Origin of the sequence: Pseudonocardia sp. DSM 110487, assembly GCF_019468565.1 — a bacterium.
Lineage (GTDB): Bacteria > Actinomycetota > Actinomycetes > Mycobacteriales > Pseudonocardiaceae > Pseudonocardia.
Map to the genome: position 1 here is coordinate 1531095 of NZ_CP080521.1, position 115343 is coordinate 1646437.

The 115343-nt window shown below is 71.6% G+C and carries 102 protein-coding genes and 2 pseudogenes (2 of these 104 cut by a window edge); 44 read left to right on the forward strand and 60 right to left on the reverse strand.

The window, feature by feature from the left end:
- The 6 genes from K1T35_RS06935 to K1T35_RS06960 form a co-directional block, all read left to right on the forward strand.
- Positions 1-2672, forward strand: partial view of a M20/M25/M40 family metallo-hydrolase gene (locus K1T35_RS06935; RefSeq protein ID WP_220259333.1) — the end only. 47557 nt of this gene lie to the left of the window's left edge; the window shows 2672 of its 50229 coding nt (coding positions 47558-50229); its start codon lies beyond the left edge, outside the window; the stop codon is at positions 2670-2672.
- Positions 2673-2732: 60 nt separating this feature from the next.
- Positions 2733-3623 carry a hypothetical protein gene (locus K1T35_RS06940; RefSeq protein ID WP_220259334.1) on the forward strand — a complete coding sequence of 297 codons (891 nt, stop codon included), beginning with the start codon at positions 2733-2735 and terminating at the stop codon, positions 3621-3623.
- A 207-nt stretch (positions 3624-3830) separates the two neighbouring features.
- Positions 3831-4409: a MauE/DoxX family redox-associated membrane protein gene (locus K1T35_RS06945; RefSeq protein ID WP_220259335.1), complete on the forward strand. Its 579-nt coding sequence runs from the start codon at positions 3831-3833 to the stop codon at positions 4407-4409.
- A 346-nt stretch (positions 4410-4755) separates the two neighbouring features.
- Positions 4756-5283, forward strand: coding sequence for a hypothetical protein (locus K1T35_RS06950; RefSeq protein ID WP_220259336.1), 528 nt, complete (start codon positions 4756-4758; stop codon positions 5281-5283).
- Between the two features lie 906 nt (positions 5284-6189).
- Positions 6190-6729, forward strand: a complete 540-nt coding sequence (locus K1T35_RS06955; RefSeq protein ID WP_220259337.1) for a hypothetical protein — start codon at positions 6190-6192, stop codon at positions 6727-6729.
- Positions 6726-8540 carry an ABC transporter ATP-binding protein gene (locus tag K1T35_RS06960; protein WP_220259338.1) on the forward strand — a complete coding sequence of 605 codons (1815 nt, stop codon included), beginning with the start codon at positions 6726-6728 and terminating at the stop codon, positions 8538-8540. Before K1T35_RS06955 ends, K1T35_RS06960 begins: the two co-directional genes overlap by 4 nt.
- Here the strand turns inward: K1T35_RS06960 and K1T35_RS06965 are convergent, their stop codons facing one another.
- From K1T35_RS06965 to K1T35_RS07010, 10 genes are all read right to left on the reverse strand, one after another.
- Entirely contained in the window at positions 8541-8900 is a 360-nt protein-coding gene (locus tag K1T35_RS06965; RefSeq protein ID WP_220259339.1) for a hypothetical protein, read from the reverse strand.
- Complete coding sequence (locus K1T35_RS06970; RefSeq protein WP_220259340.1) at positions 8897-9706, reverse strand: DUF692 domain-containing protein; 810 nt, start codon at positions 9704-9706, stop codon at positions 8897-8899. The genes K1T35_RS06965 and K1T35_RS06970 overlap by 4 nt, the downstream gene beginning before the upstream one ends.
- Positions 9706-10629, reverse strand: coding sequence for a TIGR04222 domain-containing membrane protein (locus K1T35_RS06975; protein ID WP_220259341.1), 924 nt, complete (start codon positions 10627-10629; stop codon positions 9706-9708). The genes K1T35_RS06970 and K1T35_RS06975 overlap by 1 nt, the downstream gene beginning before the upstream one ends.
- Before the next feature lie 56 nt (positions 10630-10685).
- Positions 10686-11138, reverse strand: coding sequence for a signal peptidase I (lepB, locus tag K1T35_RS06980; RefSeq protein ID WP_220259342.1), 453 nt, complete (start codon positions 11136-11138; stop codon positions 10686-10688).
- Between the two features lie 204 nt (positions 11139-11342).
- On the reverse strand, positions 11343-11933 hold the full coding sequence (locus tag K1T35_RS06985; RefSeq protein WP_220259343.1) for a hypothetical protein: 591 nt from the start codon (positions 11931-11933) through the stop codon (positions 11343-11345).
- Between the two features lie 102 nt (positions 11934-12035).
- Complete coding sequence (locus K1T35_RS06990; RefSeq protein WP_220259344.1) at positions 12036-13370, reverse strand: MFS transporter; 1335 nt, start codon at positions 13368-13370, stop codon at positions 12036-12038.
- A gap of 78 nt (positions 13371-13448) precedes the next feature.
- Positions 13449-13925: a hypothetical protein gene (locus K1T35_RS06995; RefSeq protein ID WP_220259345.1), complete on the reverse strand. Its 477-nt coding sequence runs from the start codon at positions 13923-13925 to the stop codon at positions 13449-13451.
- Entirely contained in the window at positions 13922-14428 is a 507-nt protein-coding gene (locus tag K1T35_RS07000) for a pyridoxamine 5'-phosphate oxidase family protein (RefSeq protein ID WP_220259346.1), read from the reverse strand. Before K1T35_RS07000 ends, K1T35_RS06995 begins: the two co-directional genes overlap by 4 nt.
- 18 nt (positions 14429-14446) lie before the next feature.
- Positions 14447-15352, reverse strand: a complete 906-nt coding sequence (locus K1T35_RS07005) for an ABC transporter substrate-binding protein (protein WP_220259347.1) — start codon at positions 15350-15352, stop codon at positions 14447-14449.
- A 2-nt stretch (positions 15353-15354) separates the two neighbouring features.
- Complete coding sequence (locus K1T35_RS07010; protein ID WP_220259348.1) at positions 15355-16149, reverse strand: alpha/beta fold hydrolase; 795 nt, start codon at positions 16147-16149, stop codon at positions 15355-15357.
- A gap of 197 nt (positions 16150-16346) precedes the next feature.
- Here K1T35_RS07010 and K1T35_RS07015 point away from each other — a divergent pair, with 197 nt between their 5' ends.
- Positions 16347-17009 (forward strand): Crp/Fnr family transcriptional regulator, encoded by a 663-nt coding sequence (locus K1T35_RS07015; protein WP_220259349.1) that lies wholly within the window; start codon positions 16347-16349, stop codon positions 17007-17009.
- Between the two features lie 59 nt (positions 17010-17068).
- On the opposite strand, the pseudogene K1T35_RS07020 reads toward K1T35_RS07015, so the two are convergent.
- Positions 17069-17254: pseudogene (locus K1T35_RS07020) on the reverse strand (helix-turn-helix transcriptional regulator); the annotation flags it as partial.
- A 414-nt stretch (positions 17255-17668) separates the two neighbouring features.
- Between K1T35_RS07020 and K1T35_RS07025 the strand changes: the two are divergent.
- Entirely contained in the window at positions 17669-18367 is a 699-nt protein-coding gene (locus tag K1T35_RS07025; RefSeq protein ID WP_220259350.1) for a hemerythrin domain-containing protein, read from the forward strand.
- Positions 18368-18605: 238 nt separating this feature from the next.
- Here the strand turns inward: K1T35_RS07025 and K1T35_RS07030 are convergent, their stop codons facing one another.
- Complete coding sequence (locus K1T35_RS07030; protein WP_255621664.1) at positions 18606-19223, reverse strand: TetR/AcrR family transcriptional regulator; 618 nt, start codon at positions 19221-19223, stop codon at positions 18606-18608.
- A 77-nt stretch (positions 19224-19300) separates the two neighbouring features.
- Between K1T35_RS07030 and K1T35_RS07035 the strand changes: the two genes are divergently transcribed.
- Positions 19301-20047, forward strand: a complete 747-nt coding sequence (locus tag K1T35_RS07035; RefSeq protein ID WP_220259352.1) for an SDR family NAD(P)-dependent oxidoreductase — start codon at positions 19301-19303, stop codon at positions 20045-20047.
- A gap of 61 nt (positions 20048-20108) precedes the next feature.
- On the opposite strand, the gene K1T35_RS07040 is transcribed toward K1T35_RS07035, so the two are convergent.
- The 10 genes from K1T35_RS07040 to glyA all read right to left on the reverse strand — a co-directional run bounded on the left by K1T35_RS07040 (position 20109) and on the right by glyA (position 32466).
- Positions 20109-20903: an SAM-dependent methyltransferase gene (locus K1T35_RS07040; RefSeq protein ID WP_220259353.1), complete on the reverse strand. Its 795-nt coding sequence runs from the start codon at positions 20901-20903 to the stop codon at positions 20109-20111.
- A gap of 67 nt (positions 20904-20970) precedes the next feature.
- On the reverse strand, positions 20971-22344 hold the full coding sequence (locus K1T35_RS07045) for an L-serine ammonia-lyase (RefSeq protein WP_220259354.1): 1374 nt from the start codon (positions 22342-22344) through the stop codon (positions 20971-20973).
- Entirely contained in the window at positions 22341-23174 is an 834-nt protein-coding gene (locus tag K1T35_RS07050) for a bifunctional 5,10-methylenetetrahydrofolate dehydrogenase/5,10-methenyltetrahydrofolate cyclohydrolase (RefSeq protein WP_220259355.1), read from the reverse strand. The genes K1T35_RS07045 and K1T35_RS07050 overlap by 4 nt, the downstream gene beginning before the upstream one ends.
- On the reverse strand, positions 23171-23791 hold the full coding sequence (locus K1T35_RS07055; protein ID WP_220259356.1) for a cyclodeaminase/cyclohydrolase family protein: 621 nt from the start codon (positions 23789-23791) through the stop codon (positions 23171-23173). The genes K1T35_RS07050 and K1T35_RS07055 overlap by 4 nt, the downstream gene beginning before the upstream one ends.
- Positions 23792-23809: 18 nt before the next feature.
- Positions 23810-26269 (reverse strand): FAD-dependent oxidoreductase, encoded by a 2460-nt coding sequence (locus K1T35_RS07060; RefSeq protein WP_220259357.1) that lies wholly within the window; start codon positions 26267-26269, stop codon positions 23810-23812.
- Positions 26269-26907 carry a sarcosine oxidase subunit gamma gene (locus tag K1T35_RS07065; RefSeq protein WP_255621665.1) on the reverse strand — a complete coding sequence of 213 codons (639 nt, stop codon included), beginning with the start codon at positions 26905-26907 and terminating at the stop codon, positions 26269-26271. Before K1T35_RS07065 ends, K1T35_RS07060 begins: the two co-directional genes overlap by 1 nt.
- The gene (locus K1T35_RS07070) at positions 26897-29686 is read right to left on the reverse strand and encodes a 2Fe-2S iron-sulfur cluster-binding protein (protein ID WP_220259358.1); all 2790 of its coding nucleotides are present in this window, start codon (positions 29684-29686) and stop codon (positions 26897-26899) included. The genes K1T35_RS07065 and K1T35_RS07070 overlap by 11 nt, the downstream gene beginning before the upstream one ends.
- Complete coding sequence (locus K1T35_RS07075; protein ID WP_220259359.1) at positions 29683-29931, reverse strand: sarcosine oxidase subunit delta; 249 nt, start codon at positions 29929-29931, stop codon at positions 29683-29685. Before K1T35_RS07075 ends, K1T35_RS07070 begins: the two co-directional genes overlap by 4 nt.
- 7 nt (positions 29932-29938) lie before the next feature.
- Positions 29939-31153 (reverse strand): sarcosine oxidase subunit beta family protein, encoded by a 1215-nt coding sequence (locus K1T35_RS07080; RefSeq protein ID WP_220259360.1) that lies wholly within the window; start codon positions 31151-31153, stop codon positions 29939-29941.
- A complete protein-coding gene (glyA, locus tag K1T35_RS07085; protein WP_220259361.1) occupies positions 31150-32466 on the reverse strand; it encodes a serine hydroxymethyltransferase in 1317 nt (438 codons plus the stop codon). Before glyA ends, K1T35_RS07080 begins: the two co-directional genes overlap by 4 nt.
- A 113-nt stretch (positions 32467-32579) precedes the next feature.
- Between glyA and K1T35_RS07090 the strand changes: the two genes are divergently transcribed.
- The gene (locus K1T35_RS07090) at positions 32580-33245 is read left to right on the forward strand and encodes a GntR family transcriptional regulator (protein WP_220259362.1); all 666 of its coding nucleotides are present in this window, start codon (positions 32580-32582) and stop codon (positions 33243-33245) included.
- 427 nt (positions 33246-33672) lie between these two features.
- Here the strand turns inward: K1T35_RS07090 and K1T35_RS07095 are convergent, their stop codons facing one another.
- Positions 33673-34476: an IclR family transcriptional regulator gene (locus K1T35_RS07095; RefSeq protein WP_255621666.1), complete on the reverse strand. Its 804-nt coding sequence runs from the start codon at positions 34474-34476 to the stop codon at positions 33673-33675.
- A gap of 127 nt (positions 34477-34603) precedes the next feature.
- On the opposite strand from K1T35_RS07095, the gene K1T35_RS07100 reads away from it, so the two are divergent.
- Genes K1T35_RS07100 through K1T35_RS07110 form a run of 3 tightly spaced genes read left to right on the forward strand, consistent with a single transcriptional unit; the run spans position 34604 to position 37265 of the window.
- Positions 34604-34924: a bifunctional 3-phenylpropionate/cinnamic acid dioxygenase ferredoxin subunit gene (locus K1T35_RS07100; RefSeq protein ID WP_220259364.1), complete on the forward strand. Its 321-nt coding sequence runs from the start codon at positions 34604-34606 to the stop codon at positions 34922-34924.
- Positions 34924-36096, forward strand: coding sequence for an NAD(P)/FAD-dependent oxidoreductase (locus K1T35_RS07105; RefSeq protein WP_220259365.1), 1173 nt, complete (start codon positions 34924-34926; stop codon positions 36094-36096). Before K1T35_RS07100 ends, K1T35_RS07105 begins: the two co-directional genes overlap by 1 nt.
- 29 nt (positions 36097-36125) lie before the next feature.
- Positions 36126-37265, forward strand: coding sequence for an aromatic ring-hydroxylating dioxygenase subunit alpha (locus K1T35_RS07110; protein ID WP_220259366.1), 1140 nt, complete (start codon positions 36126-36128; stop codon positions 37263-37265).
- A 42-nt stretch (positions 37266-37307) separates the two neighbouring features.
- On the opposite strand, the gene K1T35_RS07115 is transcribed toward K1T35_RS07110, so the two are convergent.
- The 7 genes from K1T35_RS07115 to K1T35_RS07145 all read right to left on the reverse strand — a co-directional run bounded on the left by K1T35_RS07115 (position 37308) and on the right by K1T35_RS07145 (position 44734).
- Positions 37308-38297, reverse strand: a complete 990-nt coding sequence (locus tag K1T35_RS07115; protein WP_220259367.1) for a Gfo/Idh/MocA family protein — start codon at positions 38295-38297, stop codon at positions 37308-37310.
- Complete coding sequence (locus tag K1T35_RS07120; protein ID WP_220259368.1) at positions 38290-39312, reverse strand: ABC transporter permease; 1023 nt, start codon at positions 39310-39312, stop codon at positions 38290-38292. Before K1T35_RS07120 ends, K1T35_RS07115 begins: the two co-directional genes overlap by 8 nt.
- On the reverse strand, positions 39309-40271 hold the full coding sequence (locus K1T35_RS07125) for an ABC transporter permease (protein ID WP_255621667.1): 963 nt from the start codon (positions 40269-40271) through the stop codon (positions 39309-39311). Before K1T35_RS07125 ends, K1T35_RS07120 begins: the two co-directional genes overlap by 4 nt.
- Positions 40264-41820 carry a sugar ABC transporter ATP-binding protein gene (locus K1T35_RS07130; protein ID WP_220259369.1) on the reverse strand — a complete coding sequence of 519 codons (1557 nt, stop codon included), beginning with the start codon at positions 41818-41820 and terminating at the stop codon, positions 40264-40266. Before K1T35_RS07130 ends, K1T35_RS07125 begins: the two co-directional genes overlap by 8 nt.
- 1 nt (position 41821) lies before the next feature.
- Positions 41822-42904, reverse strand: coding sequence for an ABC transporter substrate-binding protein (locus K1T35_RS07135; protein WP_220259370.1), 1083 nt, complete (start codon positions 42902-42904; stop codon positions 41822-41824).
- A gap of 256 nt (positions 42905-43160) precedes the next feature.
- Complete coding sequence (locus K1T35_RS07140; RefSeq protein ID WP_220259371.1) at positions 43161-43952, reverse strand: DeoR/GlpR family DNA-binding transcription regulator; 792 nt, start codon at positions 43950-43952, stop codon at positions 43161-43163.
- A 140-nt stretch (positions 43953-44092) separates the two neighbouring features.
- Complete coding sequence (locus K1T35_RS07145; protein ID WP_220259372.1) at positions 44093-44734, reverse strand: TetR/AcrR family transcriptional regulator; 642 nt, start codon at positions 44732-44734, stop codon at positions 44093-44095.
- A gap of 105 nt (positions 44735-44839) precedes the next feature.
- Here K1T35_RS07145 and K1T35_RS07150 point away from each other — a divergent pair, with 105 nt between their 5' ends.
- Positions 44840-45886, forward strand: a complete 1047-nt coding sequence (locus tag K1T35_RS07150; protein ID WP_220259373.1) for a medium chain dehydrogenase/reductase family protein — start codon at positions 44840-44842, stop codon at positions 45884-45886.
- A gap of 85 nt (positions 45887-45971) precedes the next feature.
- Positions 45972-46565 carry an ABC transporter permease gene (locus K1T35_RS07155; RefSeq protein ID WP_220259374.1) on the forward strand — a complete coding sequence of 198 codons (594 nt, stop codon included), beginning with the start codon at positions 45972-45974 and terminating at the stop codon, positions 46563-46565.
- Here K1T35_RS07155 and K1T35_RS07160 read toward each other — a convergent pair.
- Positions 46555-46941 (reverse strand): helix-turn-helix domain-containing protein, encoded by a 387-nt coding sequence (locus K1T35_RS07160; protein ID WP_220259375.1) that lies wholly within the window; start codon positions 46939-46941, stop codon positions 46555-46557. The genes K1T35_RS07155 and K1T35_RS07160 overlap by 11 nt on opposite strands.
- Before the next feature lie 81 nt (positions 46942-47022).
- Between K1T35_RS07160 and K1T35_RS07165 the strand changes: the two genes are divergently transcribed.
- The 3 genes from K1T35_RS07165 to K1T35_RS07175 all read left to right on the forward strand — a co-directional run bounded on the left by K1T35_RS07165 (position 47023) and on the right by K1T35_RS07175 (position 51287).
- Entirely contained in the window at positions 47023-47433 is a 411-nt protein-coding gene (locus K1T35_RS07165) for a RidA family protein (protein WP_220259376.1), read from the forward strand.
- A gap of 131 nt (positions 47434-47564) precedes the next feature.
- Complete coding sequence (locus K1T35_RS07170; RefSeq protein WP_220259377.1) at positions 47565-50186, forward strand: family 78 glycoside hydrolase catalytic domain; 2622 nt, start codon at positions 47565-47567, stop codon at positions 50184-50186.
- 84 nt (positions 50187-50270) lie between these two features.
- Positions 50271-51287, forward strand: a complete 1017-nt coding sequence (locus K1T35_RS07175; RefSeq protein WP_220259378.1) for a LacI family DNA-binding transcriptional regulator — start codon at positions 50271-50273, stop codon at positions 51285-51287.
- Here the strand turns inward: K1T35_RS07175 and K1T35_RS07180 are convergent.
- Positions 51284-52612, reverse strand: a complete 1329-nt coding sequence (locus K1T35_RS07180; protein WP_255621668.1) for an NAD(P)/FAD-dependent oxidoreductase — start codon at positions 52610-52612, stop codon at positions 51284-51286. The genes K1T35_RS07175 and K1T35_RS07180 overlap by 4 nt on opposite strands.
- 619 nt (positions 52613-53231) lie before the next feature.
- Here K1T35_RS07180 and K1T35_RS07185 point away from each other — a divergent pair.
- Positions 53232-54065 carry an SAM-dependent methyltransferase gene (locus K1T35_RS07185; RefSeq protein WP_255621669.1) on the forward strand — a complete coding sequence of 278 codons (834 nt, stop codon included), beginning with the start codon at positions 53232-53234 and terminating at the stop codon, positions 54063-54065.
- Between the two features lie 54 nt (positions 54066-54119).
- Here K1T35_RS07185 and K1T35_RS07190 read toward each other — a convergent pair whose 3' ends face one another.
- Positions 54120-55091, reverse strand: a complete 972-nt coding sequence (locus K1T35_RS07190) for a pirin family protein (protein ID WP_220259381.1) — start codon at positions 55089-55091, stop codon at positions 54120-54122.
- Positions 55092-55202: 111 nt separating this feature from the next.
- Here K1T35_RS07190 and K1T35_RS07195 point away from each other — a divergent pair, with 111 nt between their 5' ends.
- The 3 genes from K1T35_RS07195 to K1T35_RS48730 are packed head-to-tail and all read left to right on the forward strand — an operon-like array spanning position 55203 to position 56624.
- Positions 55203-55883 carry an alpha/beta fold hydrolase gene (locus K1T35_RS07195; RefSeq protein WP_220259382.1) on the forward strand — a complete coding sequence of 227 codons (681 nt, stop codon included), beginning with the start codon at positions 55203-55205 and terminating at the stop codon, positions 55881-55883.
- Entirely contained in the window at positions 55880-56488 is a 609-nt protein-coding gene (locus K1T35_RS07200; protein WP_220259383.1) for a TetR/AcrR family transcriptional regulator, read from the forward strand. Before K1T35_RS07195 ends, K1T35_RS07200 begins: the two co-directional genes overlap by 4 nt.
- Before the next feature lie 10 nt (positions 56489-56498).
- Positions 56499-56624, forward strand: coding sequence for a hypothetical protein (locus tag K1T35_RS48730; protein WP_255621670.1), 126 nt, complete (start codon positions 56499-56501; stop codon positions 56622-56624).
- A 703-nt stretch (positions 56625-57327) separates the two neighbouring features.
- On the opposite strand, the gene K1T35_RS07205 is transcribed toward K1T35_RS48730, so the two are convergent.
- The 3 genes from K1T35_RS07205 to K1T35_RS07215 form a co-directional block, all read right to left on the reverse strand.
- Positions 57328-61716 carry an HAD-IC family P-type ATPase gene (locus K1T35_RS07205; protein ID WP_220259384.1) on the reverse strand — a complete coding sequence of 1463 codons (4389 nt, stop codon included), beginning with the start codon at positions 61714-61716 and terminating at the stop codon, positions 57328-57330.
- A gap of 64 nt (positions 61717-61780) precedes the next feature.
- A complete protein-coding gene (locus K1T35_RS07210; RefSeq protein WP_255621671.1) occupies positions 61781-62185 on the reverse strand; it encodes a hypothetical protein in 405 nt (134 codons plus the stop codon).
- Positions 62186-62334: 149 nt separating this feature from the next.
- Positions 62335-62877 carry a hypothetical protein gene (locus tag K1T35_RS07215; RefSeq protein ID WP_220259385.1) on the reverse strand — a complete coding sequence of 181 codons (543 nt, stop codon included), beginning with the start codon at positions 62875-62877 and terminating at the stop codon, positions 62335-62337.
- A gap of 134 nt (positions 62878-63011) precedes the next feature.
- On the opposite strand from K1T35_RS07215, the gene K1T35_RS07220 reads away from it, so the two are divergent.
- From K1T35_RS07220 to K1T35_RS07235, 4 genes are all read left to right on the forward strand, one after another.
- The gene (locus K1T35_RS07220) at positions 63012-63614 is read left to right on the forward strand and encodes a dihydrofolate reductase family protein (protein WP_220259386.1); all 603 of its coding nucleotides are present in this window, start codon (positions 63012-63014) and stop codon (positions 63612-63614) included.
- A 221-nt stretch (positions 63615-63835) separates the two neighbouring features.
- Positions 63836-65074 (forward strand): PP2C family protein-serine/threonine phosphatase, encoded by a 1239-nt coding sequence (locus K1T35_RS07225; RefSeq protein WP_220259387.1) that lies wholly within the window; start codon positions 63836-63838, stop codon positions 65072-65074.
- Between the two features lie 17 nt (positions 65075-65091).
- Positions 65092-65328, forward strand: a complete 237-nt coding sequence (locus K1T35_RS07230) for a hypothetical protein (protein WP_220259388.1) — start codon at positions 65092-65094, stop codon at positions 65326-65328.
- A gap of 80 nt (positions 65329-65408) precedes the next feature.
- Complete coding sequence (locus K1T35_RS07235) at positions 65409-66314, forward strand: hypothetical protein (RefSeq protein WP_220259389.1); 906 nt, start codon at positions 65409-65411, stop codon at positions 66312-66314.
- 43 nt (positions 66315-66357) lie between these two features.
- Here K1T35_RS07235 and proS read toward each other — a convergent pair whose 3' ends face one another.
- The gene (gene proS / locus K1T35_RS07240; protein ID WP_220262455.1) at positions 66358-67710 is read right to left on the reverse strand and encodes a proline--tRNA ligase; all 1353 of its coding nucleotides are present in this window, start codon (positions 67708-67710) and stop codon (positions 66358-66360) included.
- Between the two features lie 451 nt (positions 67711-68161).
- Between proS and K1T35_RS07245 the strand changes: the two genes are divergently transcribed.
- Complete coding sequence (locus K1T35_RS07245) at positions 68162-68695, forward strand: hypothetical protein (protein WP_220259390.1); 534 nt, start codon at positions 68162-68164, stop codon at positions 68693-68695.
- A gap of 1227 nt (positions 68696-69922) precedes the next feature.
- Here K1T35_RS07245 and K1T35_RS07250 read toward each other — a convergent pair.
- The 3 genes from K1T35_RS07250 to K1T35_RS07260 are packed head-to-tail and all read right to left on the reverse strand — an operon-like array spanning position 69923 to position 74023.
- Positions 69923-71182, reverse strand: coding sequence for a kynureninase (locus K1T35_RS07250; RefSeq protein ID WP_220259391.1), 1260 nt, complete (start codon positions 71180-71182; stop codon positions 69923-69925).
- Positions 71179-72051, reverse strand: a complete 873-nt coding sequence (locus K1T35_RS07255) for a tryptophan 2,3-dioxygenase (protein WP_220259392.1) — start codon at positions 72049-72051, stop codon at positions 71179-71181. The genes K1T35_RS07250 and K1T35_RS07255 overlap by 4 nt, the downstream gene beginning before the upstream one ends.
- Positions 72052-72055: 4 nt before the next feature.
- On the reverse strand, positions 72056-74023 hold the full coding sequence (locus tag K1T35_RS07260) for an MFS transporter (protein ID WP_220259393.1): 1968 nt from the start codon (positions 74021-74023) through the stop codon (positions 72056-72058).
- A 173-nt stretch (positions 74024-74196) separates the two neighbouring features.
- Between K1T35_RS07260 and K1T35_RS07265 the strand changes: the two are divergent.
- Positions 74197-75093, forward strand: a pseudogene (locus tag K1T35_RS07265) (squalene cyclase).
- Between the two features lie 42 nt (positions 75094-75135).
- Here K1T35_RS07265 and K1T35_RS07270 read toward each other — a convergent pair.
- Positions 75136-75381 (reverse strand): hypothetical protein, encoded by a 246-nt coding sequence (locus K1T35_RS07270; RefSeq protein WP_220259394.1) that lies wholly within the window; start codon positions 75379-75381, stop codon positions 75136-75138.
- 12 nt (positions 75382-75393) lie between these two features.
- Positions 75394-76524, reverse strand: coding sequence for an inorganic phosphate transporter (locus K1T35_RS07275; RefSeq protein ID WP_220259395.1), 1131 nt, complete (start codon positions 76522-76524; stop codon positions 75394-75396).
- Between the two features lie 754 nt (positions 76525-77278).
- On the opposite strand from K1T35_RS07275, the gene K1T35_RS07280 reads away from it, so the two are divergent.
- Positions 77279-78070: an alpha/beta hydrolase family protein gene (locus K1T35_RS07280; RefSeq protein WP_220259396.1), complete on the forward strand. Its 792-nt coding sequence runs from the start codon at positions 77279-77281 to the stop codon at positions 78068-78070.
- 47 nt (positions 78071-78117) lie between these two features.
- On the opposite strand, the gene K1T35_RS07285 is transcribed toward K1T35_RS07280, so the two are convergent.
- The 5 genes from K1T35_RS07285 to K1T35_RS07305 form a co-directional block, all read right to left on the reverse strand.
- Entirely contained in the window at positions 78118-79746 is a 1629-nt protein-coding gene (locus K1T35_RS07285) for an ABC transporter ATP-binding protein (protein ID WP_220259397.1), read from the reverse strand.
- Positions 79725-80561, reverse strand: coding sequence for an ABC transporter permease (locus K1T35_RS07290; RefSeq protein ID WP_220259398.1), 837 nt, complete (start codon positions 80559-80561; stop codon positions 79725-79727). Before K1T35_RS07290 ends, K1T35_RS07285 begins: the two co-directional genes overlap by 22 nt.
- The gene (locus tag K1T35_RS07295) at positions 80558-81523 is read right to left on the reverse strand and encodes an ABC transporter permease (protein WP_255621675.1); all 966 of its coding nucleotides are present in this window, start codon (positions 81521-81523) and stop codon (positions 80558-80560) included. Before K1T35_RS07295 ends, K1T35_RS07290 begins: the two co-directional genes overlap by 4 nt.
- Positions 81511-83130 carry an ABC transporter substrate-binding protein gene (locus tag K1T35_RS07300; protein WP_220259399.1) on the reverse strand — a complete coding sequence of 540 codons (1620 nt, stop codon included), beginning with the start codon at positions 83128-83130 and terminating at the stop codon, positions 81511-81513. Before K1T35_RS07300 ends, K1T35_RS07295 begins: the two co-directional genes overlap by 13 nt.
- Positions 83131-83435: 305 nt before the next feature.
- Complete coding sequence (locus K1T35_RS07305) at positions 83436-83990, reverse strand: hypothetical protein (protein ID WP_220259400.1); 555 nt, start codon at positions 83988-83990, stop codon at positions 83436-83438.
- A 278-nt stretch (positions 83991-84268) separates the two neighbouring features.
- Between K1T35_RS07305 and K1T35_RS07310 the strand changes: the two genes are divergently transcribed.
- Entirely contained in the window at positions 84269-84940 is a 672-nt protein-coding gene (locus K1T35_RS07310; protein ID WP_220259401.1) for a TetR/AcrR family transcriptional regulator, read from the forward strand.
- A gap of 3 nt (positions 84941-84943) precedes the next feature.
- Here K1T35_RS07310 and K1T35_RS07315 read toward each other — a convergent pair whose 3' ends face one another.
- The 3 genes from K1T35_RS07315 to K1T35_RS07325 form a co-directional block, all read right to left on the reverse strand.
- Positions 84944-87142 (reverse strand): alpha-amylase family glycosyl hydrolase, encoded by a 2199-nt coding sequence (locus K1T35_RS07315; protein WP_220259402.1) that lies wholly within the window; start codon positions 87140-87142, stop codon positions 84944-84946.
- A 7-nt stretch (positions 87143-87149) separates the two neighbouring features.
- A complete protein-coding gene (locus K1T35_RS07320) occupies positions 87150-88694 on the reverse strand; it encodes a hypothetical protein (protein WP_220259403.1) in 1545 nt (514 codons plus the stop codon).
- Between the two features lie 84 nt (positions 88695-88778).
- The gene (locus K1T35_RS07325; protein ID WP_220259404.1) at positions 88779-89543 is read right to left on the reverse strand and encodes an amidohydrolase; all 765 of its coding nucleotides are present in this window, start codon (positions 89541-89543) and stop codon (positions 88779-88781) included.
- Positions 89544-89599: 56 nt separating this feature from the next.
- Here K1T35_RS07325 and K1T35_RS07330 point away from each other — a divergent pair, with 56 nt between their 5' ends.
- Both K1T35_RS07330 and K1T35_RS07335 read left to right on the forward strand, forming a co-directional pair.
- Positions 89600-90358 (forward strand): GntR family transcriptional regulator, encoded by a 759-nt coding sequence (locus K1T35_RS07330; RefSeq protein WP_220259405.1) that lies wholly within the window; start codon positions 89600-89602, stop codon positions 90356-90358.
- Positions 90358-91635: an SLC13 family permease gene (locus tag K1T35_RS07335; RefSeq protein ID WP_220259406.1), complete on the forward strand. Its 1278-nt coding sequence runs from the start codon at positions 90358-90360 to the stop codon at positions 91633-91635. The genes K1T35_RS07330 and K1T35_RS07335 overlap by 1 nt, the downstream gene beginning before the upstream one ends.
- Positions 91636-91656: 21 nt before the next feature.
- Here K1T35_RS07335 and K1T35_RS07340 read toward each other — a convergent pair whose 3' ends face one another.
- Positions 91657-92547, reverse strand: coding sequence for a GlxA family transcriptional regulator (locus tag K1T35_RS07340; protein WP_220259407.1), 891 nt, complete (start codon positions 92545-92547; stop codon positions 91657-91659).
- A 52-nt stretch (positions 92548-92599) separates the two neighbouring features.
- A complete protein-coding gene (locus K1T35_RS07345; protein WP_220259408.1) occupies positions 92600-95104 on the reverse strand; it encodes a tetratricopeptide repeat protein in 2505 nt (834 codons plus the stop codon).
- Between the two features lie 185 nt (positions 95105-95289).
- On the opposite strand from K1T35_RS07345, the gene K1T35_RS07350 reads away from it, so the two are divergent.
- Entirely contained in the window at positions 95290-96207 is a 918-nt protein-coding gene (locus K1T35_RS07350; RefSeq protein ID WP_220259409.1) for an intradiol ring-cleavage dioxygenase, read from the forward strand.
- Between the two features lie 94 nt (positions 96208-96301).
- The gene (locus tag K1T35_RS07355; protein ID WP_220259410.1) at positions 96302-96805 is read left to right on the forward strand and encodes a hypothetical protein; all 504 of its coding nucleotides are present in this window, start codon (positions 96302-96304) and stop codon (positions 96803-96805) included.
- A gap of 94 nt (positions 96806-96899) precedes the next feature.
- Here K1T35_RS07355 and K1T35_RS07360 read toward each other — a convergent pair whose 3' ends face one another.
- Both K1T35_RS07360 and K1T35_RS07365 read right to left on the reverse strand, forming a co-directional pair.
- Positions 96900-97796 carry an alpha/beta hydrolase gene (locus K1T35_RS07360; protein WP_370645322.1) on the reverse strand — a complete coding sequence of 299 codons (897 nt, stop codon included), beginning with the start codon at positions 97794-97796 and terminating at the stop codon, positions 96900-96902.
- Between the two features lie 27 nt (positions 97797-97823).
- Positions 97824-98813 (reverse strand): LacI family DNA-binding transcriptional regulator, encoded by a 990-nt coding sequence (locus tag K1T35_RS07365; protein ID WP_220259412.1) that lies wholly within the window; start codon positions 98811-98813, stop codon positions 97824-97826.
- Between the two features lie 98 nt (positions 98814-98911).
- Between K1T35_RS07365 and K1T35_RS07370 the strand changes: the two genes are divergently transcribed.
- From K1T35_RS07370 to K1T35_RS07385, 4 genes are all read left to right on the forward strand, one after another.
- Entirely contained in the window at positions 98912-99829 is a 918-nt protein-coding gene (locus tag K1T35_RS07370; protein ID WP_220259413.1) for a dihydrodipicolinate synthase family protein, read from the forward strand.
- Positions 99830-99843: 14 nt separating this feature from the next.
- Positions 99844-101058, forward strand: coding sequence for an Nramp family divalent metal transporter (locus K1T35_RS07375; RefSeq protein ID WP_255621676.1), 1215 nt, complete (start codon positions 99844-99846; stop codon positions 101056-101058).
- 832 nt (positions 101059-101890) lie between these two features.
- Positions 101891-102823, forward strand: coding sequence for an LLM class F420-dependent oxidoreductase (locus tag K1T35_RS07380; RefSeq protein ID WP_220259414.1), 933 nt, complete (start codon positions 101891-101893; stop codon positions 102821-102823).
- 43 nt (positions 102824-102866) lie between these two features.
- Positions 102867-103082, forward strand: coding sequence for a hypothetical protein (locus K1T35_RS07385; RefSeq protein WP_220259415.1), 216 nt, complete (start codon positions 102867-102869; stop codon positions 103080-103082).
- A gap of 324 nt (positions 103083-103406) precedes the next feature.
- Here the strand turns inward: K1T35_RS07385 and K1T35_RS07390 are convergent, their stop codons facing one another.
- The 3 genes from K1T35_RS07390 to K1T35_RS07400 form a co-directional block, all read right to left on the reverse strand.
- On the reverse strand, positions 103407-104606 hold the full coding sequence (locus K1T35_RS07390; RefSeq protein WP_220259416.1) for an FAD-dependent monooxygenase: 1200 nt from the start codon (positions 104604-104606) through the stop codon (positions 103407-103409).
- 114 nt (positions 104607-104720) lie between these two features.
- Positions 104721-105704 (reverse strand): helix-turn-helix domain-containing protein, encoded by a 984-nt coding sequence (locus tag K1T35_RS07395; protein WP_220259417.1) that lies wholly within the window; start codon positions 105702-105704, stop codon positions 104721-104723.
- Between the two features lie 405 nt (positions 105705-106109).
- Positions 106110-107798, reverse strand: coding sequence for a choline dehydrogenase (locus K1T35_RS07400; RefSeq protein ID WP_220259418.1), 1689 nt, complete (start codon positions 107796-107798; stop codon positions 106110-106112).
- Positions 107799-107939: 141 nt separating this feature from the next.
- On the opposite strand from K1T35_RS07400, the gene K1T35_RS07405 reads away from it, so the two are divergent.
- The 3 genes from K1T35_RS07405 to K1T35_RS07415 all read left to right on the forward strand — a co-directional run bounded on the left by K1T35_RS07405 (position 107940) and on the right by K1T35_RS07415 (position 111239).
- Positions 107940-109349 (forward strand): lipopolysaccharide biosynthesis protein, encoded by a 1410-nt coding sequence (locus K1T35_RS07405; protein ID WP_220259419.1) that lies wholly within the window; start codon positions 107940-107942, stop codon positions 109347-109349.
- Between the two features lie 397 nt (positions 109350-109746).
- On the forward strand, positions 109747-110469 hold the full coding sequence (locus tag K1T35_RS07410) for an endonuclease domain-containing protein (protein WP_220259420.1): 723 nt from the start codon (positions 109747-109749) through the stop codon (positions 110467-110469).
- 173 nt (positions 110470-110642) lie between these two features.
- Complete coding sequence (locus tag K1T35_RS07415; protein WP_220259421.1) at positions 110643-111239, forward strand: dihydrofolate reductase family protein; 597 nt, start codon at positions 110643-110645, stop codon at positions 111237-111239.
- Between the two features lie 56 nt (positions 111240-111295).
- Here the strand turns inward: K1T35_RS07415 and K1T35_RS07420 are convergent, their stop codons facing one another.
- Entirely contained in the window at positions 111296-112177 is an 882-nt protein-coding gene (locus tag K1T35_RS07420) for an SDR family oxidoreductase (RefSeq protein WP_220259422.1), read from the reverse strand.
- A gap of 79 nt (positions 112178-112256) precedes the next feature.
- Between K1T35_RS07420 and K1T35_RS07425 the strand changes: the two genes are divergently transcribed.
- Complete coding sequence (locus K1T35_RS07425; RefSeq protein WP_220259423.1) at positions 112257-112853, forward strand: TetR/AcrR family transcriptional regulator; 597 nt, start codon at positions 112257-112259, stop codon at positions 112851-112853.
- Positions 112854-112879: 26 nt separating this feature from the next.
- Entirely contained in the window at positions 112880-113494 is a 615-nt protein-coding gene (locus K1T35_RS07430; protein ID WP_220259424.1) for a nitroreductase family protein, read from the forward strand.
- 235 nt (positions 113495-113729) lie between these two features.
- Here the strand turns inward: K1T35_RS07430 and K1T35_RS07435 are convergent, their stop codons facing one another.
- Positions 113730-114191, reverse strand: coding sequence for a DIP1984 family protein (locus K1T35_RS07435; RefSeq protein ID WP_220259425.1), 462 nt, complete (start codon positions 114189-114191; stop codon positions 113730-113732).
- Positions 114192-114283: 92 nt separating this feature from the next.
- Here K1T35_RS07435 and lexA point away from each other — a divergent pair, with 92 nt between their 5' ends.
- Positions 114284-114934 (forward strand): transcriptional repressor LexA, encoded by a 651-nt coding sequence (lexA, locus tag K1T35_RS07440; RefSeq protein WP_220259426.1) that lies wholly within the window; start codon positions 114284-114286, stop codon positions 114932-114934.
- Between the two features lie 19 nt (positions 114935-114953).
- Here lexA and K1T35_RS07445 read toward each other — a convergent pair whose 3' ends face one another.
- Positions 114954-115343, reverse strand: the 3' end of a protein-coding gene (locus K1T35_RS07445; protein WP_220262458.1) for a transporter substrate-binding domain-containing protein. The gene runs 408 nt beyond the window's last position; the window shows 390 of its 798 coding nt (coding positions 409-798); its start codon lies beyond the right edge, outside the window; the stop codon is at positions 114954-114956.

The window sequence follows — 115343 nt, forward strand, 5'->3', positions numbered from 1 at the left end:
CGTCGGACGCGATGGCCGAGGGGGTGCTCGCCGGTTTCGGGCGGCGGGACGTGCGACACGCCCGAGAGGTCGCCCGGCTCGGGTGGAAGCGGCACATGGCGAGCCTGGCCGGGCCCACGTTCGCCCTCCCGGGACAGGCAGCGGGCGCGCAGATGATGGCGTCGGTGGAGTTCGCCTCCTACTACGACCAGCCGACGTCCTGGGTGACCACGCAGGGCTCGATCGGGACGTCGGCCACGGCGGTCATCGGGCTGGGCATGGCCACGCTGGGCGATCGGCTGATCAAGAACATGGTGGCCACCGTCGTGCTGGGGGCGGTCGGGTCGGCCGGGCTGGCCATGATCGGGCTGGTCGATCTCGCCGGGCTGTTCCTGCCGTCGCTCGTCGCCATCGGCGTGATGGGCCTGGCCGCAGCCCTGGTCCGGGGTCGCATGGACATCTACCACCCGCTTTCATCGGAGCAGAAGGACGCCCGGGACTCGCAGTACGAGTCCAGCTTCACGATCGGGCAGATCGTGCTGCCGATCCTGATCGTCAACGGCATCGCCCTCGTCGGGATACCGGTGTCCATGCTGGTGCTGTCGGGGCTGGCGATCGGGCTGACGGTGGCCGTGTCGGTCGCGGTGCGCGGGGAGAACCTGGGCCCCCAGCCGCCGGATTCGCCGACGGTCCGGGAATCGCTGACGGTCCGGGAGTCGATGCACGGAACGTTCAACCAGGTCGTCGGCACGCCGCACGGGCTGGTGCGGCTGATGGCGTCGATCCCGGTGCTGACCGTGCTTTCCGGGGCGCCCCCGTTCCTCCTGGGCGGGGCGATGTTGGACCAGATGGTGCTGCTCAACGACCCGACGTCGGCGTACGGGGCGACCGAGCACGTGGTGAGCGTGTTGCTGCTGGTCAGCCGGCTTGCGGCGTTGGGAGTGCGGAAGGCGTGGCCCGGGATCAAGCAGCTGCTGGGCAGGCGCGGGGCGCTGGGCGCGAGGCTCGGCCTGCGGCACGCGGAACCGGGGCCGATGAGCGAGGCGCGCGTGATCCGTGTCGGCACGGCGCTCGCGGTCGTCCAGATCCTGCCAGCGTTCTGGCTGTACCTGGCCCCGGGCCTGGTGCCACTCCTCGTCACGCAGGCCGTGTCGGTGGCGGCGACGGCCTGGATGCAGGCGGGGCTGTCCCGATGGATGGAGGGCGGCAAGGGCGCCTCGCTGATCAACGTGGGGAAGGCGGGGAGCGTCGCGGCCGGCTCGGCGATGTCGATCCCGGTGCTGGGCGGGTTCGCGACAGGTGTGGCCGGCCTCGCGGCGGCCGGGGCCCCGTACGCGAACCTGGTGGACGCCGCGCACGGGCGGCTGTTGCTGCTCGCCGTCCCCATCCTGGCGGTGCTGGCCCTGCTGGTGGGGCCGGCGGTCGGCCGGCTGCGGATCGGCACGGCCGACGAGCTGGAGGCTGCGCTGATCCGGGTGGGCGCCACCCCGGACGAGGCGAGTGTGATCAAGAGGGAGCTGGCCCGCCACGGGGTGCGTGACGTGGGATCGGCCGCCGCGCTCTACATGTCCGATGACTGGAGGCCCCGCATCGCTCGCGACGGGCGCCTGCGGGCTCGCGCGGCCCGGCGTGACAGCATCGGGCTCGACGACGTCCAGGTTGCGCTGCTGCGGGACGCGCTGCGCGGTGAACGGCGGGCGACTGACAAGGATCTGCGCGACCTGGCTGACACGATGCTGGTGAACCCGCACGGAGCTGGGGTGATTCTGGCCGCGCCCGGGGATCCGCTGCATGATCACGCGCTGTCGCTGTGGATTGATCCGGTGGACTTCACCGTGGTCGCGCACGCGGACCAGCGGGGGATCTACGTCATCACGGACGGAGTGCGGATTCGCCTGCTGCCAGCACAGGTGGCCCGGCTGCTGGCGGCGCTGCCGCAATTCGTCGCGTGGCGGGAGCAGGCCGTGGCAGCTGTGAGCGGGCGGCGTCCCCGGTTGGTGATCCCGGCATGCAGTCTGGCCTGCGGCGTCGACGTGCGGGAGCTGCAGCAGCGGGTGGGCACGCCGGTCCAGGCGCCGAACGCCGGCGTATGGGTTCACGCGCCTGATCGAGACGGCAGATCGCGGGTTGTGTTGGACCCCGGCGGTCAGTGGCTGGTGGTGGACGGGTCTGGTCCGGCAGGCGACGGCGGGGCGCCGCAGGCGTTGACCGAGCCGGAGCGGGCTGTGGGCGCTGTGCGGATGGGGCTGCCAGGAAAGGCATTGCCGATCGTGCCCCGTGGTCCGCCACGCGTCCGGGCCGGTCCGGATGGGGCAGCTGGCGAGCAGGGCCAGGACGTCCGGCGGATCGCCGATAGGGCGGCACAGTACCTCGGCGAGATCGAGCCATGGTCGACAGTGGCTTCCGGTGCGGACGGGGATCTGGGTGATGACCATCGGCCGCTGCTCGACGGTGACCTGGATGCGGGGTGGCCGGGACCGGTGCTGAGGGCGCCGAACCCGGGCCGGGTCGGCCGCTCCGTGTACGGGCGGCCCGTGGACGATCCGCGCAATCGCGGGCCACCGCGGGACGGCCCGAAAGCCGCCGACCACAACAATTCGGCCGGATTCGCCGGCGATGGTGACGACTCCCGCGATGTGCGGCCGCGAACCGCTCCGGAATCGGCTGCGGCTTCAGGCGAGGTCGTGCCATGACGCCCCGCCGCCGCCCCGTGCCGCCATCCTTTGCAGGTCAGGCGTCCTCCCTCGCCGCCGGTGGCCACGCCGGGCCCGAGGAGCGGGCGCGGGCACCTCCACTTTCTGTCTTCGACATTCATCGGCAGACAGAAACTCTTCCAAATCGTGGAGGTGTCCGGAGTGAGCAACTCCAATGCAAGGCTGATTTCGAACCGAATTCGCCGGCAGTGGTTCTGGCTGGGCCTGGCCATGGCGGTGCACGTGGCGGCGCTGGTCGCCGTACTGGCGGTGGTCGTTCGGGGCCGCGTCGCGCCGGTCGAGGTGGCGGCGCTGGCCGCCGCTCTCGTGGTCGGGGCGCCGATCATGGGCGTATGGCGGGAGCGGCGGGACGCGGTGCGCCACCGCCCAGCTCGCTGGCTGCGGCGGGCGCTCGTTGTGGTTGTGCCCCACGCCTGCGCCGTCGGGCTGGCGAGCAGTGCCATCACCGAGGAATGGCCGGTGCAGACCCTGGCCGCGGTGGGGCTCGTCGTGGCACAGCTGGTCTGCGTGGTGATCGCCGGCCGAGCGATGCGATACCCGCTGAGGCCGGAGCTCGGCGAGATGGACGTCGAGGTGTGCGAGAAGATTCGATCGGATCAGTCGGGCCTTCCTGCCTGGGTGCTGCAGGACGAGGTGTGCCTGACCGACCGGGAGATCGTCGCCGTTCTGCGTCCGGGTCCTGCGTCCGCGTTCGGGATCAGCGTCCAGCTCGCCGACGTGAAGGGTGTGTCGGTACGTCCGGCGCGGCCGGAGGACAGCCCATGGGTCCGGCTCGAGGGCGGCGGACACTACGTCGTCACCGGGGGTGACGTCATCGAGCTCCGGCGCCGTGGCGGAACCCTGGTGCTGCCGGTGCGCAATGCTGCGGTCTTCGCCGAGGTGATCCGCTCCCGGATCGCGGTGCGTCATAGCGTGCCGACGAGTAGCTGAGGCTTCCCAGCTCGACTCGTAGGACGCTTCCCGCCCTGGGGTCCCGTGGCCCTGAGTTCGGCCACGGGAGCCCGGGGCGGGCGCCCGCGGATCGTCCCGCGGCGCGACGACAGCGCGACCGTGTGAGAGACGTTGATCACTGACCGGCGGCCCGGCCGGGCGGCTGCCGCGGGACACCAATAACGTGCCGCCACAGTTGGAGAGGGGTTGATCGATGAGGGCATCGCCGAGAGTGTCTTTCTGCTACCCGGGACTGCGCAGATGGCATACCTGCTGCTGACCGTCCAGTTCGTCGTCGGTGGCGTGTTCGCGGTATCGGCGTTCGGCAAGGTGCGGGCGCGGTCGGCGTTCGTGCGGTCGTTGGCCGATTTCGGGGTGCCGGAACGAATCCGTGCACTGGTCGGGGCCACGGTCATGGTCGCGGAGATCGCCGTGGTCGTACTCGTTCTCGCGCCGGTCACGGCGGTGCCCGGTCTCGTCCTCGGTGCCGTGTTGTTCCTGGGTTTCGCGGTCGTCGTCGGCATGACGGTGCGGCGCGGTCGTCGTCCGAGATGCCGTTGCTTCGGCGTCGAGAGTGCGCCGTTGCGGGGTGCACACGCGGTGCGCAACGTCGTTCTCGCGGCACTGGCTGTCATCGGGGCCCTGGTCGGCACTACCATGAATGCGTCACCGGCATTCTCGACCGGTTCGTTCGTGGTTGCGGGCCTGGTCGCAGCGGTCGTGCTGGCCGTGGTGGTGGGCCTCGACGACCTGTTGGACGTCGTCGCGCCGGCGAAATCTCGATAGACCCCGACTTGCTGCGATGATCTTGGCCCACTACGGTCTCGGCCGTTGACGACGGCCACATGGGCCGAGCCAGGAATTGAGGAGATGTCGAATGACTGTCATGCGCCGACTCGCCGACCGGGTGCTGGCGCGAATGGTGCCCGAGGAGCCGGCGAGTGCCTGCACCGAGCGCACCTGTTGCGATGCTCTCCGGGGTCGTAAGACCTGCTACTACGGTTGCGGCCGACCGGCGTGGTGCACCGGCTACTACGGGGAGTGCGCCATCGGCGAAGGCTTCCCCAGCTGCTGACGCCAAAAGCGCGGAACCTGAACTCGATGGCGTAAGGAATCTGCTGTGGATCTGCTCGTGGTCGTCGTCGTGGTGCTCGGCATCATGGTGGGTGCCAACCTGCTGTTGACGGGTGCGGTGGTCCGGCGTCTCGCTGCGCATGAGCGAAAGCTCGCCATGTTCGGCTCCACGGTCAGTGTGCCCGGTGGGCTGGCGGCCGGAGCCGAGGTCCCGGTGTTCACCGGTGAGACGGTGGACGGGCAGCCCGTGGACGCCGGGTTCTTCGGCGACCGGCCCGGGTTGATCGGGTTCTTCTCGACCACCTGCCCGGCGTGTGAGTTGCACGCTCCGGAGTTCGCCGCCGCGGTCGCGGCCGGAACGTCCGGCTTGGCCGTGGTCTCCGGCGAAGGCGGTGATGAATTGTTCCGTGCGCTCGGGGCGGTGCCGGTGGTGCGGGAGCCGACGCCCGGCGGCCCGATCGTCACTGCGTTCGAGGTCGATGCGTATCCGACGTTCTACGTGGTCGAGGGTAGCCGGGTGGTGTCGCCGGTCGGTTCTGCGGCGGATGCTCGGGGGCTGCTCGCGAGTGGTGTGCGCGGCGCGTGAAGCGCGGCTGGCTGCGGGGTGCTGCCGGCCGCACTCGCCCTGTAAGGGGCGCACATTCTGCAGGGGCAACTTCCTCGTCCGCTGCTACTACGGCTGTGGGCCCAGGTGATTTGCGAGGACACCGGTATTCGGTGCGCCTGATCGTCGATGGAGCTCATATCGGGCTGTCGGCGCCACTCGTGTTCCCGGTTGCTAGATAGCACACGGCGCATCTGCTGCTGACCGTCCAGCTCGTCCTCGGTGGCCTGTTCGCGGTGTCGGCGTTCGGCAAGGTGCGGGTGCATTCCGGTGGTTTCGACGATCTGCTGGAGGTCGTCGCGCGCGGTGCGTGGGATGCGTTGACCGGCGTCATCGACCGATACCGAGGTCCGCGCTACCCGGAAAGTCGAAGGGTAACCAATCGGTTGCCGTCTTTCGCTTTGTCGCTTGCCGCGCCATCTCGGTGGTGAGATCTTGATCACACGTTCATGATCTTGTGGACGTCGCCTTGGGATCACTACGGTCTTCACCCCATGGTGGCCATTCGGGTCGCTCCAGGAATTGAGAAAGGTCGTTGAATGAGTGTAATGCTTCGATTGGCTGACCGGGTGCTGGCGAGTATTGTGCCCGAGGAGCAAGCGGGTGCCTGTCGAGAGCGCTCCTGCTGCGATGGCGGGCGGACGAAGGTCTGCTACTACAGTTGTGGGCGCCCGGTGTGGTGCAAGATCGTCTTCCCCTACTGCTCGGTCGGTGAGAACCTTCCCAATTGCTGACCCCGCCAGTCAGCCGGGAGTACGGGGGCGTGGCACCACGGACGATCTGTCCAGGGTCTCGGCCGCACCCGGGAAGGCGTGGTCGCGGTTCCGCAGCATTCGGCGGTTAGTTGTGGCCAGGCGCCGGTCGTGAAGAGTTCGGGGGAATCTGTCTGTGGACCTGCTCGTGGTCGTCGTCGTGGTGCTCGGGCTCCTCGTGGGCGCCAACCTGTTGCTGACGGGCGCGGTGGTCCGCCGTCTCGCCGCGCATGAGCGCAAGCTCGCCTCGCTCGGCCCGATGATCGGCGTGCCAGGCGGTCTGGCCGCCGGTACCGAGCTTCCGTCGTTCACCGCGGAAACGGTCGACGGCCGGCCCGTGGACGCCGGGTTCCTGGGCGACGGGCGTGGGTTGATCGCGTTCTTCTCGACCACCTGCTCGGCGTGTCTGTCGCATGCGCCGGAGTTCGCCGCTGCGGTCACGGCCGGGACGTCCGGGTTCGCCGTGGTTTCGGGTGAGGGCGGTGACGAGTTGCTGGGGGCGCTCGGCTCGGTGCCGGTGGTGCGGGAGCGGGTGCCCGGTGGCCCGATCGTCACCGCGTTCGAGGTAGACGCGTACCCGACGTTCTACGTGGTCGAGGGTGGTCGGGTGGTGTCGCCGGTCGGTTCTGCGGCGGGGGCAGGGGAGCTGCTCGCGAGTGGTGTGCGCGGCGCGTGAAGCGGGGTTCGCTGCGGTCGCTGCCGACTGCGCTCGCCTTGATGTGGCGGGCGGGGCGGGTGCAGGCCATCACGCTCGCAGTGGCGTCGGTGGCGACGGGTGCGGCGCCCGTCGCCACCGCGTGGCTGGTGAAGGTGCTGGTGGACCGGCTCACCGTCGCCGACGGCGCGTTCGGTCCGCTGCTGGCGCCGGCCGCGGGGCTGGCGGCCACGACGTTCGTGACGTTGCTGCTGCCGGCGCTGGCAACCTACCTGCGGGCGGAGCTGGAGCGCCGGGTGAACGTGCTCGTGCAGCGGAGGCTGTTCGAGACCGTGAACGCGGTCCCGGGCCTGCGCCAGTTCGAGGACCCGGCGTTCCACAACGAGCTCGAGCTCGCCCAGCAGGGCGGTGAGAGCGCACCACCGGCGGTGCTGTCGGTCGGCATCGCGGTGGTGCAGGGGAGCGTCACCCTCGTCGGCTTCGTCGCGTCGTTGCTGGTGCTGAGCCCGGCCGCGGCCGGGCTCGCGCTCGCGGCGGCGATCCCCGGGCTGATCGTCGAGCGCAGGCTCAGCGGTCGCAAGGCCGCCCTCGCGTTCTCGATGAGCCCGCACATGCGCCGCCGGATCTTCTACGGCCTGCTGCAGACCGACGATCGCGCGGCGAAGGAGATCCGCCTGTTCGGGCTCGGGGACCACTTCCTCGCGCGCTTCATGCGGGAGTTCCGGGTCCTCAACGACGGCACGCGCCGCATGGACCGCGCGGTGCTGCGCCGCCAGCTCGCGCTCGGGGTCGTGACCGGGGTGCTCGGCGCAGCCGGGCTGCTGATCGTGGCCGCGCGGGCCGTGAACGGCGGCATCAGCATCGGTGACGTGTTCGTCGCGGTTGCCGCGATCGCCGCCATCCAGACCTCGTCGGCCGCTCTCGTCGGTTCGGTCGGCACCGTGCTCGAAGCGCTGCTGCTGCTCGGTCATTACAGCGCGTTCGTTTCGCGCGCCGCCGTGGCGCCGGGGGAGCAGCGCCCCTGCCCGCCGCTGCGTGACGGGATCGAGCTGCGTGACGTGTGGTTCCGCTACTCTCCCGATCACCCGTGGGTGCTGCAGGGAGTGAGCCTGTACGTCCCGGCCCGTGGCTCGCTCGCGCTGGTCGGGGCGAACGGTGCGGGCAAATCGACCCTGGTCAAACTGCTGTGTCGGTTCTACGACCCCGACCGCGGCGCGGTGCTGTGGGACGGGGTAGACGTTCGCGAGTACGACCCCGCGTCACTGCGGGAGCGCATCGGCACGGTGTTCCAGGACTTCATGGAGTACGACCTGACCGCTGCGGAGAACGTCGGGCTCGGTGACGTCGCCCGGATCGACGATCGTGCGGCGGTCCGGGACGCGGGCGAGCGGGCCGGTGTCGATGCGGTGCTCGACGGATTGCCGCGCGGCTACGACACGATGCTCAGCCGGATGTTCGCGGGCGAGGCCGACGGGGGATCCGGTGTCGATCTCTCCGGTGGTCAGTGGCAGCGGATCGCGCTGGCCCGCATGTTCATGCGGCCGGATCCCAACCTGCTGATCCTCGACGAGCCGAGCGCGGGCCTCGACGCGGACGCCGAGCACGAGGTCCACGAGCGCCTGCTGGCCCGCCGCACGGGCGTGACGAGCGTGCTGATCTCGCACCGGCTGAACGCGGTGTCGATGGCCGACGCGATCGTCGTGCTCTCCGGCGGGCGCATCGTCGAGTCCGGCGACCACGCCGGGCTGCTCGCGGCCGACGGGGAGTACGCGAGGATGTTCCGCCGTCAGGCCTCGGGCTACCAGCTGGACCCGGCCCCGACAGGTCCATGATCACCGCATGGGCCGGTGTCCCGTCGACCTGCGGAACCAGCGGCGTGGTGCGCGGGGCGGCTCGAGATGGCCACCGGCGTACAACCAGGCTTCGAAACGGTTGAGATCGGTACGGAACGACGAGCCGGCCGGTTTCGGGTGGTCGATCGCCCATGCGTCGAACAGCGGCCGGAACCGGTCGCCGAGGAGTTCGACCAGGTCGGGGCGGAGCCGGGCGGCGACCGACCGGCGGGTGGACCGCAGCGACCGGGCCTCGACGTCGACCCGGTGTGCATCGAATCCGTTCGGAACCCGGCCACCCGCCAGCAGCGCGTGGACGAGCTCCCGTTGCCGAGCGGCCAGCTTCGCCCGCGGGGTCACGGGCGCCCGTCGACGACGGCGCGGATTGCGGCGAGCTCCGCGGCCAGGTCGGCGTCCGGCGGGTAGTCGTCGTCCCGCTCCAGCAGGACGCCGGGCGGGACGACCCGGGCGCACAGCGCCGCGAGCGTGTCCAGCACCTGCTGTGGCACCGCGTGGGCGTGCGTGTCGTGGTAGAGCCCGTCGTGGGTGACCCCGCCCGCGACGTGCACGTAGGCCAGCCGCTCCAGAGGCAGCTCGTCGAGGAACGTCTCCGGTGCGGTGCCGATGTTGACGGAGTTCGCGTACAGGTTGGCCACGTCGATCAGCAGCAGGCAGTCGGTGCGTTCGACGAGTTCGGTGAGGAACTGCCCCTCGGTCAGGTCGCTGTCCGGCCAGTCGAGCAGCGCGGCGATGTTCTCCAGTGCCAGCGGCACCGGCAGCTCGGCCTGCGCCAGGTTCACGTTCTCCACCAGCACGTCCAGCGCGTCGCGGGTGCGCGGCACCGGCAGCAGGTGACCGGAGTCGAGCCCGCCCGCGCGGGTGAACGCGACGTGCTCGCTGACCAGCGGCGCGTCCACGGCCTCCGCCACCGCCGCCAGGTGCGCGATCCGTGTGCGGTCCACCGGCTCGGCGCCGCCGAGCGACAGCGTCACCGCGTGTGCGATCACCGGCACGCCGCGCGCACGCAGCACGGTCAGCGACTCGGGGAGCGGGTCGGGGCGGACGTTCTCCGCCAGCACCTCCACGAAGTCGACACCGGGCAGCCGCTCCACCGTCAGGTCGATCTCCGGGCGCCAGCCGATCCCGATTCCCAGTGCCCCGGACATCAGGGGGAGCCACCGCCGCAGCCGCCACCGGAGCCACCACCGCAGCTGCTCCCGGACGACGAGCTGTCGCCCGACGACGTGTAGTTGTGCGTGTAGCTGCTGCCGCCGGACGGGCCGGAGTGCGCGAAGGAATCGAACGAGCCTGCGGAGGAGTAGCTCCACGCGCCCCCGACGAAACCTGCCATCGCGCCGTTGGACAGCGCCTTGGAGAGCTCCTTGTCCGGGTATGCGGACAGACCGCGCACCGCCACCCGCTCCAGCGGATCCTTCCTCCGCCTCCGGGCTCGGGCCTTGGCCACCACCCGGTCGCCGTGCACCGTGCGGGCCTTGGACGACCCCGTGAGCCGGCTGCTCAGGTACACGCTCGCCACGAGCGTCGCGGCGAGCAGGAACGTCAGGTAGCCGACGGGCAGGTCCTCGACCAGCCCGTTGATCCACCGGACCAGCCCGATCACGAAGAGCACGTACAGCAGGACCGGGGCGAGCCGTCGGGCCGCGGTCGCACGGGCCGGTGCGACGAGCAGGCCATCGCGGACCAGCGACTCGCCGATCCCCGTCACGGCCGGCGAGCCGGCGAGCCGTTCGGCCACCTCGGCTACCTTCCGCGGTCCGGTGAGCGCGGCGAGCACCGCGTCGTCCAGCGGGTGCCCGGCGGGCGCACCGTCCGCCACGGACGTGAGGGTGCCGCTGCGGTCGACCCTGGCCAGATCGGCGTCGACCAACCGGGCGACGGCCACCTGCACCGCGTGCTGCGGTCCGCCTGCGAGAAAGCCCAGCTCCTCGGGGGCGAGCCGGCCGGTCTGCTCGGCCTGCCGCGGGCGGCGCACCGCCAGCCGCACCCCGAACGCCACGGCGAGCCCCACCGCGAGACCCGCGGCGTACAGCCCGAGGAACTCCGGCCCCGACAACCCCCACGGATGCATGCCACGCCCCTTCCCCCGATCGGGGGCATTCTCCCCATGGTCGTGATCGGCGACGTTCAGGAGGGGGGCAACCGCGCCACGACAACACCGACCAGCTCGCCGCGCGGGATCGCGCCCCAGCTGACGGAGTCGGCGCTGTCGCGGGCGTCGCCTTTGACGAACACGTGCCCGGCCGGAACCGCCCAGGTCGCGTCCAGGCCGTCGACCGTCGCGCCGAACTGCTCGACCGAGCGGCCCGCGGAAAGCCGGTCCAGCGGGACCCGGGCGACCTCACCCGGCAGGGCGAGCACCCGTTTGATGAACAGCGCAGATCCGTCGCCGCCCGCGACCGCCGGTACGCGCCCGACGACGATCGCCCCCTGGCGAAGCGGCCGCCACGGGCCCGGTCGGACTGCAAGCAGGCGGTCGCCGTCGTGCAGGGCCGGGACCATGCTGTCGCCCTGCACCCGGATGATCCGCAGGAGCCGCCCGAACAGCCGCGTCGGCGCGGGCTGCGGGCTGGGCGGCATGAGTGGATCTTAGGGCCCACCACCCGTGCGTGCGTTGCCGAGCGCGTCGAGGACGGGCCGGAGAGCGGCTCGTGCGCCTTCCAGGGTGCGACGGCGCAGCTGCACCGCGCGACCGTGGAGATCGGGAGCCCGGTGGTGTACACGACGCCGACCCCCGCGCAGTTTCAGGCCGTGCTCGCGCCGCTGGTCGGGGCCTGATGGGGGTCAGGCGCCCGCCGGCAGCCACGGCGCCACCCGGTGCCGGTCGAGGAGGTCGGGCCGTTGCAGCGCACCGAGCATGGCGTGCACGGCGGCCTCGGTGTCGCGGGTCCAGGCGTAGCACTGTTGTGCGGATCCGCAGAGCGGCGCGGCCCGGCCGCGGGCGGCGCTGACGATCGCGTCCGCGGCGGCGCCGACCTGCTCGTTCACGGTGGCCGGGTCGCGCAGCCGGACGCCACCGGTGGCGGCGACTCCGGCGATGTCGGTCAGCTGGGTCGCCAGCCAGTCCCACGGCGTGGCTGTGACGGCGTCGGCCCAGTGTCGATCGGACGGCTCGACGCCGTCGAAGTGGGGGTGGAAGTGAGCCGCCTCGAAGGCGCCCGGGGTGCCGTCGATGCGGTCGAACAGGTCTGCCCGCCAGACCGGCCGGTCGACCACGATCTTCTGGGCGGCCGACTCCGAACCCCGGCGTGGCTGGGGGTCGACCATGCGGAGTTCGACCCGGGCACCGTGTTCGAGGTGGCTGTCGGCGAGGTCGATCTCGAACCAGTGCCGCACGAGGACGGCGACCTCGTCGAAGAGGAAGGCGTGCTGCACGCTCTGCTCCTGTCGGCCGGGAGTACTTGATCGCCGGACTGGCGCGTTCCCCGACGGTACGTGACGGGCGAAAGCGACCCGGGAACGTTGGTGGTCACCGCACTAGCGACGAAGGCTGTCCGGAGTTCGCCGACCGGGGCTGAAGGGGAGGCCGAGCGCGAGCAGGCTGAGCGCCGTCAGCGCGGCGGGCAGCACGCCGAACCCGAGGAGCACGCCGGTCGCGGTGGTGTCCGACTGTGCCACGGCCTCGCCCGTCGTCGACGGGATGTAGCCGGCGATCTGCAGCACCAGCCCGAAGAGCAGCGGGCCGACGGCGAACCCGAGACCCTGGCCGGCGCTGAACACCCCGGCGAAGACCCCGGCCTGCCGATGCCCGCTGCGCGCGGACTCCTCGGCGATGCAGTCGGGCAGCATCGCCAGCACGAACGTGTCCTGTGCCGCGTTCGCGGCGCCGAGCAGCGCGCCGAGTACCAGCACGAAGAGCGGCGAGCCGCCGGGCACGGCGAGCCAGAGCACGCTCACCAGCAGGTAGGCCGTGGAGCTGACGAGCACGCCGGTGCGCTTGTCGAGGCCGCCACCCACGCGCAGCAGCACCGGGAGCAGCACCAGGGCGGGCGCGGTGAACGCGGCCACGAGCAGGCCGGCCGCCGCCGGGTCGCCCAGGAGCTGCCGGGCCAGGTACGAGGCGCCCGCGAGCTGCGCGCCGGTGGCAGCGCTCTGCAGGGTGACGATCACCAGCAGCCTGCGGAACGAGCGGCTGCGGGAGGCGACGGCGAGTTGGGAGCGCAGGCTCGCTGCCGCGGGGGCGGCGGGACGCGCCGCTCGGGCCGTTCCGCAGAACGCGGCGACCGCGCCGATGACGATCACCGCGCCGACCAGCACCCCCATCGCCTGGTGGCCGGGGAGCCCGCCGCCCGCGGACTTGACCACCAGCGGTGCGACGCCGCCGGTGGCGAGCGTCGCGAGGGCGATGCCGGCGACCCGCCAGCTCATCAGCCGGGTGTGCTCGCCGTAGTCGTCGGTCATCTCGGCGGGCATCGCGGCGTACGGGGACTGGAAGAACGCGAAGGTGGTCGCGGTGAGCAGGTAGCCGGTGATGGCCCATGCCGCGCCTGCGGCGGCCGCGAACGGGCCGGCGAACATGAGGGCGAACCCGATCCCGACGGCGGTCCCGGCGCCGAGCACGTACGGGCGTCGGCTGCCGATCGATGTTGTCGTGCGGTCGCTGATGCGTCCGGCGATGGGGTTGACCAGCACTGTCCAGGCCTTCGGCACGAACGCGAGCGCCCCGGCGAGGCCGGCCGCGACGCCGAGCGTGTCGGTGAGGTAGGGGAGCATGAGCAGGCCGGGGACGGTCGAGAACGCCCCGGTCACGAGCGAGCCCGAGGCGTAGCCCGCGCTCGCGGCGGCACCGAGCCTGGACGTCGTCTTCTCCATGGCGTCGTGTCTAGTGCCACGCCGGGCGGGTGTGGATCGGTGGCGGATGCCCATCTCGCGAGATCGGTACTGACGCCGTCAGCGATCGAAACCGGCCGTCTTGGCCCTCCGACGCGCGTCGACGAACGTCTGCCACGGGACCTCCCGCTCCTGCTGGCCCGTACGCCGCAGGTACGTGGCGGCATCGCGCCTGGTCCGCAGCACGGCGCCGGCCGCGCGGCGGAGGACGGAGAGCGTCCCCCCGCCGGTGTCGGCGAGCCAGCGGAACGTGTCGGGGGAGAAGAGCAGCCGGTCGTCGTCGACCGTGATCGAGCCCTTGGCGAGGATGCCGCGCAGGTTCCACATGCCCTCGTCGTGGCTGTGGGCCATGAGGCAGGCGGCGCCGCGCGCGGCCGTCAGCCAGGACGGCAGCGCCACCTCCAGGGCGGCCGGGTCGGCGGCAGGCTCCGGGCGGCACCGGAAGCTGATGGGGTAGCCGGCCGCGTCGACGACGGTGAGCACGGCGCTACCGTCGAACGTGCGCAGGGCGGCGTAGGTCTCGTCGCGCGCGGTCATGGCACCCGGACCTCTCTCGGCGCGGTGGCCATGTCGCCACCGGGCCACCAGCGGATCCGGCGCGGCACGATGTGGATCTTGATCCGCTGGAAGTACCACCACATGACGCGCCGGGTGATCGGGTCGACGCCCAGGCCCTTCGGCTGCCGACGCCAGATCAGGTGCCAGTGGGCAGCGAGCTCGTCGTCCCAGGTGACGATGTCCGAGGCCGTCGCGTCCCCCTGCACCAGTACAGCCGGGGGATCGGTCAGGCCCGAGCCGGTCGGATCGGAGTAGAGGATCGAGACCCTCGGGTCCCGCCGGACGTTGTAGGCCTTGTGGGGCAGGCCGATCCCCGTGCTCAGCAGGATGCGCCCCGAGTCGCGCTGCCACAGCGGCGCAACCTCGACCGTGACCGGCGTGCCGTTCCTCGCGAATGTCGTGAGCTCGCCGGTGCGGAAGCGGTCGAGCACCGCGTCCACTTCCGCCGGCATCTCCCTGAACGCCACATCCCTGGTCGCCATGGTCCCTCCGAACCTCGTTCACCGACCACCGAAGAGCCGCTCCACATCGTCCACGACCGCCCGGGCCCAGAGGAGCCCTGCGCCGACCCACCGGTTGCCGTCGACCTCGACCACCTGCCCGGCGCGCACCGCCGGCAGCGTGCTCCACAGCGGGTGCGTCTTCGCCTCGGCGAGGAGGGCGGCACCGTCCGCGCCCGAGCCGAAGACGATCAACCACGGGGCGTCGACCTGCCCGAGGAGCTCGAGGCTCAGCCTGCCCTGGCTCTGTTCCGGGCCGCCGGGCGTGAGGCCGACGGACCGCAGGATGCGGGTCGAGTCGCGGTCCTCGCCGATCCAGCGGAACACGCCGGGCTCGGTGAACCCGATCTGGCCGACGGCGATCGGTGCCCCGGCCGCCACCCGTGCCTGCACCGCCGCCACCCGTGCCTCGAAGGCCGCGAGCTCGACCTCGGCGCGCTCGCGGCGGTTCACCGCGTCGCCGACCAGCAGGAATGCCTCCTGCCACGGCGTGTCCTCGGGGATCGCCACGGCGGGGGCGAGCGCACCGAGCCGTGCCCAGCTCGGGTCGTCGACCAGCCATTCCCAGCCGAGGAGGAGGTCGGGCCGGGTGGCCGCGACCGTCTCGACGGCCGGCGGGACCGCGTCGCTGGTGACGACGTCGCTCGGGAGGTCCACCCAACCCTCGGCGAACGTCCCCGCGTACACGGGAGTGATACCCAGCGCGAGCACGTCGACGTCGCTGGAGCCGATCAGCGCCGCGACCCGCGCCGGTGCGATCGGCACGTGGACGGGGCCGCGAGCCCCTGTGACGGGCCGGGTGGCCGGCCCCGATCCGAGCGGGCGGGCGCCGCAGCCGGCGAGCGCGAGCCCGCCGGCCGCGACCGAACCCGCGAGGAACTGCCGCCGGCCGAGTACCGGATCCATGCTCAGGCGCCCGTCCGGCCGACGAGCGCTGTCAGCGCGGTCAGCACGGCCGGATCGGTCAGGTACACCTCGTGCCTGGCACCCTCCACGATCACGGGTTCGACGCCTGCGAGCTTCCCGAGCACCGGTGCGGCCGCACCGACCAGCTCGTTCGGTTCGGTGCCCACCGCGATCGTGACCGGCACCGCGGTCAGCTCGGCCGCGGTGAACGGGCGCAGGACGATCGTCGGGTCGTCGCGGATCATCGGCTCGGCGTTGGCGCGGGCCGCCGCGAACCCCGGGTCGTCCGTGGACACCGGGACGCCGAGTACGACGTTGAACAGGAGCGCCTGCGCGCCGACGTAGTCCCTCGGGTGCTCCCGCAGGTGCGCCTCTATCGGCGCCATGATCGCCGCGTTGATCGTGGCAGCGTCGGGCAGCACACCCGAAGCGGGGGGCTCCCAGGCGATCACCCGGGCGACGGCCTCGGGATGGCGGGCGGCCATGGCCAGCGCCACGACCCCGCCGGAGCTGACGCCGAGCACCGTGGCCGGCGCGGCGTCCAGCGTGGCGAGCAGCGCGGCAGCGTCATCGGCGTGCTGGTCGGCGCCCTCACCGGGCCAGTTCGCGCGCCCCGAGCGACCGGTGCCGCGCCGGTCGTAGGTGATCACCCGGTAACCCGTGGCCGCCAGCGCCGCGGCCTGACCGGCGAGCATCGAGCCGTCCTCCCCGCCACCGTGGACGAGGAGCAGCGGTGGGCCCTCGCCGCGCTGCTCGACGTGCAGGGTGGTGCCGGCGACGGCGACGAGTCCATTCATGGCGATCACGTTCCTCGATCGACGATCAAGGCCGCCGGCGGCGGCACCCGGGACACGCCAACACATCGGCGAATGTTCACGACGATGTACGGGATCGGCAGCCGCACGCCCCAGATGGGCATCGATTACCGATGCAGCGTGATCATTCGTTCCCGAGCATGGGCCACTCCACCACCGGAGGGAGGCCGTGGGTAGTGATGACCCGGACGTACCCGTCGCTGCTGCAGGGGCTCGACGACGATGCCCGGCGCAGCCTGATCGCCCAGAGCCGCCCGCGCCGCTTCCGGGCCCGCGACATCGTCTGCCACGAGGGCGACCCAGGCGACTCGCTGCACGTCATCGTGTCCGGCAAGCTCGCGGTGCGGGTGACCACGCCGCTCGGCCAGGTCGTCACGCTCTCGCTGCTCGGTCCCGGCGACTCGTTCGGAGAGCTGGCCCTCCTCGACTCCGCGTCGCTGCGCACGGCGACGGTCGTGGCGATCGAGGAGGCGCACACGCTCATGCTCACCGGCGCCCAGCTCGACGGGCTGCGCCGGCAGCACCCGCGGGTCGACGCCTACATCACCGAGACACTCACGTCCTATGTCCGGCGGCTCTCGACGATGGTGCTCGAAGCGCTCTACCTGCCGGTCGAGGACCGGGTCATCCGGCGGCTCGCGCATCTCGCGCGGCTCTACGCCATCGACAACGGGAGCGCGGAGATCCGCCTCACCCAGGATGACCTCGCGAGCATGGCCGGGACCACCCGGGCCACCGCGAACAAGGTGCTGCAGGAGCTGGCCGGCCGCGGCCTGCTCACTCTGCGACGGGGGCGCATCTCGGTTCCCGACCGGTTCGCGCTCGACCGCGCGGTCCGGTGACGAGCCCGGCCAGGTCGTGATCGGGGCGACGCGCCGGCGGCGGCCGGTTTTCGAACCCACTAGCTTCGCGGGGCGAGGTCCATCGTGCGCGCCGCCGCAGCGGCGGCCCGCCGGGAGCGGACGCCGAGCTTGTCGAGCACGTCCGCGACGTGGTGGTGGACGGTCCGCACGGACAGCACGAGCTCCGCCGCGATCTCGGCGTCGGTCAGGCCGTCGGCGAGTAGGCCCAGCACGTCCAGCTGGCGGGCGGTGAGGTGGGCCTACTCCCTCCAGGTGCACCGCGGGCCCGGCCCGCCTCGGGCGGGCCTGCACCCGGTGCATCCGCACGGACACACCCGTGCGACGCCGCGCGGGAGGTGGACCCCGCCGCGGCGCGCGAGCGCTGGAGAACGCCCCGCCCGCCGTTTCGGTCAGGCGCGGTCCTGCTTCAGCGCGCGCATCGCCGCAAAGCTTCCCGGCGCGTGCGCGCGCCGAGCTTGCCGAGGATCGAGAAAACGTGGTGATCGACGGTGTGCACCGAGAGCACGCGCTCGAGCAGCGGCACCCTGACATGCACGGATCGTGCTACGGGCCGGCCGGGTCGAAGCACTCCTGCTCCGGGCGAAGATGGGCAGTGGCTACCGACGCAGCCGCTTGCGCGCGGCGGTTGACTGCGCCACATGACGCAGGATCGGCCCGACTGCGCGATGTGGGTTCCGCCGACCGGGCCGCGCCGCCCGGGGGAGCCGATACCGGACCTCACGGCGTGGCGCGTGCTGCACCGAGCGGTTCTGGCCGACATCGGGGAGTTCGCCCGCGCCGCGGACGAGCTGACCAACGGCACCGGCAGGACCGATGCCGATGCCCTTCGCGGCTACCTGTTGCCCGTCCTGACGGCCGTCGATGTGCACCTCGATGTGGAGGGGCGGACGCTGCCGCCGTTGCTGGCGCGGCACGCCGGCCCGTACGCGTTCGACGTCCTGGACCGGCTCGTCGCGGACCGTGCCCTGCTGCACCCGCTGCTGGCCGGCGTCGTCGCGCTCGTCGGCGACATTCCCGGCGTGGCCGGTGAGCTCCGCGACGCGCTCGACGGCCTCGCCCCCCTTCTGCATGCGCAGCTGGCCGAGCAGGAGCGCCGCCTGTTCCCGCTGATCACCACGCATCTCACCGGGAGCGACATGCGCTGGGTGCAGCGGCAGCTGCGGCGGAGGGCCGACCCCGAGTTGCTCCCGTTCCTGGCCGCGTGGCTGCACCACCACGCCACCGCCGAGGAATCAGAGCACCTGCTCCGCGACCCCACCGAGCACACCGGCCCACTGTTGGCCATCTTCGGAAAGCGATACGCCGAGCTGCGTCGCCGGGCCCTAGGAGCGCCCTGAACAACTCGGACCTACTGCGCGGCGCCCAGGCGGCGCCCTCGCCGCGTTTGGACGATCGCCCCGATACAACAGCGGTATCGGCGCGATCGTCCGCCTTGCGAGGACACCACCTGGACGCCGCTCGCTACGGCCCGAGTTGTTCAGGACCCTCCTAGGTCTCGACGAACGGTGCGGGTAGCCACCTCCGCCGGCGAGGAGGCTGGTCGGTCGCCGCTCGAGCGGCGACCGGCGGCCGCGGTCACGCGGAGGTCGCCGGAGGCCAGTTGAGCAGGGTGGTGTCGGCCACCTGCTGGAGTTCGTCACGGCCGACGCCGCTCGCGGCCTGGACGGAGATCCCGTAGGAGAGGGTGGCGACGTACCGGGCGAGCCGGTCCGGGTCGGTGCCGGGCGGCAGATCGCCCTCGGCGACGGCGCGCCGGAAGCGGTCGGCGATGCAGGACCCGGCGTAGTTGCGCCAGGCGGTCAGCACGTCGCGGGCCCGGCACCCGGGGTCGCCGGTGGCCAGGGCGCCCTGGACGCTCAGGCAGCCCGTCGGGTAGCCGGGACGGGTGGTAGCCCGCACCGTGCCGTTGAGGAGTGCGGCGGCCACCGCCCGGGCGGTCGGTTCCTCCAGGGCCCTGGCCACGTAGCCACCCGGGCCCTCGGTGTAGCGGTCGAGGACCTTGCGGAACAGCTCCTCCTTGTTGCCGAAGGCCGCGTACATGCTGGGGCGGGTGATGCCCATGGCTTCCGTCAAGTCGGTGAGGGAGGCACCGTCGTAGCCCTGACGCCAGAAGACGATCAGTGCGCGTTCGAGGGCCTCCTCGGCGTCGAACCCCCTCGGGCGGCCCACCGGCGCCTTCTGCCTGCTGTCCACGTCGACCACCCTACCCATTTCATACCGTTCGATAACGCAGGCCGTACCGTTCGGTATGAAACTAGGGAGGTGCTGTCATGGGACAGCTCGAAGGCAAGACCGCCGTTGTCACCGGCGGAAGCACCGGCATCGGTCTGGCGACCGCCGTACGGCTGGCGGGTGAGGGCGCGCACGTGTTCGTGACCGGCCGGCGCAAGACCGAGCTGGACACGGCTGTCGAGACCATCGGCTCCGCGACCGGCGTCCAGGGCGACATCTCCGACCCGGCCGACCTGGACCGCCTGTTCGCCGCGGTCCGCGACCGCGGGCAGGGGCTCGACGTGGTGTTCGCGAACGCCGCGATCGGTTCGTTCGCGACGTTGGAGCAGGTCAGCGAGGAGCACTTCGACCAGATCTTCGGCGTCAACGTCCGGGGCACGCTCTTCACCGTCCAGAAGGCGCTGCCGTTGCTCAACGACGGCGCCACGGTGGTCTTGACCGGTTCGACCACCGGAGTCACCGGCGGGGAGGCGTTCGGCGTCTACGCGGCGTCCAAGGCGGCCGTCCGCTCCTTCGCCCGGACCTGGGCCAACGAGCTCAAGGGCCGGGGCATCCGGGTCAACACGGTCACCCCGGGCCCCATCGACACCCCCGGGCTCGCCGGCGTCGCCCCTGCGGAGATCGGGGCCGCCGACTTCACGGCTCACCTTGCCGGCACGGTCCCGCTCGGCCGGTTGGGCCGCCCGGAGGAGGTCGCCGACGCGGTGCTCTTCCTCGCCTCGACGCAGAGCAGCTTCGTAACCGGTGCCGAGCTCGCCGTCGACGGCGGCCTCAACCAGGTCTGAGCCTGCAAAGGGCAACGACCCATCGACGGGGGCGGCGCAGGGCGACGTCGGGCCGCCCTCGTCATGGCTTGCGCGCCACGCCGCCGGTGGTCTCGGGCAAGGGCTCGACCTTGCCGACGTCGGTGGGTTCCGGCCGCCATTCCGTGACGGACACCAGGCCGGGTTCGACCATCTCCAACCCGGAGAAGTAGCCGCGGATGTGCTCGACGGGTTGCTGGATGTAGGGCACGCCGCCGGACTTCGCGTAGTTCTCGGCGAGCGCGTTGAGGTCGGCGTTGGTGTCGTTGCCGTCCCACACGGCGAGGTAGCTGCCGGAGGGCACCGCGTCCATCACGCGCGCCACGACCGCGTGCGAGGCCTCGAAGCTCTTCGCGTGGCCGAGCACGCCCATGAACATGACCGCGATCGGCTGCTCGAAGTCCAGGATGCGACGCGCCCGGTCGATGATCAGATCGGGATCGTGGTAGTCGGCCTCGACGTAGTCGGTGACGCCCTCGGGAGTCGTGTTCCTGAGCAGGACCCGCGCGTGGGCCAGGACGATCGGGTCGTTGTCCACGTAGACGATCCGGGCCTCCGGCGCCACCGCCTGGGCGATCTCGTGGGTGTTCTGCATGGTCGGCAGGCCGGTTCCGACGTCGAGGAACTGCCGGATACCGGCCTCTCCGGCCAGGAACCGCACGACCCGGGTGAGGAACTGCCGCGACTGCCTGGCGAAGGTGGCCATGTCGTAGAACTGGAGGGCGGCCTCGGCGGCCAGCCGGTCGGCCTCGTAGTTGTCCTTGCCGCCCAGCCAGTAGTTCCAGATGCGGGCCGCGCCCGGTATGTCGGTCCTGATGTCGCGACTCGGTTCCGTCATCGGCAGGTCACCCCTCGTGATCGGGGTCACCAGCCTAATGCCCCGCGAGGAAGGGTGGAGGCGCGCGTCAGCATTCGACGACGTTCAGAGCGAGCCCGCCGCGAGCGGTCTCCTTGTACTTGTCCTTCATGTCCGCGCCGGTCTCGCGCATGGTCTTGATGGCCTTGTCGAGGGAGACGTGGTGCTGGCCGTCCCCGCGGACGGCCAGCCGGGCGGCGGTGATCGCCTTGATGGCGCCGACGGCGTTGCGCTCGATGCACGGGATCTGCACCAGCCCGCCCACCGGGTCGCAGGTGAGGCCGAGGTTGTGCTCGATGCCGATCTCGGCGGCGTTCTCGACCTGGGCCGGAGTGGCGTCGAGCACCTCGGCGAGGCCGGCCGCGGCCATCGAGCACGCCGACCCCACCTCGCCCTGGCAGCCCACCTCGGCTCCGGAGATCGAGGCGTTCTCCTTGAACAGCAGCCCGATGGCGGCGGCGGTGAGCAGGAAGCGGACCACCCCGTCCTCGGAGAACGAACCGACGAACCGGCGGCAGTAGTGCAGGACGGCGGGGATGATGCCGGCCGCCCCGTTCGTCGGTGCGGTGACCACGCGACCACCTGCCGCGTTCTCCTCGTTGACGGCGAGGGCATAGAGGGTGACCCAGTCGATCGCGCGCAGCGCGTCGTGCTCGTCGTTCCCGACCTCGAGTCGCTCGCGCAGCGCCGCGGCGCGCCGTCGCACCTTCAGCCCGCCCGGGAGCACCCCGGTAGCGCGGGACCCGCGCTCCACGCACTCCTGCATCACCGACCAGATGTGCAGCAGCCCGGCCCGCACCTCCTCCTCGGAGCGGCGGGCGAGCTCGTTGGCGAGCATGACGTCACTGATCCGCAAGCCGGTCTCGCGGGTGTGGCGCAGCAGCTCCTCTGCGGTGCCGAACGGATACGGCACCGGAGTGGGGTCCTCGACGAGCACCGGACGGCCCGCTTCGTCCTCGTCGAGGACGAACCCGCCGCCCACCGAGTAGTACTCGCGGGTCAGCAGCTCGGCGCCACCGGCGTCGACCGCCCGGAAGCGCATGCCGTTGGAGTGGAACTCCAGGCGTTTGCGGCGGTGCAGCACGACGTCGTCGTCCACGGAGAAGGCGATCGGGTGCTTGCCGGCCAGCAGCAGCTCCCCGCGCATGCGGACCGTGGCGACGCGGGGCTCCGCGCCCACCGGGTCGACCAGGTCGGGCTGCTCGCCCTCCAGGCCGAGCACGACCGCCTTCACACTGCCGTGCCCGTGGCCGGTGGCGCCGAGCGAACCGAACAGCTCGGCCCGCACGCCCGCGGCGCGGTGGAGCAGGCCCTCACGCTCCAGCCGGGCCGCGAAGGAGTGCGCGGCCCGCATCGGTCCGACGGTGTGCGAGCTCGACGGTCCGATGCCGACCTTGAACAGGTCGAATGCGCTGATGGTCATGGCCCGCCCGCCGCGTGGATGGTGTGCTGCAGCAGCAGCGCCGTGGTCACCGGTCCCACGCCTCCTGGCACCGGCGTCAGCCCTGCCGCGCTGATGCCCGGGTCGACGTCGCCGACGAGACCGCCGTCGGCCGTCGGGTTGGTGCCGACGTCGATCACGACGGTGCCGGGGGACACGTGCTCCGCGGTGATCAGCCCGGCCCGGCCGACCGCCGCGACGAGGACGTCGGCCTGCCGGGTGATCGCCGGGAGATCGCGGGTTCGCGAGTGGCAGATCGTCACGGTGGCGTCGCGGTCCAGCAGCAGGTGGGCCGCGGGCTTCCCCACGACGGTCGAGCGGCCCACGACGACCGCGTGACGGCCGGACAGCGCGACGCCGTGGTGGTCGAGCAGGGCGAGCACCGCCTCGGCGGTGGCCGGTGCGAAGGCGGGCAGGCCGGCGGCGAGCCGGCCCAGGCTCGCCGGGTTCGCGCCGTCGACGTCCTTGGCCGGGGCGATCGCCGGGGTCAAGTCGGCGACGTCGACGCCCGGTGGGAGCGGGGTCTGCAGGATGATCCCGTGGACGGCGGCGTCGTCGGAGAGCCGGTGCAGGGACGTGCGGATCTCCGCCGTGGACGCGTCGGCGCCGAGGTCCACGACGTCGCAGCCGATCCCGACCCCTGCCGCTGCCTTCGCGATCGACCGGACGTACCACGCGCTGGACTCGTCGGCGGTGGCGACGACGACGGCGAGCCGCGGCGGCGTACCGGCCGCCGCGAGCGCCGCCGCCGTCTCCGCGGTGCGGGCGCGCAGCCCGGCGGCGAGCTCACGCCCGCCCAGCGAAGCGGTCATCGGGCCAGCCCCGCTCGGACAGCGGCCGTCACCTTGTCGGCGCGGTCGCACAGGTCGTCGACCGATCCGGCCACGGCGAGCAGGTCGTTGCGCGCCGAGGCGTCGGTGATGCCCCCGAGGTTGATCTCGATGTTGACCCGGGCGGTGGTCGCGGCCGCGCGGGCCGCCTCCGCCGCCGCAGCCACGTCGCTGACCACGTTCCGGTTGCTCACCGGCAGGAGCTCCTCGGCCAGCTCCAGCACGCGCCCCGCCACCCCGACGACGAAGGCGGGTGGGCGGGCCGCCGCGAGGACGGCGGCCGCGATCGCCGTCGACCGCTCCGCCGCCTCGGCATCGGTGGTCTTCGGCAGTCGATAGGCGTCGGTGACGGCGGTGAACGCCGCCGCGTCGTCCTCCGCCAGGTCGAGCGCGTTCTCGCGCAGCTCGTCGGCGGCGTCCCTGATCCGGCGGATCGCCGCGGCGTGGGCCGCGTACTTCGGGCCGTCGCTGTAGCGCGCGACCATCGCCACGAGGGCGGCGGCCTGTGCGGCGTGCAGCGCGGCGGACGCGCCGCCACCGGGTGCCGGGACCCGGTCGGCGAGTGCGGCGAGGAAGCCCTGGACGGAACGATTGCGCAACGGGAGCACCCTTCGTGGTCAGCGGCGGATACGAGCCATCTCCGGGTCGACGAGCGGCTCGGCGGCCACGGTGGCAGGGACCCGACGCCCGAAGTACTCGATCTCAACGGATGTGCCGGGGGTGGCGCTCGCGGGCAGCCATGCATAGGCGATCGGCGCCCCGATCGTGTGCCCGAACGCCGCGCTGGTCACGTAGCCCGCTGGGCGGCCGTCGAGGTAGACGGGCTCGTGGCCGAGCACCACGCTGCGGCGGTCGTCGATCGTGAGGCAGGACAGACGGCGCGCGATGGTGTCGGCGTTGACGCCCGCGAGCGCGTCGCGGCCGACGAACTCGCCCTTCTGCGGTCGCACCGCGAACCCGAGTCCCGCCTCGTACGGGTTGTGCTCGGTGGTCATGTCGTGGCCCCACGAGCGGTAGCCCTTCTCCAGCCGGAGGCTGTTGAACGCCGCGCGCCCGGCCGCGATGACGCCGTGCTCCTGCCCGGCTTCCCACAGAACGTCCCAGAGCCGCAGCCCGTACTCGGCACTGGTGTAGATCTCCCAGCCGAGCTCCCCGACGTAGGACAGCCGCATCGCGGTGACCGGCACGCCGCCGATCCGGGCCGGCATCGCGCGGAAGTACTTGAGTGCTTCGTGGGAGAAGTCCTCGCGGGACAGCGGCTGCACCAGGTCGCGGGCCAGCGGGCCCCACACCCCGATGCAGCACGTCGCGCCGGTGATGTCGCGGACCTGGACGTCCGAACCCGCCTGGCGGCGGAGGTGGTCGAGGTCGAGGTTGCCGTTGGCACCGACCTGGAACCGGTCGGTGCCCAGCCGAGCGACCGTGAGGTCGCTGCGGACGCCGCCCGCCTCGTCGAGCGCGAGGGTGTAGGTGACCGAGCCGACCGACTTGTCCATCTTCCCGGTGGTGAGCCGGTCCAGCAGCGCCAGCGCGCCAGGGCCGGTGACCTCGAGGCGCTTGAGCGGCGTCATGTCGTACAGCGCCACGCCCTCGCGGGTGCGCCATGCCTCGGCGGCGGCGATGGGGGAGTGGAACTTCGCCGCCCACGGGTCGCGCTCCGGCGGCACCCATGCCGCGGGCAGCTGCAGCACCAGCGGCGCGTTCGCCTCGTACCAGTGCGGGCGCTCCCAGCCGGCGGCCTCCAGGAACACGGCACCCAGCTCCCGCTGCCGGGCGTGGAACGGGCTGACCCGCAGGTTCCGCGGCGACCGGCGGGGTTCAAGGGGGTGCAGCACGTCGTAGACCTCCACGAAGTTCTGCTGCGAGGTCTCGCTGACGTAGTCCTCGCCGAGCTGGACCTCCTCGAAGCGGTGCACGTCGCACCCGTGCAGGTCGAGGTCGCTCCGGCCGTCCACCAGCAGCTGCGACACGGCACGGGCCACGCCCGCGGAGTGGGTGACCCAGACGGCCTCGGCGATCCAGAAGCCGGCCACGTCCGGCGACTCACCGATCAGCGGCCCGCCGTCCGGGGTGAACGAGAAGATGCCGTTGAAGCCCTCCTCGACCTTGGTCGACGCGAGCGCGGGCAGCAGCGCGACGCTCTGCTCCCAGGAGGGAGCGAAGTCCTCCTCGGTGAACGGCAGCATCGACGGCATCGCCGAAGCCGTGACCTCCCCGTCCTCGTCGAGCTCCGACAGCCGCACCGGCATGGGGCGGTGGGCGTAGCTGCCGATCCCGAGCCGGTCGGCGTGCTCGCGGAAGTACAGGTCCTGGTCCTGGTGGCGCAGGATCGGCAGGCCCGCCTCCGCGAGCTCGGTGTTGCGGCCCGCGAGCTCGGCGACCTGCCCGGTCCGCACGTACTGGTGGGCCAGCGGGAGCAGCGGCACCGCCATCCCCACCATCGCGCCGACGGCATGGCCCCAGAACCCGGCGCAGCACACCACGATGTCGGCCGGCAGCACGCCGTCGGCGGTGCGCACGCCGGTGACCCGCCCGCCGGCCTGCTCGATGCCGGTGACCCGCGTCGATCCCTGGAACACCGCGCCGCGGGCCTGCGCCCGCCGCATGAGGGCCGCGACCACGCGCGGGGCCTTGGCCAGTCCGTCGGAGGGGATGTGGAAGCCGCCGAGCACGCGGTCGCGGTCGAGCAGCGGGTGCAGGCGCGCGCACTCGTCGGCGTCGACCAACCGGCTCCCGATGCCCCACGACGTGGCCCAGCCGTGCTTGCGCTGCAGATCGGCCAGCCGCTCGGGCGTGGTGGCGACCTCGAGCCCGCCGACCTGGTTGAAGCACCACTGCCCGTCGAGATCGAGGCCGGAGAACTTCTCGACGGTGTAGCGGGCGAGCTGCGTCATCGTCTTCGACGCGTTCGTCTGGAACACCAGGCCGGGCGCGTGCGAGCTGGAGCCGCCGGTGAGCGGGAGCGGGCCCTGGTCGACGACGGTGACCCGGCCCCAGCCGCGGGCGGTCAGCTCGTCGGCGAGGTTCGTCCCGACGATCCCGGCCCCGATGATCACGACCTGTGGCGAACCGGGCATCAGGCTCCCCTTCCGTACTCGCTGGCCGCGTCGAGCAACCAGGTGGCCAGGTAGCGGGCGAACGACGAGCGGACGAGCAGCTGGAAGTGGGTTCCCGTGTCGTCGAGCGCGAGCAGCACGACGCCGGCCAGCCCGAGGGTGGTCTGCGCGGCTGATCCGGCCGGGAACGAGCGGGGGTGCAGATCGATCGCGCACCCGGTGGCGAGCACGTCGCGGACGTGCTCGCCGCGCAGCCGCAGCGTCGTGCGCTGTGCGGAGACGTCGACGACAGCGCCGTTCCCTTGGCCGCCGTCCAGGCCAACCGCAGCCCGCAGCTCCGCCTCCAGATCCTGCGGGTCGTGTGCGGCGCTCGTGACGAGCCACTCGTCGGGCCCCAGCCAGATCGCCCGCCCGTCACCCCACGGCACCCAGGTGGACGGCGTGGTGGGCAGCCCGAGACCGTGCGCGCCCGCCACACCGGGTCGTGAGTGGATATGCGCGCCGGAGCTCGCGTATCCGCTCACGAGGTCTGGGGCGAGACGCACGTCGGCCATCGCGACGAACGGCTCGGCCGTGATCCGGATGCCAGCGGGCAGCGCGGCGAAGCGCTCGGCCCAGGCGTCCAGCGGGCCGGTCCGGCTGAGTGGGTCAACCGTCACGGCGGGCTCCTTCCGGGTCGACGAGGACGGATCCGGTGACCTCGACGGGCACCAGCGCACCGCCCAGCGGGACGTGCAGGGTCTCGCCGATGCGGCTGCGCCCGGCTTTGACCAGGGCGAGCGCGAACGGACGGCCCAGTTCGGCGCTGCGGTAGCTGGACGTGACGTGGCCGAGCATGGGCACCGGCGGCTCGGGCAAGGTGTCGCAGCCGACGATCTGTGAGCCCTCGGGCAGCACGGTCCGCGCGTCGAGGGGTAGCAGCCCGACCAGCTGCTTGCGCAGCGGGTTCTGGTTCTCGACGCGGGCGAACGATCGCTTGCCGATGAAGTCGGGCTTCTTCTTCGACACCGCCCACGCCAGCCCGAGGTCGTGCGGGGTGACGGTGCCGTCGGTGTCCTGCCCGATGATCGGGTAGCCCTTCTCCGCCCGCAGCACGTGCATGGTCTCGGTGCCGTAGGGCGTGATGCCGTAGGGCTGCCCGGCCGCGACGAGCCGCTCCCACACGGCCGGCCCGTACCAGGAGCTGACATTGATTTCATAGGCGAGTTCCCCAGAAAAGCTCACCCGGGCGATCCGGACGGGCACGCCGTCGAGGCGGGTGTCGCGCCACGCCATGAAGCCGAACGCCCCAGCGGAGGCGTCGACCTCGGGGAACACCGCGGAGATCACGTCGCGGGAGCGCGGCCCGACCACGGGGAACGTGGCCCACTGCTCGGTGACCGACGTGAGGTGCACCCGCAGGTCGGGCCACTCGGTCTGGAGCCACTCCTCCATCCAGTCGAGGACCTTCGCGGCGCCGCCGGTGGTGGTGTAGACGAGGAACCGGTCCCGCGCCACCCGCAGCACCGTGCCGTCGTCGATGACCATGCCGTCGACGCCGCACATCACGCCGTAGCGGACGAAGCCGACCTTCAAGCTGCTCATCATGTTCGTGTAGATGCGGTCGAGCAGCTCCGCGGCGTCCGGGCCCTGGACGTCGATCTTGCCGAGGGTGGAGCCGTCGAGGATGCCGACGCCGGTGCGGGCCGCGGCGCACTCCCGCAGCACGGCGGCCTCCATGTCCTCGCCGGGCCGCGGGTAGTAGCGGGGCCGCTTCCACTGGCCGACGTCCTCGAACACCGCCCCGTGGGCCACGTGCCAGTCGTGCAGCGCCGTGGTGCGCTCCGGGTCGAACAGTGCGCCACGCTGCCGGCCGGCGAGCGCGGCGAACGCCACCGGCGTGTAGGGCGGGCGGAACGTGGTGGTGCCGAGGGCCTCGATCGGCGCGCCGAGCAGCTCGGCGGTGATGCCGGAGGCGATGACACCGGAGGTCTTGCCCTGGTCGTGCGCGGTGCCGATCGTCGTGTACCGCTTGACGTGCTCCACGGAACGCATGCCGGCACCGAGCGCGCGGGCGATGTCGGCCACCGTGGCGTCGCGCTGCAGGTCGACGAACTGCGTGGCGGGGTCGCCATCGGGCACGCGCCAGAGCACGCGCGGTGGGGTGGGCTGCGGTTCCGGCGCCGCTGCCGGCAGGACCCCTGCGCCGGACACCGCACGCTGCCCGTCCCGCAGGCAGCCGGCCAGGTCGAACACACCGTTGGCGGCCCCCGCGACCGTGACCCCGGGCAGCTCCGTGTCGGGCAGGAACGCGCCGAGATCCTCGTCGTAGCGCAGCGTCCCGCGGGCCTGGCTGAACAGGTGGACCGCGGGGTTCCAGCCGCCGCTGACCAGCAGCAGGTCGCACGCGATCGCCTCCTCGCCGACGAGGGCGTGGGTGATCCGATCGTCGCCGCGCGTGCCGGTGACGACCTGCCCGGCGCGCACCGGGATGCCACGCCGCTCGCACACCGCGCGCCAGTACTTCGGAGGTTCCGACCGGGCGTCGACGACCGCGTGCACCCGCGCGCCCGCGTCGGCGAGGTCGACCGCGGCAGCGTAGGCGCTGTCGTCGGTGGTGAAGACGACCGCGTCGCGCCCAGCGAGGACGCCGTAGCGGTGCAGGAACGTGCGGGCGCCGGAGGCCAGCATGATCCCGGGGCGGTCGTTGTCGGAGAAGACGACCGGGCGCTCGTGGGCGCCGGTCGCGAGCACCACCTGCCGGGCGCGGATCCGCCAGACCCGCTGGCGGGAGACGTTCCGTGCGGCCGTGGCACCAAGGTGGTCGGTGCGGCGCTCGACGGCGAGCACGAACCCGTCGTCGTAGTGCCCGAACGCCGTGGTGCGCTGCAGGTGCAGCACATCCGGCAGGCTCGCCAGCTCGGCGACGGCGGCGGCCACCCACTCCAGCGCCGGGGCGCCGTCGAGGGTGTCGGCGGTGCCGAGCAGGCTGCCGCCCGCCTCGGACTGCTCGTCGACGAGTACCACCCTGGCGCCGGAGCGGGCCGCGGTGAGCGCCGCGACCAGGCCGGCCGGGCCGGCCCCGACGACGAGCACGTCGGCGTGGGCGTGCTTCGCGTCGTAGCGGGCGGAGTCGGGCACCTCGGCGAGCCGCCCCCGGCCGGAGATGCCCTTGGCCACCAGCCCGTCGGTGAGCTCGATCGTGGTGGCGAGCAGCATGGGCTCGGGGAAGGGCTCCTCGACCTGCACCAGGCCGCTCGGGTCCTCCGCCCACGCCGCGGCGATCCCGCGGGGGCGGCCGAGCGCGATGCTCGTGGTGACCTGGTGCCGGCCGTGCGCCAGCAGCGCCGAGGCGAGCGTGTCGCCCGGGTGGCCGGTGAGGCGCTGCCCGTCGAAGGTGAACTCGTAGGTGATGCCGCGGTCGATCCGGCCACGGGCGGGGACGCGGAAGTCGCTCATGAGCTCGCCTGGAAGCGGTAGGTGGCGGTGTCGCGCACGGCGTTGAACCAGCGCCGGCAGCCGACGGAGTGGCTCCACCGCTCGGTGAACAGGCCCTTGGGGTTGTCGCGGAAGAACACGTAGTGCGCCCACTCCTCGTCGGAGAGGGCCTGCGGGTCCGCGGGGTAAGCGACGTGGGCCTGCCCGCCGTAGTGGAACTCGACCTCTTCACGTGGCCCGCACCAGGGGCATTCGATGAGTTGCACGGTTCTCCTAGTGCGCTACGGCGGCGGCGCCGTGCTCGTCGACGAGCGCGCCGGTGACGAAGCGCTCGAGCGTGAACGGGGCGTTGAACGGGTGCGGCTCGTCGTGGGCGATCGTGTGCGCCATGCACCAGCCCACGCCGGGGGTGGCCTTGAACCCGCCGGTGCCCCAGCCGCAGTTCAGGTAGACGTTCTCGTAGGGGGTGTGCCCGACGATGGGGGACGCATCGGGCGTGACGTCGACGATGCCGCCCCATGTACGCAGCAGGTGGGCGCGGGCGAACACGGGGAACAGCTCCACCGCGGCGGCCATCTGGCGCTCGATGATGTGGAACGCGCCGCGCTGGCCGTAGCCGTTGTAGGAGTCGATGCCCGCGCCCATCACGAGCTCGCCCTTGTGCGCCTGCGACACGTAGACGTGCACCGCGTTCGACATCACAACCGTGGGGTGCACCGGCTCCAGCAGCTCGGAGACCAGCGCCTGCAGCGGGTGGCTCTGGATCGGCACCCGGAGGCCCAGCATGTCGGTGAGCACCGAGGTGTGGCCCGCCGCGCAGAGCGCGACCTTCCCGGCCGCGATGTCGCCGCGCGTCGTGCGGACCCCGGTGACGCGGTCACCGTCGGTGGTGAAGCCGGTGACCTCGCAGTCCTGGATCAGGTCGATCCCGGCCTCGTCGGCGCGGCGGGCGAAGCCCCATGCCACGTAGTCGTGCTTGGCGATGCCGGCGCGCGGCTGGTAGGTCGCGCCGAGCACCGGGTAGCGGATCTCCTGCGAGGTGTTGACGATCGGGCAGACCTTCTTGACCTCGTCCGGGGTGAGCCACTCGGCGTCCACGCCGTTCAGCACGTTGGCCTCGACGCGCCGCACGCTGTCGCGCACGTCCTGCAGGCTGTGCGCGAGGTTGAGCACGCCGCGCTGGCTGAACAGGATCGGGTAGCCGAGGTCGTCCTCGAGGCCCTCCCACAGCTTCAGCGCGTGCTCGTAGATCCCCGCGCTCTCGTCCCACAGGTAGTTGGAGCGGATGATCGTGGTGTTGCGGGCCATGTTGCCGCCCGCGAGCCAGCCCTTCTCCAGCACGGCCACGTTGGTGATGCCGTGGTTCTTCGCGAGGTAGTGGGCGGTGGCCAGCCCGTGCCCACCGGCGCCAACGATCACCACGTCGTAGGAGCGCTTCGGCTCGGGGTTGCGCCACAGGAAGTCCGGGTGCTCCGGCAGCGGGTTCACGAGGCCTCCAGCGCCGGGTAGAGCGGGAAGCGCGCGGCGAGCTCGGTCACCTTGGCGCGCAGCCCGCTGACGTCGGCGGTGGTGGGGTGCAGTGCCGTGGCGATGATGTCGGCGACCTCGGCGAACTCCGCGGCGCCGAACCCGCGCGTGGCCAATGCGGGCGTGCCGATCCGGACGCCGGAGCTGACCATCGGAGGCCGCGGGTCGAACGGAACGGCGTTGCGGTTCACGGTGATCCCCGCGGCGTGCAGCCGGTCCTCGGCCTGCTTGCCGTCGAGTTCGGAGGCGCGCAGGTCGGCGAGCACGAGGTGCACGTCGGTGCCACCGCTCACCACGCCGATCCCCGCGTCGCGGGAGTCGGCGGCGAGCAGCCGGTCGGCGAGCAGGCGGGCCCCGAGCAGCGTGCGTTCCTGCCGCTCGCGGAACGCCTCGCCAGCCGCGAGCTTGAAGGTCACGGCCTTGGCCGCGATCACGTGTTCCAGCGGACCGCCCTGCTGGCCGGGGAACACCGCCGAGTTGAGCTTCTTGCGCAGCGCCGGGTCGTCCTCGGCGGAGAGGATGATTCCGCCGCGCGGCCCGCCGAGGGTCTTGTGCGTGGTGCTCGTGACGACGTGGGCGTGCGGCACCGGCGAGGGATGCAACCCGGCGGCGACGAGCCCGGCGAAGTGGGCCATGTCGACCATCAGATACGCGCCGACCTCGTCGGCGATCCGCCGGAACTCCGCGAAGTCGAGGTGGCGGGGGTAGGCCGACCAGCCGGCGACGATCAGCTTCGGGCGGCGCTCGCGCGCGAGCCGCTCGACCTCGGCCATGTCGACGCGGTGGTCGTCCTCGCGGACGTGGTAGGCGGCGACGTCGTAGAGCAGGCCGGAGAAGTTGAGCCGCATCCCGTGGGTGAGGTGGCCGCCGTGGGCGAGGTCGAGGCCGAGGATCGTGTCGCCGGGCTGCAGGAGCGCCGCCATCGCCGCGGCGTTGGCCTGCGCGCCCGAGTGCGGCTGGACGTTGGCGAAGGTGGCGCCGAAGAGCTGCTTCAGCCGGTCGATCGCGAGCCGCTCGATGACGTCGACGTGCTCGCACCCGCCGTAGTAGCGCCGGCCCGGGTAGCCCTCGGCGTACTTGTTGGTCAGCACCGACCCCTGGGCCTGCAGCACCGCCAGCGGGGCGACGTTCTCGCTGGCGATCATCTCCAGCGTCGACTCCTGGCGCGCCAGCTCGGCGCGTACCGCGGCGTGGACCTCGGGATCGACGTCGGCGAGCCCGCTGTTCAGGCCCTCGGTGCGGGTTGTCGGGCCGGCGACCTGAGTGTCGAGCATCTGGTGTCCGATCTGTCGTACCAAGCTTCCTGTACTGATATATCAGTCGGCGGTGTACGGTAAGCGCGCCGTGTCACCGGCGTCAAGACGTCCTGGCCGATGGGGGAGAGAAGATGAGTGCCGCGCCTCAGCTGTCCGCGTCGACCGGCCTGTCGCTCGCGGACCAGGCGTACGAGGGGATCCGCGACCGCCTCGTCATGCTCGACATCCGCCCGGGTGAGCCGTTGAACGACGACGCGCTGGCGCAGGAGCTCGGCACCGGGCGCACGCCGGTGCGCGAGGCGCTGAAGCGCCTCGAGGGCGACCGGCTCGTCGTGGCCTACCCGCGACGCGGCACCTTCGCGACGGCGGTCGACATCACCGATCTCGCCCACATCTCGGAGATCCGCGTCCAGCTGGAACCGCTCGCCGCGTCCCGGGCCGCCCGCAACGCCTCCGGAGTCGAGCGGGCGCACCTGTCCGGCCTCGCCCGCGACATGGCGGGCCTGGGAGCCCGCGTCAGCGACCGGCGTGAGCTGCTCCGCCGCGACGTCCAGGTGCATCGCGAGGTCTACCGCGCCGCGGGCAACCCGCACCTGGAGGACATCCTCGTCCGGCAGGACAACCTCGCCACCCGGATCTGGTGCCTGTTCCTGGACCGGATCCCCGCGATCGCGGGCCACGTCGAGGAGCACGTCGGGCTGCTCGACGCGATCGTCGAGGGGAACGAGGAGGCGGCGGCTCGACTGGCCCTGGAGCACGTGGTGGGCTTCGAGCGCGCGGTCCGGGCGGTGCTGTGACCACCCCCGCGCTCATCGTCGGCATGATCATCGGATCGGTGCGTGGCCGGCCACATACGGCCGTGGGGGCACCCATCAGGTGATCTTCGTGGTTGCAGCGAGCAAGTCGGTGTCCATGATCATCTTCTGGGTGCGTGGCCGGCCGTATGTGGCCGTTTTCGCGCCGAAGCATTGATCATGTCCGCGGGACCGCCTTCGGTGGCGCCGCGCGCCCTCCGGGCAGGCCCTTGGGCCTGCCCGCGTGGTTTGCCCGGAGGGGTCGCAGAGGCTCACGGGTCAAGGGTCGCGCAGCGATCGCGGAGCGACGCGTAGCGCCCTTGAGGCGTGAGGGGCGGCCCCGCACGATGCGCGGCGCCACCGAAGGCCCCTGCACAGGACCGCCACCGAAGGCCCCGAGTGAGCAGCTACGGAGGCATTGCGGCCCGGTCTACTCGCCGGCCCCGTAGAAGCCGAGACGGCTGCTGATCTCGTCGGCCCCGACGACCACCCGCGCCGCGACGTCGGCGAACGACTCGACGGGAAGGCGGTACGAGGGCGCCGATACGCCCACGGCCGCCACGACGTCGCCGTTGGCGCCGCGGATGGGCGCGGCGATGGCGTTGAGACCCACCTCGAACTCCTCGGTGGTCGAGGCCCACCCCTGCTCGCGGACCTTCCAGAGCTCCGCCTGGAGCACGGCGGGGTCGGTGATCGTCTGCTCGGTGTACTCGGCCAGGTCGCCCGCGAGCGCCTTCCCGACCGCCTCGGCGTCGGTCCATGCCAGCAGCACCTTCCCGCTGGCCGTCGCGTGCAGCGGGGTGGACCTGCCGATCCAGTTGCGGCCCGCGATCGCGGAGCTGCCGTACTCCTGGAGGATGTTCGTGGCCTCGCCGCTGTCGGCGATCGCGAGGTTCACGGTCTCGCCGAGCTCCGCGGCGAGGCGCCGGCACACCGGCCGGCTCTCGATCGGCAGCTCGAGCTGGGCGGTGGTGGCTCCGGCGAGCCGGACGATCCCTCGCCCGAGGTGGTACTTGCCGCGCTCCTCGACCTGCTCCACCAGGTCGCCGTGCTCGAGGGCCTCGATGAGCCGGAACGCGGTCGACTTGTGGACGCCCAGCTCGGTGGCCACATCGGTGACGCCCACGCCGTCGCGTCCCCGTTCCGCGAGCAAGTACAGGATCGCGATCGCTCGGTCCACGGACTGGACCTGTGACGGGGCGGCCTCCCTCGTGTAGCGGGGCAAATCGGTCACGTCTGTGAACTCTACGGGTCCTGGCGATTTCGGCAGCCCGAGAGACCTTGACGGACGCTGCCTACGAACCGCATCCTGCTGTTGCTGATAGCGAGTTGAGTTGCGGTATCTGAAACAGGAGGCGATCATGATCCTCGTCGGTTCCCTGGACGACATCCCGCTCGGCGAGGCCGTGCGGGTCGACGCCGAGGTGCCGATCGCCGTCTTCAACGTGGACGGCGAGCTCTTCGCGATCGACGACACGTGCACCCACCAGGACGCTTCGCTCGCCGACGGCTGGGTGGAGGGGTGCGCCGTGGAGTGCCCGCTGCACGCCGCGTGCTTCGACCTGCGCACCGGGATGCCGTCCGGCCCGCCCGCGAAGCTGCCCGTGCGCACCCACGAGGTGGTCGTCGACGACGGGGTCGTCTACGTGCGTGTCACGGAGTCCGTGGAGGCGGCGGCCTGATGCGCACCGTCGCGGTCATCGGAGGCTCGCTCGCCGGGCTCAGCGCCGCGCGGGCCCTGCGGGAGCAGGGCTACGACGGGCGGATCGTGGTGGTCGGGGAGGAGGACCTGTTCCCCTACGACCGCCCACCGCTGTCGAAGGAGTTCCTCGCCGGCAAGATAGAGATGGCCGAACTCGCGCTGACGACGCCGACCGAGGACGCCGCGCTCGATCTGGAGTGGCGTCTCGGGGACCCGGCGACCGGGTTGGATCGTGGCGCCCGGGCTGTGGTGCTGGCGTCGGGACGGGAGGTCCCGGCCGACGGCGTCGTGGTGGCAACGGGCGCGCGGGCGAGGACCCTGCCGGGCGACCTCCACGGGGTGCACACGCTGCGCACGGCGGACGACGCGGTCGCGCTGCGCCGCGACCTGGTCGTCAGCCGCCGCCTCGTCGTGATCGGGGGCGGCTTCATCGGCGCCGAGGTGGCGTCCACCGCCCGAGACATGGGTCTCGAGGTCACCGTGATCGAGTCGGACCCCGTCCCGCTCGGCCGGGTGCTGGGTGCCGACCTCGCCGCGACCTGCGCCGAGCTGCACCGGGACAACGGCGTCCACCTCATCACCGGTGAGGTGGTGACGGGCCTCGCCGGAAACGGCCGGGTCAGCGCGGTGCACCTGGCCGGGGGACGGACGGAGCCCGCCGACGTGGTCGTCGTCGGCATCGGCGCGGCGCCGAACGTCGAATGGCTCGCCGGCTCCGGGATCGAGCACGACCACCGCGGGGTGTGGACGGACGACGCGGGCGCGACGAACGTCCCGCAGGTCGTGGCGGCCGGCGACTGCGCGTTCTCCCCGTGCGCCTACGCCGGCACGGCCGTACGCCACGAGCACTGGACGAACGCGGTGCGGCAGCCGGCGGCCGCCGTGTCGACCCTGCTCGGGGCGACCCCGGCCCCGCCGACCCCTCCCTACTTCTGGTCGGACCAGTACGGCGCACGACTGCAGTTCGCCGGGCACCGGCTGCCCGACGACGCCGTGGAGATCATCGACGGTGATCCGGCCGACCGCCGGTTCGTGGCCGGCTATCGCCATAACGGCGAGCTCGTCGCGGTGTTCGCGATGAACCAGCCGAAGCTCTTCGGCCGGTGGCGCCGCCAGCTCTCCCCGCGGATCGTCCCCGCAGGCCTCCCCTGACTTCCTCACCACCACACGAGAGGTGCCGTGTGTCTGCCCCATCCGAGCTGTCGTCGAGCCTGATCTCCACCCTGCCCGGACACTTCTACACCGACCCCGTGATCTTCTCCGAGGAGCAGGAGAAGATCTTCGAGTCCCGCTGGTTCGCCGCCGCGCGCAGCGCCGAGATCGACGGTCCGGGTGCCTTCCGCACCGTCGACGTGGGACGCGAGAACGTCGTACTGGTCCGCGGCCGCGATCGGCGGCTGCGCGCGTTCCTCAACGTGTGCCGGCACCGGGGCGCGCGGGTCTGCATGGAGCGGTCCGGCGTGGCGAAGCGGAACCTGCAGTGCGGCTACCACGCATGGACCTACGGGCTCGACGGCAAGCTCGTCGCGGCGCCGAACCTGACGAGCATGCCGGACATCGACCGCACCGCGTACGGGCTCGTGCCGGTGCACCTGCGGGAGTGGCTCGGATACGCGTGGGTGTGCGTGGCCGACGAGCCGCCGTCCTTCGAGGACACCGTGATCGGCTCCGTCGCGGAGCGGCTCGGGGCGGGCGACGTCATCGATGGCTGGGACATCGAGAACCTCGCGGTCGGGCGCCGGATCACCTACGACGTGCGCGCGAACTGGAAGCTGATCATCGAGAACTTCATGGAGTGCTACCACTGCGCCACCATCCATCCCGAGCTCACGGAGGTGCTGCCGGAGTTCGCCGACGGCTTCGCCGCGCAGTACTTCGTCGGGCACGGCGCGGCGTTCGCAGAGGAGGCGCAGGGGTTCACCGTCGACGGCAGCGCAGGCGTGACCGTCATCCCCGGAGTCGTGGACGGCCACGACAGGAAGTACTACGCGATCACGGTGAACCCACAGGTGTTCATCAACCTCGTACCGGACCATGTGATCTTCCATCGGATGCAGCCGGTCGGGCCGGATCGCACGATCGTCGAGTGCGACTGGCTGTACCTGCCCGAGGTCGTGCAGGGCGGCCATGACCTCGACCGTTCTGTGGAGCTGTTCCACCGGGTCAATCAGCAGGACTTCGACGCGTGCGAACGCTGCCAGCTCGCCGCATCGTCACGGGCTTACGCCGCGGGCGGGGTGCTGGTGCCCAGCGAACACCACATCGGCGCGTTCCACACGTGGGTCACCGAGCAGCTCGTACCGGCCGATCCCGCCATCTGACCTGACGCGCGAACCCATCCGAACCGGCTCGCCCGCGCCCGATCACGCGACCGACACGCGCTTCCCGCGCTCGTACGACTCGATGACGGCGTGGGCAACGGCGAGCGCGCGCCGGCCGGCCCCGGCGTGGACCGGCGGGGGACGGCTGCCCGCGAACGCGGGGAGCATCTCGTCGAGGTACCGGTCGAACGTCGCGTGGAAGTCCCGGTCCCGGTCGTTGAAGTAGCCGGCCTGCCACACCTGGCTGATCTCGTCCCCGGCCGGGGTGAAGGCGTAGCGGCGCACGGTGTCCTCGATCAGGATCCGCCCATTCAGCCCGTTGATCTCCAGCAGGTGGGTCCCCGGGTAGGAGTAGGACGAGTCGTAGGTACCGAGCAGGGCACCGACCGCTCCGCAGGCGAACTCGAGCGCCACGCTCAGCGTCGAGCACCCCCGGCCCGTCACGCCGCTCATCTGAGCCATCACCGAAGTGATCGGTCCGCACAGGTGCTCGAGCAGATCGAGGCCGTGACACTGGGTCTCGATCAGGTTGGCGTACGGGTGTGGGCTCGTGCCCGCTTCGCCGCCGAAGCGCCACATGGCGAATGTCAACCGGCCGAGCTCACCGGCGTCGATCGCCTCGGCGGCCAGTCGCATCGGCCGGGCGTAGCGGTGGTTGAAGTTGATCGCGAAGAACAGGTCGCGCTCGGCCGCCTCGGCCAGCAGGGTGTCGGCCTCGTCGAGCTCGAACACGAGCGGCTTCTCCACCAGCAGCGGGAAGCCCGCCCGGATGATCTGCAGGGTCGGCCCGAAATGGCCCATGTTCGGCAGGCACACCGACACGAGATCCGGTCGCTCCCGTTCCAGCATGGCGTGCAGGTCGGTGTAACCGGGCACGCCGAACTCGGCGGCGCGCCGTTCGGTGCGTTCCTCGGTCCGCCCGGCAACGGCGCACAGCTCGGCGTCGGTGCGTGACGAGAACGCCTTCGCGTGCTGGCGACCCCACCAGTCGCCCGTGCCGACCACCGCGACGCGGATGCGGTTCTCACCCATTGCGCTGCTCCCTTCGCCGGGCAGCCGGACGAGCGCGCCGCCGGCTCAGTCGGGCCTGGACCAGGACCACGAGCAGGAGGAAGACGCCGCTGACCACCTGCTGGTAGTAGGAACTGAGGACCCCGACCTGGTTGATCAGGTTCTGGATCACCTTGAGCAGCAAGGCACCGGCGAGGGTCCCGCTCATCCCTCCGGTCCCGCCCGTGAGCAGCGTGCCACCGATGACGACGGCCGCGATCGCCTCCAGCTCGCGGCCTTCGCCGATGGTCGGCAGGCCGGAGGAGGTCTGGGCGGCGACCAGCACACCGGCGACCGCGGCGAGCGACGCGCTGAGGACGTACACGGTGATCTTCACCCGGGACACGGGCAGGCCCATCAGCTCGGCGCTCTCCGCGGAGCCGCCGATGGCGTACACCGACTGGCCGAACCTGGTGCGGCTCAGCACGAGCGCCCCCGCCACGAGCACGCCGAGGGCGACGTACACCGGCGCGCCGATCCCGGCGATCGTGGACTGCCCGATCCGGGTCAGCACCAGGTCGGCGGGGATCAGGCGGACCTCGTTCCCCTCCTGCGAGACGGCGAGCGCCAACCCTCGGGCGAACAGCAGCGCGGCGAGGGTGACGATGAACGGCGCCATCCGGGCGCGGCCCACCAGCACGCCGTTCGCGAGCCCGATCAGGCCGCACACCGCGAGGGGGAGCGCCACCGCGGCGGCCGATCCCCACTGCGCACCGTAGGCGGCCAGCACGCCGGAGAGCGCGAACACCGACCCGACCGAGAGGTCGATGCCGCCGCTGATGATCACGAACGTCATCCCGACCGCGATGAGCACCAGGTACGAGCTGTCCAGCGCGATGTTGCCGAGGTTCCGCGGCCCGATGAAGCTGCTGCCGAAGAGGGCGGCGCCGACCGCGACCACGAGCGCGAGCACGATCGGCGCGCTGGCGCGGCGGGCCAACGTCGCGGCCGTTCCCATCGTGTCGACGCGGGACGGATCCACGAGCTGCGCGGTCATGCGCCACCTCGATCCCGTTGGACGTAGACCGCGACGACGATGATGCCCGCCTGGATCATCCGCGAGAGCGAGTCCGGCAGGTTGTGCTGGATCACCGTCGCCGCGATGAGCTGCATCAGGACGGCCCCGGCCAGCGTGCCGACCACCCTGATCCGGCCACCGGACAGCGGGGTGCCGCCGACGACGACCGCCGTGATCGCGCTCAGCTCGATGAGCAGCCCGGTGAACGACGGGTCGCTCGCGCCGAGCCGTGCGGTGTTCACCACGCCGGCGAGCGCCGCGAGCATCCCGCTGACGATGTAGACGGCGAAGAGCGTCCGTCGCACCGGCAGGCCGGCCAGCAGGGCCGCGGTGCGGTTGCCGCCGATCGCGACGAGCCGGTGACCGAAGATCGACCGCCGGACCACGACGATCACCAGGGCGGCGAGGGCCGCCGTGATGAGCACCGTGATCGGTATCCCGAGGACGCTGCCGTTGCCGAGCGCACCCAACGTCGGATCGAAGATCTCGACGAGCCTGCCGTCGGCGAACACGAGGGCAAGCGCCCGGCCTGCCACCAGCACCCCGAGGGTCGCGATGATCGGCTGGATGCCGAAGAGGGCGACCAGCCCGCCCGTCAGCGTGCCGACGAGCGCGCCGACGACGATCGCCATCGCCATGGCGGGCCACGGCCCGTAGCCGAGGTAGAGCGGGATCACCGCCGCGGCGAGCGCCATGACGGAGCCGACGGACAGGTCGATGCCCTCGGTGGCGACGACCAGCGCCATCCCGAGCGCCACGATCGCGATCGGAACGACCTGGACCAGCTGCAGCCGCAGGTTCGCCACGGTGGCGAAGTGGGGGGTGAACGCGAGGTTGAAGAGCACGAGCAGCGCGAGCGCCGGGTACACCCCGTGGTCGCGCATCCGGTGCAGCGCGACGCCGTGCGGGGCCGGTGGTACCGCGACGGTGTCAGCCATCGACCGTCACCGCCTGCTCCGCATCGTCGGAGGCCGCCGCGATCGTCGTCATGATCCCGTTCTCGCTGACCGCGTCTCCGGTGAGCACACCGACCACGGCGCCATCCCGGAGGACCAGCACCCGGTCGGCGCCCTCGACGATCTCCTCCAGCTCGGAGGAGATCAGCACGACACCGAGGCCGTGGGAGGCGAGCTCGTCGATCAGGGCCTGGATCTCGGCCTTGGCGCCCACGTCGATGCCGCGCGTCGGCTCGTCGAGCAGCAGGACCTTCGGCTGCAGGCAAAGCATGCGGGCCAGGAGGACCTTCTGCTGATTGCCGCCCGACAGGTCGCGTACCCGCTGGTCGGGGCCGGCGATCTTGATGCGCAGCCGCCGCACGAACACCTCGACGATCTCCCGGCACCGCCGCTCGCTGACGAACCCGGCCCGGGTCAGGCGGGGCAGGGCGGCCAGCACGATGTTGTCGCGCACGGACAGGTCCGGGATCACGCCCTCCGCCTTGCGGTCCTCCGGCACCAGGCCGACGCCTGCCGCGATCGCGGCCGCTGGTGACCAGCGCCGCTGCCGGGCACCGTCGATGCTGATCGCCCCACTGTCGACGGCGTCCGCGCCGAACACGGCCCTGGCCGTCTCGGTGCGCCCGGAACCGAGCAGCCCGGCCAGGCCCACGACCTCGCCCGCGTGCACGTCGACGCTCACGCCGGCCAGCACGGGCGGGCGGGTCAGGCCGGTCGCCCGCAGCACCGGCACACCGCCGGTGCTGCCGTGGCCCGCACCGAACCGCGTCATCCCGTGCTCCCGGACCTCGTCGATCCGGCGGCCGAGCATGGTGGCGACCAGGCCGATCCGGCTCGTCCGCGCGATCGGGCCGGCGTGCACCCCGCGGCCGTCGCGCAGCACCGTCACCTGCTGGCAGAGCCGCATGACCTCGTCGAGCTTGTGCGTCACGTACAACACCGCGACGCCGTCGGCGCGCAACAGCTCGATGACGCTCGCCAGCCGGTCGACCTCGCGCGGCTCCAGTGATGACGTCGGCTCGTCCATGATCACGACGCGGGCGTCGGCGGACACGGCGCGCGCCACCGCGACCATCTGCTGAACGCCTGCGCCCAGCTCGCCGACGGGCCGCCGGACGTCAACGGAGACGCCGTACCGTGCGAGCAGGTCGCGCGCCGCGCGGTGCATGGACGCGAAGTCGATGAGCCGGAGCCTGTTCAGCGGCTCGCGGCCGAGGAAGAGGTTGCGCGCAACGCTCATCCCCGGCACGAGGTTCAGCTCCTGGTAGATCGTGCTGATCCCGGCCGCCTGCGCGTCGCGCGGCGCCCCGAAGGTCACCGGCTCACCCCGGTACCGCACGACGCCTCCGTCCGGCTGGTGCACGCCGGTGATGATCTTGATCAGGGTCGACTTACCGGCACCGTTCTCCCCGACCAGCGCGTGGACCTCTCCGGCGCGCAGTGCCAGGTCGACCCCGTCGAGCGCGACGGTGCCGGCGAACCGTTTGGAGACCTCGACCACCTCGACCGTTGCAGGTGCCTCGCTGCTCACCTCAGTAGGCGTTGGCGAGCTCGGCGGACGCGTTGACCGTGGTGTACTCCTTGTCCGAGATGATGGTCTTCGCCGGCACGCCCTTGCCGCTGTAGAAGTCCTCGAGAGCCTGGAAGGCCAGCGGCCCGAACCGCGGGTTGGACTCGATCACCCCGGAGATCCAGCCGTCGACGACGCCCTGCACCGCGCCCTTCGTCCCGTCGATCGTCACGATCTTGACGTCACCGGGACTCTTCCCGGCCGCCCGCAGCGCCGCCACGGCGCCGAGGGCCATCTCGTCGTTCTCCGCGTAGATGGCGGTGATTCCCGGGTTGGCGGAGATGAGCTGCTCGGTGACCGTGCGCCCCTTCTCCCGGGTGAAGTCCGCGGTCTGCTCGGCGACCACCTTCAGGTCCGAGTTCTCGGCGGCGAGCTGGTCCTTGAAGCCCTTGGTCCGGTCCACCGTCACGTTGACGCCGGACGCGCCGAGCAGGATCGCCACCTCGCCCCGGTCGCCGGTGGCCTGCATCAGCGCGTCGGCGGCCCGCTTGCCTTGCTCGACGAAGTCCGAGCCGATCCAGCCGATGTAGTCCACGCACGCTGTCTTGGAGGTGAGTAGCCGGTCGATCGTCATGATCGGGACCTTGGCGTCCTGCGCGGCCTTGAGCGCGGGGTCGAGGCCCTCCGAGTTGAGCGGGGAGATGATCAGCGCCTTGGCACCCTGGGCGATCATGCTCTGGATGTCGGCGATCTCCTTGTTGAGATCCGACTGCGCGTTGGTCGTGATCAGGTTGATGCCCCGTTCGGCGGCCGCTGCTTTGATCGACTCTGTCTCGGTGATCCGGAAGGGGTTGGCCTCCTTCTCCGACTGAGCGAAGCCGACCGTGATGCTCCCCAGGTCCTGTTTCGGTACGCCGCCGTTGTACCTCTCCGCGGTGCAGCCGCCGTCGCCGGCGCTGGCGGTCGCCTGGACCTGCTGCTCAGCGGCACTGCCCACCGGCTGCGTGCCGCTGTCGGCGCTCTTGGTGCAGGCGCTGACCGAGAGCAGGAGCAGGGCGACGACGGCCGCCCCGCTGGTGCGGCCGAGCCGCCTCGAGCGATCCATCGGAGAGCTCTCCCTTCGTTGGGTGGAGCAAACGGTCCGAGTCGACCTGCCGCGTTGTGACAGAACATGACAAGAAGTTGCGCGAAATGCTAGCGCCTACCGGCGGCCAGCTGTCAAGAGTTGCAACTACGCCCGTGACGGATCCGAGACGTATGCGCCCAGCTCACGATCGTTTTCCCGGTCACGAGCGCAGTACGTCTGGCGTCTCCAGCCGGTCAGGGCTGCCGACAGGCGTGTCGAAATATGGCAGATCAGTTCACAACGAGCCAGCAACGAGCTCGTGGTCTGCCACCACGACGTGCACGCCGGCGTCCGTGAGTGCCTGCACCACCACCGGGTCGGCGCAGGAGTCCGTGACCAGCACATCGATCCGCTGGGTCGGCACGGTCTGGCACATGGTGTCGCGGCCGAGCTTCGTGTGGTCGGCCAGGACGATCACCTGGCGGGCGGCGGCCACGAGCGCCATGTCCGTCGCGGCGGCGAAGACGTTCGGGGTCGTCAGGCCGCGATCGACGGTAACCCCTTCGCCCGAGAGGAACACCTGTGCGCCGCGCAGACCCTTGAGGCTCTGCTCGGTCAGCGGACCGACGAACGCCGCGATCGACCGGCCGAGCGTGCCGCCGACGACGACGAGGTCGACGTGTTCGACGTCGAGCAGGGCGTTGGTCACCGGCACCGAGTTGGTGATCACGGTCAACGGCTCGACGCCGGTCAGGCAACGGGCGAGCCGCATCGTCGTCCGGCCCGGGCCCAGCAGGATCGCGCTGGCGGGTTCGACCAGCTCGGCGGCCCGGGCCGCGATCGCCGCCCGCTCGGCCGCCACGGGGTCCACCGGGGGACCCCCGCGTGCCTGGTCCGGCACGGCGCGGTCGATCTGGACGGCGCCGCCGCGCGTGGCGCCCAGCTGGCCCTCGGCGACCATCACGCGGAGGTCGCGACGCACGGTCGACTCCGAGATGCCCACGACGTCCGCGAGGTCCCGGAACGAGGCGTACCCGCGCAGGCGTACGTGGTCGAGGATGCGACGCCGCCGCTCCGCGATGAGCATCTTCTCCGACCACCTGACCCGCTGCGATGTTGAATCTGGTCCTCGTTATAGCAGGGGCTGTCACTACCCGTCAGCTCGGGGCACCTGCGGTCAGCGGGACGTTGGAAGAAGGTTGCGCCTCCGACGTGGCGAGCCGTTCCTCATGCCTCCGTCAGATGCGCCAGCGCGACGACGAGGCGTTCGCTGATGTCCGCGGGCCACGGGAAGCTGACGGTCACCGACTGCTGGTGGGCCAGCCCGTGCAGCCCCACCCACAACGCCACCGCGTCGGCGGACAGGTCGGTGCTGGTGGCGATGTCCGCGGCGACGCAGTCGCCGAGTACCTCGGCGAGCAGCCGCATGCTGCCCTGGCCCAGCGCCTGCATGTCGGCCTCTGTCAGCGAGCTCGCCTCCAGGTCGGGCATCCAGAGCCCGCCGAACATCGTGCGGTAGCGCCCGGGGCGCTTCCGCGCGAACTCCAGGTAACCGGTGCAGACGGCGAAGAGCCGGGCCCGGGGATCATTGCCCGCGGCCTCCCGCGCGCCCCGTAGCTCCACCTCCAGCTCGTCGAATGCCTGCTCGACGACGGCCAGCATGATGCTGGGCTGGTCGGCGAAGTGGCGGTAGATCGACGGTGCGGAGATCCCGACCCGGCGCGCGACGGCCCGCAGCGTCACCGACGTCTCGTCGCCGGTCTCGTCCAGTAGCGCGACGGCTCCGCTCACGATTTCGTCGCGCAGCCGCGAACCCTCGCCGCGGCGGTTGCGGGTGCGGATGGCCGTTGTGGCGGGCTGCTCGGGCATGCCTTCATCTTACACCTGAAAACTTACTCTCGTTCACCTTGCGCGGCTCAGGTAACGAGCGTATCTTTACGGCTGTAAGTTCACGAGCGTGAAGGGAGTCAGGGGATGGACCACACCGCCGTCACCACGCAGACCACCGAGATCGTCCTGCCGGGCAAGGTCGAGCCGGAGGGCCTGCAGGTGCGCAACAGTCAGCTTCCGGCTCCGGCCGCCGGCCAGGCCGTCCTGCGCATGGACGCGACCGGCGTGTCGTTCGCCGAGCAGCAGATGCGCCTCGGCAAGTACTACGACCAACCGCCGTTCCCGTTCGTGCCCGGCTACGACGTGGTCGGCACGGTGACCGCCGTCGGGCCTGACGTGGATCCCGGCATGGTCGGCCGGCGGTTCGCCGCCGTGACGAAGATCGGGAGCTGGGCGTCCCACCAGCTGATCGACGCCGCCGACCTCGTGCCCGTGCCGGACGGCGTGGACGCGGCCTACGCCGAGACCGTTGTGGTCAACGGGATCACGGCGTGGCAGATGCTGCACCGCATCGCCCGGGTCCGGCCAGGGGGGACGATCGTGGTGCTGGGTGCCAACGGCGGCGTCGGCACGACGCTGGTGCAGCTCGCCCGCCACGCGGGGATCACCGTGATCGGTACCGCCTCCGCACGGCACCACGCGGTGCTTCGCGGGCTGGGCGCGACCCCGGTCGACTACCGCGATCCCCACATGTACCGGCGGATCCGCGAGCTCGCGCCGGGCGGGGTGGACGCGGTGTTCGACCACGTCGGCGGCGCCGGGATCGTCGAGTCCTGGCGGTTGCTGCGCCGCGGCGGCGCGCTCGTGTCCTATGGCACCGCGGCCACCAAGGACGACGAGGGCAACTCCCGGCTGCCGGTGCTGAAGCTGTTCGCCCGGCTGATGTGGTGGAACCTGCTGCCCAACGGCAGGTCGGCGCGGTTCTACAACTTCTGGGCCGGCCTGCGCCGTCGCGACGCCTTCCGGGCCCGGTTGCGCGAGGACCTCACCACGGTGCTGCGCATGCTGGCCGACGGTGTGCTCACCGCGCAGGTCGCCGCGCGGTTCCCGCTGTCGGAGGCCGGATCGGCACTGGCTCTGGCCGAGTCACGCACCGTCACCGGCAAGGTCGTCATCGTCCCGCACCTCTGACCGTCCGTCGACGCCGAGCCCTGCACCACCGAATCGCCCACGTCGGCCGGGCAGCGACCGAGGCCGCTTCACATCGGAGAACATCATGACCACCGAAGCCCTGCCCGTCCCGGCCGCCGTCCGCGCCGCCACCGGCAGCGACGTCGACAGTCGCGCCGCCTACGCCAGCTTCGGGATCGCCTACGTCCTCGGACACGGCGCGGCCGCCGTCTCGCTTGGCCCCGACCCGCTGATCGCCCTGCCCGCCTGGCTGCCGATGACCCTCCTCGGCGCAGGCCTCGCCGCCGGCACCGTCTTCGCGAGCGTCGCCGCCACCCGTGCCCAGCGCGGCGCAGGCCCGCACGACAGCCTCTCCGGGAAACTGCTGGGCCTGTCGTGGGTCAGCGCCTTCATCGCGCTGTTCCTCGCCATCACCGGTCTCGCCGCCCAGCTGGAGATGCCCGACCTGCAGACGATGCTCTGGCCGACCTGGTCCGGCTTCCTCATGGGCCTGCTCTACCTCGGTGAGGGTGCCACCCGCCGCAACCTCCTGCACTACGGCCTCGGCACCTGGCTCGCCCTGATCTCGGCCGCCGCCCTCTTCCTCAGCATCCCCAGCCTGTTCTGGGTTCTCGCCATCGCGGGTGGTGGCGGGTTCGTGGTCGCGGCCGTCCTGGAGAGCCGGCGTCTCACCCGCTGACCGACACCTGGTCGTCGAAGCGTGCACGTGCCCGTTCGACGTCGGGCAGCGTGACGGTGGTCCAATGCAGGAGGGCGTCGATCAGATCCTGCAGTGACCGTCCGAGCGGCGAGATGCGGTACTCGACGGCGACGGGGCGCGTGCTCGTGACGACGCGCTCGACCATCCCGTTGCGCTCGAGGCGCCGGAGGGTCGACGTGAGCGACTTCTGCGTCACGACGGGAATCGCCCTGCGGAGGTCGTTGAAGCGCAACGGCCTCTCGCACAGGGCGTCGAGCACCTGGAGCGACCACTTGTCGAGCACCTGGTCGAGCAGCTCGCGGTGCCGCTCGGTGAGCTGAGGGCCGACGAGCGGTGGGGGAGCGGTATCCGGCACGACACCTAGTCTCGTTGAAGTTCCCTTCGGACACCAGGTACACGTGGGATACCTAGTGCTAGTCGAATCGAAGGGACAACCATGGCAGTGCAGCTCCTGACCCCGGAAGGCATGTTCGCCCCCGTTCCGTACCACCACGTCTCCGTCAGCACGGGTGCTCGGCACGTGCACGTGGCCGGCCAGATCGCGCGTGACGCCGATGGGAAGCCCGTCGCGACCGGCGACCTTGCGGGCCAGCTCGCGCACGCGTTGCGCAGCACCGCGCGCGGCCTGGCCGGTGCAGGGGCGACCTTCGCCGACGTCGTACGCCTCCGGTTCTTCGTCACGAACTGGAGCCCCGAGAAGTACGACGACTTCATCGCGGGCATCGAGCGCGTGACGGACGAACTCGGGATCCCGCGGCCGTTGCCGCCGCTGTCGGCGATCGGCGTCGACTACCTGTTCGAGCCCGATGTGCTCGTCGAGGTCGAGGCCTTCGCCGTCCTCGACTGACATCGAGGGCCTGCCGTCCTTGACGTGTAGAGCGGTTCACCGCCTTCTGATCACCGAGATCACCTGTGTTGTGAAACGTTCCAACTGCTGTTAGCGTCCCCGCGCCGCTCACTCGACGAGGAGGACCGCTCGTGGTTGCAGGAGAGCCACCGGTGGAGTGGTCCGCGCAGTGGATCGGCAAGCGTACCGATCCGGCACGCCGGATCCTGCAGTCGTTGACGTCCGACCACGTGGCGTGGGTCGAGCCGGCGCACTGGGTGGGCCAGACGTTCACCGCGCCGGGACCGGTGATGGCCGTGGGCGTCGACCTGGTCGGCGAGCCCGGGACCGAGATGCGCGGCATGCTCGAGCTGTGTCGCGGGGACGGCACCGTACTGGCCGGCCAGGTCGTCGAGCAGGGCGCGTTCCGCTGGGACCGCTTCGCCCACTTCCTCGATCTCCCCGACCCCGTCGGCGCCGGGGAGTACATCCTGCGGCTGCGGGGCGAGAAGGGCCGGATCGGCTGGCGCACGCTGTCCGTTCCCGATCCGGCCGGGTCCGACGACGGTGTCTCGCCGCTCCCGGTGCTGGGGACGGCCATGCGGGACGGCAACCCGGAGCCGGGGGTGCGGGCCATCGGTGTGGAGACCGTGCCCGCCCCCGACCCGGTCTTCCGGACGTCGTTCGTCGCGCCGGAGGGGGTGCGGGAGGCGCGGCTGAGCGCGGTCGGGCTCGGGTACGGCGAGTTCTTCGTCAACGGGCGAGCGGTCACCGAGGACGTGCTGGAACCCGCGCAGACGACCTACGACCGCACGATCCTCTACCGCACCTACGACGTGACCCCGCTCCTGCGTGCCGGGGAGAACACGCTCAGCGCCGAGCTCGGCCGCGGCTTCCACTCCGCGCGAGGGGCGAACACCTGGGCGTGGAACTTCGTCCGATGGCATCGCGAGCCGGTGCTGCTGGCGCAGCTGGAGTACGTCGACGGCGCAGGGGAGCGGCACGTCGTCGCCTCGGGGGCGAACTGGGAGGCGGCCGATGGCGCGGCGACGGCCGACCTGCTCTACACGGGCGAGACGACCGACCCCGGCCATGCGCGGCGCGCTGCGTGGGAGCCCGCGCTGGCGGTGGCGCCCCCTGGCGGGGTGCTGCGGCGCGCGACCGCTCCGCCGGTCCGCCGCACCGAGCTGCTCTCACCCGTGTCGAGCACCGCGCTGGGGCAGCAGGCGGTCCACGACTTCGGCGAGGTGCTGGCGGGCCGGATCCGCCTCACCGCGGTGGGTGATGCGGGCGCGCAGGTCATCGTGCGGTACGCCGAAGGGCGCCGACCCGACGGCTCGGTCCGCTGCGAGAACATCCTCGCCGCGGGGGAGGCCCAGGTCGACCGCCTCGTCCTCGCCGACACCGGCGAGGAGATCACGTGGGAGCCGCGGTTCTCCTACAAGGGCTTCCGGTACGCAGGCGTGGAGGTTCTCGGTTCCGCGACGGTCACATCGATCCATGCGGTCCGGCTGGAGACGGCGGTGTCGCGCGTCGGCGAGTTCGAGTGCGCGGACGAGACCCTGACCTGGATCGACCGCGCCACCGCCCGGACGTTCCTCAACAACCTGCACGGTGTCCCGACCGACACCCCGGTCTACGAGAAGAACGGCTGGACGGCGGACGCGCACCTCGCGACCGAGGCCGTGCTGCACCACGTCGACCTGCGGGAGTCGTTCGGGAAGTGGCTGGACGACCACGTCGACGCCCGCGACGGGCACGGGATGGTCCCGCAGATCGTGCCCACCCCGGACTGGGGCCGGGCGGCGGACCCCGCGTGGAGCGCCTCGATGGTGCTCATCCCCTGGTACCTGTACCGCGAGTACGGCGACCGCGCGATCCTCGAGCGCTACGCCGCCCCGATCCGGACCTACACCGACCGGCTGCTCGATCTCGCACCCGACGGGCTGTGGCCGCACCACAGCTGGGGTGACTGGCTCTCCCCCGGCCACCTGTTCGCCCCCGAGGGGCCGATGCCGACGGCGACGATGATGCTGCACCACGTCGCGTGCCGGGCCGCCGACATCCACGGCGAGCTGGGGGAGGCGAGCGACGCGCGGCGGTACCGGGCGGCTGCCGACACCGTGGCGGCCGCCTACCACCGGCGGTTCTTCGACGCGGCCACCGGCACCTACCGGGACCCGGACGTCGGGTACCGGCAGGCGATGAACGTGCTCCCGCTGGCGTTCGGTGCCATCCCGGCCGACCACGTGACCGCCGTCGCCGAAGGCCTGTTCGCCGACATCGAGCACCGCACGAGCGGCCATCTGGACTGCGGCGCCGTGGCCGCGAAGCACCTGCTCCCGGTGCTGGCGGCGCACGGCCGTCCCGACCTCGCCGTCACCGTCGCCACTCGGCGGGACCGGCCGGGCTGGGGCGTGTGGCGGGACGCGGGCGCCGCGACCCTGATGGAGTCGTGGGACGAGACCGCGCGCTCCCACAACCACTACTTCCTCGGCGCCGCGGCGGCGTGGATCCAGCAGGCCGTCGGCGGCCTGCGCGCGACGAGCCCCGGCTGGGCGACGTTCGACGTCGCGCCGATCGTCGACGACCGCATCGGTTGGGCGCGCATCACCCACACGAGCGTCCGCGGCCGGATCGAAGTGGCCTGGCGGCGCTCGGGCGGCGACTGGGAGCTGACCGTCGAGGTCCCGGACACCGCCACCGCGACCGTGCGGCTGCCCGGGCACGCGGACGCGGCGCTCCAGGGCGGGCGGCACAGGCTGCTCGGCTGAGGCCGTCGGGGTCCTCGGAACGGGCTGTGGCCGAACTACGATGAGCAGCCAACGCCCGGCGCTGGAAGGAGCAGCCTGAGCAAGGTGACGATCCGCCAGGTGGCGGACCTCGCGCGCGTCTCGCCCGCGTCCGTGTCGAACTACTTCCACAAGCCGGACCGGCTCTCCGGCACGACGCGCGAGCGGATCCGGGACGCGATCGAGGCGCTCGGCTTCGTCCCCAACGACGCGGCCCGCACCCTGCGGCGCGGGGTCAGCCCGGTGATCGGGTACATCGCGTTCGAGCCGGCCAGCGCGACCACCCCTGAGGTCGCTGCCGCGATCGAGTCCCGCGTCTCGAGCCGCGGGATGCACCTGCTGATGGCGAACGACACCGGCTCGCAGGAGCGCGAGCGCAGCTACCTGCAGCTGTTCGAGCAGCAGCGGGTCAGCGGGATCATCATCGCGGCGGTGACCGACGTCGAGCCGGAGCTGGCCAGGATGCGCCGCCGGGGGATCGCGAGCGTGGTGAGCGCGCGTCGCGCCACCGTCGCATCGCAGGCCTCGGTGTCCATCGATCACCTGCTCGGTGGTGAGCTGGCCGTTCGCCACCTCGTGGAGCAGGGCAGGCGCCGGATCGGTTTCGTCGCGTCGTCGTTCGGTCTCCGCCAGGTGGAGGACCGGCTGCGCGGTGCCCTGTCGGTCGTGGAGAGCGTTCCCGGCGTCACCCTCGAGGTGATCCCGGTGCCCGAGCGCTCGGTCGCCGCCGGGTTCGCGTGCGCCGAGGCGCTCGCGGGCCGTGATCCCGGGAGGGGCCCCGATGCCCTGTTCTGCGCGAACGACCTGCTCGCGATCGGCGTCATCCACGGCATCACGACCGATGGCAGGCTGCGGGTGCCGCACGACCTCGCCGTCGTCGGCTACGACGACATCGAGTTCGCCCGCTCGACGATCGTTCCCCTGACGACCGTCCGGACCCCGCACGCCCAGATGGGCGCAGCCGCCGCCGACCTGCTCTTCGACGAGATCGCCAGTATCGCCGCCGGGGGAGACGTCCCGGACGTGGCGGACCGGCCACAGGTCGTGTTCGCTCCCGAGCTCGTGGTCCGGTCGTCGACCTAGGCGGCTCCGCGCCCTTCCTCGACGGCTTTCGCGGCCGACATATTGATCAGCCGGTGGCCGCGGTGACGGGCATAGCGCAGGGAGCGGACCCAGTTGTAGAGGGTGCCGAGCCGGTTGCCCCAGCCGATCAGGAACATGACGTGGACGTAGCACCAGAGCAGGTAGCCCACCCAGCCGGTGATCTTGACGCCCCAGACGTCGGCGACCGCTTGCCGGGCGCCGATCGTGGCCATCGAGCCCTTGTCCCGGTACCTGAACGGGGCGGGGGTGGTGTGATCGCCCTGCACCCTGGCGGCGATCAGCCGGCCGACGTACGTGCCCTGCTGCATGGCGACCTGGGCGACGCCGGGTAGCCGGTCCACGGTGGTGACCATGTCCCCGATCGCGTAGACGTCCTCGGCGCCCGGGAGGCTGCAGTCCGGATCCACCTCGATCCGACCGGCCCGGTCGGTCGCGGTGCCGGTGGCCTTGGCCAGCGTCGCGGCCAGCGGGGAGGCCTGCACGCCCGCGGCCCAGATCTTCGTGCAGGCGGTGATCGTCTCGACGCCCTTCGGCCCCTTGACCGTGATCGACCGGGTGTCCATGTCGGTCGCCGTGGTGCCGAGCCGGACGTGAACGCCCATCTTCTCCAGCCGGCGCTGCGTGTAGCGCTGCAACTTCGGCGCGAAGGACGGGAGCACGGAGGGTGCCGCGTCCAGCAGAACGATCTTCGCCTGGCGGGTGTCGATGGAGCGGTACTCGTCGGGCAGCACGTGGTGCGCGAGCTCGGCGAGCTGGCCGGTCACCTCGACGCCGGTGGGGCCGGCCCCGACCACGACGAAGGTCAGGTGCGCGTCGCGTTCCTCCTCGTCGGTGGCGAGTTCGGCGAGCTCGTACGCGCCGAGGATGCGGCTGCGGAGCATCCGGGCGTCCTCGATGCTCTTCATGCCGGGGGCGAACCGGGCCCACTCGTCGTGCCCGAAGTAGGCGTGCGTCGCCCCGCCTGCCACGACGAGGTAGTCGTAGGGCAGGTCGAGTTGCTGCCCGTTCGGGCCGAGGGCGCGCACGATCTTGCCCTGCGGGTCGATGTCGTGGACATCGGCGAGCAGGGTGCGGGTGTTGGGCTGCTTCTTCACCACGCGGCGCAGTGCGGGGGCGATCAGCCCAGGGGAGAGGATCCCGGTCGCCACCTGGTAGAGCAGCGGCTGGAACAGGTGGTGGTTCGTGCGGTCGACGAGGGTGACGTCCACGTCGGCCCGCGCCAGCGCCCTCGCCACCCGGACGCCACCGAACCCGCCGCCGACTATGACGACCTGCGCGCGGCCCTCTGTCTCGGTGCTGCTCACGTCTGCCCTCCGTGCCCCGGTCCAGGTGCGAGTCGACCGGATCTCCGCGTGGTGTACGGCAGGGCAGCCCTGGCATGCCGCGTGCATCGTAATCGCGTCCGCGGCGTGCCGGGACCTTGCCCGTGCCGGTGGGCGCAGCGTTGTCAGATGGTGAGCAGGACGAGCGCCGCGCCACCAACGAGCGGCAGGGTGAGGTCGAAGACCTTGCCCCTTGATCACCCGGTTCCCCGGGCTGAGGCCGTCTCGGTCGGGCATTTCCGGCCGGCCGGACCGGTGATAACGGTTGGCCGTCGCGCGGCGACTTGGTCTCCGACCTGCTTGCGGCCGCCGCCGGTGGGTCGGCGGAACCCGCCTCGGGCCCCTCTCCGGGGCGGGTCACCGGCCCTGTCGGCGCATGCGGATGCTCGGGTCGATGAGCTCGTTGGTGTAGAGGCTCGCGGGGCCCGGGATCTGCGTGATCGTGCCCTGCGCCCGCTGGAGCGGGCACACTCCGCTGCGTGCGGGCCGGGGGGTCGCAGACAGACGTCCCCCCGGTAGGAGATCATGGTGGCGCGGGTTCGCCGGGATGATCGTGATGCCGGAGTGGAGGCCTGCCACCCGGAGCACAAGGATGGGACCCGTGACCGACGCGACGCCGAACCCACACGCCAACACCGGGATCGACGTCACGGTCCCGCACTCCGCACGCGTCTGGAACTACTGGTTGGGCGGCAAGGACAACTATGCCGTCGACCGGGAGACCGGCGACGCGGTGATCGCCGTCTATCCGCAGATCAAGGTGAACGCGCGGGAGTCGCGTGGCTTCCTGAAGCGCGCGGTGCGCTTCATGGCCGGTGAGGCGGGCATCCGGCAGTTCCTCGACATCGGGACCGGCCTGCCCACCGCGGACAACACCCACGAGGTCGCGCAGCGGATCGCTCCCGACGCTCGCGTGGTGTACGCCGACAACGACCCGCTGGTGCTCGCGCACGCACGGGCGCTGCTCGTCGGCACCCCGGAGGGGGAGACCAAGTACCTCCACGCCGACATCCGCGACGTCGCGGGCCTGATGCGGAGCGCGGAGGAGATCCTCGACTTCACCAAGCCGGTCGCCGTGCTCATGCTGGGCGTGCTCGGGCACATCCACGACATCGACGAGGCCCGGTCGTTGGTCGCGCAGATCCTCGCGCGCGTGCCGTCGGGCAGCTACGTCGCGATCAGCGACGCCACCTTGAGCGAGGGGCGGCGGAAGGCCGAGCAGACGTACGCCGACACCGACGGCGTGCACTACCACGCCCGCGAGCAGGCGGAGGTCGCGTCGTTCTTCGACGGGCTGGAATGGGTCGAGCCGGGCTTCTCCTCGGTTTCGCTGTGGCGGCCCGACCTCGGGTCCGTCGACGTGGTGGACGGCGTGCCCACGGTCGTGCCGCCGTCACCCGTCGACCAGTACGGCGGGGTCGCCCAGAAGCCCTAGCGCGTTCACCGGTTCCTGACGCGAGCCTGGCCCTTGTGGCCTGGTGGCCCCGCCTCAGCCGCGGCGCCGGGGGGTGATCCGGGCGTTGGGCAGGGCGGGCGCGGGCAGGCGCCGCGGTGATCCGGTGTAGCCCTCGATTCGGCCGAACTGGTCGGACTCGCGTTCCCACGCCTCCCGGAACGCCACGATCTCGTCGTGGCTGCGGGCCACGAAGTTCCACCACATGACGATGTCCTCGGCGAACGGGGCGCCGCCGAGGAGCAGCACCCGCGCCGGTGCTCCATCGGGGTTGGCCAGCTCCAGGCTCGTCGCGCCCGCCGCAAGGTAGCCGAGATCCGCCCGCGCCAGACCCGTGCCGGCCATGACGACCCGGCCCGTGTCCACGAGCACGCCGTGCTCGTGGACGGGTTCGACCGCGAGCGTGATGCGGGCGTGGGCGTCGAGGACGATCTCGGCGCCGAGCAGCGGGGTGGAGGTCGGCACGGGGGAGGTCTCGCCGGCGAGGCTGCCCAGGAACACACGGGCGGTGGCGCCGCCGAGGTCGATCGCGGACGGCGTGTGGTGGTGGAAGGCGCGGTTCGTGTGGCGGTGCGCGTCGGGCAGGGCGATCCACAGCTGCACGCCGTGCAGCCTCGTCGTGCCCGGGGTGGACACCTCGGAGTGGCAGATGCCGTGCCCGCCCGTCATCAGATTCAGCTCGCCGGGCCGCACGATCGCATGCGTGCCGAGGCTGTCGCGGTGCTCGACCTCGCCGGCGAACAGCCAGGTCGCGGTCTGCAGGCCGGTGTGCGGGTGTGGGGGCACGTCCATGGCGGCCCCGGCATTGACCTCGTCGGGGCCGTAGTGGTCGGCGAAGCACCATGCGCCGATCAGCGATCGCTTGCGCTGCGGCAGGGTGCGCCGGACCGTCATCGCCCTCGGACCGCCGAGCGGTACCTCGCGGGCGGTCAGGACCTCGACCGCCCCGCTGCCGGGCTCGCCGCCGGGGCAGTTGAGTTCGGCAGGGAGCACCTCGGTGTTGCTCACGCCGCCGATCCTCCCAGATCTTGATGATCTGTCAACCTTATACGTGCAGCCTGTACGTACAGGCTGCACGTATGTAAGCTCCGGGCCGTTCACGACCCGGGGAGGAGCGGGATGACCACATATGTCCTGGTGCACGGCGCCTGGCGCGGGGGCTGGTGCTGGCGGGACGTGGCCGGGCGGCTGCGCGCGGCCGGACACCACGTGCTGACGCCGACGCTCACCGGGTTGGGCGAGCGGGCGCACGAGCTCCGGCCCGATGTCGGCCTGCGCACGCACGTGGACGACGTCGTCGGGTTGCTGCGAGGCGCCGACCTGCGCGAGGTCGTGCTCGTCGGGCACAGCTACGCGGGCCTCGTCGTGCGCGAGGCCGCCGACCGGGAGCCCGGCCGGATCGCCCGGCTCGTGCTGGTGGACGCCTGGGTGGGACCCGACGGCGCTTCGATGGACAGCCTCGCACCCGACTTCTTCCGGAAGTGGATCGACGCGGCGGCGACCGACGGGGTCATCGCCGTCCCGCCCGCGTCGACCGTGGGCGTGACCGAGCCGGACCAGGTCGCGTGGCTCGAGGAGCGGTCGACCCCGCACCCGCGCCGGACCTTCGCCGATCCGACGCGCCTGACCGGGGCGGTGGACGCCATCCCCGCCCGGGCGGTGCTCTGCGTGCCGGCTCGGTTCCCGTTCGGCGAGTGGGCGCGCGGGCTGGGGTACGCGACCGTCGAGCTGGAGTCCGGCCACGACGCGATGGTCACCGCCCCCGGCGCGCTCACCGGCCTCCTGTTGGAGGACGCGTGACCGTCCGCAACCGCAAGGTCGAGCAGGGGGAACACACACGCGACGCGCTCGTGGCCTCCGCCATCGCCCTGTTCGCCGAGAAAGGGTTCGCCGACTCGTCCACGACGGAGATCGTCGACAGGGCGGGCATCACCCGCGGCGCGCTCTACCACCACTTCATCGACAAGCACCAGCTCTTCGAGGCGGCGCTGGACGCGGTGGAGGGTGACATCTTCGACCGCGTGCAGGCCGCGGGCGCTCCGTTGGGCGACGACGTCCGGCGCCGGTTGGCGGTGGGCGTCGACGTCTTCCTCGACGCCTGCCTCGAGCCCGCCGTGCAGCGGATCCTCCTGCAGGAGGCGCCGTCGGTGCTCGGCTGGGAGCGGTGGCAGCGGCTCGACCGGCCGCGGTGCGCGCGGCGGCTGCTCGCCACGAGCCTCGGTGCCGCGGTCGACCGGGGGCTGATCGTGGCGCCGTCCGCGCCGGCCCTCACCCATCTCGTGTACGGCGCACTGGTCCAGGCCGGGATCGTGATCGCCGGGGCCGAGGACCCGCCCGCGACGCGAACGATCTTGGGGGAGACGGCCCACCGCCTCCTCGACTCGCTGTTCCGACCGGAGGTGTAGGGACGCGGAGATGCGCGCGGTTGTCGGCCTCGCCCGCCGCAAGATCGCCGATTCGGTGCGCCGCCTGCGGGTCAGGCAGCGGTCGGTGCACCGGATCGCCGATCTTGAGGGCCCGGCGGCCGCATCGTCGGCATGATCATCAGATCGGCGCATGGCCGGTCATATACGGCCGTGGGCGCACCTATCTGGTGATCTTCGTGGTTGCGGCGGGCAGGCCGACGTCTGTGATCATCGGTTGGGTGCATGGCCGGCCGTATTTGGCCGGTTTCGTGCCGAAGCCTTGATCATGTCAGCGGGGCCGCCTTCGGTGGCGCCGCGCGCCCGAAGGGCAGGCCCGTGGCCTGCCTGTGTGGTGCTGCCCGGAGGGGCCGCAGAGGCTCGCGGGTCAAGGGTCGCGTAGCGATCGCGCAGCGACGCCGGAGGCGCCCTTGAGGCGTGAGGAGCGGCCCCGCACGATGCGCGGCGCCACTGAAGGCCTAGCCAGCCTCGTAGATGTGGGCCGCGCACGATGCGCGGCGCCACCGGAGGTCCAACAGGAGTGCGTCAGGGGTGCGTGGGTGGTCTCGATACGGCCGGCGCTACGGCGCCGCCCCTACTCGACCACCCGGTGGCGGTCCCGGCTTCAGGCGGCGGCCGGCTGCAAGGCGTCCCAGAGGGAGCGTGCGATCAGGACCGCCAGCCGCTCGAGCAGGGCCGCCGCGACCGCGACCGCGATCGCCGTGAGGAACTCGCCCATTCGCCTCCACCTTCCCGCCGTTTCTGGTCACGATGACGAGGATCGGTGGCCGGCCAGGGCATCCCGGTTGTCCGGTGCGTGTACGGAAGGTGACGAATCGGCTTCAGTGTGTGCGGGCCCTCAGCGCGGACTGTCCCAGGAGCTGCGCGGCGGTGGCGACCGCGGCCGCGGTGAGCGCGAGGCCCCACTGGTGCGGGAGCAGCGGGGTGCAGCCGACGACGCGGCTGAGCACCGGCACCTGGACGACGACGGCCATGAGGACGAACGACCCGGCGGCAGCGGCGGCGACGAGGGGGGTGCGCCCACGCACGGCCATCGTCTGGGCCAGCTGGGCGCCGACGAGCGCGACGAGCCCCGTGGTGCTGGCCTGGGCGGGCGTGCTGACGCGGCGCGCGAGCAGCCACGCAGCGCCCGCGGCCGTCGCGGTGGTGGCCGCGCGCAGCTGGATGTCGCGGATGAGCGAGGTGCCCAGCGATCGCTCCGGGCCTTCGGCCAGCAGCTGGTCCGCCGTGACGTCGGGTGGCGGGCGGACCGCGACGGCCATGGCAGGCAGCACGTCGGTGAGCATGTTGACCAGCAGGAGCTGGCGGGCGTTGAGCGACTGAGCGCCGCCCAGCACGCCGGTCCCGAGGGCGTAGCAGATCTCGCCGAGGTTGCCGCCGAGCAGGATCGACAGCGCCTCCCGGACCGAGGACCACATCGCCCTGCCTTCGACGATGGCGTCGGTGATCGTCTCGATCCGGTCGTCGGTGACGACGACGTCGGCGGCCTCGCGGGCCGCGGGGGTGGCGCGGGCGCCCAGCGCGATGCCGACGTCGGCGAGCCGGATCGCGGGGGCGTCGTTCGTGCCGTCGCCCGTGACCGCGACCGCGGCGCCGGTCTGCTGCAGCAGTTGCACGATGCGCGCCTTCTGGGCAGGCGTGACCCGCGCGAACACGGCCGTGCGAGAGAGGATCCCGGCGAGTTCCTCGTCGCTCAGCTCGTCGAGCTCGACGCCGGTGAGCACCCGCCGCCCGTTGAGGGCGTCCAGCTCGGCGGCGATCGACTCGGCGGTGCTCGGGTGGTCTCCGGTGATCATGGTGACCTCGACGCCCGCGGCGCGGAGGGTGGCGACCGCCTCGGCCGCGGTCGGCCGGACGGGATCCACCAGCGCGACGAGGCCGCGGAACTCGAGCTCGGACACGGCGGACTCGGTGAGGGGTGACGGTTCCGGGTGGTCCCGCTCGGCGACGGCGAGGACGCGCTGTCCCTGCCGCGCGAGCCGCTCGATCTGTTCCTCGATCCGGGTCCGCGTCGCGGGGTCGAGCGGTTCCACCCCGTCCGGGCGGCGGCGCCCCGCGCAGAGCGGCAGCACGACCTCCGGCGCGCCCTTCACGCTGATCCGCCGCTCGTCGCGGGTGCGCCACAGCGTGGCGTGGTAGCCGCGGTTCGACTCGAACGCCAGCTCGTCGATGTGCTCGACGCCGTTGCCGATGCTGATGCCGATCCCGCGCGCGCCCTTCAGCACGGCATTGTCGGTCTGGTGCGGGATCTCGCCCTCGCTCATCTGGAACGGGCTCGCCCGCACGGCGGCGGCCACCACGTCCTGCATGTCGGGCGGGAGGGGGTCCTCCACGGAGAGGGTGCGCTCGCCGTCGGAGACCCGCCGCAGGGTGATGCGGCCTTCGGTGAGGGTGCCCGTCTTGTCGAAGCACAGCACGTCGACGCGGCCGAGCGCCTCGATCGTCGCCGGGTTGCGGACCAGCGCGCCGCGCGCGGACAGCCGGCGCGCGGCGGCCAGCTCGGCGACGGTGGCGACGAACGGGAGACCCTCGGGTACGGCCGCCACCGCGAGGCTGACCGCGCGACCCATCGCGGTGGTGACGGGAAGCCTCCGCAGGAGGTCGATCACCACGAGCGCGACGCCCGCGCCGAGGGAGAAGGGCAATGTGCGATGGGTCAGCTCGCGCAGGCGCACCTCCACCCCGCTCGTCGGCGCGGCGCCGGTCTCCTGCATGTGCAGCGTGCGCCCGGCTTCGGTGCGGTCGCCGGTGGCGACGACGATCGCCTCCGCCCGTCCACTCGCCACCACCGAGCCCTCGTAGAGCATCGACCGGCGGTCGGCGAGCGCAGGAGCGCTCGTCGCCTTGGCCGACTTCGCGACGGGGGTGGACTCACCGGTCAGCGACGACTCGTCGATCTCGAGGCCGTGCGCGGCGAGCAGCCTGCAGTCCGCGGGTACCGCGTCCCCGGCCTGAAGGTTGATCACGTCACCGGCCACGAGGTCGGAAGCGGCGACCGTCGTCTCGCGATCCACGCGCCGGACCCGCACGAGGGAGGTGCTGATGTGGCGCAGCGCCCGCAGCGCTCGCCGTGCCCTGATCTGTTGCACGCCGCCGATCAGGCCGTTCAGCGCGAGCACCGTGGTGATCAGGAGCGGGTCGAGGACCGAGCCTGCGGCGGCCGACGCGCCCGCGCCCGCGACGAGCGCGGGCGTGAGGGGGTTCGCCAGCTCCTCCATCGACGCCCTGACCACCCCGGCCCCGTCGCCGTCCCGGCCGGTCGGCCCGTCGGCCTGCCGCCTGCCCGACTCGGCGTCGGTGAGGCCGGTGCGCGTGCTGCCGAGCGTGTCCAGCACGGCGCGCGGTGACATCGCGTGCCACGGCGTCCGTTCGGCGGGCACCGGGTCGGGGCGCCGGGACAGCGCCATCGCCGACCAGACCCCGTACCCGAGTGAGAGCAGCGCGGTGGTCTGCACCGGTATGGCGGCACGGGTGGCCGCGCTGTTCGCCGGGCCCAGCACCCCGAGGAGCGCCCCGACGCCAGATCCGATGAGCGCCAGCTGAGCGGCGCGGTTGCTGACCCGGCCCGCGGCGACCGTCGCGTCGAGCAGCAGGCACACGTCGGCGGCGCCGCGTACCAGCACGTCCGCGCCCCACGGGGGAGCGTTCCTGCCGGCGGCGATGCCGATGCCGAGGTCCGCTGCGGCGAGTGCTGCCCTGCCACTCGCGGTCACGAGCGCGGCGACGTGGCCTGCCTCCTGCAGTCCGCGTACCGAGGGGGCGAGCGCGGGCCCACCGTCGACGGTGCCGTCGGCGCCGAGCCGCCGCTCGAGCCAGCGCGGGCCCGCGATCAGCACCAGCCCGGCCCGGCCGGCCGCGGCGACGATCGCCTCGGCGAACGGATCCATTTCGTCGGCGACGCCGACGAGGGCAACGGCTCGCCCCGCGCGTTCCAGCACGAGCAGCCGCCTGGCCCGTTCGGCGACGGCCACGGCCTCTTCCCGCACGTCAGCGGGCACGTCCGGGAGCTCGGACACCGGTGATGCGGCCCATCCGTCACGCTCCCTGCGCTGGGGGCGGCGCAGGTCGGTGAGGTCGTGTGCGCGCTCGACCAGCTCCGAGAGCTCCACATCGGAGCCGAGTGGGAGCACGTCCTCGATGATCTGACGGCCGGTGAGCAGGACCGCGGAGTCGAGCACGACGGTGTCGACGCGGTCGAGCCTGCGCAGCGCCGCGGGACCGAGCACGAGGCATCCTTGCCCGGAGGCGTCCCGGTCCAGCTGCGCGGCGAATCCCTCGCGGCCGGTGCGGGCCGCCTTGGCCGCCCCCGCGGCGAGTGCCGCGTTCACGAGCGCGGTGTTGCGGGCGCCGACCATGAGGACACCGGCCGCGGTCAGCGCGAGCGTGGCCGTGCGGTCGGCGACCCGTTCGACCGGTCCAGGCGGCATCGGCACCGGGCGGACACCGACCGCGAGCGGAGCGGCCCGGTGCCCGCCGTCCTGCCCGGAGAGCTCCTCGTCCCACGCCTGCCATGCCCGCCGGCGCGCCACGGACTCCTGGTGCAGCGCGTAGCGCTGGCAGCTGTCGACGATCAGGCCGAGCGGCCTGCGGGACACCGTGTTGGTCACGCCCGCGGCCGCGCTCAGCAGCGCATCGGCGGCGGGCTCTCCGATCACTGTCACGGCGAGCGCGCGGATGCGCGGGGCGGCGTCGGCCACGGCGAGAAGCGAGGCGGGAAGCGAGATCGCGGCGGATGCCGGGAGCAGGCGCCCCGCGGTCGTCACGGCGAGCCCGGTCAGGTGCAGCCCGAGCAACGCCGCCTCACGCAGGACCGGCCCCGCCGCTGCCGGGTGCGTGGGGATCGTCGCGGCGCGCGGAACCGTGTCGATGCCGCAGTCGCGTTCGGCGGTGCGCACGAGCTCCGCCACCTCGGCCTCGACGAGCGCGTCCGCGTCGAACTCGACCATGACGTGGCCGAGCACGCCGTTGACCTCCGCACGCGACACGGCGTCGTGCCGGAGGAGTAGCTCCTCGAGCCGCTTGCGGTACGGGTCGGCCCCGGGGGTGAGCGAGCCGCGCACCGGCACGTGAACCCGCCCGTGGGCGGCCGAGGTGACATCGGACGTCGTGGCCGCCAGCAGGTCGGCCGCTCCCGATGCGACGCCGAGCGACGCGCCGATGACCGTGCCCGTCGTGCGCGCGGCGAGCTCGAGCACGCGCTGCAGAACCATGCGAACTCCGGGGAACGTGCGGGCGGCGGCCCTACCGGGCCGCCGCCACTGTCGAGCGCCTGACCTACTCCTTGCCGGTCCTGTCCCCGTTCCCTGCCGGGCCTCGGGCCTCGGGCGTCTCTCCCGCGCGACCGACGGGCGTCGGGTCGGTCGCCCTTCGGCTCGCGAGCGCGCTGCCGACACCGATCGCGGCGGCCACCGGCCACTCGATCGCGCCGACGGCCGCCGTCACCGCCAACCCGCCGTAGAACAACACCGACGACCTCGACGGGAGCGCCGACCGCGCTCCCCGTGCCGCCGACCCCAGCTCGTCACGGCTGGGCACGTGCAGATCCGGCATCCGGAACTGGGCGGTGACGAACGGAAGGTTGAGGGTGGCCGTCCGCCCACCCCCGGTCGCCTCCGCCCCGGTTGTCTCCGCGGTCCTCGTCAGCTCGCCGCCGCCGCTCCTCGCCCGTCCGGCCATCATGACCTCGCTCTCGTCCCGACCCTGCAGCGCTCAGGCTCCCCAGGGTTAATGATCGGCAAACGCCGAACGTCGGGAAGATGGACGGAAATCGACCGGCGTGCACTCGCGGGCGGTCAGCGCGAGGAAGCCGCGCACGTCCGGGTCGCACGCTACTCGCCGAGGCGTCGGCGAACCCGGTCAGTGGTGAGCCGTTGCTGCACGCGGCCGAACGAGCCCGGCCTCGAGTAGGCGACCAGCAGGCTGCCGATGTCGCGCCGGACGACGACGGCCTCTCGCCACTGTCCGCGGATGTAGGCGAGCACCGCTTGTCCCGGCCGCACGTCCGTGCTGCGGGCGATCGGCTCCGTCCCCGCGGGCGGCTCGTCCAGGTCCGTGCCGTGGCGCGCGCGCTCCTCCGGCGCCGCCCCGGGTTCGACGACCGCGGGTTCGACGGTGTCGGGTTCGGTCGCCGGCTCGTCGGCGTGCAGGTGCTGGCCGAGACCGCTCACCTGTCCCGGCACGGCGACCGTCTCGCCCGCGAGCAGTAGTGCGAGCTCGTCGCCGCTGAACTCGACCTCGACCAGTATCCCGTCCGGCTCGTCCGCGACGAGGCGCGCGACGACCGCGCCGCCGCGGTCCTGCTCGACGGTGAGCGAGACCTGCAGGTCGCAGCTGGTCGGCGCCCCGCGGCCCATGTCACGTGTCGGTGACATGGGCCGACGGTACGGGCAGCGGGGCCTCTTCGCGTCGATCTTCCCCGCGATCCGTCCGAACGGGTGCGATGAGGTTTCGGCGCCGCCCCGGTCTACTACCCAGCAAGCACACCCGACACGAAGGGATCACCACGATGGCGAAGGTCGTCTCGACACTGTTCATCTCGGCCGACGGCGTGGCCGAGATCGACCCGGATTGGCACTTCCCGTACTTCGACGACAACATGGGCCGCGCGGTCACCGAGGACTACGACACCGCCGACGTGCTGCTCATCGGCCGCGAGACCTACGACAGCTTCGCCGGCGCCTGGCCGGAGCGCGAGGCGGCAGGCGGGGAGGACGCGCCGTTCGCGAAGCGGCTCGGGGACACCCGCAAGATCGTCGTCTCGCGGCAGGCCCTCGAGTTCTCGTGGCGCAACTCGGAACTGATCGAGGGCGATCTCGTCGAGGCCGTCGCCGCGCTCAAGGCCGACGAGGCGATCACGGGCATCCTCATCCCGGGCTCGATCTCCGTCGTGCAGCAGCTGCTCGCCGCCGGGCTGGTCGACGAGCTCCGCCTGCTGGTGCACCCGGTGGCGGCCCGCAAGGGCAGGCGGCTCTTCGACGACGGCGATGCGCCGTACCACCTGAAGGTGACGTTGACGGAGGCGTACCCGACCGGCGTGATCCGCGTGATCTACGTGCCGGCCGATGAGCCGACCAAGACGGGCTACGACGAGGTCAAGGGCCAGGTGTGAGCCGGGTGTGATCTCGATCCGAGCCGGGCGGCGCGCCGCGCGTGCCGACCCGCGCGGCCACCACCAGCGGCGATACCCCAGCGTGTCGGCCACGAGCGCGAGATCGACCGTGTTGTGCGGGGTCTGCCTCGGCGTGGACCCCTCGATGATCGGCGATGTGTCCGGTACCGAGACTGGCACGGACGCTCCCTGAACGCTCCGCATGCGGATAGTCTCCGTTCATGGCGACGGGCGTTCACGCTCCGCGCGAGCGGCTGCGTCGCATCGAAGCGGTGACCGATACCACGCTCGGGCATCTCGGGGTCGAGGAGCTGCTGGCCGAGTTGCTCGATCGGGTGCGCGACCTCCTCGAGGTCGACACCGCGGCCGTGCTCCTGCTGGACCGGTCGGGGCAGTACCTCGTCGCCACGGCCGCCCGCGGCGTCGAGGAGGAGGTGCGCCAGGGCGTCCGGATCCCGCTCGGCAAGGGATTCGCCGGGCGGATCGCGGCGCTGAAGGCGCCGGTCATCCTCGAGAAGGTCGACCACTCGAACGTCCTCAACCCGATCCTGCGGGACAAGGGGATCCGCTCGCTCCTCGGCGTTCCGCTGATGTCGAACGGCCAGGCGATCGGCGTCCTGCACGTCGGGAGCATGACCACACGGCGTTTCACGCCGGAGGAGACCGAGCTGCTCCAGCTCGCGGCCGATCGGGTGGCCCTCGCGGCCCAGACCAGGCAGATCATGGTGTCCCGGGCCGCTGCGGCCACGCTCCAGCGCAGCCTCCTGCCCGCGAAGCTGCCGGTCGTGCCGGGCCTCGAGTTCGCGTCCCGGTACGCGCCCGGCGGCGGCGGGGAGGTCGGGGGCGACTGGTACGACGTCTTCGACGTGCCATCGGGACACATCTACGTCGTCGTCGGCGACGTCGTCGGCCGCGGCATGGACGCCGCCGTCGCGATGGGCAGGCTCCGCACCGCCCTGCGCGCGCTCGCCCTCCAGACCCATGACCCCGCCGACCTGATCGCGCGCCTCGACGAGCACGTCCGGCACTTCGAGCGCGGGATCATGGCCACCGTGCTGTGCGCGGTGCTCTCGCCGTCCCACGACCGCCTCGTTGCGTCCAGTGCAGGCCACCCGCCACCCGTCTCGACCTCACCCGATGGGCCCGCCCAGGTGGTGGACGTACCACCCGACGTACCTCTCGGCGTCGACCCCTCGCGCCCGCGACGTGCCACTCCCGTCCCGCTGCCACCCGGCCGCGCCCTCTTCCTCTACACCGATGGCCTCATCGAACGGCGAGGGCATTCTCCCGACGTCGGCATCGAGCGCCTGTGCGCGGCACTCTGCCCCGGGCCGGCCGACGCGATCTGCGGGAAGGTGATGTTCGAGCTGCTCGGCGCCCATCCGGCCGACGACGACGTTGCCGTGCTCATGATGTCGCGGCTGCTCGTGGACGGCGCCGAAGTGCTGACGCGGCGCTGAGGACGGGAGCGGCTCTCGTGACGGTGGACGAGCTGGTCGTCGAGTTCGCACTGGTCCGCATCGACCACCCGGGCCTCGACCTGGAGGAGATCGCCGCGATGGTCGTCCGGCGGGTCGGGCCGGATCAGGCCCTCGAGTTCGCGGCGCGGAACCTCGCCACGCGGGACGAGCTGCGGGGCGGCGCCTTCGAGTCCGCTGTCGAGTACGTGCTGCGGACCGTGTTGATGCTGCGCGACGACGCCGACCCGGCGTGAACTCAGCCGCGCTTCAGGAACGGCTCTGTACCGTCGGCGATCGCAGGGAACAAGACGTCGAGAGTGCTCCAGGAGGTTCGGTGGTCGTCCGTCGCCGGGCCGCAGTGTGCGCTGCCCTGCTGGTTCCCCTGCTCGCGGCCTGCAGCACGCAGGTGCCGGGCACGGCTGGTGAGGCGTGCGGTCCGTACGGCCCCCAGATCGGCACATCGCAGACCTGCCAGAACGACGCGGGACAACCGCCTCAGGCCGGGGAGAGCGGAGGCGGATTCGACTCCGAGGTGGGTCGTGTCGCCATGTCGGCCGACGGCAACCAGCACGACAACGACGACTGGGCGTCGGCCCCGATGGCGCTGGCGATCCTCGCGCACCGCAACCTGCAGGCCAACCTCGTGCACTACGACTACAACAACCACATCTGGGACTCCTCCGATGAGCACCTCGAGAACATGACCGAGAGCGTGCAGGAGGGTGGCAAGCGCTTCGGGTTCGACATGTCCCGGTTCTTCGACGACACCGATCCCGCGCAGCTGGCCGCAGGCACCGAGAACCTGGTGAAGGAGATCAACGCCTCCACGCCGGACGACCAGCTCTCGATCGTCCTCGCCGGCCCCATCGAGACGGTGTGGATGGCGCTCGACGCCGCCGACCCGGAGGCCCGCAAGAACGTCGAGTGCATCACCCACGGTGAGGACAGCTTCAACCAGACCCACGCGAAGACCGACCACGACGGCCACGACTACGAGGACCTGGCCGACCTCGGCTGCGAGCGCGTCGAGCTCCCCGACCAGAACTCCGGGCTCGGGCCCACCGAGATGGACTTCTGGGACTTCCTGAAGGACAGCGGCGACCAGAACTGGGAATGGCTGTACTCCCGGCTCGACGAGGTCGGCAACGGGGACGTCTCCGACGCGGGCATGGTCTTCTACGCGATCACCGACGAGAAGGACGCCGACCGTTCCGACCTGAAGGACTACCTCCAGTCCTGACCACCGCTACTCGACCTCCGGTGGGAAGCACTCGGCGCGTCCGTCAGTAAGCCCGGCCGATCAGCACCGTGTGCCGGGCCGGCATGCCGGTGATCAGGCAGGTGGGTGCGGGCGGGTCTGCGTCGACGATGCAGCGGATCGTCGCGCTGGTGCGCTCGCCGAGCGCCTGTTCCGACTCCTCGGTGCCGGACCATGCGGCGAGGAACAGCCCTCCGTCGCCGAGGCGCCGCGTGAACTCGTCGAAGTCGGTGACCGGGTGGGTGTGCTCCTCGCGGAATGTCCTCGACTGCGCGTACAGCACCTGCTGGATCTCGTCGAGCAGGGCGGTGGCCGCGCGCGCCGCGCCGTCGAACGGCACCTTGCTCTTGCTGCGGTCGTCGCGGCGGACCAGCGTGGCCTCACCCGCCGCGAGCTCGCGCGCGCCCAGCTCGATCCGGACGGGAACCCCCTTCAGCTCCCAGTCGACGGAGCGGCGGCCGAACGAGGTGTGGGTGCGGTCGTCGAGGTGCGCGCGGATGCCGGCGGCGCGCAGCTCGGCCGCGATGCGCCTGGCGGATTCGCCGTCCTCGGTCAGCTGCATGATCACCACCTGGTGCGGCGCGATCGCCGGGGGCAGGCGCAGCCCGTGGTCGTCACCGTGGACCATGATCGTCCCGCCGATCATCCTGGTGGACGTGCCCCACGAGGTGGTGGCGGCATGCCGGCGTTCCCCGCTCGCGTCCAGGTACTGGATGTCGAACGCTCGTGCGAAGTTGTGGCCGAGGTTGTGGCTGGTTCCCATCTGCAGCGCCTTGCCGTCGCGCATCAGCGCCTCGCAGGTGAAGGTGTGGTCCGCGCCCGCGAACCGCTCGCCCGGCGACTTCTCGCCCACGACCACCGAGATCGCGAGGGTCTCCTCCATGAACCGCCGGTAGACCTCCAGCATGCGGCGGGTCTCCTCGACCGCGTCCTCGTAGGTGGCGTGGACGGTGTGGCCTTCCTGCCAGAGGAACTCCGTCGTGCGCAGGAAGACCCGAGGGCGCAGCTCCCAGCGGACCACGTTGTTCCAGAGGTTGATCATCAACGGCAGGTCGCGGTGGGACTGCACCCACTTGGCGAAGTAGTGGTTGATGACCGTCTCGGAGGTGGGGCGTACCACAAGCGGTTCGGCAAGCTGCTCCCCGCCGCCGTGGGTGACCACGGCCAGCTCCGGGGAGAAGCCCTCGACGTGCTGCTTCTCCTTCTCCAGGAAGCTCATGGGGATGAACATCGGGAACGCGGCGTTCTGGGCCCCGGTCTCCTTGATCCGCCGGTCCATGTCGGCCTGCATGAGCTCCCAGATCGCGTACCCCCACGGTCGGATGACCATGGTCCCGCGCGCCGGACCGTTGTCGGCCAGTTCGGCGCGAGCAACGATGTCCTGCTACCAGGCGGGGAAGTTCTCCGCCTGCGGGGTGAGTACGGCCATTGCCACGGTGGAGACGGTAGCCGCGCGCGCAAACAGTTAACCGGGGAGAAGGCCTAGCGGCGTGGGGATGGGCCCGCGTAACGACGTTCGAGCGTCGCGCGACAGAGGGGCGGATCGTGAGACGTCTTGGTCAAGCCGTCGATGTCGTCCGTCGGCATACCGAGCTTCCCGCGGTGTCGCATTGGGCTCGTTCGGAGAGGGGACTCGGGTGCGTGCATCGCGGTTCTGGAGCGTAATAGCGCTGCTGTTGTTGGGTTTGGTGGCAGCGTGCGATCCGGTTGGAGGCAGTGGCGCGTCGCCGGCTGGAGGCGGTGGCGAGCCGTCGGCGAGCACTGGCGGACCAGCAGGGGATACCAAGGCTGACACGGGATGTGATCGGGCTGCCGGCAAGGCGGGGCGCTTGCTGCCTGATGAGGAGTCGATAGGGGAGTTTTTGGAGCCGATCGTCCGGGTGGACGAGAATCCGTGCATTCCGCTGGCAGATCTCGCCGATGCCGTGCTCACGTTCGTCCCGGCCGGGGAGGACCCGCAGAGTGGGCAGAGCGTCTCCCGCGCGCAGAAGGCGCAGTTCAAGTCGGGCCTCAGCGATCTCGCCGGTCGGGTCATCAAGGCGAACGATGTCACGAAGTGCGGGTACGAGACCGATCACCTGGCGATCGCGATCTACCAGCACGCCGACTACCCGTGGTCCGTCGGTGTGGCCGCGGTGGTCCGAGGCGACATCGATGCCGGAATAGACATCGCGGCCTGTTACATCAAGGGCCTCGTTCCAGTCGTTCCGCGGGACGCCCCCGCTCCCGGTCTGGCACCGGAAGGCCCACGTTTCGGCCTGTGCGGGAGCGTGACCAGACCAACGGCGCGCGGTGAGGTGTACACCGTGCTCACGGCGGGCGACTCGGACCAGATGTGCGCCTTCCTGGAAGGCGCGGCGTAAGGAGGGCGCCCGGGCCCATCGGTGCCCTAGTCCTACAGTCGGATTTTGTGATCATGGGTGTTCGGGGCTGTTGCTGGGACCGTTCGGTGGTGGCCGCGTCCATGATCTGAAGTTTCGGGTGCTCATGGTCGTGGGGGCAGCCATGGACAACCGGTAGTTCGGATCTTGCCCGCCGAGATCGGGCGCCTGGCGGTAGGGGCGCGATCGTGTCGGTCCATCGGGTCGGTTTGGTCGAGTGCCTGTCGGTGGGCGCGCCGTTCCCGGCCCGGGTCGCCCGGCGCCCGCTTCGTGGTCCGGGCTTCGCGTGTGGTTCCGCCGGCTGCATCGACCCGGTCGCCTTGCGGGGGTGGCTGGGTTGGGTGCACTACCGTCCCCTGGGGTGGCGTGGGCGGCCGTCCCCGACGCGGGGGCACGGCTGTTTCGAGGAGACCGTTGCTGCCGGGTGCCACGCGACTGGCTGTGGTCCCGACCCTCCACCCCCAGCCCTGCTCCTGGATGATCACGGCGCCACCCCTCGGGGCAGGGCCCGCGCTCAGGTCGGTGATCAGCAGGAACGGGACACCCGGTGCAGGGGTGTCTCCCCGGTCGGAACACACCAGCTGCAGGGATGCAGCTCAGGTCCCGATTCCGCGGTTCACACCCCAGATTCCAGGTGTGGCCAGGGGCGACGACGGGAACACAGCCAGATGCGTGGCACCCAAACCGCGGCGGTCTCGTCCCGGACGGGCGTGCCCCGCGTCGGGGACGGCCGCCCGAGCAACCACATGATTCGGTAGAGCACCCAACCCAGCCACCCCGGCAAGGCGACGGGGTCGAGGTGAACCGGATCGCTACGCCGGCAGCCCTCGGCTGGTGGGTGAGGCCCGGGGGCTACCCGGTGCCGGGAACGGCGCGCCCACGAAAGCGTCCGGCACCCCGGCCGCACCCCCGGGGGGTGCGTTCCGCGGAACGCACCGCGAGGTCAAACGATGATCAGCGGCTTGGCGCGAAACCCGACGCTCCGCGTCAGGAAAGGCGCCGGCTGATGATCACAGGCGCCCGACCGGCCCGACCCCGGGTTCTGTGGAGCCCGGCGCGCTCGTTCTCGGCTGGTGCGCCCGGTCGACGGGGTGTCTGACCTGCGACGGGCTGCGTCGGCCGACACGGGTTGCGTCGGCAGCTCCGCCGTGCCGAGATGCGGCCCGAGCCCTGCGATCAGAGGAATGATCACGAAGTCCGGCTGCAGTACTAGCCGACGGTCCCTTCGAGGATGTTGTGCAGGACGGCGAGCCCGTCGTGGACCTCGGTGAACGAGGTCGACAGGGGCGCGGGGCCGATGCGGATGGCGTCGGGTTCGCGGTAGTCGGGGAGCACGCCGCGGTCCCAGAGGAGGTCGACGACCTCGCGGAACCCGGGGCGGCTGATTGTGAGATGGCCGCCGCGGCGTTCGGGGTCGCGGGGCGAGATCACCTCCACCCCGTGCGGAACGAGCCAGGCGTCGACGAGCTCGAGGGCGAACGCGGTGAGCGCGAGGGACTTCGTGCGGACCGCGGCGATACCGGCCTCATCCAGGAGGTCGAGGGATGCGAGCAGGGGTACGGCGGCGAGTATGGGCGGGGTGCCGCTCACGACGTGGCGGATCCCAGGAGCGGGGACGTAGCCGGGGCCCATGGTGAACGGGTCGAGCCGACCCATCCAGCCCTGGATCGGCTGGCGCAGGACGCCCTGGAGACCGCGGCGGACGTAGGCGAAGGCGGGGGAGCCGGGGCCGCCGTTCAGGAACTTGTAGGTGCACCCGACGGCCAGGTCGACGCCCCACTCGTCGAGGGCGAGCGGCACGGATCCGGCGGAGTGGCAGAGGTCGAGCAGCACGTGGGCGCCTGCCCGATGAGCCGCGGCGGTGATCGCGGGGGCGTCGGCGAGCCAGCCGGAGCGGTAGGCGACATGGGAGAGCAGCACCAGGGCGGTGTCCGGGCCGGCGGCGTCCGCGACCTGGTCGGAGGTGACGCCTTCGGCGATGTCGGCCTGCAACCACCGGACGCTCCCGCCGCGTTCGGCCGCGATGCCCTCCACGACGTAGCGGTCGGTGGGGAAGTCGTCGGCGAAGGCGACGATCACCCGGCGGTCCGGGTCGACGGTGACGGCGGCGTCGATGGCGGCGCGGGCGAGCTTGTAGAGCAGCACGGTGGTGGAGTCGGCGAGCACGGTCTGCCCGGCCGCGGCGCCCAGCGCGAGGGCGGCGATCCGGTCCCCGATGCGTTCCGGCCAGTCCATCCACGGCGCGTCCGGGCCGTCCTCGGTCCAGCCACGGATCAGCCGCTGCCCCCATGCCTGGTGGATGAACTCGCCCAGCCGGTTGGCGGCGTCGGCCACCGGGCGGCCCAGCGAGTTGCCGTCCAGGTAGGCGACGACCCCGGGTGCGGGCAGGAACCGGTCCCGCAGCCCGGCGAGCGGGTCGGCGGCGTCCAGTGCGGTGGCCCGTTCCGCCCAGGTGCGGGTGGTGGTCACAGCTGGATCTCCGTGCGGACGGCGAACAGCTCGGGGAAGAAGGTCAGATCAAGCGCCGCCCGCAGGAAGTTGACCCCGCTGGAGCCGCCGGTGCCGCGCACGGTGCCGATCGTGCGTTCCACGGTCTTGAGGTGGCGGAAGCGCCACAGCTGGAAGTTCTCCTCCAGGTCGACCAGCTCCTCGCACGCCTCGTAGGCCTCCCAGAACTCGCGGGAGTGCTCGTAGATGTGCCGGAACACCGGCACCAGCTCAGGGGTGAACTCGTGCGGCTGCGTCACGTCCCGCTCCAGCAGCCGCTCCGGGACCTCGTGCTCGCACCGGTGCAGGTACCGCAGGAACTCGTCGTACACGGTCGGCTCCGCGAGCAGCGTCTCCAACAGCTCGCGGGCGGACGAGTCGTGGTCGAACAGTTTGATCATGGCCGCGTTCTTGTTGCCGAGGATGAACTCGACCGCCCGGTACTGGTAGGACTGGAAGCCCGACGAGGTGCCCAGGAACCGGCGGAACTCCGCGTACTCCGACGGTGTGAGGGTGGCCAGCACCGACCACTGCTCGGTCAGCTGCCGCTGGATGTGCTTCACCCTGGCCAGCGCTTTCAACGCCGGGCGCACCTCATCCGCCCGCAGCCGATCCCGCACCGCCCGCAGCTCGTGCAACACCAGCTTCAACCACAGCTCCGACGTCTGGTGCTGCACGATGAACAACAACTCGTCGTGGTGCACCGGACGGCTCACCGGATGCTGCGCCGACAGCAACTCGTCCAGGTGCAGGTACGCCCCGTAGGACAGGTTCACCCGCTCCCCGGTGCCACCGAACTCCCGGACCACACCCTCCTCGAGGGGTCGGAGGTTTCCGCCGTTCGCCGTCACCCCATCACGGTATCCGCTGCAGGAGGAGCTGGTCGGCGTAACACCAACCCCAGTCCTCCCCCGGCTCGTGCGACTGGACGATCGGGTGCGAGCTGGCGTGCCAGTGCCCGGACGCGTGGCGGCCGGGGGAGTTGTCGCAACACCCGACGTGGCCGCAGCGCAGGCACTTGCGGAGGTGGACCCACGTGCCGCCGTCGCGCAGGCAGTCCTCGCATCCCTTGTCGGTGCTCGGGGGCACGTCGGCGCGGACCCCGTCGAGGTGCGTGCAGGTGGCCTCGGTCGGGCGACCTTCCGCGTCTCCGACGACGGTGAAGGTGCCGGTCCGCCCGGGCGCGGCGGCGGGGCGGATCAGGACGACGGCCACCAGCGCACCGAGTGCGATGACCCCGATCCCCACGACGAACACGATCGTCAGCGCGTGCGTGAAGGAGGTGGTGTACGCGGGGAGGAGGGCGGTCTCGGCCTGGCCGAGTGAACGCCCCGCGGCGGCCAGGTCGCCCGACGCGGCCAGTTCCGCGGCGGCGGTGGCCTGCGGCGCCGGAACCCCGCCCGCCGTGAGCCGGGCGCCCGTCCCGTCGGCCAGCCGGGTCTCGAACACCGCGCCGAGCCCGGCGATCCCTCCCGCGATCCCGAGCTGGCGGGCGGTGTTGTTGATGCCGGACGCCATGCCGCTGTGGGCGGCGTCGACCGTGCTGAGCGCCGCAACGGTCATCGTCGGGTTGACCACGCCCGCGCCGATGCCGAAGACGAGGAGCGCCGGCAGCAACCGCAGACCGCCGGATTCCGGTCCGAGTTCGACCATGAGCGCAAGGCCCGCCCCGCACAGCGCGAGGCCGCCGACCAGGGCGATCCGCACGCCGAGCCGGGCCACGACCCGGGCCGCGAGCAGCGACACCACGAGGGACGCCACCGCGAACGGCGCGACCTCCAGGCCGGCGAGCGTGGGGCTCGAGCCGTGTACGTGCAGCAGGAACAAGGTGAGGTACACCAGCGGGGCGAAGCCGGCGGCGGCGAACACCACGGCCACCAGCGTGGCGCCGAGGAACGTCGGGTTGCGCATCAGGGCCGGTGCGATCAGCGGTGTCGGGGTGCGGAACTCGACCAGCGTGAACAGCGCGAACAGCACCAGCGCCGCACCGGCCATGCCGAGGGTGATCGGGGAGAGCCAGCCGGCCGCGTTGCCCCGCTGGACCAACACGATCAGGAGCACCATGGCACCGGTGAGGAGCGCGGCGCCCCACCAGTCCAGCCTCGTGGCGGAGCTGTCGCGGCTCTCCCGGAGGTGGCGCATGCCCACCGCGGCCGTGGGGAGCACCAGCACCACGGCGAGGGCGAACTGGGCGCGCCACCCGACGGCCTCCACGAGGATCCCGCCGAGCAGCGGGCCCAGCGCGATCGCGCCGGACACGCTGGCGCCCCAGACCCCGATCGCGCGGGCCCGCGCGGGCCCGTCGAACTCCGCCGCGATCAGCGCGAGCCCGGACGGGAAGAGCGCCGCCGCGCCCGCGCCCTGCACCAACCGTCCGACGATGAGCAGCCCCGTGGTCGGCGCCAGCGTGCACAGCAGGGAGCCGGCCCAGAACCCCGCGAGGCCGAGCAGGAACATCCGGCGCCTGCCGTAGCGGTCTCCCAGCGCGCCGCCTGCCAGCAGCAGCGACGCCAGCACCATCGCATACGACGACAGCACCCACTGCTGCGCGCTGAATCCCGCCGACAGATCGGCCGCGATCGCCGGCAGCGCGACGTTCGGCGCGGTCACGTTGAACAGCAGCAGCGCCGAGGCCAGGCACACCACGGCCAACGTCCACCGCTGACAGCGCCGCGCGCCCTCGGTGGTCTCGCCGGGTGGCCGCGCCGCCGCCGGCACGTCCGGGTGGGCCGGGCACGCTCCCAACCCGGCCGCCGGGATCAGCCGGGCGACACCGTGCCGACGTGCCTCGAAGTCCCCTGCCACGCGGCCTGATGCCGTCATCACGCCTCGCCCCCTCCCGGGCTCCGGCAGCGATTACACCCTTGCTGGGCATCCGGGACAACCGCCCCGACCCCGGTGGGGAGCACTAGCGTCGGCTCGTGCCGAACGACGCCGTGATCGAGTGGCTTCGTGACTCCGACCCCGCCCTGCGCTGGCAGGTCGAGCGCGATCTCATGGCCGACCCGCCCGAGGTGTGGGAAGCGACGCGCGCCCGGATCGCGACCGAGGGCTTCGGCGCGCGCCTACTAGCGCTCCAGGGGACGGACGGCCAGTGGGCGGGCGGCGCGTTCTTCCCCGCCCATTTCGAGCCCGAGGCGGGCGAGACAGGGCAGCCGTGGACGGCGACGACGTGGACGCTCAACTCGTTGCGGGAGTGGAGCCTCGATCCCGCTGTCCTGCGCGAGCGCCGCACGGCCGAGCTGCTCGCCGAGAACAGCCGCTGGGAGTACCAGAACCTTGCCGTACTGGGGCGGAGAGGTCGACTGCTGCATCAACGCCTGGACCGTCGCGAACGGCCTGTGGCTCGGCGCCGACGTGACCGGGATCGTCGACTGGTTCCTCGAACACCGGCTGCCCGACGGCGGCTGGAACTGCGAGTGGGTCGAGGGCTCGACCCGGTCGTCGTTCCATTCGACGCTGAACTCCCTCAAGGGCCTGCTCGCCTTCGACGCCGCGACGGGCGGCACGGAGGCGACGCGCGCCGCGCGGCGTTCCGGCGAGGAGTACCTGCTGCGGCGCGGCTCTTGCGCCGCCTGTCCACGGGGGAACCCGTGGCACCCTGGGTCGACCACGTCGCCTACCCGTTCCGCTGGTCCTACAGCGTGCTCAACGCGGCCGAGTACTTCCGGCAGGCGTCGCTGGTCGACGGAACGGCGCCCGACCAGCGCATGGCCGAGGCGATCGAGCTCGTGCGCGCCGCGCGGCAGCCGGACGGCACCTGGATCCAGGCCAGCCGGCACCCCGGGCGGGTGTGGTTCGAGGTCGACGTGCCGGCGGGGGAGCCGTCGAAGTGGCTGACGCTCTTCGGCACCCGGGTGCTCGCATGGTGGGACGCGCAGAGTCCCGGATAGGTGGTGGCCCGAGTTACCCGGCTGCGGCCCGATCGTCCCGCGTCAGGCGATGATCACGTAGAGCCCGTAGCCGACGATCGCCGCCACCGCCAGCAGGCAGAGCGCCGCCACGGCGGTGCCGGCTGCGGCGCTCAGCGGCGGCGCGGCGCCGTCGTCAGGGCCACCCACCGTCCGCGCCGCGCGCGCCGACAGGCCGACGAGCGCGAACGCCACGAGCGCGACGACCGCCACCCCGACCGCGAGCGACACGACGCACACCACGAGCAGCGATCCCCACGCGATGCTCATCTGGATCTCCTCTCAGACCGCGGCGGGCGCGGGAGCCTTCGGGGCCGGGACGTCGTTGACGTTCTCGGCCGTGATCGGACGGCGCCGGGACGCGGCGTAGATCCCGGCGGCGATGGCGGCGGCGACCAGCCCGACGATGATCGTCCCGACCGTGCCGGTGGAGGCGAGCCATGCCGCCGCGGCGCCGACCGCGGCCGCGGCCGGGAGGGTGAGGACCCAGGCGACGGCCATCTGGCCCGCGACGCTCCACTGCACGGAGGCGAGCCGGCGACCGGCACCGGCGCCGAAGATGGCGCCGGTCGCGACCTGCGTCGTCGAGAGCGCGAAGCCGAGGTGCGATGAGGCGAGGATGACCGCCGTCGCGCTCGTCTCGGCGGCGAAGCCCTGCGGGGTCTGGATCTCGCTGACCCGCTTGCCGAGCGTCTGGATGATCCGCCAGCCGCCGAGGTAGGTGCCGAGCGCGATTGCGAGACCCGCGGAGAGGATCACCCAGAACGGCGGGCTCGACTCAGGGGCGAGCACACCGGCGGTGATCAGGGTCAGCGTGATGATGCCCATCGTCTTCTGGGCGTCGTTCGTGCCGTGGGCGAGCGCGACCATCGACGCCGAGACGATCTGGCCTGCCTTGAACCCGCGGGTCACGGTGCCGCCGTCGGCGCGCGCGGTGATCCGGTAGGCCAGGTACGTGGCTGCGAGGGCCACGACGCCGGCGAGGATCGGGGAGATCACGGCCGGGATCACGACCTTGGTGAGAACCGCCCCGAAGTACACCGCGTTGGTGCCCGCCGCGACCAGCGTCGCTCCGATGAGCCCGCCGAAGAGCGCGTGTGACGAGCTGGACGGGAGGCCGAGCAGCCAGGTCAGCAGGTTCCACAGGATCGCGCCGACGAGTCCTGCGAAGATCACGACCGGGCCGATCCTGGACTCGTCGACCATTCCGCTGGAGATCGTCTTGGCGACCTCGACGGAAAGGAACGCTCCGACGAGATTCAGGATGGCCGCGACCGTCACCGCCATTCTCGGGGACAAAGCGCCCGTGGCGATCGAGGTCGCCATCGCGTTCGCGGTGTCGTGGAACCCGTTGGTGAAGTCGAAGATCAAGGCCGTGGCGACAACCACGACGACGATCACGGTGACGTCCATGCGTGCCTTTCCCATGATCGGTACGGATGACTCAGCATCACTCCAGGGGTTGCCGCCGCGCGCTAACGCCGGCTGAACGACCGGTGAAACCCGCGAAGCCGCGCATGTCGCGCCAATAACGCCTTTCCGCAATATCGGACGATCCGGAACACGTGCGAAAACGCGTACCGTGGTCGCGGTCGGAGTCGGGCGGGGCAGGTGGGGAGTACGTCGATGCTGTCGCCGTTGCTCGACGCCCCGTTGATCGCGGGCTGGGTGCCCACCGCGATCTCGATTCTCGGGTTGCTCGGCGGCCTGTTCCTGATCGCGTCGCGCTCGCGCCGGTGGTGGATCCGCGACGTCCCGGTCGCGCTTCTCGCCGGCGTCGGTGTCGCCGCCGTCTCGGCGGCACTGGTGGTGTGGCTGCGCCCGTTCCCCGACGCGGTGCCGGTGCGGATGCTGGTGTGGTTCGCGGCGCCGGTGAGCGCCATCGTGCTGGCGGCGCTGCGGTGGCGCCGGCAACGCGGGTGGGCCCGGCGCGTCACCGCCTGCGTGGCCGTGGTGCTCGTTCTCTCGACCGGCCTGGTGAAGGCCAACGCCCCTCTACGGCTACCGGCCCACGCTCGCCGCCGTACTCGGGATCCCGGCGGCGAACCAGATCGACCTGTCGGAGCTGCCCCGGACGGAGCCGCTGGTCGTCGCGCCGCCGCGGCAGCCACTGTCCAGCACGTGGCACAGCCCGGCGGGAATGCCTCGGACGGGCCGCATCAGCGCCGTGACGGTGCCGAGCGAGCGCTCGGGGTTCGCGGCCCGGCAGGCATGGCTGTACCTCCCGCCCGCCTACCTGGGCACCCCGCGCGCCGACCTGCCGGTGCTGGTGATGATCCCGGGGCAGCCCGGCGGGCCTCGCGACTGGATGCTGGCCGGCTGCCTCGCCTCGATCATGGACTCCTTCGCGGCGGCCCACGACGGCCTCGCCCCGATCGTGATCGTGCCGGACGTCACCGGTTCCCCCATGGGCAACACCATGTGCGTCGACTCGAGGCTCGGCGCGGCCGAGACCTACCTCACCGAGGACGTCACCCGGTGGCTGCAGGCGGACCTGCAGGCCGACACGGCGCACATGGCGATCGGCGGGTTCTCCTTCGGCGGCACCTGCGCCCTGCAGATGGCCGTGCGGCACCCCGATCTCTACGCGACGTTCCTCGACGTTTCGGGCCAAGCCGAACCCACCCTCGGCGATCCGGAGCAGACCGTGCAGCAGGCGTTCGGCGGCGATCACGACGCCTACCGGAGCGTCGACCCCGTCGACGAGCTGCCCACCGCGCACCTGCCCGGCAGCGCGGGCCTCATGACCGTCGGGGGCGCCGACACGGACTTCCGCAGGCAGGCCGAGCAGATCCTCGCCCTCGCCCGCGGCGCGGGCATGTCGGTGCAGCTCTACGAGGTGCCCGGCAACCACTCGTGGGCCATCGCCTCCGACGCACTCGCGCAGGGACTGCCGTGGATCAGCGGCCGGCTCGGCCTGACGGCGCCCGCCTCCGTGCCACCGCAGCCCCAGCAGTGAACCTCATGCTGCCGTCGTGCCGGGAAGGTTGAACCTGAGGACGGCGATCACGAGGCACCCGCCGGGATCGAGTCGAGGAGGGTGCGCGTGTAGGCCTCCCGCGGGTCGCTGAAGATCCCGCCGACGGTGCCGTGCTCGATCACGCGGCCGTGCCGCATCACCGAGACGGTGTGGGCGAGCTGCCGCACGAGCGACAGGTCGTGGGAGACGAAGACGTAGGTGAGCCCCAGCTCGGCCTGCAGCCGCAGCAGCACTTCGACGATGCCCGCCTGCATGCTGACGTCCAGTGCGGACGTCGGTTCGTCGAGCACGATGACGTCGGGCCGCAGCACGAGCGCGCGGGCGATCGCCACGCGCTGCCGCTGCCCTCCCGAGAGCGCGGCGGGCCTGCGGAAGAGCAGGTGCTCGGCCAGGCCGACCGACGTGAGCGCCGCACGCACCCGCTCGTCGCGCTCCAGCCCGTCGCCGATCCGGAACCGGTCCAACGGCTCACGCACCAGGCGCTCGACCTTCCAGGTGGGGTCGAGCGATGTGAACGGGTTCTGGTAGACGAGCTGGAGGTGACGGCGGACGCCGCGCAGCGAGGAGTGCGAGCGCCCGTGCAGCTCCTCGCCCGCGACCACGATGCGGCCGGAGTCGGGTTGCTCCAGCCCGAGCAGCAGCCGGATCGCGGTCGTCTTCCCCGAGCCGGACTCGCCGACGAGCGCGTGGGTGGTGCCCGCGGGCACGGTGAACGAGACGTCGTCGACCGCGGTGACCGCCCCGAACGCCTTGGTGACGCCATGGACCTCGATCTTCGCCGGAGCGGCGGCGCCGCCCACGGAGCGCAGGTTGGCGTAGCGGTCGGGGTTGAGGGCAGGCACGTCGGCGTGCAGCTGCCGCGCGTACGCCGACGTGGGCGCGGCGAACACCGACGCGGTCGGCCCCGCCTCCTGGACGGTGCCGTCCTTGAGAACGAGCAGGGAGTCGGCGCGCTCGGCGGCGATCGCGAGGTCGTGGGTGATCAGCAGGAGGCCGATGCCGAGATCCGCGCGCAGCCCGGAGAGCAGGTCGAGGATCCGCTTCTGGATCGTCACGTCCAGCGCGGAGGTCGGCTCGTCGGCGATGAGCAGCGCCGGGCGGGGCAGCACGGCGAGGCCGATGAGGACGCGCTGCAGCATGCCGCCGGAGAGCTCGTGCGGGTAGGCGTCGTGGACGCGCCGGGGATCGGTGAGCCCGACCTGGGCGAACGTGTCCAGCACGAGCTCCCCGCGGGCGCTCCGGTCGAGGCCGTCGACGAGCCGGGCCGCCTCGCGGGCCTGCGCGCCGACCGTCCGCACCGGGTTGAGCGAGCTGCTCGGATCCTGCGGCACGAAGCCGATGGTGCGCCCGCGCAACGGCCGGAACTGCCGCTCCGCCAGCCCGAGTACGTCCCGCCCCTCGAGCTCGACGCGGCCGGACGCCCGGCCGGTGCGCGCCGGGAGCAACCGCAGCAGGGCCTTGGCGATGGTCGACTTCCCGGAGCCGGACTCGCCGATGAGCGCGAGGCTCTCGCCGCGGGCGAGGGACAGGTCGACGCCGGAGACCACCTCGTGGGCGCCGTAGGAGACGGAGAGGCCTTCGATACGAAGCAGAGGTGTCGCGGCCGGCGCCTCGGCACGGGGCAGCGTGGTGGTCAGTCGGTGTTGCGGAGCCATCGGCTGATCCTGTTCACGGAGAGGACGGTGACGATCGTGACGAGCGCGGGTGCCCAGACCAGCCATGGCGCGAGCGGGTAGTCCTTGCCTGCGGAGACGAGCAGGCCCCAGTCGGAGGCGGGCGGCGGGTCGCCGTACCCGAGGAAGGCGAGGCCCGCGATCACGAGGATCGACAGGCCGAACTGCAGGACCGCGAGCTGCAGCACCGAGCGCGATGCGTTGGGCAGGACGTGCCGCAGCAGCACGTGCCAGCGCGAGCCGCCGAGCACGAGCGCGGCTTCGACGAAGACGGCGCTGCGCGTCTTCAGCACCTCGGAGCGCAGCACCCTCGCGAACACCGCGACCGCCGATACCCCGGTCGCGATGGCCGCGTTGATCGTCTGGAAGCCGAGCGAGCTCACGATGACGACGGCGAGCAGGAAGCTGGGGATCGCGAGGAGCACGTCGACGAAGCGCGCCAGCACGACGTCGACGACTCCGCCGAGGAAGCCGGAGAGCAGGCCGATCAGCCCGCCGACGACCACCCCGATCGCGACGGCCACGAGCGCGCTCGACACGGACGACGCGGTGCCGTGGACGACGCGGGCGAACTCGTCGCGTCCGAGGTGGTCGGTGCCGAACCAGTGGGCGCCACTCGGTGGCCGGAACAGGTCGGCCGGGACACCGTTCACCGGGTCGTGGCCGGTGAACAGGCCCGGCGCCACCGACCAGGCGACGACGACGCCCACCACGAGGAATGAGAGCAGGACGCTCGGCGGGACCCGCGTCGCGGTCCGGGGCGCACGCGCGGCGCGGGTGAGGGAGGTGACGGTCATCGGGCAGCGGCTCCTGCTCGGGGATGCACCCGCGGGTCGAGCAGCGGGTAGACGAGGTCGGCGGCGAGGTTGACGACGACGAAGACGACGGCGGCGAGGGTGACGACTGCCTGCAGGACCGGAAGGTCCTGGGTGGTGACCGAGCGCTGGACGAGGCTGCCCACCCCGGTGCGGCCGAAGATCGTCTCGGTGATGAGCGAGCCGCCGAGCAGCTCACCGACCGTCAGTGCGAGCACCGTCACGACCGGCAGCGAGGACGGCTTCAGCAGGTGCCGCACGAGCAACCGCACCTGACCCAGCCCGCGGGACCGGGCCACGTCGGCGTACTCCTGCTGCGCCTCGTGGTCGAGGCCCGCGATGAGCACCTCGGCGATCTGCGCCGACACCGGGATGCCGAGCGTGACGGCGGCGAAGAACGTCGCGACGCCGGTATCGGAGTCGATCACACGGAACAGGCCGAGCTGGAACGAGAACAGCTGGATGAGCAGCAGGCCGATGAGGAAGTTCGGCACCGACAGGAACAGCGACGGGAACGCCCGCAGCGCCGGGCCGAGCGGGCGTGGCAGGTAGTGCACGCCGAACGCGATGGCGAAGGCGAACACCACCGCGACCGCCAGCGCCGCGCCCGCGAGGACGAGCGTCGAGGGCAGCACCTCGACCAGGAGGCGCGACACCGGCAGGTTGGACCGCAGCGATACGCCGAGGTCACCGATCAGGAACCGCGTCAGCGAGTCCAACAGCTGGACGAGCACCGGCTGGTCGAGGCCGTAGTAGGCGACGATCCGCGCGATCTCCTCCTCGGTGAACCCGTTCTGCGGGTTGCGCAGGGTGTTGGTGACCGGGTCGCCCGGCAGCACACTGATCACCACGAACGTGAACACGTAGGCGAGGAGGACCACGACGATCGCCTGCCCGGACCGCCGGAGCGCGTAGGTCGCGTAGCCGGGGTTCACGAGATCCACGCCGTGTAGAAGTTGGCGTACGCGACACCGTTGTAGGAGATGCCCTGCACGCGCGGGGACTGCAGGTAGAGGCGCTGCGCGATCTGGGTCAGCGGCACGAAGTAGGCCTGCTCCAGCACGTAGCCCTGCAGCTCGTCGAGCAGCGCGTTGCGGGCGGCCGGGTCGCTTGCGCCCGCGACGCCCGTGGCGAGCTCGACGAGCCGGGTGTCGCTCTGCTGGACGTTGAACCAGTCCTCGCCCTTGTTCGCATCGGTGAGCACGCCGCCGACCGTGCCGGCGTCGATGAAGCTGCGCGTGACCTCGTAGGCGGGCACGGCCGGGCTCTTGACCTTGACCCGCTCGCCGTAGGTGACGACGTCGAAGGTCTGGATGTCCACGTCGAAGCCGATGGTCCGCAGCTGCTGCGCGACGAGCTCGTCGATCGCTTCCGATGTGGCGAGGTAGGGGTTGGGGTGCAGCGTGATCGCGAGCTTCTCGCCGTTGCGGGTGCGGACGCCGTCCGGGCCCTTCGCCCAGCCCGACTGCTCGAGCAGCGACTCCGCCTGTGCGGGGTCGTAGGCGAAGGTCGCGCGGTGGTCGGTGGCGCCGGGCACGTTGCTCTGGATGAACGACTCGGCGGGCAGCCAGTCGTCGGCGTAGACGGTGGAGAGGATCTCGTCACGGTTGACGCCGCGCTGCAGCGCCTGGCGCACGCGGACGTCGTCGAAGGGCGCGACCTTCGTGTTGATCGCGTAGCCGTTGACGAACCCGAGGTAGCGGGGCGCGGCGACCGTGAAGCCCTGCGCCTTGAACGTCGCGAGCTCCTTCGGCGACGGGTTGTAGGCGACGTCGGCCTGGTTCGACACCACCGACGACGTCCGTACCTGCTGCTCGCTCACGACCTTGTAGGTGAGGGTCTCGATCCGGGCCGGGCCCTGGTGGCCGAGCGCGGCGGGCGCCCAGTTGTAGTCCGGCCGTTTGCGCAGGACGACGCTGTCGTCCTCCTTCCACGACTCCACGACGTACGGGCCGCTGCCGATGTCCTCGGAGAGATCGGCCTGCTGGTCCGGCGGCAGCGCAAGGCTCTTCGGGGAGATCAGGATCGAGCCGTGGTACCCGAGCGTCGGGATGAACCCGAGCGTCGGCGAGGTGAAGCGGACCCGCACGGTGGTGGCGTCGACGGCCTCGGCGCCCTCGTAGGTCTTCGGGAAGAGGCCGATCGGGTTGATGCCGCGCGCCGGGTCGCCTGCCGACCAGATGTCGAGGTTCGCGACGACGGCGGCGGCATCGAGCGGCGTGCCGTCGGAGAACGTCACGCCGCCGCGCAGGTGCAACGTGAACTCGGTGGCGTCCGCGTTCTGGTCCCAGCTCTCGGCGATCCAGGGCGACGGGGTGCCCTGCTCGTCGACGTAGACGAGCTTGTCGGTGACGTGACCCCAGATGTGGCCCTGGAAGCTGGAGATCGCGCTGTTGTTCGGGATCCAGGTGTCGCCGAGCGAGTCGATGAGGAAGGTGAGGTCGCCGCCGTCCCGGGGCGGGCCGGACGTGCCGGACTGCGCGGCGCCACCGGCGCAGCCGGACGCGAGTAGGGCCGCGGCGACGATGGCGAGCATGCGTGATGTCGTCATGGGGGCTCTCTGCTGAGGGGCGGGCCGACCGCGCGAGTGCGGACGGTCGGCTCGGAGAAGACGCTGCTCAGCAGGAGCGACAGAGACTGGAGTGCACCGTGCCGTGATCGATCACGCGACGCTGGGTGAGGCCGCCGGCGTGCGACGTCGCGCCGGCCGGGTGAAGACCCGGCCGGGAGGGGGACGCCGTCCGCTGCACACGACGAGTGAAACCCACGAGTTGGGCGAGGTCCAGCGACGAATCGGCATCGGTGCCGATCGCGATTCGCGATCGATGGGTGATCAGGGCCGCGCTGGTGGGTAGGTCACGACGAGGCGGGTGTGGCGCTTCTCGATGACCACGCCTTCCGGGAGGGCGTCGTCCGGGGTGCCCGCCGGATGGACGGTGAGCCGCGGCAGCACGTCGCGGGCGGCATCCCACGCGTGGATGTGGCCGGTGATGACCCGCGCGAGCGCGGCGCCGGACGGGCCGAAGCCGATCGCACCCGGGCGGTGCACTCGGGATCGATGTCCATCGTGACCACCTGGCCGCCGGACCCCGTGAGCTCGGCGAGCAGAGCCGCGTTGTAGCCGGTGCCGGAGCCGATCTCCAGCACCCGATGGCCGGGCCGGACGTCGAGCTGGTCGAGCATCAACGCGACGATGCCCGGCGCGGACGCCGAGCTGAGCGGGATGCCCCGCGGATCGCGCTTCGTCACGACGGCGCTCCCTACCGCGTAGGCCTCCTCGAGCGGGACCTCGGGCACGAACAGGTGCCGGGGCACGGCGCGCAGCGCCTGCTGCACCGGCTCCCGCCATGCGCCGCCGGCCGCGCGGATCTTCCGGACGAGCGCCTCGTGCAGCTGGTCAGTGCCGGTCATCGGTCGATGATGGCGCAGGAGGGCCTGATGATCGGTGTTTCGGCGCGTTCCCGTGTCGTTTTCGCCCGTTTCGCGCCGAAGCCTTGATCATGCCCCGTATCCGGCCCGACCCAAAGCCGGGAAACGAATGTGGCCGCCTCATTTGCTACTCAGAGCTGCCGCCCGACTCCCTCGCGTCCACCATCGAGGACCAGGTCGGCGCACGGAGTCCCCTGTTGTAACGTCTGCGCAATTCGATGGCGGCACGGGCAGGCCGAACGACCGGGAGACTGTGGATCGTGGACGATCGGCCGGCCGACCCGCGGGCCCGGGCCGCTCTGACCAAGCGGATCCGCACCCGCGCCGCGCTGATCGCGGCGGCCGACTCGGCCTTCAGCCGCCGCGGTTGGGCGGCGACCCGCATCGAGGACATCGCCGACGCCGCGGGCGTCAGCCCCGCCACGGCGTACAACCACTTCCCGACCAAACACGCCCTGCTCGGCACCGTGTACGAACCCCACGTCCGCGGGCTCATCCGCCAGGCCGAGCAGGACATCGCCGCCGGGCGGTCCGTCGTGGAGGCCCTCGTCGACCAGGTCAACGCGCTGGCTCGCCTGAGCTGGTACCACCGCGGCCTGACGGCGTCGTTCACCGCTGCGGTGTTCGACTACACGATCCGCACCGGGAGGGGGCCTGATCCCGACGACGAGGCGGACCCGCGGATCCTCGCTCCTCTCAACGTGCCGTTCCTGCTGCTCATCGAGCGCGGGCAGGCCACCGGCGAGCTGCGCCCCCACCCGCCTGCGGCCGAGATCAGCGGCATGGTCGTCAACCTGCTGCTCGTGCGGAGCATCAACCGTGGCGAGGAGCCACCGGCCGTCACCGCCGACCTGATGCTCACACTGCTCTTCGGCGCGCTCCGCCCCGAGCTCGTCGTCGCCCGCGACGGCGACGGGGCCCCGTGGGGGTGAGGACTATGCGGACTCCCACTTGTAGAGGAAGCCGCTGCTGCTGGGCAGGTCGAACGGGCTGAACCGGCCGTCGTCGCTGTGCAGTGCGGCCGGGTCGGCCGTCGAGTTGGTGCCCACCGGCGGGACGTCCTCGACGCGGTCGAGGTCGGCGAGCTTGACCCAGCTGCCGGCGAGGCCGAGCTCGACGTCGACCCGCACCGGGAATGGTTCGAAGTTGAGCAGCACGACCATGGTGTCGTGGGCGGACCGGCCGGGGCGCAGCCGCCAGCCGAGCACCTTTCGCTCGCCGCCGTGCGCCCCGTCCATCCACGGACCCAGGACCCAGGTGAACCGACCGTCCCCGGCCGGGTCGCCGCCGGCGATGCGCAGGCCGGGGTAGCGGCGGCGCAGGTGGATGAGGCGGCGGGCCCAGCGGTGGAAACCGTTGCTCTCCGGACCGTCGGCCGGCCACGGGAAGCTCACGGTGTTGCGGTCCCGCTCCACGTTGAACTCCTGGCCCATGTAGATCATGGGGATGCCGAGCGCGGCGACGGTGGCGAAGAGACCCAGCCGCCCTTTCCGATCCTTCGTGGCGGGGTGGTCGGTCGCCGGGTTGCGGCCGACCTCGTAGGGGACGCTGGTCTCGTCGTGGCACTCGACGTAGTTGACGGTGTTGTTGGTGTGCGCCGCGAACGCCGACCGTGAGAAGTAGAAGATGTCGCCGAGCCGGTCGGTTGTGAAGAAGCCGCTGTTGTCGAACACGCCTTCCCGCAGCAGCGCCTTCATCTTGTCGTGGAACTGGTCCGCCCACTGCGAGTAGCCGTCGTAGCCGGAGCGGTTGAGGTAGCTCTCGTTGGGCAGGTGCTCCGCGACCAGCACGACCTCGGGCCGGAAGCGGGTGAGCTCGTCGGCCAGCCGCGGCAGGAAGTCGTGATCGACATTGCGCGTGGAGTCGAAGCGGAACCCGTCGACGTGGTACTCCGTCATGAACATCTTGCGGGTGTCGATCAGGAGGTTCTGCACGTCGCGTTTCTCGGTGGCGACGCGATTGCCCCACATCGTGCTGCCGTTGAAATACAGGCCGCCGTCGGCCGAACCCTCCTCCCACGGGCTCTCGAGAATCGCCTGCCACAATGGGTTCGGGTCGTTGTTGGTGTGGTTGAAGACCTGGTCCAGCACGACGGCCATACCGCGCTCGTGCGCCGCGTTCACCAGCTCGCGCAGGTCGTCGGGGGTGCCGAAGTCCCGCTCGATCGCCGAGAACACCGATGTGCTGTAGCCGAGGGCGCCGGGACCCTGCTCGCCAGGGAACTCGGAGAGCGGCATGAGGGACAGCGCGTTGACCCCTAGCTCGTCGAAGTAGCCCTCCCTGATCCGCTGGGTGATCCCGGCGAACCGGCCCGGCTGCTTGATCCCGGCGTCGCCCTCCGTGAAGCCGTACACGCTCAGCTCGTAGAGGATCAGATCTGCCCGGTCGGGCGTCCGGAAGGCGTGGTCGGTCCACGCGTAGGTGCTCGGGTCGACGACGACAGCTGTGTCGTCGTCGAAGCTGAGGCCGAGCCTGCGGGCGAACGGGTCGGTGCACTGACGCCGGAACCGGCCCGCCCCGTCGCGGGGCACCCCGCCGTGCACGAAGTACGCGTACTCGTCCCCGGCCCTTGCCTCCGGCACCACCCCGAGCCACAGGTTGGGGACGCCGAAGTAGCCGCGGTACAGCGCGAGCTCGCGGCCGGGTTCCCGCCAGTCGTCGAAGGAACCGCGCACGAACACCCGAGCGGCGTTGGGCTGGTAGAGGCCGAACAGCACTCCACCGTCGCGGAGCACGGTGGCCCCGAGACCAGAACGGCCGTCGGTGTCCGGCAGGTAGCTCCTGTCGACCAGCTCGATCGTCGAGAGGAAATCGGCCGCCGACCCGGCCTCGGGCTCGCGGGGCTCGACATCGAAGACGAACGCCTTGTCCGCCCGGCACCAGATCTCGCCCACCGCGGGGACGACCCGGTAGGAGCGGAGCAACCCGGCGTCCTCCCACGCGGGCTCGGCGCCCCCATCGGCGAACACGAACCGGAAGTCGGGTCGCGTCAGCTCGGGTGTGAAGACCGGGCCGAAGGCGTCCTCACCGGACGGTACGACATGGTCGGGCTCGGCCGATCCGGCGTACCGCACCCAGAGGTGCGGGGCGGCGAACGACGATGCGTTGTCGTAGTGGATCGTGAGGCTCGGCATGGGGGCACTAGTGTCCCCCGCCGCGCGAGACGAGGCGGGCGAGGAAGGGCGTCGCGATGTCGAACGCCGTCGCCATCAGCGCGGGTGGGTTCTGGTTGAGCGTGTCCTCGCGCCGTAGCGCGGCGAAGTCGACGTGCTCGGCCGCGACACCCGCGGTCGCGAGCACCGCGACCAGCTCGTCCGCGACGATCCCGTAGCCACTGGTCGTCGGGTGGACCCCGTCCAGCCCGAAGAGGCCGCCCTGCAGCCTGCCGGTCCGGTCCGAGCGGAAGAAGCGGGTGTCGAGGTCCGCGAGCTCCGCCGGGAGCCGCTGGGCCTGCCACGCATTGCGAGCACGGGCCTCGGCGTCGGTGACGAACCGGCGGTACGCGAGACCGTCGAGCACCCCGCACAGGTCGAAGAGGAACCAGTCCCTTCCGTGGCCGCGGGCATGGCGAACGGCGTCGGCGATGGTGCCGTTGTACTGGTCGATCGCCGAGTCGACGGCGCGCGCCTGCTGGTGGGTGAGGTGGCGGTGCTTGGTGGGGTCGAAGCTCGCCTCGTTGATCCACGGGTCGGTGTAGAAGGGGAAGTACCGCGAGCCGGGCCGCCACTTCTCGCCGGGTGCCTGCGGGTTCACGCCCTTGGCGATCGGCGCGATCGTCAGGTGCGGCACGGTGGCGAACACGACGCGCCGCGTGCCGATCGCCTCGGCCGCCCGCACCAGCTCGGCGAACTCCGCGGCGAAGTGGCTCGGCCGCCACACGTTGTAGCTGCCCTTGCGGTCCAGGTCGTCGAAGCCGTCGCCGCTCCACAGGACCTTCTTGTCGACCACGGCGCGGAGCGCGTTGTTCGAGCCCAGCACGGCGACGAGCGTGTCGATTCCACCGTTGCGCCCGTGCCACGCGGCGGCCTCGATCTGGGTCGCGGCGACGCCGAAGGGCGCGAGCACGGACCAGGCCGCGATGTCGTTGTCGTTCGACGGCACCGCGCCGAGCAGGTCGTCGTGCGCCGGGTTGGACGCGATCCGCGCGGCCGCGCGGCCGCCCGTGTACGACAGGCTGTCGCGCAGGTCCCAGCCGTAGATGCCCAGATTGTCGTAGCGCAGATCGGTGCGCGGCGGCCCGCTGCCGTCGCCGCGCTCCCAGTAGTCCTCGTTCTGATCGGCCAGCCGCTGCAGGGCGAACGGCAATGACAGCGCCTCGATCGCGCTGATGCGGTCGCCGAACTCCTCCTGCAGCCTCCGCAGCAGCCCTTCGATGTTGAACGGTAGGCCGCCGAGCGGGCCACCGTATGCGGGCACCTGGAACGGGACGTCGAGGCACCGGGCGAGGACGGCGGGCCACGAGAGGTCGGTTCGCGACACGGCCCCGCTGGTCAGGCCGTGGGTCAGGGAGTCGCCGACCGTGACGAGCCGGTGGACGGGGTCGGTGGGCGGCGCCGGGACATCCGGGTCGCGCGGGCCGAGCGGGACTCCGAGCGTCGGGTCATCGATGCGCGGTGGCAGCACATCGGTCACCACGACCTCGGGCGGCGTGTTCGGGTCCAGGTACTCCGGTGGCAGCGCGGCCATGTGCCCTCCTCGCGATCGCCCGCCCGTCCATCCTGGTCCGGCGGTGGAGGAGGCGCGACCGCCGCGCGCTGATACCCGCCGCAGTCAGGTCCAGCCCAGTAGCCGCGCCGCGTTGCCGTCCACGAGGTCGGCCGCGGGCCCCAGTACGTCGACGGCCCACTCGACGAGGTCCGGGTAGCTCGTGGCGCCTTCGTGCTGGGTGAACGGCCAGTCGCTGCCCCAGAGAACGCGCCGTCCGCCGGTGGCGTCCAGGATCCGGGCGGCGGTGTCGGCCGCCCAGCCGTCCGGGGTGCGGTAGGGCGCCGATGCCTTGACCCAGACGTGATCGAGGCGGGCCAGCGCGACGACGTGGGACTGGGCCAGCGGGTCTGCTGCCCGGCCGAGGTGGTCGAGGACGACGGTGCCCGGCCACCGCTCGAGGCCGGGCCGGAGATCCGCCCACTGCTCGCCAGTGGCGTGCACCTCGAGGTGCCACCCCAGCTCAGCCATCACCCGCGCAAGGTCCCGCCACCGGGAGAGGTCGGGGGTGGGGAGGCCTGCCAGGTTGAGTCGAACGCCGCGGACCCCTGCGTCGTGCCATGCCCCGTAGTGGGCGAGGGCGACGCCGGGGTCGAGGAGCGACGCGACGCCGCGCAGCCGATCGGGGTGCCGCGCGAGGCATTCCAGCAGGTAGGCGTGGTCGTCGGCGAGGAAGCTCGGCTGCACGAGCAGCGCGCGCGCCACGCCTGCGGCGTCGAGCACGGAGAGCAGGTCGTCGAGCGGCGCTGCTGTGGCCGGGGTGTAGCGGCGGGCGGGTGCCATGGCCAGTCCCGCGGCGAAGGCGTGGACGTGCGTGTCGACCAGCGGCATGCGCGAATCCTACAGACCTCTAGACCTTTATAGGTCTTCCTGTCAGACTCCCTTGCATGCCTCGACGCACCGCCGCGGTCGACCGACGCGCCGAACGAGATGCGCTCGATCCGCGCATCCCCCTGCACGAGCGGGTCCAGGAGGCGCTGCGGCGCCGGGTGGAGGAGGGTGAGTTCTCCCCGTCCTCACCGCTTCCCGCGGAGGGGGAGCTCGCAGGGGCGTACGACGTGTCGCTGGGCACGATGCGGCGCGCGCTGGCCGGCCTTGCGTCGGCGGGATTGCTGGAGCGCCGCCAGGGCGACGGCACGTACCTGCGCCGGGCCCGGATGGACGGCTCGCTCTTCCGCTTCTTCCGCCACGGCGCGGACACCGATGCCGTGCCCGGGAGTCGGATCGTGGACAGGAGCGTGACCCGGGCCGACGAGCAGGTGGCCGATGCGCTCGGCTGCGCCGTCGGGGCCGAGGTGCTGCACCTGCGGCGCCACCGCCTCCGCGGGGATGTGGCGTTCCTCGTCGAGGACATCTGGCTGCCGTTGCCGCGCTTCGCGACGCTGGCCGAGCGGCCGCTGCAGGAGTTCGCGAACCTGCTCTACCCGATGTACGAGTCGGAGTGCGGCTCGGTCGTCGCCTCGGCGAGCGAGGAGCTCACGGTCGGCGCGGCAGACGCCGCCGAGGCGCCGGTGCTCGGGTGCGCCGAGGGCGAGCCGGTCGTGGTCGTCGAACGGCGGGCCCGGCTGCACACCGGAGAGGTGATCGAGTTCCGGCGCACGCGGGGCGCGGCGGCGGGCTTCCGCTACCGGGTGGAGATCCGCTGATGACCGCCGAAGTGATCTCCGTCCTCGTCCTCCTCGCGGTGTTCGGCCTCGCGCTGTGGCGCCCCGTCAACATGGGCGCGCTCGCGCTCGTCGCGGCGTTCGTGCTGGGCACGGTCTACTTCGGCAGCTCTGTTCCGGAGATTGCCGCGGGCTTCCCGGCATCGTTGATGATCACTCTGATCGGTGTGACGTTCCTGTTCGGCCTCGCCAAGGCCAATGGCACCGTCGACCTCGTGGTGCACGGTGCCGTGCGCGCTGTCGGGGGCCGGCTCGTGCTCGTGCCCTGGGTGTTCTTCGTGCTCGCCGCGTTGATCACGGCGGCGGGCGCGGTGACCGCGGCGACCAACGCCATCCTCGTCCCGATCGGGATCGCGCTCGCGGCCCGCCACCGGATCAACCCGCTCCTCGTCGGCCTGTCGATCATCAACGGGACGAACGCGGGGGGCTTCTCGCCGATCTCCGTCTACTACACGATCGTCGCGGGCGGGCTCGACCAAGCCGGCGTGCAGGTGTCCCCGCTCCCGGTCTTCGCCGCGACTTTCCTGTTCAACCTCGCCCTCAACGCCGCCGCGGTCACGGTTCTCGGTGGATGGCGGCACAAGGTCCAGGTGCCGGTGGCGGCCGGCGTGGGCTCGGGCGGAACGGGCTCCGAGCTCCCCGAGCCGGAGGAGGAACGGCACTGGGGCATGGAGCAGCAGGTGACCGTCCTCGCGTTCGTCCTGGTCATCGCTGGTGTGCTGGGCCTCGGGCTGGACATCGGGTTCACCGCTCTGACGGCGGGGGTCGTGCTCGCCCTGCTCTTCCCGCACGGCTCGGCGGCCGCGGCCGGCTCGATCGCGTGGCCGGTGGTCCTGCTGATCGGCGGGATCATCACCTACATCAGCCTGCTGCAGGCACAGGGAGTCGTGGCCACCCTCGCGGGCGCCGTCGGCGGCATCGGGCAGCCGTTGCTCGCCGCCTTCCTGCTGCTGCTGATCGCGGGCCTGGTCTCGGCGTTCGCGTCCACCAACGCGATGTTCGGCGTGGTCGTCCCGCTCGCGGCGCCGTTCCTGGCCACCGGCTCGCTCCCACTGCTGGGGTTCGTGATCGCGCTGTGCATCGCGGCCTCCGCGGTCGATTCCAGCCCCTTCTCCACCGGCGGCGCGCTGATCGTCGCGAGCAGCGAGGAGGAGCACAGGACGAAGGTCTTCCGCGGGCTCATGGCGTGGGGGATGTCGATGATCGCGGTGGCCCCGGTGGCGGCGTGGGTGGTGTTCGTGCTGGTGCCGTCGCTCTAGGCCGTGTCTCGTAGCTGATCGCTACCCCGCGCGGCTGCCCACTCCCACCTCGACCCGCTCGCGTGCGGCCCGCCGGTACGACTGCGGGGACGCCCCTGTCGCGCGGGTGAACTGCAGGCGGAAGTTGCTCGTGCTGCCGAAGCCGGTCATCCGGGCGATCCGCTCGACCGGTTCGCAGGTGGTCTCGAGCAGGTGCAGTGCGCGGCGGATGCGCTGGGAGAGCAGCCACTGCATCGGCGACGTGCCGAGCGCGGCCTCGAAGCGGCGGGCGAGGGTTCGTGAGCTCACGTGCGCTGCCCGCGCGAGGTCGGCGAGGCTGAGCGGCTCGCCGAGGCGCGCGGTGGCCCACTCGATCACGTCGGCGAGGTCGTCGGCGGTGGCGGGGCCGTCGTCGTGTCGCACGAGTTCTTGGCACAGCTCGACGGTGGTGGCGCCGCCGGCACACGTGTGGATGCCGCCGTCGGTGACAGTGGGGGCGGAGGTGTCGACGAGGATCCGCGGGAAGCGGCGCCGCAGGTCGTCCGCGAGATCGGGGCGGGTGGTCGCGCGGCGGCCGCTGAGCACGCCCGCCGCGGCGACGTCGAAGGTGCCGGAGCCCGTCGCGGCGATCCGGGCCCCGTGAGCGGCAGCTGTGCGCAGCGCGTGGGCGATCGCGGGGTGCGGGTCGAGCGGATGCTCCTGGCCCCCCGGGACGATCACGGTGTTCGCCGAGCGCAGCCCGCCGAGGCCGTGTGACGCCTCGATCGAGAAGCCGGACGCGAGCGTGACCCGGCCCGGCTCGAGGGCGCAGAACCGCATCACGTACCGCTTGTGGGTGAGCACCTCCGCAGGCGTTCCCAGCTCGATGATCGAAGCGGCCGGCGTCGCCAGCACCGCCACCGTGTGTTCCGCAGCGTGTCTCTCTCCCGGCACGGAGTGACTCTCCGCGACCGCGCGGTCCGAGGCCAGGCCATCCGCCGGTCAACTACCGGTCAACGGGGTGCGCGCCGAGGCGCGCCTGGATGGCCACCGTGCTGACCTCGCCGTCCGTGGTGTTCTCGGCGCCGAGGTCGGTGAGGATGGCCAAGGCCCGTCGCCAGTGCCGGCGGGCTTCCTCGTGCCGATCGAGCGCCTCGTACGCGTGAGCGAGACCGTCGTGGGCGTTCGCCTGGTCGGCGGGCTGGTTCAGCCGGGTCGCGACGTCGAGCGCCTCGCAGTGGGACGTGACGGCCTGATCGTGGCGACCGGCGGCGAAGTGGAGGCGGCCCGTCCCTTGGAGGGCCTCGAACTCCAGGTTCCGGTTGCCGATCTCGCGGGTGAGTGCGAGGGCCTGTCGGTAGGTCTGCGCGGCCTGGTCGAGCCTGCCCAGCACGCGCTGGGCCGACGCGAGGCCGATCATGCCGTTGAGCTCACCGTGCCGGCTGCCGATGGAGCCTGCGATCAGGTGCGCCTGCTCGAAGCAGGCGACCGCCTCCTCCGGCCGGCCCTGCTGTCGGTGCTGCCAGCCGAGCCCGGCCAGCGCGTCGGCCTCGATGCTGCGGTTGCCGGTGTCGCGGGCGAGCACGCGCGCTCGCAGGAAGGCATCGAAGGCCTGTGCGTAGTCGCCGAGCTGGCGGTGCAGCCACCCGAGCGCGATCAGGGCGTTGAGCTCGGTGATGTGGTGACCGGTGTCGTGGGCGAGCTGCCGGGCCTTCGAGAGGCTTTCCGCGGCCTGGGTGAACCGGCCCTGCAACAGGTGGACGTGGCCGAGGCCGAGGCGTGCGTCCATCTCGACGGAGATGTCGCCGTTGGCACTGGCGAGCGTCAACGCCTGGGCGTAGCAGTCGGCGGCCTGCTCGTTGTGGCCGTGCTTGAGGTGCGTTCGCCCGAGGTTGGCCAGCGCGGTCTGCTCTGCGGCGCCGTCGCCCGTGGCGCGGGCGACGGCGAGCGCCTGGCCGTGGAGCGCCTCGGCGGCGTCGTACCGGCCCCTGCCGACGACGTGGACGTGCAGGAGTGCGGCCAGGTGATGGGTGTGCTCGGGCCAGCCGTGATCGGCGGCGTGCCGGGCCACCGCGAACAGGGTGGGGAGCTCGGTGTCGAGCCATGCGATCGCGGCGGCCGGGCCGTCGAGCGTGGGCGCGGGGACGTCGGAGGGCGGAACCTCCGGCCTGCGGGCGCGCTCGTACGGGTAGGCGGTGTCCATGGCGACGGCGGCGCAGTGGCGGTAGTGGTCGAACAGCCGGGTGAGCGCGGCCCGCCCGTCGGGCTCGTCGACGTCGGCTCTCGCGCGGCTGTGGGATCGGACCAGGTCGTGGAACCGGTGCCAGCCGGGGGCCGGCTCCTGCAGGAGGTGCGCGTCGAGCAGGCCGTCGATCAGCCGCTCGGCCCGCTGCGGGGTGGTGCCGAGCAACGCGGCGGCCGCGGGCACGGTCAGCTCCGCTCCGGGATGCAGCCCGAGCAGCCGGTACGCGCGCTGCTGATCGCCGGGCAGCTGCCGGTAGGAGAGGTCCAGGGTGGCGGTCACGCTGCGCTCGCCCGCCTCGAGCTCGGCGAGCCCATGCGTACGTGCCCGCAAGCGCTCGATCAGGTGCGCGACCCTCCACGAGGGGCGGGATCCCAGGCGGGCGGCGGCGAGGCGGACGGCGAGCGGGAGCCGACCGCACAGCTCGACGAGCTCGGCGAGCCGCGCGGGCGGATCGTCGCGCACCCGGTGCTCCCCGGCGGCGCGGGCGAACAGGGTGACGGCATCGGGCAGGGAGAGCACGTCGAGCGAGAGCGCGTGGCCGTGGTCGAGCCCGGTGAGCAGGCGCCGGCTCGTGACGAGCACGAGGCAGCCGGGCGTTCCCGGGAGCAGCGGCTCCACCTGCTCCTCGGCAGCCGCGTTGTCGAGCAGGATCAGGGCCTGGTGGTCGGCGAGCCTCGTGCGGTACAGCGCGGCTCGGTCCTCGGGTTCCGGCGGGATCTGCTCCGCGGGCACCCCGAGGGCGCGGAGTACGCGATCGAGCGCTTCGCCCGGCTCGACCGGACGCCCAGCTTGGGTGTGTCCGTGCAGGTCGAGGTAGATCTGCTCGTCCGGGTAGCGGGACGCCACGCGGTGCGCCGCCTGCACGGCAAGGGCCGTCTTGCCCACGCCCGCCATACCGGCGATCGTGACGATCACCAAGCGGTTCGGGTCGCTGATCCGGTCCAGTTCTGCGAGTTCGGCCTCCCGGCCGGTGAAGAGGGGAGACGGCCCCGGGAGCTGCCGCAATCGGTCCGGAGCGGGCGCGCGGTTCGCGGACACGAGCAACGCGCGCTCCTCGGAGCTCAGCCCGAGTGCGTCGGCGAGCAGCCGGATCGACGCGCTCTGCGCGGCACCACCGCGTTCGAACCTGCGGATGGAGCGCACGGAGAGGCCGGCCCGCACGGCGAGTTGTTCCTGTGTCAGTAGCGCCCGTTCCCGCCACTCCCGCAGCAGCTGCCCGGTGTCCGCACGGACCTCCACCGGATCGGTGGCGCCTGTCCTCCTCATCGTGCCCCCCTCGCCCGGGTGAAGCCTAGGCGCGCCCACCATCCGGTGAGCCGGCGCGCACAGCCGTGTTCGGCCGCATCCTGTGCGCGCCGGCCCCACAGGAAGCGGACAGGAAGCGCACAGGAATGCCCCACCTCCCGTTCCTACCGTGGGAGCCGAGCAGCCATCCCACCACCGGAGGAACCGTGAGGCACGAGCCGACCTACGAAGGGCGCCCCCTCGTCCGACCCGATGAGGAGGTCGTCGACCAGGGCCTCGGCTTCGACATCACGACCCTCATGAGCCGCAGGTGGATGCTGCGGGCTTTCGGGCTCGGCGCCGCCGCCGCGGGCCTCGCGGCCTGCGCGAGTGGCACCACCACCTCGGCGAGCTCCGCGAGCGCCACGACGACCGCGTCGAGCACTGGCCTGGTGGAGATCCCCGACGAGACCGCGGGCCCGTACCCCGGCGACGGCTCGAACGGCCCGAACGTGCTCGCGGAGAGCGGCATCGTCCGCGGCGACATCCGGTCGAGCTTCGGCGGGGCGAGCGGCACAGCAGCGGGCGTCCCACTCACCATCCAGCTGACCGTCCTCGACATCGCGAACGGCGGATCCGCCTTCGCAGGCGTGGCCGTCTACGTCTGGCACTGCAGCCGCGAGGGTGAGTACTCGATGTACTCGAGCGCGATCGAGGACCAGAACTACCTGCGCGGGGTGCAGATCGCCGACTCCTCCGGGCGCGTGAGCTTCACCAGCATCTTCCCGGCCTGCTATCCGGGCAGGTGGCCGCACATCCACTTCGAGGTCTACCCGGACCAGGCGAGCATCACCGACGCCGGGAACGCCATCGCCACCTCGCAGATCGCGCTTCCCCAGGACGTCTGCGACATCGTGTACGAGCAGCCCGGGTACGAGCAGTCGGTCGGCAACCTCTCGGAGGTCACCCTCGCCTCGGACAACGTCTTCCGCGACGACGGTGGCGTGCACGAGCTCGGTGCCGTGACCGGCGACGTCGCAGGCGGCTACACCGTGTCCCTCACGGCCCCCGTCGACACGACCACCACCCCGACCGCCGGCAGCGCCCCCGGAGGCGGCCGGGGTGGGCCGCCACCGTCACGCTGACGGTCCGGCCAGGGCTCTTGGGGGCGACGTCCGTCGCCGCCGCTGGACGAATTCTGCCTGTGTCCGGCCGGAGACTCTGGGTAGAGTCCCCGCCGTGACCGGCCGGCGCAGATCCCTCAGCCTGGTGCTCAACGGCACCTTCGACCGCGCCCTCGAGGTGGCGGCCGAGCTCGAGGACTCCCTCATGCTCGCCGGCGACCGGCCGGGCGGGGACGGCACGCTGTTCCGGGTTCGAGCGCTGGCTCGCGACCTCGAGGGCGCCTTCATGGACGCGCTGGCCATCCGCGCCCCGCTCGTCGGTGACTACGACGGTGCGCTCGGCTCGGCGCGCGACCTGGTCACCGTGCTGCGGCGGATCCACCCCCTCGCGTTCGCGCTCGACGACGGCCGGTACGCGGGCGTCAAGAGCAACGTCGACCACGCCTTCGCGTGCGCCCAGGTGTTCGTCACCGTGCTGGAGATGGCCGAGGAGCGCGGGCCGGGGGAGCCGGACCTCACCGTGGTGCCCGCGGACGGCTCAGCCGACGCGGAGGGGATGGAGGAGCAGGTGCGGGAGCAGTGGGCCCGCATCCTGCCGTTCCAGGGCGAGCGGAACTGATCCGCCATCTCGCCGCCCGGCTGCACAAGCACGTTCGGCTCTGGCTGAGGGGTCGGTCCGCCAGACGAGTGGTCTCGCGCTGCTGTGGATCTGTTCACCCGATGCCGGGGGTGGTGAAGGGGTACAGCGTGCGCAGGCCCTCGTTCAGCGCGTACGACAACGCCGATCCGTGGGTCTGCCTGGGGTACAGGCGGGAGGTGAGCTCCAGGGACGGGTAGTTGCGCAGCCGCAGCAGCTGCGCCATGCGGGTCATCGACCCGACGATGTCGGCGGCGGCCACATAGGGGTCGGTGAGCTCCGCTTCGCCCGCGCCGAGGAACACCTTCGCCGCCAGGTCGTCGTGGGTGGTGGCGTAGTCGGCCTCCAGCGTGAACAGCAGATCCTCACATCCGCTGAGGGCAGGGCTACTGGCCAGATAGCGGCCGAAGGCCGCCGGCCGGGAGAGCATGGCGTAGCCGACGAAGTGTCCGCCGTCGGAGAAGCCCACGAGGCCGTGGTCGTCGTCGAACCGGAACTCGGCCGCCAGCCGCGGGCGCAACTCGTCGACCAGGAACGACAGCAGTGCTTCCGCGCCGCCGCCGGCCGTCATCTCGTTGGACATCGCTTCCATCCGCGCGCCGCCGGGCCCTGCATTGACCCATTTCGGCAGCGGGTAGAAGTCGTGTGTTCGACGCGCGGAGAACTCGGCGTGATCGCTCTCGTCGGGAGCGCCGACGCCGATCACGATGAGCTCGGGGACCTCTTGCACGGTGTGGAGCCAGTTCATCAGGCCGATGGCGAGCGGGAAGCTGAGGGACGCGTCTGTCACCCAGAGGACGGGGTAGCTGTGGTCACCGTGTTCGTACGACGGGGGGAGGGCGATGTGCACGTCGTGCGGCCATGGCACGGCGGTCCCCTGTAGCCGTCTGGTGGGCAGAACCTGATAGGCGTGCCGGGGGAGGGACACAACTACCTCCTGTTGAAGCCGAGGTTTGTTCGGACATTCGACCACCCCGGCCCGCGGACTTCATCCCGACGTTCAGACCCGCTGGACCGGTGCGGTGGAGCGGCGGGGGATGAGCGTCGGCGTGGCCACGAGCGTCCGCGGCGATCGGTCGCGGCCGGCCTCGAGCAGGAGTTCGAGCGCACCCGCGGCGACCTGCTGGAACGGCACTCGCACGGTGGTGAGGGGCACGGGGAGGCGGCTGACCACGGGAATGTCGTTGTAGCCGACGAGCGAGAGGTCGTCGGGGATGCGTAGCCCGAGCGCGTGTGCTGCCGCCATGACGCCGATGGCCGTGTTGTCGTTGACGGCGAAGACGGCGGTGGGCCGGTCAGGCCGGTCGAGCAGGGTGCGGCCCGCTGCCTCGCCGGCCTCCATGGAGAACGAGTCTCCCGCGATCAGGGCCTCGTCGACGGGCACGCCCGACTCGGCGAGCGCGCTGCGGAAACCCTCCTGCCGGTTCCGGGCGCTCGACGCGTAGCGCGGACCGCCGACCAGCGCGATGCGGCGGTGGCCGAGGTCGACGAGGTGGCGGGTCGCGAGGTGTGCGCCGAGGCGGTCGTCCCCGACGGAGGCGGAGCTGACTCCGTCGGTGCGAAGGGCGAGCACGTGGGGCACCGGCCGCTCCGGCTCCGTCGGCGCGTCGAGGCGGGCGGTGGTGAGGATCAGGCCGTCGACTCGTCGGCGCCGCAGGGACTGCACGGCGACGTGCTCGGCGTCGGGGTCGTCCTCCGTGGTTGCCACGATCGCGAACAGCCCGCGGGAGCCGCAGGCGCGGGCGATCTCCTCGTAGAGCATCGCCATGACGGTGTCGGTGAGCCGGGGGACGATGACGCCGACCGTGCTGGTGCCGGCTCGCCGTAGCCCGGCGGCGAGCGGATCGCGCACGTAACCGAGGTCAGCGGCCGCCTGACGGACTCGTTCGGCGGTGGCGCTGGTCGAACGGGGGAGGCGCTCGTCGAGCACCCGCGAGACGGTCGACTTGCTCACCCCGGCCGCCCGGGCGACGTCGAGGATGGTCACCACGGGTCGAGGCTACTGAGGAGGAGGGGCTTGACGTCGACGCCCATGCGAGTCATCGTACGGGAACGTTCCCGCAATCGTTCCCGTACGAAGGACCACGAATGTCTCTGGATCTGCGCGGGCTGGTGCCCGCCCCGGTCACGCCGTTCACCACCGACGGCGCCGTCGACCACGCCGCACTGGCGAGCTACGGCAAGTGGCTCGCCGGCTTCGAGGGCGTCAAGGGCCTGGTGTGCCTCGGGCACGCCGGCGAGGGCACATTCCTGACCCAGGCGGAGCAGGTCGCCACGATCCGCACTCTGGTGGAGTCGGTGGGTGGCGCGGTGCCGATCATCGCCGGTATCACGGGCGAGGGCACCGCCGTCGCCGCCGCGGAGGCCGTCCGCGCCGTCGAGGCGGGCGCCGCCGCGGGGCTGGTCTACCCGTCGCACGGCTGGCTGCGGTTCGGCTTCCAGCCCGGCGCGCCGCAGGACCGCTACCGGGCCATCTTCGAGACCGCGGGCCTGCCGCTCATCCTGTTCCAGTACCCCGACGCCACGAAGGCCAGCTACGACCTGCCCACCCAGCTGGAGATCGCCGCCCAGCCGGGCGTGTTCGCCACCAAGAACGGCGTGCGCAACATGCGCCGCTGGGACACCGAGATCCCGGTGCTGCGCGCGGAGCACCCCGACCTGCAGATCCTCACCTGCCACGACGAGTACCTGCTGCACACCATGTTCGACGTCGACGGCGCACTCGTCGGCTACGGCGGCCTCGCTCCCGAGCCGCTGCTCGAGCTGATCGCCGCGGGCAAGGCCCGCGACTACGCGGCGGCGCGCGCCGTGCACGACCGGCTCCTGCCCGTCACCAAGGCCGTGTACCACCGCGGCTCGCACATGGAGGGCACCGTCGCGCTCAAGCTGGGTCTCAAGGCAAGGGGCATCCTCCCGTCCGCTACGGTCCGCTCCCCGCTGCGCGACCTGTCCGCAGCGGCCGAGCAGGAGATCGTGCGGGCGCTCGAGTCCGCCGATCTCGTCTGATCGAGGGGGTCGGTGTGACAACGCAGTCCCGACGCGCTCCGCTCCTTCGCCTGCTCGCACTGATGGGCCCCGCCTTCGTGGTGGGGGCCTGGCAGTTCGGCCCCGGCAACCTGGCCTCGGCCGTGCAGGCCGGCGGCCAGTTCGGCTACTCGCTGATCTGGGTCATCGCCGTCTCGACCCTGCTCATGATCATGTTCACCGACATGAGCATCCGCATCGCCGTGTCCTCCCGTGGCTCGCTCGTCGAGACCGTCAAGGAGGTCCTCGGCCGGTTCACCGGCGGCATGGCGGGGCTCGGCGTCTTCGCCATCACGCTGATGTTCAGCGTCGGCAACGCCGTCGGCTCCGGCCTCGGGCTCTCGCTCGTCCTGGGCGGCTCGCCCGTGTGGTGGACGCTCGCCTGTACTGCCACCGTGGCCGCGCTCCTGCTCGTCCGCAGGCTCTACGGCGTGATCGAGAAGGTCCTGCTGGCGATCGTCGCCGTGATGGCCGTGTCGTTCGTCGTCACGGCCGTGCTCAGTCGCCCCGACTGGGCGGCCGCCGCCGGAGGGCTCGTCCCGACCGTGCCGGAGGGCACCGGCCTCCTGCTGGTCGCGCTGGTCGGCACCAACTTCTCGATCAACGCCGCCTTCTACACCGGCTACGCGGCGCGCGAGCGGGGGCTGCGCCGCGACCAGTACCGGGAGACCACGCTCGTGGACACCATCCCCGGGATCGTCGCGCCCGGCGTGATGACGGCGTTGGTGATCGTCGCCGCGGCGGCCGTGCTGCCGGGCTCCGACGGTGGGAGCCTCGCCCAGCTCGCCGGCGTGCTCGAACCGGTCGCAGGGCCTGCCGGGCGGATGATCTTCGCGCTCGGCTTCTTCGGGGCCGCGTTCTCGTCGATGATCGCCAACGCAACGGCCGGTGGCACCTTGCTCGCCGACGGCCTCGGCCACGGCAACCGGCTGTCGTCGCCGCGCATCCGCATCGGGATCTTCGGCGTGCTCGCGTTCGGTGCGGCCGTCACGGCACTCGCCGGGAGCTCACCGGTGCAGCTGATCATCGTCGCCCAGGCGCTCACGGTGGTGGTCGCACCGCTGCTCGGTGTGCTCCTGGTGGTGCTGGCCAACACCGAGCGGCTCATGGGTGACCTGCGCAACCGATGGTGGCAGAACGTGATCTCGGTCGTCGGCCTGATCGCGATCCTCGCCACCTGCTACCGGCTGGTCACGACGCTCGTGTCCTGACCGGCAGCTACCAGGCCGTGTCTCGTGGATCTTGGCTGTCGGCGCTGTCGGCGGCGACCGTTCGGCGGTGGCCGCGGCCATGATCCGCAGATCAGTCGAGTAGCCGATCGGATACGTGGGAGACGCCGGAGCTGTGTCCGCGCCCCGCTTCCGAAGCCGGTCAGGACGTCGAGGCAACCAGGAGTGGCAAGGGACGGCAGTGGCGGTCGCTCCCGTCCTACGTCCGGGCGATCCGCCCGGGATTCCGGCGCAACACGTTCACGACCATGTTGACCGCACCTCGACGCACCGATCGTGCTCACTCGACGATTCCCTCGGCAACACGCCAGGGGTCAACGGCCGCCCACCGTCGTCCTGCACGCCGAGCGTCCGTGCAGCGGGCGGTGTGCAGGACCCGCCCGCGTCTCACCCGTGCTCGCGGGTTCGGCGACCGCGGTCGAGCCGAAGTCGCCCACCGCTTCTACAAGACTGGCCGCGCATCTCGTCTCCTCCTGATCAGATCGAGTGCTTCGTACCCGGCCACCAGGCCACTGGTAAGTCGCCGGTGTCCATGTGAACGAAGGGGATTCCGCGGGCCTTCGAGATCGCCAACCACATCAGGCACGCGGTGCCCCTGTTCCAACTGCAACGACCTTCAAAAAGGCAGTCGATTGTAGGCCGCCAAGCACCCTGAGTCCTCCCGGGCTGCGGGTTGACGAACAGTGCAGCTGTCCATCGAACCTGCCGCCCTGCCTCACGCATATCCGCGCACGCGCAGTCAGTCGCGATGCCGAGCCGCAGCGAACTTGAGATCGTGTTGATCGGCTGGCTGCCGCAGAATAATAATTGACCCATGTTGCTGAGAGTCGTCACCGAACCGCAGCAGGGCGCCATGTACGACGACCTGCTCGCGGTCGCGCAGAAGACGGAGGAGTGTGGATTCGACGCGTTCTTCCGGTCCGACCACTATCTGGTGCAGGGCGACGGCGACGGCTTGCCCGGCCCGACCGAGGCATGGATCACCCTGGCCGCGCTCGCGCGCGAGACGAGCAGGATCCGCCTCGGCACGCTCGTCAGCCCTGCGACCTTCCGCAACCCGGCCGTGCTCGCCCTCACCGTCGCGCAGGTCGACCAGATGAGCGGCGGCCGAGTCGAACTCGGTCTCGGCGCCGGCTGGAACGAGGCCGAGCACAAGACCCACGCCATCGACTTCCCCCCAACGGCCCGCCGGTTCGACATGCTGGCGGAGCAGCTGGAGCTGATCACTGGGCTGTGGCGGACACCGGTGGGCGAGCGGTACGACTTCTCCGGGCAGCATTACACGGTCGTGGACTCCCCCGCGCTTCCCAAGCCGGTGCAGACACCGCACCCGCCGGTGATCGTCGGCGGCTCCGGCAAGAAGCGCACGCCGGCACTCGCGGCCGCGTACGCCACCGAGTTCAACGCTGCCTTCAAGCCGGTGGACGAGACGGCGGAGCTGTTCGCCCGAGTCCAGGCCGCCTGTGCCGCGGCCGGGCGTGACCCGGACAGCCTCGCGCTCTCCGTGGCCCACGCGACCACCGTCGGCAGGAACGACTCGGAGGTCGGACACCGGTTGGAGGTCTACGGCCCCCACGCGGACGATGTGCAGGCCCACGCCCTCGTCGGCGTGCCCGCCGAGGTCGTCGACCGACTCGGCCGGTTCGCGGAGACAGGGGCCGACCAGGCCTATCTGCAGATCCCCGACCTGGCCGACCTCGATCACCTCGAGCTCATCGCCTCCGAGGTGCTACCCCAACTGGCCTAACCGCAGCTGCAAACGCACGGCGGAGACGCTTGGGGCGGACGCGGTGACGAAACTGCACGCCGTGCTCCCGTTCAGCGGCGAGGACTTCGCGCTCTTCCTCGACCGGATTCCGGGCACCTACTGCTTTCTCGGCGTCCGCCGGCCCGGGGCCGCGATCGAGACCAGCTTTCCGCACTCCGGTGACGTCGTCCCGGATGAGCGCGCCATCGGCCACGGCGTGCGCGCGATGGCCGGCTGGCTGGCGCGCCGCAGCGCATGAGGTTCTGCCAGCGCACCGCTCAGCCCCCCGCCACATCCGCCGCGCCACCAGGTCGGTGAACTCGAGGGTGGGCGGGCTCGGGGCCACCCGCCAGGCCCCACTGACGCCGCTGCTGGCCGCTGTGCCGCTGCGGAGGCGGTGAGGCACCGTAGGCGATCTGCCCGATCTGGGACGGAAACCAGCGGATATACGGGGTCGGCCATTGATCTCGATCGTTCGAAGTGTTGTAGGGAGGGTCCCGACGTCGAGGCGCCTCGAGGGACAGCCTGACTGGCGGGTCCGCTGTCACCCGGCAACATCGCGAAGTCGACCCACGGATCAGGCCTATCGATAGACCGGATTCACGGTTGCGGCGTCGTGTTCGTAGATCCAGGCGACGGACTCGAAGGACCAATCGGTGGTGGCGGTGGCCATCTGCGCGTCGCGTTCGCGCTGCAGTGGGCCGTCGGGGAGGTGGAAGCGGGTCTTGTTGGCCGCCGACATCCCTTGCAGTCGCGCGGTTCGGGGACTGCGCAGCCGTTCGTAGTGGTGAAGCGCCTCGGGGATATTGCAGCCGGCGTCGGCGAGGCATGCGGCCAGGGTCGCCCCGTCCTCGATCGCCTGCGCGGCACCTTGGGCCATCATGGGCAGCATCGCGTGGCAGGCATCGCCGAGCAGCGTCACCCGGCCCGCCGACCAGCGTTGCATCGGGGTGCGGTCGTGAAGCGCCCAGATGAACGTTTCGTCGACGGCGCCCAGGATGGTGCGCACCTGGGGGTGCCAACCGTCGTAGGCGGCGAGCGCGTCGGCGATGTCGCCCTGATCGGTCCACGACTCTCGGGTCCAGGTGTCCTGCTCGAGGATCGCGACGAAGTTGACCAGCTGCCGGTCTCTGACGAGGTAGTGCACGAAGTGCCTGCCGGGGCCCAGCCAGACCTGCGCGGTCACCTCCAACTCCAGGTCGGCCAGCCGGTCGGCCGGGACCAGCCCCCGGTACGCGATACACCCGGTGAAGTGTGGGTTCTCGGGGCCGAATAGCTCCCTGCGCACGCGCGAGTGGATGCCGTCGGCGCCGACCAGCACGTCCACCTCGGCCCGGGCGCCGCCTGCGAACCGCGCCTCGACGCGATCCCCGTGGTCGAGCAGCCCGGTGAGCCGGTGACCGAGGTGGACCCGCTCGGCGGGCACCGCCCTGGCCAACGCGGACAGCAGGTCGGCTCGATGGATCTGGTAGTGCGGGAAGCCGAAGGTGGCCTCCAGCGGCTCGGCCAGCGGTGAGCGCAGCAGGGTGCGGCCGTCGTCCCAGCGGCGTTGGTGCCAGGCCAGCGGCTTCACGCCCGTCCTCGCCAGCTCCTCGGCGAGCCCGAGCCGGTGCAGGATGCGCGAGGCGTTCGGGCTGACCTGCACGCCAGCCCCGACCTCGCCCAGCTGCGACGCCTGTTCGAATACGTGGACGTCGAATCCGGCGTGTAGCAGCGACAGCGCCGCGCTGAGGCCACCGATACCCCCTCCGACCACTCCGACCGAGACCCCAGTGGAACTCACCCTGCGCCTCCCTCCTGGAGGCGTCGACTGTTCCTCCGCAGGTCCGGGACCTGGTTGGAGTACAGCGCACGGCCGTTGTCTGTAGATGCGCACTGCCCGCGAGGGGTAGGCGGATCAGGGATGTATCCCGTCCTCGTCGACGACGTGGACAGTGCGGTACTCGGCAGGGGGGATGCCGTAGGCGTCTCGGAACACGCGACTGAAGTGCTGGGCGTCCATCAGCCCCCAGCGTGCGGCGATGGCACGCACTGGCCGGTCCCGCAGTGCCGGGTCGAGCAGGTCCCGGCGGCACCGCTCCAACCGCCGGGCCCGGATCAACCCGGCGACCGTCGTTCCCTCGGCCTCGAAGAGTTTGTGCAGGTGGCGGAGGGAGACGTGGTGGGCAGCGGCGATCACGCCCGGGGTCAGCCCCGGATCGCCCAGCCGATGGTCGATGAACGCGCGGATGCGCAGCAACAGCACCCGCCGATGGCTGTCGCGGGGGACCGTCGGCCCGACGTCGAGCCGACCAGCCAGGCCCACGGCGAGCATATCGGCGAGGGCCGTCGACAATCGCGTGCGGTCGGCCGGGTTGTAGTCGTCGAGATGGCTGTGCATGTGGATCGCGAGTGAGGACACGAGCGCGCCGAGGCCGTGCTGCCCGCCGATCCGGACCGCGGTCAGGCGGGTCAGCTGCTGTAGCGGCAACGGGAGCAGCGTGCGCGGGAACTTCACCGCGACGATCTCCTGGTCCGGATCCCCGGCGCAGGCCAGGTGGCACGGGCTGGACAGATTCACCAACGTGAAGTCACGAGGGCGCAGGACGGCCTCCCGGCCGGCCTGCTCGAATACGCTACGCCCTCGCGTCTGCACATCGATCTTGAACAGCTCCGGGTCGGATCGACGGATGAGAAGCGGGGTCCTAGCCGCCTCCAGCGGCGGTCCGGTAACCGTCGTGACCCCCAGCGTTCCCACCGCGCCGGTGACGATCTGCGACCTGAAGTCGGGCTCGGCGTCGATCCGCAGATCGAACGGGACGATCGTGTCGCGCACGGCGTGCCGCAGATAGTCGAGCCGCGTCGGTATCGGCTCGTCCTCGGCGCGTATCACAATGCTCATGACGGCGGATCCTCGACAAGCTCCGCAGAGGCGAATCGCTGCGTCAGCGATCCTGCCAGCGACACCACGGTGAGCGCGAGGTCAACCGGACCGGGTCTCAACCAGCCGCCGCTCCACCAGGTGGGTGCCGAGGTGCCCCACGCGACATCGGCCCTCCGCCCCTTTCCGGCCCCTGGCACAAGCCGCGGTGTCGACCACGAGCGGCCATCTCCTGCTCGGCCGACCTGTGGACTGAGACCCACGAACACCTGCATTGCGCAGGTGTGCGACGTCATGTGTTGGAACCGCGGAACGCAGCGCGACCCGGGCGGTGATCAGCGGTTCGACGCGAAACCCGACGCCCAGTGTCGGGTAACGCGCGATCTGATGATCACATGCTGGAGCCTGCCGTTCCTACCCCGTAGGTCAGCTCGCCTTGTCCGGTGTGGCCACGCGCAACTCTGTGGTGCGGGTCTGGTCGCGCCGGAAGTACTCGGTGTGGTCCGGGGGCAGCGGCGGGTGGTCGAGGATGATGTCGGCCGCCTTCTCCGCGATCACCATGACCGGCGCGTAGGTGTTCGCGTTGGTGACGACCGGCATCACCGACGCGTCCACCACCCGCACCCCGTCCAGGCCGTGCACCTTCATCGTGTCCGGGTCGATGACCGCCTGGTCGTCGGTGCCCATCTTGCAGGAGCCGGAGTAGTGCATCGCCGACTTGGCGTTCGTCACCACCCAGTCCCAGATCTGCTCGTCGGTCTGGACGTCCGGGCCGGGCGCGGCCTCGCCGCCGTCGTAGCGGCCGAGCGCCGACTGCGCCATGATCTCCCGGGTGACGCGGATCGCATCGATCCAGTCCTGCCGGTCCTTCTCGGCGGACAGGTAGTTGAACTGGATCGCCGGGGGCGTGCGCCAGCTCGGTGACGCGAGCGTGATGCTGCCGCGCGAGTCGGAGTTCATCACGCCGACGTGCACCTGGTAGCCGTGCGGGCCGGTGGGCGATGTGGGGTACGACTTCGACGCCAGCGGCAGGAACTGGTACATCAGGTTCGGGAATGCCAGTTTGTCGTTGCTGCGGGCGAATCCGCCCGCGTCCCAGTGGTTGGTGGCGCCCGGGCCGCTGTGCAGGAACAGCCATTGCGCGCCGATCCACGGCGCATTCATCAGATTGGCCGTCGGCTGCAGCGAGACCGGCTTGGTGCAGGAATGCTGGATCTGGATCGCGAGGTGGTCCTGGAGGTTCGCGCCAACGCCGGGAAGGTGGTGCACGACGGGCACTCCCGCCGACTCGAGGACCTCCGCGTCGCCGACCCCGGAGAGCTGCAGGATGTGCGGGCTCTTGACCGCGCCCGCGCACAGGATGGTGTCGCGGCTGAGCACGTGGTGCACGTGCCCCCGCCGGTCCACGAACTCGACCCCGACCGCCTGCTTGCCGTCGAACATGATCTTCGAGACGGTGGCGCCGGTGCGGACGGTCAGGTTGTGGCGGTCCATCGCGGGGCGCAGGTACGCGCGCGTGGCCGACCAGCGGCGGGACTTGCGGATGTTGTGGTCGAGGGTCCCGAACCCCTCCTGCCGGTACCCGTTGACGTCCGGGGTTGCGTAGTGCCCTGCCTCCTGCGCGGCCAGCATGAACGCTTGGGAAAGGACGTTCTGCGGGCGGCCCTTCTGCACCGTCAGCGGGCCACCACGACCCCGCAGCGGCCCGCCGACCTCCGCGTCCTCCATGCGCTTGAAGTACGGCAGCAGGTGCGCGAAACCCCAGTTCTGCATGCCGGGCCGCGCGGCCCAGCCCTCGTAGTCGAGGGGGTTCCCGCGCTGGTAGAGCATCCCGTACAGATTGCTCGTGCCACCCAGCATCCGGCCGGCGGGCAGGTTCATCCGCCTGCCCCGCAGACCCGGCTCCGGCTCGCTCTGATAACGCCAGTCGTAGAAGCTCACGCCCCGCGTGAATGCGATACCGGCAGGCATCCGCATCAGAACGTCCCACGAGTAGTCCGGCCGGCCTGCCTCGAGCACGAGCACCCGCCGTGCCGGATCCGCGGACAACCGGTTCGCCAATGCCGAACCCGCCGAACCACCACCGATGATGACGTGATCGAACGATTCCGGCACGGCTCCCCCTCAGGACAATATGTCGGCCACAGCGCGGTGATTTCACCCGATCGTGGTGCGTCGTGGCTCTTGACGGCGCAGGACGGTACACGGCGCCGCGCGGACGCGGCCAGCCGACCCGGTGGGCTAACGCCCCGGGAGGTGGCCCCGATAGACGCCACGTCGGGGAAGCTGTCGCGGGGAGGAACGGACCTGCATGCCGTCACGTCGGGGGTCGGCCGGATGATGGGAGGCGTGCCGCCACCGCCACCACGTGAGGTCGACGCCCCGACCGTCGTGTTCGAAGCCCTGACCGAGCCGCTGCCGCTCGGCGCGGCGGCTCAGGACGGCTGGCGTGCCCCGCAGCACCGCGACGGGATGGCGCTCGTGCTCAGCTCGGCCGCGTCGTCGGGCATCGGAATGCTGTTCTGGGTGCTCGCCGCGCGGCTGTTCGACCCCACCGTCGTCGGGCTGAACTCCACCGCGATCTCGGCGATGACGCTCCTCGGCTCGGCCGCCCACCTGAACCTCGGCAACGCGATCCTGCGCTTCGTCCCCGTCACCGACCGGCGCGGCGTCATCGTCGCGGGATGCTTCGCCGTCGGCATCGGGGTGGCGATGGTGCTCGGGCTCGGCTTCGCGGCCGGCGCGGGCGTGTGGGCACCCGAGCTCGTGGACGCGGTCGGGCTCCCGGCCCTGATGATCTTCTTCCTGATCAGCACCCCGCTCTACACGGTGTTCGTCCTCCAGGACGCCGCCCTCACCGCGATCAAGCGCGCCGACCTCGTGCTGTGGGAGAACCTCGCGTTCTCCCTGCTGAAGGTCGCCCTGCTCGTGGCCGCGGCGTGGCTCGCCCTGGAGAGCGGGATCGCGATCGGGTGGGTGGTGGCCACCCTGCTCGTCGTGCTGGGGGTCACCGGATGGCTCTCCCGGGCGGTGCGGAAGGCGCCGCCGCCGACGGTCGTCCAGCCGGTCACGGTGCGGGATCTCGGCGAGTTCGTCGGCGCCGACTACGCGGGCAACATCTTCTGGCAGGCCGCCGTCTTCGGCCTCCCACTGGTCGTGATCAACCTCGCCGGGGCGGACGGTGCCGCCGTCTACGGGGTGGTCTGGCAGATCGCGTTCGCCTTCTACCTGGTAGCGATCGGCATGGGGAAGTCGATGGTGGCGCACAACGCCGCCGCCGACCAGGCGGCCGCCGACCGGGCCCGCAGGGGGATGGAGCGCAAGGCGCTCACCCTGATCGTCCCCGGCGCCGTCGTGACGGCACTGGCGTCCTACCCGATCCTGTGGGTGTTCGGCGGCACCTACGCGCAGACGGGCACGCTGCTCCTCGCCCTTCTGGTGCTGTCGGCGATCCCGAACGTCGTCACGAACTCCACGGTCTGGGAGGCGCGCGTGCGGCGCCACCGCCCCGTGCTGGTCGGGCTGCCCGCCGGGCTCTGCGCGCTCGTGATGATCGGCACGTTCGTGCTGGTGCCCATGATGGGCATCACGGGCGCGGGATGGGCATGGCTCGGCGCCCAGTGCGTGGTGGCCGCCGGGGTCCTGCTGCGCCGCCGGATGGCGTGATCGCCGGAAGTGGTGTGAGGACGACAGATCTGTCGTGCTGACACCACTCCGGGTGATCACGCCCGGGGCAGGCGGCGCTGATCGCCAGAAGTGGCGTGAGAGCGACAGATCTGTCGCTCCCGCACCACTTCCGGTGATCACTGCGAATCGGCCCCGGCCGGTGGGGTCGGTCGCGCATGCTGTCCCGGTGTCCATCGAGCGGCTTGTCCGGCGTCAGGCCGGGGTCATCGGGCTACGCCAGGCCGTACGGGCGGGGATGAGCGCGCGAACGGTGCAGCGTCGGGTTGCCAGTGGTGTCTGACGTGAGCTGCTGCCGCTGGTCTACCTCGTGTCCGGGCACCGCCGCACTGACGAGGCGCGAGTGCGTGCGGCGTGGTTGTGGGCGGGTGGTGCGCCTGTGGCCGTCACCGGGCTCGCGGCCGCGCATTGGCACGGAATGCTCGACGCGGCGCCCGCGCTGGTGGAGATCACGGTGCCGCGGACAACCCACCGATCGGCGCCGCCGGGTGTGGTCATGCACCGAAGCGACCTCCACGCCATCGACCTCGTCGAACATCGCGATCTGTTGGTCGTGGACGGCCCGCTCGCCGCCCTGCAAGCCGCTGTCGCCCTCCCCGACGGGTCGGCTTTCCTCGACCGGGCCCTGCAGAAGCACGTGCCGTTCCTCGGCCTGTACGACAGCTACTGCCGCAACTTGGGCCGCCGCGGATGGAAGCAGGCGAGCCGGTTGATCACCGCCGCAGCCGACCGTGCCGACTCCGCGGCCGAGCGGGTCCTCAAGCGGCTGCTGCGGGAGGCCGGGATCACCGGCTGGGTGCTCGGGCATCGGTTCGGGCCACACATGATCGACCTCGCCTTCCCCGACAAACGGGTCGCCATCGAGGTGGACGGGTGGGCCTGGCACGTGGACGTCGACCGGTTCCGCGCCGACCGACGCAAGGCAACGCACTCACCCGCGCAGGCTGGACCCTCTTGCGGTTCACCTGGCACGACCTGGTCACCCGGCCAGGCGAGGTCGTCGCGGAGATCCTCCACGCCCTCGCCGCGGCCTGATCGCCGCGAGTGGTGTGGGAGCGACAGATCTGTCGCTCCCACACCATTCCTGGCGATCAGCGCATGACACCCCGGGCAAGATCGCCCGGAGTGGTGTCAGCACGACAGATCTGTCGCTGTGGGACCACTCGCGGCGATCACGAAATTCCTCCGTCGCCGATGTCGAGGCTCCGCGTCCCGCTCCGACCTGTTGGCGAGGTGAGGGGAAAGGCCCCTCCCACGGCACGAGGAGTGGCGACGATGGGCAAGGTCACCTGCGGGATGGCGATGTCGGTGGACGGCTACACAGCGGGCCCGAACCAGCGGGCAGACGCCCCGTTCGGCGACGGGGTCGGCGAGAGCCTGCACCGGTGGATGTTCGAGGCTGCCGAGGAGAACGCCGCCGAGGTCGAGGCGCTCAGCGCAGCGGGCGCGTACATCATGGGCCGCAACATGTTCAGCCCCGGCCGGGGCGAGTGGGACCTGGACTGGACCGGGTGGTGGGGCGAGGAGCCGCTGTACCACGCCCCCGTCTACGTCCTCACCCACTACGAGCGCGAACCCGTCGAGATGAAGGGCGGCACCACGTTCCACTTCGTGACCGGCGGGATCACCGAGGCGCTCGACCGGGCCCGGGCCGCGGCGGGCGAGAAGGACGTCCTGATCGCGGGCGGTGCCGCCACGGTGAACCAGTACCTCGCTGCCGGCTTGATCGACGAGCTGAACCTGCACATCGCGCCGGTCGTCCTCGGGCAGGGCGAGCGCCTGTTCGAGGGGGTGGGGCGGCTGGAGCTCACGCCCGTCGCGGCGCGGCACACCGATCTGGTCACGCACGTGCGCTACACCCGGCAGTCCTGATCCCGGCGGTTGCCGGCCGCGTTCGAGGCGCCCTGAGGCAAGGGTCTGTGGCGCGGCTACCTCGCACTCGGCCCGGAGGGCTGAGCCGCGCGGCTCTCGGCCACGAACTCGGCGAACGTCTTCGGATTGCGCCCGGTCAGCTTCTCGATCGTGTCCGTCACCTCGGCGTACTGCGGCTGTGTGCGCAGCGCCGCCCACAGCTTGGACAGGTGCGCGACGGCGTGGGCGTTGATGCGGCTGCTGGCCGCTTCGGCCCATGACTCGTCGGTGATGTTCTCGTACCTGAACCCAGGGCCGAGCGTGGCGACGATCTCCTTCACGGTCAGGACCTGACCGACGACGGGGTAGCTGCTGCCCGGCGGCACGTCCGCCGCGGTGAGCACGCCGGCGGCGACGCGGGCCACGTCCTCCGCGGCGACAAGGGGCAGCACGGTGCCCTCGTCGCCGAGGGGCATGGTGAGCGATCCGGATGCGGTCGCGAGCGCGTGGATGTTCTCGAAGAACACCGTTGCCCGCACGTGGGCGGCCCCGGTCCCGGCCTGTTCGAAGACCTGCTCGGACAGGTAGTTCTCCCGCATCCGCGGTGTCGGTGCGTCCGGAGCGGATACCAGCATCACCATGTCGACCAGCCGCTCCACCCCGGCGTTCCGGGCGGCGACCGCCATGTTGGCGGTCGCGTCGAGCAGTCCGCTCTGGACCGGGTAGGCGAAGTAGACGGTGGAGACTCCCTGCACGGCCTGCTGGACGGATGCGAAGTCGAGGAAGTCGGCCTCCACCACCTCGGCGCCGAGGCCGCGCAGGTACTCGGCCCGCTCATCGATTGTGCGGACCATCGCGCGCACCGGCACGTCGCGCTCGCGCAGCAGCTCGGTTACCCGCCGTCCGGTCCTGCCCTGCTGCCCGCCTGCGGCGCCGGTCACGAGCACGGTTCCAGTCATGACGTTCCCCTTCTCTAGTTGGTACCATCTGGTACCAACGACTGTGGTACTACTGGGTACCAGATGTCAAGGGAGGGCGATGTCGACAGCGGACGATGCACGCGAGCGCATCCTCGGCGCCGCGTTCTCGGCGTTCATGGAGGCCGGGTACGCGGCGACCAGCACGCTCGAGATCGCGACCCGGGCGCGGGTCTCGAAGCGGGAGCTCTACGCACTCGTGGGCAACAAGCAGCAGATGCTCGAAGCCTGTGTCCGCGAGCGCGCCACCCGGCTGCGGACAGCCGCCGACCTGCCCGAGCCGCGTGACATCGAGACCCTCGAGGCCGTGCTGGTCGCGTTCGGAAGCCAGCTCCTGCGCGAGGTCACGGATTCCACGGTCGTCGCCGTCTTCCGGCTGGCGATCGCGGAGGCGACCAGGGCACCGGAGGTCGCGCGCACGCTGCACGTGCTCGGGCCGCAGGCCAGCCGGGCCGCCCTGACCAGGATCATGGAGGCGGCACTGGCACACGAGGTGCTCACGGGACGTGCGCCTGAGCTGGCCGAGCGGTTCGCCGGGTTGCTGTGGGGGGACCTGCTGATCAGGCTGCTGCTCCGGGTGGCCGACACACCGACTCCCATCGAGATCGACTCCCGCGCCCGCAGTGCAACCTCCGCCTTCCTGCAACTGCATTCGTGAAGCCGGAATCGGGCAGGGTGATCGGCGTGGAGTTTGCAGACGTCGTGCGACGGCGGCGCATGGTCCGGGACTACGACCCCGACCGGCCCGTGCCGCCCGAGGTGCGGGAGCGGTTGCTCGAGCACGCGATCAGGGCACCGTCGGCCGGGTTCAGCCAGGGGTGGGCGTTCCTGGTGCTGGAGTCGCCGGACGAGCGCGAGCGCTTCTGGGCGGCCACCACCGGCGACGGTGCGCCCGACCGCTGGCTGACCCGGATGCGGCGCGCCCCGCTCCTGATCGTGCCGTTGTCGCACAAGGCGGCGTACCTGGATCGCTACGCCGAACCGGACAAGGGCTGGTCCGACCGCGACGAGCGCCGCTGGCCGGTGCCCTACTGGGACATCGACACCGGGATGGCCGCCCTGCTCATGCTGCTCACCGCGGTGGACGAGGGCTTGGGCGCCTGCTTCTTCGGCATCCCACCCGACCGCATCGCCCCCTTCCGGGAGGCATTCGCAGTGCCGGAGGAATACCGGCCGATCGGCTGCGTATCAGTCGGCTACGAGGGCAAGGACGACCCGCGTTCTCCCTCGCTGCGCAGGGGCCGCCGCAAGGTGGACGAGGTGGTCCACAGGGGTAATTGGGGCATCGTGGAGCCGTAGCACTACGGCTCCACGATGCGGGTGAGCAGATCCCCTTTCCCGCCCTCGTCGGATCGGTGAGTCAGCACGCGGTGTTGCGCGGTGCGGCGTGCGCGGTGCCCGTGTGCGCCGTGCCGGGCTGCACGATGCGTCGACGCCGGCCCCTCGGCCTGGATTCGAACCAGTTGGATTCCAAATGCCCTTCCAGGCGGGTGTGCTCGCCCTCTCCGATCCGACTACCGACTGCTCACCGTCCTCAGCGCTCCTGCAGCTCGGTGGACCAGTTGACCTGCTGGATGCGGGTGTCGAGCTCCCGCAGCCTCCGCGCCGCGTCGTCGGCGGCCTGACGCAGCGCCCGTACGTCGACGGCGGACTCGTACCGCAGCTCCGTGCGCGTGAACCGGTCCCGGGGCTGGACCGCGGCGTCCGCGAGCTCGACCAGCATCCGGTGCCGGGTCCGCAGCGCGTCGCGACGGGCCAGCGCGGCGGTCATCGTGATGCCGGGCTCGATCTCGGTTGCCAGGTTCGTGGTGTTGATCTGCAGGACGCGGACCTCGAGGTCACCGGCGAGCCGCTCGAACTCGGCGAGCAGCTCCATCGGGTCCTCGGCAGGCGCCTCCCCCTCCTGGTGACGGGCGTTGCGCAGTGCGCGCTGCTTCAGCTCCGCGAGTCGCGTGGTGAGATCGGCGCGCTGGGACAGCGCCTCTGCCAGCAGCATTCCGGTACCTCCTCTCCGTTCTTCGCCGCGGAGTATCCGATCATCGACGGGTTCCGGCCAACCGGTTTCGGCCCCGCCTCTACGATCCGCGGGTGTCCGTCACCGATGATCTCGACCTCCTGGATGCCTCCTCGTTGCCCCTGCGGCAGCAGCGGATCCTTCTCGCCATCCGGGACTGGGTGGTTCGGTACGGATATGCGCCCAGCACCCGTGAGATCGGTGAGGCTGTGGGGCTGCGGTCGTCGTCGTCCGTGTCGAAACACCTCGCGAGCCTGGAGGACAAGGGATTCCTGCGGCGTGGCACCGCCGTGGCGCGGCCGATCGACGTGCGCGCCTTCCTGCACGAGCCGCAGGCGCGGGACACCGGCGACTCCGTGTCGGTCCCCGTGGTCGGCGACATCGCCGCCGGCACGCCCATCCTCGCCGAGGAGCACGTCGACGACGTCCTGACGCTGCCCCGCGAGCTGGCCGGGCGGGGCACCGTCTTCGCGCTGCGCGTGCGCGGTGACTCCATGATCGACGCCGCGATCTGCGACGGCGACACGGTGGTGGTGCGGCAGCAGTCCGAGGCCTACTCGGGCCAGATCGTGGCCGCGATGATCGACGGCGAGGCCACGGTGAAGGTGTACCGCCGCCGCAACGGCCACGTCTACCTCGAGCCGCGCAACCCGGCCTACGACGTGATCGACGGCGACGAGGCGGTCGTGCTCGGCATCATCGTCTCGGTGTTGCGCAGCGTTTGAGTGGGCAAGCGTCTGAGGATCAGCCGAGGTGGGGCTGTGCGAAGCGGGTGTATGTGCCGTCGTTCCGCGCGATGCGCAGCCAGCCGTCGACCCATTCCTTCACGACGACGTCGCCTCGGGGCAGCAGGTACGCCTTCTCGGAGAACGTGAACGGTGCGTCGGGGTGCACCGCGCACAGCTCGGGATGCTGCCGCTGTTGCCACCGCGTCTCGGTGGCGTCGGTGATCATCAGGTCCGCGCGGCCGGCGAGGACCTCCTCGAAGATCGTGTTGTTGTCGGGGTGGCGGAGGATCGTGGCCTGGGTCAGGTTGGAGTCGGCGAACTTCTCGTTCGTCCCGCCGGGGTTGACCACCGCGCGCACCCCGGGCTGGTTGATCTGCTCGAGGGTCTGGAACCGGCCTGCGTTCTC

Excerpts from the sequence above, each read along its gene's own strand:
- K1T35_RS06970 (WP_220259340.1), bottom strand. The coding sequence starts at position 9,706 with ATGTCCGGGGCACTGGGAATCGGGATCGGCTGGCGCCCGGAGATCGAC.
- K1T35_RS06975 (WP_220259341.1), bottom strand. The coding sequence starts at position 10,629 with ATGCATCCGTGGGGGTTGTCGGGGCCGGAGTTCCTCGGGCTGTACGCC.
- lepB (WP_220259342.1), bottom strand. The coding sequence starts at position 11,138 with ATGCCGCCCAGCCCGCAGCCCGCGCCGACGCGGCTGTTCGGGCGGCTC.
- K1T35_RS06990 (WP_220259344.1), bottom strand. The coding sequence starts at position 13,370 with ATGGAGAAGACGACGTCCAGGCTCGGTGCCGCCGCGAGCGCGGGCTAC.
- K1T35_RS06995 (WP_220259345.1), bottom strand. The coding sequence starts at position 13,925 with ATGACCGCGCGCGACGAGACCTACGCCGCCCTGCGCACGTTCGACGGT.
- K1T35_RS07000 (WP_220259346.1), bottom strand. The coding sequence starts at position 14,428 with ATGGCGACCAGGGATGTGGCGTTCAGGGAGATGCCGGCGGAAGTGGAC.
- K1T35_RS07005 (WP_220259347.1), bottom strand. The coding sequence starts at position 15,352 with ATGGATCCGGTACTCGGCCGGCGGCAGTTCCTCGCGGGTTCGGTCGCG.
- K1T35_RS07010 (WP_220259348.1), bottom strand. The coding sequence starts at position 16,149 with ATGAATGGACTCGTCGCCGTCGCCGGCACCACCCTGCACGTCGAGCAG.
- K1T35_RS07015 (WP_220259349.1), top strand. The coding sequence starts at position 16,347 with ATGACCCGGACGTACCCGTCGCTGCTGCAGGGGCTCGACGACGATGCC.
- K1T35_RS07025 (WP_220259350.1), top strand. The coding sequence starts at position 17,669 with ATGACGCAGGATCGGCCCGACTGCGCGATGTGGGTTCCGCCGACCGGG.
- K1T35_RS07035 (WP_220259352.1), top strand. The coding sequence starts at position 19,301 with ATGGGACAGCTCGAAGGCAAGACCGCCGTTGTCACCGGCGGAAGCACC.
- K1T35_RS07040 (WP_220259353.1), bottom strand. The coding sequence starts at position 20,903 with ATGACGGAACCGAGTCGCGACATCAGGACCGACATACCGGGCGCGGCC.
- K1T35_RS07045 (WP_220259354.1), bottom strand. The coding sequence starts at position 22,344 with ATGACCATCAGCGCATTCGACCTGTTCAAGGTCGGCATCGGACCGTCG.
- K1T35_RS07050 (WP_220259355.1), bottom strand. The coding sequence starts at position 23,174 with ATGACCGCTTCGCTGGGCGGGCGTGAGCTCGCCGCCGGGCTGCGCGCC.
- K1T35_RS07060 (WP_220259357.1), bottom strand. The coding sequence starts at position 26,269 with ATGCCCGGTTCGCCACAGGTCGTGATCATCGGGGCCGGGATCGTCGGG.
- K1T35_RS07070 (WP_220259358.1), bottom strand. The coding sequence starts at position 29,686 with ATGAGCGACTTCCGCGTCCCCGCCCGTGGCCGGATCGACCGCGGCATC.
- glyA (WP_220259361.1), bottom strand. The coding sequence starts at position 32,466 with ATGCTCGACACTCAGGTCGCCGGCCCGACAACCCGCACCGAGGGCCTG.
- K1T35_RS07090 (WP_220259362.1), top strand. The coding sequence starts at position 32,580 with ATGAGTGCCGCGCCTCAGCTGTCCGCGTCGACCGGCCTGTCGCTCGCG.
- K1T35_RS07100 (WP_220259364.1), top strand. The coding sequence starts at position 34,604 with ATGATCCTCGTCGGTTCCCTGGACGACATCCCGCTCGGCGAGGCCGTG.
- K1T35_RS07105 (WP_220259365.1), top strand. The coding sequence starts at position 34,924 with ATGCGCACCGTCGCGGTCATCGGAGGCTCGCTCGCCGGGCTCAGCGCC.
- K1T35_RS07115 (WP_220259367.1), bottom strand. The coding sequence starts at position 38,297 with ATGGGTGAGAACCGCATCCGCGTCGCGGTGGTCGGCACGGGCGACTGG.
- K1T35_RS07120 (WP_220259368.1), bottom strand. The coding sequence starts at position 39,312 with ATGACCGCGCAGCTCGTGGATCCGTCCCGCGTCGACACGATGGGAACG.
- K1T35_RS07125 (WP_255621667.1), bottom strand. The coding sequence starts at position 40,271 with ATGGCTGACACCGTCGCGGTACCACCGGCCCCGCACGGCGTCGCGCTG.
- K1T35_RS07135 (WP_220259370.1), bottom strand. The coding sequence starts at position 42,904 with ATGGATCGCTCGAGGCGGCTCGGCCGCACCAGCGGGGCGGCCGTCGTC.
- K1T35_RS07140 (WP_220259371.1), bottom strand. The coding sequence starts at position 43,952 with ATGCTCATCGCGGAGCGGCGGCGTCGCATCCTCGACCACGTACGCCTG.
- K1T35_RS07145 (WP_220259372.1), bottom strand. The coding sequence starts at position 44,734 with ATGCCCGAGCAGCCCGCCACAACGGCCATCCGCACCCGCAACCGCCGC.
- K1T35_RS07150 (WP_220259373.1), top strand. The coding sequence starts at position 44,840 with ATGGACCACACCGCCGTCACCACGCAGACCACCGAGATCGTCCTGCCG.
- K1T35_RS07155 (WP_220259374.1), top strand. The coding sequence starts at position 45,972 with ATGACCACCGAAGCCCTGCCCGTCCCGGCCGCCGTCCGCGCCGCCACC.
- K1T35_RS07165 (WP_220259376.1), top strand. The coding sequence starts at position 47,023 with ATGGCAGTGCAGCTCCTGACCCCGGAAGGCATGTTCGCCCCCGTTCCG.
- K1T35_RS07195 (WP_220259382.1), top strand. The coding sequence starts at position 55,203 with ATGACCACATATGTCCTGGTGCACGGCGCCTGGCGCGGGGGCTGGTGC.
- K1T35_RS48730 (WP_255621670.1), top strand. The coding sequence starts at position 56,499 with ATGCGCGCGGTTGTCGGCCTCGCCCGCCGCAAGATCGCCGATTCGGTG.
- K1T35_RS07205 (WP_220259384.1), bottom strand. The coding sequence starts at position 61,716 with ATGGTTCTGCAGCGCGTGCTCGAGCTCGCCGCGCGCACGACGGGCACG.
- K1T35_RS07210 (WP_255621671.1), bottom strand. The coding sequence starts at position 62,185 with ATGATGGCCGGACGGGCGAGGAGCGGCGGCGGCGAGCTGACGAGGACC.
- K1T35_RS07215 (WP_220259385.1), bottom strand. The coding sequence starts at position 62,877 with ATGTCACCGACACGTGACATGGGCCGCGGGGCGCCGACCAGCTGCGAC.
- K1T35_RS07220 (WP_220259386.1), top strand. The coding sequence starts at position 63,012 with ATGGCGAAGGTCGTCTCGACACTGTTCATCTCGGCCGACGGCGTGGCC.
- K1T35_RS07225 (WP_220259387.1), top strand. The coding sequence starts at position 63,836 with ATGGCGACGGGCGTTCACGCTCCGCGCGAGCGGCTGCGTCGCATCGAA.
- K1T35_RS07260 (WP_220259393.1), bottom strand. The coding sequence starts at position 74,023 with ATGACGGCATCAGGCCGCGTGGCAGGGGACTTCGAGGCACGTCGGCAC.
- K1T35_RS07270 (WP_220259394.1), bottom strand. The coding sequence starts at position 75,381 with ATGAGCATCGCGTGGGGATCGCTGCTCGTGGTGTGCGTCGTGTCGCTC.
- K1T35_RS07275 (WP_220259395.1), bottom strand. The coding sequence starts at position 76,524 with ATGGACGTCACCGTGATCGTCGTCGTGGTTGTCGCCACGGCCTTGATC.
- K1T35_RS07285 (WP_220259397.1), bottom strand. The coding sequence starts at position 79,746 with ATGGCTCCGCAACACCGACTGACCACCACGCTGCCCCGTGCCGAGGCG.
- K1T35_RS07290 (WP_220259398.1), bottom strand. The coding sequence starts at position 80,561 with ATGACCGTCACCTCCCTCACCCGCGCCGCGCGTGCGCCCCGGACCGCG.
- K1T35_RS07300 (WP_220259399.1), bottom strand. The coding sequence starts at position 83,130 with ATGACGACATCACGCATGCTCGCCATCGTCGCCGCGGCCCTACTCGCG.
- K1T35_RS07305 (WP_220259400.1), bottom strand. The coding sequence starts at position 83,990 with ATGACCGGCACTGACCAGCTGCACGAGGCGCTCGTCCGGAAGATCCGC.
- K1T35_RS07315 (WP_220259402.1), bottom strand. The coding sequence starts at position 87,142 with ATGCCGAGCCTCACGATCCACTACGACAACGCATCGTCGTTCGCCGCC.
- K1T35_RS07320 (WP_220259403.1), bottom strand. The coding sequence starts at position 88,694 with ATGGCCGCGCTGCCACCGGAGTACCTGGACCCGAACACGCCGCCCGAG.
- K1T35_RS07325 (WP_220259404.1), bottom strand. The coding sequence starts at position 89,543 with ATGCCGCTGGTCGACACGCACGTCCACGCCTTCGCCGCGGGACTGGCC.
- K1T35_RS07330 (WP_220259405.1), top strand. The coding sequence starts at position 89,600 with ATGCCTCGACGCACCGCCGCGGTCGACCGACGCGCCGAACGAGATGCG.
- K1T35_RS07335 (WP_220259406.1), top strand. The coding sequence starts at position 90,358 with ATGACCGCCGAAGTGATCTCCGTCCTCGTCCTCCTCGCGGTGTTCGGC.
- K1T35_RS07345 (WP_220259408.1), bottom strand. The coding sequence starts at position 95,104 with ATGAGGAGGACAGGCGCCACCGATCCGGTGGAGGTCCGTGCGGACACC.
- K1T35_RS07370 (WP_220259413.1), top strand. The coding sequence starts at position 98,912 with ATGTCTCTGGATCTGCGCGGGCTGGTGCCCGCCCCGGTCACGCCGTTC.
- K1T35_RS07380 (WP_220259414.1), top strand. The coding sequence starts at position 101,891 with ATGTTGCTGAGAGTCGTCACCGAACCGCAGCAGGGCGCCATGTACGAC.
- K1T35_RS07395 (WP_220259417.1), bottom strand. The coding sequence starts at position 105,704 with ATGAGCATTGTGATACGCGCCGAGGACGAGCCGATACCGACGCGGCTC.
- K1T35_RS07415 (WP_220259421.1), top strand. The coding sequence starts at position 110,643 with ATGGGCAAGGTCACCTGCGGGATGGCGATGTCGGTGGACGGCTACACA.
- K1T35_RS07420 (WP_220259422.1), bottom strand. The coding sequence starts at position 112,177 with ATGACTGGAACCGTGCTCGTGACCGGCGCCGCAGGCGGGCAGCAGGGC.
- K1T35_RS07425 (WP_220259423.1), top strand. The coding sequence starts at position 112,257 with ATGTCGACAGCGGACGATGCACGCGAGCGCATCCTCGGCGCCGCGTTC.
- K1T35_RS07435 (WP_220259425.1), bottom strand. The coding sequence starts at position 114,191 with ATGCTGCTGGCAGAGGCGCTGTCCCAGCGCGCCGATCTCACCACGCGA.